Source organism: Shewanella sp. UCD-KL21 (assembly GCF_001957135.1).
Classification (GTDB): domain Bacteria; phylum Pseudomonadota; class Gammaproteobacteria; order Enterobacterales; family Shewanellaceae; genus Shewanella.
Map to the genome: position 1 here is coordinate 1 of NZ_MPHK01000014.1, position 115343 is coordinate 115343.

Genomic DNA, 115343 nt, shown 5'->3' on the forward strand with positions numbered 1-115343 from the left:
CCCTCGACTGGGCAGATCCCTAGGCATTACTCACCCGTCCGCCGCTCGTCAGCAAATTAGCAAGCTAATTCCTGTTACCGCTCGACTTGCATGTGTTAGGCCTGCCGCCAGCGTTCAATCTGAGCCATGATCAAACTCTTCAATTAAAGTTTTGTTGAAACATCCACTCTTATAAATAAAAGCTTCGTTTCGGCTCAATGAATTCTGATTTCGATTTAAAGACTCGGAAGAATCTCTAAAACGTTTGTTACATATTGCTATGAACACTCATCGTTACATTGATAATAATTTTGATTGCTACATTCTTTACGAGAAAGAATGAGCAATTTCGATTAACTCAACACCTGTGAGTGTCCACACAGATTACTTGATAAATTGTTAAAGAGCGTGGAATCAATTTTTCAGACTCCGCCGTTAGACGCTAGGTCGTTGGCTTGGGATGCGTATTCTACGCAATTCCTTTTTCGCGTCAAGTCATTTTTAAACTTATTTAAAAACAATTTTCAGCGTCACTTTACAGTGAACTGATTTGGCGTGTAACCCATGCTAGTGCGTGGTTTGCCGTGTCAGTGGATGCGCATTATAGGCAGATTCTGATTTGGTGCAAGGGCTTTTTATATAAAAAACGTTTAAGCGAATAGCTTTTGAACAGATCGTTTTATTTTTAACTATTATGGGTATTTAAAGAGCACTTTTGTCCTACAGTAACTATCTGTAATATGGTTTTTATCGTGTTTTGAGGTCATATTTTCATCAGAGTATGGTGAAAGCTTCAATAATTCATTACCATAGCTATGTTTTTAACAGTTATTTATCATTTTTCATTTTTATTAGAGACAATCTTATGCAAAAGTCATTTGTTATTACCTTAATTATTGCCCTTATAGGTGCAATCGTTATTTATGCTCTTTCTACCAATGTTCAATTAGTCGTGTCTTTCATCGCTGGTGTTATGTTAGCGAGTCTTGTATTCACTTTTGTTCCGTCTTCAACTGCAACTGATTCAAATAAGCCTTATGTTGGCCCAACAATGACACTTTATGTTGGTAACTTGCCTTACCGTGTTCATGAAGGTGAAGTGAAAGCTTTATTCGGCGAATATGGACCAGTTAATTCAGTACGTTTAGTTAGAGATAGAAAAACAGGTCGTCGTAAGGGATTTGGTTTTGTTGAAATGTCTGAAACCGGTGCCAAGAAAGCAATGAACAAGTTAAACGATTACAGTTTCCAAGAACGCACACTTAAGGTGCGTGAAGCTAAATCACAAGAGTCAGATCCATCTGAGTCAAACAAAGAAGACTAAACCTCTTCTATTAGCTGTCTACGGAAACGCACTCTAGTTGCTCAAAACCGTAGTCAGCTAATGTTAATGCCAAGCCTTTATCTATCTTCTTTGTAAATCCCGCTGTTAATCTGCCTACTTTGTTCATTTTGCCTTTAGCTGACATGTTTATTGTTTCTAATAATGACGCCACTCTTATTGCAATGGCTTCGCCGGAATCTAATAGCGTTACTGGATGGCTAATGCACTCAGCAATTTCTTGGCGTAATAACGGAAAGTGCGTACAACCTAAAACCAAGGTATCTATATCAGTGCCATTTATCGCTGCCAAGATAGGTTTTATCGCATTTAAGTTTATTGGGTTTCTTTTGGCTTTCTCTTCGGCAATAAGCACTAATTCAGATGAACCAATCAAAGTCACTTTACAGCCACCAGCAAACTCACGGATCAACTCTTTAGTATAAGCTCTTTCAACTGTCCCAGGCGTGGCAAGTAATGCTATGTGTTTGGATTGAGTCATTTGCGCAGCAGGTTTTATTGCTGGCACTACGCCCACCACGGGTATGGTTAGTCGTTTTCGTAAATGTGGTAACACTAAGGTGCTGGCTGTATTACAGGCAACGACCACTACTGAGGCATTTATCTGCGCCACTTGTTTGATAATCAGTGCCACACAACCATCAATTAATGTTTGCTCTGCTAAATCACCATAGGGTAGCCGCGCATTATCAAATAAATAGAAAATATCTTTAGCAGGCATTTTTGTTTGAATATGTTCTAAAACGGATAAACCGCCGATACCAGAATCAAAAATAAGTATTGGACCTGACAATCTCTTCTCCATAATGGGGTGATAAAAGCTGTATAGATAAAATTAACCACTTAATACATTAAGATTCAGTCAATCCGCTGGACATCAGCGTTGTGTAGTATAATATTTGCGCCCTTAATTTACAGCCTATGGTGGAACAAAATGAATTTAGCTGCAATGGATCCTAAAAACTATGATGCGCAACTAGCAGAGAAGCGTATCAAGCTTGAGCAGGACTTTGCCGATTTTACGCCGCCTAGTTTAGAAGTTTTTGCCTCAGAGCCTGCACATTACCGTATGCGCGCTGAGTTTCGAGTATGGCATGATGGCGATGACTTATTCTATTACATGTTTGATAAAGTCTTAGATCAAAAAGTGCGCTGTGAACAATATTTGCCAGCTGGGACTTTAATTAATCAAATGATGACGGCATTAATGGAAGAGTTACGTCCTAATCATGATTTACGCTTTAAGCTGTTTCAAGTGGACTTTTTAACCACGCTTAGCGGTGAGATTTTGGTGTCGTTACTTTATCACCGTCAACTGGGTGACACTTGGATTGAACAAGCGACCCAAATGAAGGCGCGTTTAGCTGAAAAGTTTAACGTCAATATCATTGGCCGAGCACGTAAACTTAAAATCGATTTAGATAAAGACTTTGTGGTTGAAACCCTTAATGTAGCAGGTCAAGAATTACATTATAAACAAATTGAAAATAGCTTTACCCAGCCAAATGCGAAAGTGTCCGTCAAAATGCTCGAATGGGCGATTTCAGCAACCAAAGACAGCACTGGCGATTTATTAGAGCTTTATTGCGGTAATGGTAATTTCACTATCGCTTTAGCGCAAAACTTTGACCGTGTACTAGCAACAGAATTAGCCAAACCATCTGTTGATGCTGCGCAATATAATATTGCCATCAACAAAGTAGATAATGTGCAAATCATTCGTATGTCTGCTGAAGACTTCAGTGATGCGATGGCGAAAAAGCGCACCTTTAGACGTTTAGAAGGTATCGACTTAGATAGCTACGATTGTAATACCATTTTCGTTGACCCACCACGAGCGGGTATTGACGATGACACCTTGGCACTAATGCAAAACTACGATCGCATTTTATATATTTCGTGTAACCCTGACACCCTGAAAGCGAATTTGGAGGTATTGGGCAGCACCCATAAGATCACCCGTTTCGCTTTATTTGATCAATTCCCATATACCCACCACATGGAATCAGGTGTGCTACTAGAACGTAAGTAGGTTCAACACATATTAAAAAGCCGTTATGGGATGAGTTATCCATAACGGCTTTTTAATTGCCTAAGTTTTACTATTAATTCACTGATGCTATTTAGTATCAACTTTATGTTGCAGCGCTTCAGCGCCTTTTGCCACCATGCGCAATTGCAGCACTAAATGATCGGCTAATACTTTTCTGTCAGCTCGTTTCATATCTAAAGCTGATGCACCAGCGTTAAACACTAAAGTCACTAAAGCTTCTGCTTGCACTCTGGCTAACATCGGCGTTCTACCGGCTGTCGCCTCTGTGTAATGAGACAACTCTGAAATAAAGTGCTCAATCTCCCTTGCTACTGCGGCGCGAAAAGCCGCTGAGGTTCCTGAGCGCTCATGTAATAGAATTCGAAAAACATTGGGATTGGATTCTAATACTTCCACAAAGGTATCTACTGAGATCCGAATGACACTGCCACCCGCTTCTGCGCGCTGGCGACCTTTACGCATCATTTGTCGAAGTGTGAGTCCACCTTCATCAACCATGGTTAAGCCAAGTTCATTCATGTCTTTGAAATGACGATAAAAAGAGGTTGGCGCTATGCCCGCTTCCCTTGCCACTTCTCGTAAACTTAAACTGGAAAAACTACGTTCTGCGCTTAATTGATTAAAAGCGGCATCTACCAATGCACGACGGGTTTTTTCTTTCTGTAATGCTCTTACACCCATGAAAAGATCCATTTAGTAAATGTTATTGCACAGATAATACCGCTTTTAAGCTAAAAACACAGCCCCGAGATACTTGACCGAATAAAGTTGGTGAGCTAAATTAGCTTACAACTGTACGCTCAATAAGAATCATGGATTATCTTAATGAAAAAACCACCGATTATTTGGTTAAATACTGCTTTATTTGCGCTAACACTCATTGGCGCGCTGACTTTAGTGCCGTGGCGTGGCTTTACACATGGCTTTGAAGCTATTGAGTGGATTGCTTTTGTGGTACTTGCCTTTGCTAGCGGCCTTTCAATTACCGCCGGTTACCATAGATTATGGTCTCACAAAGCTTATAAAGCGCATCCTGCAATGCGATTCTTATTTGCCCTTGGCGGAGCATTAGCACTACAAAATAGTGCATTGCATTGGTCATCAGATCATCGTATCCATCATAAGCACGTTGATAATAACGACAAAGACCCTTACTCAGCTAAAATGGGCTTTTGGTATAGCCATATTGGTTGGATGTTACGTGAATACCAAGCCAGTCGTTACCATGATTACAATAACGTCCGTGACTTACAAAAAGATGCCATCGTTATGTGGCAGCATAAGCATTATCTCGCCCTGGTGGTATTGATGAATATCGCACTGCCTGCATTTTTAGGTTGGCTCAATGGCGATATTATTTCGATGGTGCTGATGGCAGGGCTTTTACGTTTAGTGGTCGTACATCATTGTACCTTCTTCATTAATTCATTAGCCCATATCTGGGGTAGTCAGCCATATACCAATAAAAACACCGCTAAAGATAATGGCATTATTGCCTTACTGACCTATGGCGAGGGTTATCATAATTTCCATCACATTTTTGAAAATGACTACCGTAATGGTATTAAGTGGTGGCATTACGACCCAACAAAATGGTTAATTAAGTCTATGCAATGGTGTGGTTTAGCCACTGATTTACGAGTAGTACCACAAGAGCGTATTGAAAGTGCCAAACTTCAAATGCAATTATTAAGGGCGCAAAACAAAGTCGCACATTTACCCAATTGTGATGAAATAATCGCTAATTTCCAAGCCGAATATGATCTTATGAAGCAACACCTAGTGGATTATTATCAAGCGAAAAAGGCACTGTTAGATGCCAAACGTAAACAATTGAGTAACCAGCAATTAAAGTTACAAGTCGAAGAATTAAAAGCACGATTGTTAGCCCAAAAGAAAAATTGGAATAACCTCACTGCTGCTTATTAAAGTCTGTTTTAACCCATTAAAAGTAAACGGCTACCTTGCAAGGTAGCCGTTTGTGTTTATGATGGATAATCTTCCTTTTTAAGGGTTACCCATTAATGTCTGAATCGTCAGTTAAACTTACTGAATATAGCCATGGCGCCGGATGTGGCTGTAAGATTTCCCCGCAGGTCCTTAGCACCATACTTGCCTCATCTTTACCCTCTTTTACCGATCCTAAATTATTAGTCGGCAATCAAACCCGTGACGATGCTGCCGTTTACCAACTCAATGATGAAACCGGCATTATCAGTACTACTGACTTTTTCATGCCGATTGTGGATGATCCTTTTACCTTTGGCCGTATCGCGGCCACCAATGCTATCAGCGATATTTATGCCATGGGCGGCACTCCTATCATGGCCATAGCCATACTTGGCTGGCCAGTGAATATCTTAGCTGCAGAAGTGGCTCAAAAGGTTATTGAAGGTGGGCGCCAAGCCTGCGCTGATGCGGGAATAATGTTAGCAGGCGGTCACAGCATTGATGCACCTGAACCTATTTTTGGATTAGCAGTAACTGGGCAAATCCCCCTAGAGCAATTAAAGCGCAATAATACGGCAAAAGCTGGCGATAAACTGTATCTCACTAAACCGATAGGGATCGGTATTCTCACTACCGCGCAAAAACAAAAAAAGCTCACCGAGCAAGACAGTATGATTGCCATTGATGCCATGTGTCAGCTAAACAAGGTCGGCCAAGATATCGCCGCAATTGCTGGAGTCAACGCACTGACTGATGTCACAGGTTTTGGATTAGCAGGTCACCTGATTGAGGTCTGCCAAGGCGGCGATGTCACTGCGAATTTAGTATTTAATAGCATCCCATTATTAGACCGAGCGCTGCACTACTTAAACTTAGGTTGCACCCCAGGCGGTACCCAACGCAACTTCGACAGCTACCAGCAATACTTACCTGAAATGAGCGAGCAACAAACAGCGATTCTGTGCGATCCGCAAACCAGTGGCGGCTTGTTGATTGCAGTAAGCTCTGATGCTGAACAACAATTGGTTGCTTTACTCGAGGCGCAAAATATTGCCCCTATTTGTATTGGTGAACTGAGCGCCTCAAACGCTAATGCTGCATTAATTGCGCTAAATTAGAGAGTAACAAATGCCTGCTAACATCATTGCTAAAACCGACTATCAAGGTCTTTTTCTTCAGCAGCGTCCACTCATTGATGTGCGCGCCCCCATCGAATTTAGTAAAGGCGCCTTCGAGCACTCTGCCAATTTCCCGTTGATGAATGACAGTGAACGTACCAAGGTTGGTACTTGCTATAAAGAGCAAGGACAACAGGCGGCTATCGAGTTAGGGCATCAATTGGTTAATGGCAAAACTAAGCAGCAGCGCATTGAAAGCTGGCAGCAGTTTATCGCTAAGCACCCCAACAGCTACCTATATTGTTTTCGTGGTGGCTTACGTTCAAAGTTGTCACAGCAATGGCTGAAAGAGGCAGGCATCGATATCCCTTATATTGAAGGTGGCTATAAAGCCATGCGCCAATATTTAATTGATATCATCGATACCGCTGCGACTCAGCAGCCCTTAGTCATTTTAAGCGGCAGCACCGGCAGCGGTAAGACTGAGCTATTACAACTGCGACCAGAGTCCATTGACTTAGAAGCCATCGCCAATCATCGCGGCTCAAGCTTTGGTAAGAACCTTGAGCCCCAACCAACTCAAATCAATTTCGAAAATCAGCTAGCGACACAGCTACTACAACATCAGCAATTGCCACAACATAAAATCTTGTTAGAAGACGAAAGCTTCTTAATCGGGCGCTCTGCCATACCCAAAGCTTTTTACCAAGCGATGCAAGCCACTGAGATGATTGTATTAGAAGAAAGCTTAGCGAATCGTATAAATAGAATACATAAAGACTATGTTATTGATAAGTCAGCCGCCTTTATCACTAAATATGGCCAAGAACATGGAAAAGAACAGTTTAGCCAATACCTGCTTAGCAGCATTAATAGCATCAAAAAGCGCTTAGGCGGCAAGCAACACCAGCAGCTCAGTGCCATTATTGAAATTGCCATCAATCAACAGTTTTCAATCAACAATACCAGTGAACATTTTGAGTGGATTTCAATACTATTAGAGCGCTATTACGACCCTATGTATCAATACCAAATGAGCAAACGTCAGCAAAGGGTAAAATTTAGTGGTGATAAAATTGCGATCCAGCAATATTTAGATCAGCTAGCAGGATAATTCGCACACTCTGCACTCATAACAACAAACGGTTGCTGTTATGAGTGTCACATAGCAAAGAAAGGACCACCACTTAGCAACAGGTGCTTTACCCCATCACTTAACGACCATTAGCGCTTTTATTTAACCAGTAGTTGCGCTATCAAATAACTCTGTGACCTTAGCTTGTAGCCCATGGCGACCAAGTGAGACCCCATCAACCGCGGCATCAATATTCACAGTCACCTTAGACCAAAAACGCTTCGGTGGTGTTGTCAGTGCATGGCCGCCTTTATGGCTAAAATATGAGCCCCATAAGCCTTGTAATGACATCGGGATTACTGTGACGGGATCTCTCGCTAAAATCGCTTCGATACCGGGTCTAAACTCAGCAATGTCACCATCAACAGATAAATGTCCTTCAGGGAAAATACACACTAGCTCCTCGTTACCAAGGGCTTGATGGATCAGCTCAAATGCTTGCTTGTAGGTGGTTTCACAGTTTTTAGGTGAGCAAATAGGAATAACCCCAGCATGGCGAAAGAGATATTTTAATAACGGGATTTCACTGATGGATTTATCCATCACAAAACGAATAGGACGGGTGGATGCGCCCATAATAATTAAGGCATCAACATAGCTCACATGATTACAGACAATCACCCCTGCTCCCTGCGCCGGAATATTGTGACGCCCATTAACATTGACGCGGTAAATCAAGTGGCTCAACAGGTAACTGACAAAGCGCTGGGCAAACTCCGGTACCTGAGAATACACATATAACGCCACCGCGGTGTTCAATCCAGCAAGGAGTAAAAATAACTGCGGAATACTCCACTCTAAAAAGCCAAGTAACAACATAGATAACATTGCCGCCAGCACCATAAACAAGGCATTAATTATATTGTTTGCCGCAATAGCTTGAGCACACTCCCCTGGTGCTGCCCTAGATTGAATAAAGGCATACAAGGGCACAATGAATAATCCACCACTTATGCCAATAAACAGTAAATCAACCATCAGCCGATAATGCTGCGGATCAGTGATAAAGCGACTAAAGCTGAACACAAAACTGCTATCTAATGGCGCTGGCGGAATCGCAAAAATTAAATCAACCCCAAATAGCGTTAAACCTAAAACCCCAAAAGGCAACACGCCTAGCTCCACATGACCATAGGAAATCCGCTCACATATCCACGAGCCAATGGCGATACCAATGGAAAATAATGCCAACAATAACGACACCACGGTCGCATCGGCATACAGGTGTAATTTGGCAAAGTTTGGAAACTGGGTTAAATAAGTGGCGCCCAAAAACCAAAACCAGCTAATGGCGAGAATAGCCATCCAGATACTTGGGGTTTGCCTTACTTTGGCAATACTGCGCCACGTTCCCGTAAAAGGGGTAAATCGAATTTTACTGATTGCGCCTTGTGGCGGTAATGCAGGAATAGCCCGGCTCGATAAATAACCTGCAATGGACAAGGTCACCACAGTAACCGCTGCGCCAAGTAAACTATGCTCACTTGCCACTAACAAACCTGCAGACAAGGTGCCAACAAGGATCGAGATAAAGGTTCCCATTTCCACCCAAGCATTACCAGTAACTAACTCATCTTCTTTAAGCGTTTGTGGCAATAAGGAATACTTAACTGGGCCAAAATAAGCCGATTGACTGCCAGTAAGAAATAGCAGCACTAACATCAGCAAATAGCTTTGCGACAATATGGCAAAAGCCGCGCAAGACATGATCATAAGCTCCAGTAGTTTAAGTCGTCTTATCAGTCGCGCTTTGTCCATATTGTCAGCCACAACGCCTGCATGGGCTGAAAATAAGAAAAACGGTAAAATAAATACCCCGGCAGCTAAATTTACAAACATATTGACGCTAATCGACAGTGCATCTACCTGGCTGTAAGTCACTAGTAACAACAGCACATTTTTATAGATATTATCGTTTAATGCCCCAAGGCACTGAGTGATGAAGTAAGGGAGAAAACGTTTGGTTAATAGCATGAAACATCCTTATTTTGCCATTCCTGAGGTATAGCCTTGAATATATAGATAACAATTTTGGTAAGTCATTTTAGCCATGAATGTAGTGCTGAGTGAACATCCCCTCTCCTTGACGCATTGGGTTTACCCTTAAGTCGCTATTATCAATAATGCTTTGAACAACAAACTAACAGCAAACAAAATAAAAACAATGTACTTAACCCATTAATTTATAGACAGCTTGAGTATTTTATAAATGGCGGCCACAAAAAAGCCCTCTACTAGAGGGCTTAAATAAGTCATGTTGGCAATACTAGTTAGTCAGGATATCGTCCCAAGGTAAACTCGGGCTACCTACAACAATAAAGTTAGGATTTTCAAGAGTTTCACGTTCATTGTAAGTTAGCGGCTGCAGGTTAATATCCATTAATGCGCCGCCGGCTTCTTCTAGAATAATTTGCGCAGCGCCAGTATCCCACTCACCGGTTGGCCCTAAACGCACATAACAGTCAGCGCGGCCTTCGGCCACTAAACAACTCTTTAATGCTGCGCCGCCTAACACCACTAATTCGCAGCTGCTAGGATGACTGAGTAACTTTAATACTGATTGTGGATCTTGACGACGACTCACCGCAAGACGTAAACCTGATTCATTAATATCAGTAAGTGCTTTACTGGTAATACGCACTTCATTGTTAGCATCACGTTTGTAGGCACCTAAACCTGCAATCGCGTAATAACACACGTTTGTCATCGGCACATACACTATCCCCATCACTGGGCGATTATGCTCAACCAGTGCGATAATCACTGAAAAGTCACCACTACCAGCAATAAATTCACCAGTGCCATCTAATGGATCCACTAACCAATAACGTGGCCACTCACTACGCTCATTAAAAGGTATATCGGCAGCTTCTTCACTTAAGATTGGAATATCAGGAGTTAATTTAGCAAGTTCAGTACAAATAATTTCGTTTGCAGCCAGATCCGCTGAGGTGACAGGAGTATTATCAGATTTTATTTCGCGATCAAAATCACCTTTCAGATAAATATCGCGGATTTTTTGACCCGCCTCGGTGGCAATGCTGATGACTTGTTCAATTACTTCTTCTGGCTTCATAACGACTCCAATCGCCAAATAATACTCTGAATAGTGTCAAGTTAGACTAATTTACGATTTATTTGTAGTTAAATTAGATGAGTAAGCTGAAATATTTTAATCATCACTCAGTGATAACGCTTACAACATCTCAATTGGCTAAATTTAGCCACTAACACAGTAACAAGATTAACCCTGTAAATGTTGCTGGGCTAAAAATAATGCGCTCACACTTCTCGACTCTGAAAAATTTTAATCATTATTCATTCAGTGATAACGCTTACAACATCTCAATTGGCTAAATTTAGCCGCTAACACAGTAACAAGATTAACCCTGTAAATGTTACTGGACTAAAAATAATGCGCTCACACTTCTCGACTCTGAAAAATTTTAATCATTATTCATTCAGTGATAACGCTTACAACATCTCAATTGGCTAAATTTAGCCGCTATCACAGTAACAAGATTAACCCTGTAAATGTTGCTGGGCTAAAAATAATGCGCTCACACTTCTCGACTCTGAAAAATTTTAATCATTATTCATTCAGTGATAACGCTTACAACATCTCAATTGGCTAAATTTAGCCACTAACACAGTAACAAGATTAACCCTATAAATGTTGCTGGGCTAAAAATAATGTACTCACACTTCTCGACTCTGAAAAATTTTAATCATTATTCATTCAGTGATAACGCTTACAACATCTCAATTGGCTAAATTTAGCCGCTATCACAGTAACAAGATTAACCCTGTAAATGTTGCTGGGCTAAAAATAATGCGCTCACACTTCTCGACTCTGAAAAATTTTAATCATTATTCATTCAGTGATAACGCTTACAACATCTCAATTGGCGAAATTTAGCCCCTAACACAGTAACAAGATTAACCCTGTAAATGTTGCTGGGCTAAAAATAATGCACTCACACTTCTCGACTCTGAAAAATCAGTGTTATCCAGTAACGCTTGCCATTCATCAAGCGCCCACGGGATCACCTCAATGGGTTCAGGCTCATCACCTTCTAGGCTGCTTTCATATAACTCTTCAGCGATAAAAATTTGCATCTTACTGGCAAAATAACCCGGTGCTAAGCTTAGCTCTTTTAATAAGGTCAGCTTACGACTGGCAAAACCGATTTCTTCTTGTAGCTCACGATTCGCGGCTTCAACAGCCTCTTCGCCGGGATCAATCAAGCCTTTAGGAAAGCCCAACTCATAATTATCAGTGCCTGCGGCATATTCTTTAGCAAGCAAAAATTGACCTTGATGCACTGGCACGATCATAACCGCGCCGCGGCTGCCGCCACTCATTCGTTCATATTGACGTTCAATGCCATTAGAAAATTTTAGATGCAGCTGTTCAATCTGAAACAGTCGACTTTTGGCGACAATTTCGCGATGAAGAATTTCGGGCTTTTTATGCCGTGATGTCATTAAAACCTCGTATATGACGAATTTAGTAAGACCAGTTACAATCTTACTACCCTAGCTATATTCTACAACCGGAATTTACATGTTTCCTTGGCATAAGATAGACACTGTTTTACTCGATATGGACGGCACCTTACTGGATTTGCATTTTGACAACCATTTTTGGTTAACCTTGGTACCTCAACAGCTTAGTACACAAAAGCAAATATCGTTAGCCCAAGCGCAGGCACTAGTCGAGCAGTCCTACCATAAAGTTGTGGGCACCCTAGACTGGTATTGCATTGATTTTTGGCAGCAACAGTTAGACTTAGATATTCTCACCCTGCATTATTCACTGGTTGAGCGAATTCAAATGCGCCAAGACAGCATGCCGTTTTTAGAGGCGCTGGCTACGGCAGGTAAGCAACGAATTTTGTTAACCAATGCTCACCCTAAAAGCCTAGAACTTAAACTGGAGCATACTGAACTGGCAAGAGGCTTAGATAAGATGATGTCGAGCCATGAAACCGGTTATCCTAAAGAGCACCCTGAGTTTTGGAAGCACGCATTCCAGCAGTATGACTTAGATCCAAGCCGCTGTTTATTTGTTGATGACAATGAAAATATTCTTGAAGCGTCACGTTTGGCGGGTGTTGGCTTTCAATTAGGTATTAGCAACCCTGACAGTCAAAAGCCCAATAAAGATTTTATCGATTTTCCTGCCATTGATGATTACCAATTGTTGCATCAGGATTTATTAGCAGCAGTAACAGCTTAAGTGCCGCTAATCACTAATCGCCAATAAAAAAAGGCAGCTGATGTTATTCAGCTGCCTTTTACATGTTCAATGAAGGAGTCGTGACTATAAGCCGGGGATGGTACCTTGGTAATTAACCGGAAAGTAGCCTTCACTATCTTGTTTACCCAAAAAGCTTAATGCCTGAGTTAAATCTTTAGGTTGATCATGGGTCGGTTTAATCTTAGCACTGACCACGATACGATTATTTTCACCTAAAGTGGCGCTACCTTGAATCCCCATTTTGTTCATCGAGTCATCAGTCATCAATTGCACTTGGCCATCAATACAACTTAAGCCTAGAGCGATATCCCCTAAAGGATATTCACCAAACTGATTTTTAACATCAATACGATTTAAAAATAGCTTACCGGATAACTGTTCACACCAAGGCGTACCTTGCTTAAGGCTTTCTACAATTAAACTGACATCACCATCAACCATGGTTCTAAAGGGTAATCGGGCATTGCCTAATAAAAATTTATTCGGCGCTTCAAAGCGCAGGTTTTCAGCTGAGACACCTGCTAAAGACCAGCTAATATCACCCTGACCACTGACTGGCGTTGCGCGGCTGCCAATCTGTAGATCGACATTGAGCTGACCAATAAATAATGTCCAAGGATTTAAATCCCATGACACTTGCTCAATCAAACGGCGATCAATGGACACCAAATCCGCAGAGCCTTGCCACAAGGTACCACTGACACCGCTTACCTTGATATTATTGGGTAATGGCGCAATCCCCACTAACCAATTTGCAGGGATAAATACCACCAAAAAGATCAGGTAAACGAACACACCTAAAATAATTTTCTTAATCAAACTCACTACTATACCTGCTTACTTAGATAACTGAATACGGCGCACTTTGACAAAACCTGCCAAATCAGACTCTGATACATCAACACTTTCTAGGGTTAAGCCTTTTTCTTCAACCAGTTCATGTAAGTAATCAAGTAAACTGTCAAACGGCACATCATCCATCCACAACTGGATTTTATTGCCCTGTGGCTGCATACGGGTAATGTCTAAATCATACTGCCCAGCTAATTGGTTCACAATCGAACTTAAGCTGCCTGATGCATTTGGCCTTGAACCTTGCTGTTTTAAACCAGCAATTTTATTGGCTGATTGTTTGACATAATTTAAGGTTTGCTTGGCTGCTTGATGATCTTTTTCAGCATTGTCTGCCGCAGTTGCAATTGGGCTCCAAATGCCCCAATACAAAATCCCGATAACCACAAACACTGCACAACTGCCGACTAATTGCTGTTCACGTTGCGCAAGGCCACGCCACCAAATTTGCAAATTTTCCATCTTATTTGCCCTTCAAGGTAATTGTGGTATTCACTTCATTGTCACCGCTATTGATGGCGCCCATATCAAAATCATAACGCGCTTCAACCAGTTGCTTAAATTTATCCACGTGATCATAACTTTTTGCGGTCACCTGCATACGCAGTTCATTACGGCCAGCATCAAAACGAATCGAGTTCGGTTTTAAATCGGGCACTTTTTGGAATGACTCTTTTAGGCCATCAAGCATGTCAAAGAAAGCAGCGCCGCCGCCCTGACCTTTAAGGCTACGTAGTTGCGAGTCCAGCTGCGAGCGAATATTAACAATCCGCTTAACTCCTGGGTTAACACGCTTAAATATGGCTTCGCTTTGCTGTTTTAGTTCAGCGGTTTGCTGATTTAACTGATGAATGGTTAAGCCTTTATTCACTAGTCCAAGCACAATGGCAATGAGTGCCACAATAGCAACATTTTTCCATAGCATCAGGTGTTTACTGTATTCACGCTTTGGCTGATACACACCGGTTAATAAATTAATTGGCGCCTGTAAAATACCTTTTGCCAGTACCATCATCGGAATATCTAAGGGTTTTGCTTCCACTTCCGCATTGATAAACACTAAGTCTTCACTATAGGCGGCAATTTTTAGCGCAGGATCAGCATCACTTCGACGCGATAGCAGCTCAGGTAAGGCAAAATCTAACCATGTTTTTGGCAAGCTCACACCACTACCTTCACCGGTACGCAGTAACAGTTCATCACCCATATCCAGCGCTGCCCAACTGCATTGATCTAGCGGTAAGGCTAAACAATCAGGGACAATACTCTTTACTTTAATGCCAGCATCAAGCAGCCAAGATAACCAGTTTTGCATTTGCTCATGGGCCACTGCGGCGACATTTAACTGCTCACCATCACGGGGACCAACCACAAAATGCATGGTTTCAACATCGGAGGCGATGGTTTCTTCCAGCATAAAAGGGAGTGCCTTTAACGCTTGGCGCTGATTTTTTTCAGGCAATGTAATTTGAGTCAATGTCATACTGGCCGCTGGCACCAACACATCCACCGGACGATTGCCCGCGCGCTCAGTCAAACTGGTTAAGCTCGCTGCATCGCTTAACTCACCTGAAGCAATAATTTCTTGCTCTTGCTCTGACCATACCAGCCACGAACAAGGACTTGTTGATGTTTTCCCTAATCGGATAAAAAGCCGTTCAGACACTGTCATTCTCCACAAGCTTCAAACTGCCACAGGCTAAACGAGCCAAGGTTAATTGAAGCGGATTGTTACCCATATTCATTATTGCTGATCACCGTATTGACGACTGATCACATCAAACTTGTTATTACTGCGACGCAAAACGCTATCCATTCTAAACATCGCATTATCCACTTTAGCGCCCGCTTTTAATAAGAAGTAATTACTATCGACCACTATGCTCGATTTCATATTACTTTCAGTGGCTAAACTCGCTAAGGAATTATTTTCCCAAAACTCTGCCGCGGTCTCAAAACCATCTGCAGGTCGTTGGTTAATTAAACTTTCCGCATCGCTTTGGCTAATCTTGTTTTCTAGCATACCCACTAACAATGCTGCTTGTTCAACCTTGAGGGTATTCACATTAAGCAATTGTTGGTTATTACCTGGTATCGCGCAAATATAAGGCAACAAGGTTAAATACACTTGCTGGTTATATCCTAATACCGCCCGCAGCTCACTGCGATGATTCATTAAGGTGTTGGCTGCTCGATACGGCGTATTACGAGACTCATAATCAGCATCTTCAGCGCCATAGGGCATTGCTACCGTATCTTCGTCAATATAATCAATCAAAGTATGGGTCAGTCGCTCGGCGCCAAATTCATCCATACCTAGGGCAACCAGCAGTGACATATACTGAGTCGCGGCTAATGATAATTTAGGTTGGCCATTTTCAACTTCGGTTGACTTAACTGACAAGGCGTTAAGATTAAAACAAGAACGCATATCTTGGATCTCACCGCCAATTTCGCCGTACTCAGCCGGAAAAATCACATCAGCTAAAGCCCAATATTGTTGTAAATGCACCGTGCCGTCAGCATCTTCCATATCTTGCTTTAAAATCTTTTTACCTAACTCTTCTGCCGAAATGGCATACCAATAGGCTTGATCATACTGGGCTAAATTTAAGGTGCGGCGCATGGATAACTGATTACGACTGGTAATATTGGTGGCAATAATCACTACTAAAGCAACCACCAGTAACACCACTAATAACGCTACCCCGCGCTGTTTACGCAAACCGGGCGATTGATATCTCATCATCCGTCTTCACCCGTGCTAGAGCCATTGCTACCGCTGTTATTGCCGCTGTTATTACCGGTATTACTGCCGCTATTACCGGTATTGCTGCCGTTGTTACTGCCATTCTCATCGCTATTGTCACCGTTACTGGCTGCGGCATCACCGCCACCTTTAGGCAGTAAAAAACGACGTTCAATGATACCTAAGCCTTCAATTTCTAATTTCATCGCGATGCCAAGTGGCAGTTGTGAAGCATCAACTTTTCGCTCCCATTTATCACCGACAAAAAACGAATACTCGACGGAAATGACATCTTTAATGATCAAACTTTTTAATGGTTCTGCACCCACTTCTGGCTCAGGGTAAGGGTAATACCAACGCTCTAAGCGGCCTTCTTGCACCACATATGACACCGATTGCAAACTGCCCCTTGGCAACATGCCATCAGGGTTGAGCCAACCTAAACGGAAAAACACCAGCGCTTCGGTTTCCGAGTCCAGCATGTTATCGCCCGTTTGAAACACAGTGCTGGTGCGCTCGCCGTCTAAGCCACGTTGTGTTCGGGCCACCATCTGGCCTAAATCACGTTCGATAATGCCAAAACCTTGCTGCAAGGCTTTCAAACGGATTGAAAATTCTTTGGTGGCTTCATCGTTTTTCATCACGGTTGACAGTACCGAGTTCGATGCCAGCCCGATCATGGCAAAAATACCAATAGCAATCATCATTTCCAGCAAGGTAAAGCCTGCTTGGCGATGATTGTCGCTGTGTCTTGAGCGCTTAGCCTTCATTGTGAACATAGCTACTCACTTGTGCGACGGTGCGATTAAATCTGTCGTCATCACTGACTAATACTCTGATCATTCTGAAATTGTCGTCGGTGGTTTTAATCACTTCTTGACGCCAATACCAATCTTTATCGGCTAACTCTACCTGACCATTTTTAGTGCCCAGCTCAGGAAAAGGCTGCGTTAATCTAACCTCAACCATTTGGTTGCTAGCCACCCACTGGGCTAAGGTACGCTCTTCTAAAATCGGCAGGTTGGCCATTTGATCGCCAATGCTTTTGGTGACAGCAACCGCAGCAATAGAAAACACCGCCAACGCCACAATGACTTCAAGTAAGGTCATGCCTTTACTGTATTTCATCAAAGCTTCCTATGGCTAAACGCCCTAATGCATCACCCACCACGAGCACTTCAATCTCTTTACCTTGGTCGTCATCGGTCAAAAAGCTCAACTCAAACGTCGACATTTCGCCACTGGGAAACAGTAAGATTTGCGGCTCGAGATTTTTCTTTTTATCTTCTTTTGAGGCTTCAATTAATGGCTCATCAAACCAAGATTCATCATCTTCATCTTCTTGAACTAATGGCAAACCATCAAGCAGTAGACTCAAACTCACACCTGGGTCCATTTGCCTTGGGGCAAGTTGACGGTCTTGGGTTATTGGGTGCCATTTTTTTTCATCGTAATAGACAAATTGATATTCATCTTCTTCGACGACAATACCTAAAAATTGACCACTTAAAATGGTTTCTTCAATCACTAATTCAGTGGTCGCAATAAACTGACGGGCAGTTTTGTTTAACGCTTGCTCAGGCCCAGAAGTACTGGTTGTCATTGTGACGGCAGCCGCAGCTAACCCCATCAATAAGGCAACCAGTAATACTTCTAAGAGGGTGAACCCCGATTGGCGTGTAGATATCATCATCTATTATTAGACTTCGTGGTTACTGGAAGTTTTGCAGATTCCAGTTGCCGATATCATCTTCAGTTCCCACTTGGCCATCAGGACCAGCACTGAAAATATCAATACGGCCATTTTCGCCTGGGCTTAATAGGTAGTAATCGTTGCGCCAAGGATCCTGTGGTAAACGCTTGATGTAACCGTCTGGGCGGTAATTACGTGGCTCAGGCGATGAGGTTGGCTTTTGCACTAAGGCATCTAAGCCTTGATCCGTTGTTGGGTACACACTGTTATCTAGGCGGTACATATCAAGGGTGTTTTCTAACGCGACAATGTCAGAAACCGCTTTTTGGATATCCGCTTTGTCTTTGTTACCCATTAAGTTAGGCACAACCATAGAGGCCAAAATACCTAAAATAACAATAACAACCATGACTTCAAGTAAGGTAAAACCGGCTTGCTTACCACGGGTTTGATTTCGATTAGCTTGCATTAACAACTTCCTCCGACGCGCACACTCGGTGCGGTAACAATAAATAGTAAATAACTTGGATACTTAAGCGCTGATCAAGTTATTCAATTCTAAAATAGGCTGTAAAATTGCCATCACGATAAATAACACCACCGAGGCCATACTGACCACAAGCATGGGTTCAAATACCCCGAGGGCAATATTCACATTGGACTCAAATTCTCTGTCTTGGTTATCTGCAGCACGTTCTAGCATTTGCTCCAGCTGACCACTTTTTTCGCCTGATGCAATCATATAGAGCATCATAGCCGGAAAAAGTTTGGTATTAGTTAGCGCCGCGCCCAAACTGGTACCTTCGCGCACTCTTGCTGTAGCTTCATCCACTGCCGCGCGCACTTTGACGTTTTGCAGCACTTCACTGGCAATACGCATGCCCTCAAGCAAAGGGACAGAACTTGCTGACAAGATACTTAAGGTTCTTGCAAAACGGGCGGTATTCAGGCCTTTACTGACTTTGCCGATAACCGGCGCTTTGAGTAACCAGGTGTCATATTGCATTCTAAAGTTTGGCTTTTTTAGTAGCTGCTTTAGTAGTGCAAACAAACCAATCAGTGCCACAAGCACAAATACCCCATAATTTTGCACAAAATCAGAGGCGAGGATCAAAAACTGGGTTGAACCGGGTAGCTCTTGGCCCATGTGTTCAAACTGACCAACCACCTTAGGTACTACTGCTGCCAGTAATACCGCAATCACGCCTATGGCGACAATGGTTAATACCATAGGGTAAATCATTGCCTGAGTGAGCTTAGATTTAAGCTGCTGACGGCGTTCGGTGTAATCAGCTAAGCGGTTTAGTACCACCTCTAAATGACCAGACTTTTCACCTGATGCCACCATAGCGCGGTACAAATCATCAAATACATGGGGAAATTCGGCTAAAGAATCAGCCAAGCTGTAACCTTCAACAACTCGCGAGCGCACCGCCATCACCAAACTGGCAAGACGATCTTTTTCACATTGCTGACCAACCGCTTTGAGTGATTCCTCGATGGGTAAACCTGCAGCCACCAGTGTCGCAATTTGACGGGTAATAAGGGCTAGCTCCGCCACTGAAATGCCGCGTTTGAAAAACGTCAAACCACTGCTTTTGGCCTTGGCTTCTTTTTCAGCAACCGGTTCTAGCTCTAATGGCATTAAGCGTTGTTCACGTAGTTGACTACGTGCATGACGAGCCGTATCGGCCTCTATCACCCCTTTTTGCTGTTTACCATTGCTATCAAGGGCTTTATATTCAAACGCTGCCATTCATTATTCCTCGCGGGTCACGCGCAGTACTTCTTCAAGGGTGGTAACCCCTTTCAGTACTTTGCTCATGCCATCATGACGGATACTTGGAATAGTTTGACGGACATATTTTTCAATGGCTAACTCACCGCGGCCACCGTGAATTAATTCACGAACGTTGTCATCAACAGTGAGTAATTCATGGATACCGGTACGGCCTCGATAACCATTATGGCCACAAGCTTTACAGCCTTTAGCGCGATAAATCACTCGGGTATCATTGACCGTTATGCCTAATAATTCGCGCTCACGTTCATCTGGCTCATGCTCGACCTTACATTCGTTACACAAAGTACGAATAAGTCGCTGGGCTAATACACCCAGTAAGCTTGAAGACACCAAGAAAGGCTCAACACCCATGTCTTGCAAACGAGTAATCGCGCCCGATGCCGTGTTGGTATGCAAGGTCGAAATAACCATGTGACCGGTTAACGAAGCTTGCACTGCAATTTGTGCGGTTTCTAAATCTCGAATTTCACCAATCATGACCACATCAGGATCTTGACGTAATATTGCCCGCAATCCGCGAGCAAAGGTCATATCCGCCTTCATATTCACTTGGGTTTGGCCAATGCCTTCCAGTTCATATTCAATCGGATCTTCAACGGTTAAAATGTTGGTATCTTTTGAGTTAATCTCAGTTAAACCCGCATACAGGGTGGTACTTTTACCTGAACCTGTTGGGCCCGTTACCAAAATAATACCGTGCGGTTTACGAATTAACGCTTCAAACTCATCTTGGATAGACAGGGTCATACCCAATAATTTTAAATCGAGGTTGCCGGTGTTTTTATCCAGTAGTCGTAATACCACTCGCTCACCATGGCTTGACGGCATGGTAGAAACACGCACATCAACTGCGCGGCCGGCAATACGTAATGAAATACGGCCATCTTGCGGCACACGTTTTTCTGCGATATCCAAACGCGCCATTACCTTAATACGCGACACCAGCAATGAAGACAGTTTACGGTTAGGCTTTAAAACTTCTTTCAAAACCCCATCAATACGGAAACGTACGATTAATTGCTTTTCGTAGGTTTCGATATGGATATCAGAGGCTTCTTCTTTAATCGCTTCTGATAACAAGGCGTTGATCAATTTAATGATTGGCGCGTCATCATCACCTTCAAGCAAATCTTCGGTTTGCGGCAGTTCTTCGGCGAGGGTAAATAAGTCCATTTCATTGCCAATGTCTTCCATCAGCTGCTGAGCTTCTGATGAATTGGCTTGGAATGTATGGGTTAATTTCGCTTCAAAGTCTTCAACCGGCAGCTTAACTAACACCAGCTCTTCACCGGCATAACGGCGCACTTCAAGCATGGCATCAAGTGGGGTATTACTGGTGTAGTAAAGCTTTAGGGCATCCGCTTCTTTTGCCAATGCCAAATTAAAGCGATGAGAAAAAGCAAATGGCAGGCGTTCACGACTGTTGGAGTGAAACACCTCATCATTAAGCTCTTCGGCTTCTAAGCCTAAATCGGTAGACACCTGTGCCAATTGTTCAGTCATTGCTGCTTCACTCATTGGCATCATCTTCTTGTTCGGTTTCAGCAGCTTCAGTGACTGCATTGTCGAGATCTTTTCTTTCGCTAATATGCTTAAGCGCAGGGTCTGTTTCGCGCATCTTAGTTTCTAACTCTTTACCTTCTTTGTAACGATTAAGCACTTCGTTCACTTCATCAGGTAAGTAAGCTTCTTGATCCCACTCAGTTAACACTGGCACATTGGTCTTAGGCATTAAGTTTACGCCGCGCTCTTGTTGCTCAAGCTGCAGGGCGCGGAAGTAGTTATATTTACGACCAGCGATGCCTTCCATGGTGATACCGTCACGAATAATGGTTGGCTTGATAAATACCATCAAGTTCTTCTTTTTCTTACCGCTTGATGAAGACTTAAATAAATGACCGATAATCGGTAAGTCACCTAAAAATGGCACTTTTTGTACTGACTCTTGTACTTCTTCGTTAATCAAACCGCCCAGTACGACAATCTGCCCAGAATCAGCCATAACCGTGGTGGTTAAGCGACGAGTAGCGAATGTCACGTCGACCCCCGTTTTACCGTTAATACCTGACACTTCTTGCTCAATGGTCAGCTTAACCGCATTACCTTCGTTGACTTGTGGTACCACTTTTAATTTAACGCCCACTTCTTTACGTTCAACGGTTTGGAATGGGTTGCTGTTACCGTTACTTGAGTTTTGGCTACCGGTAAGAATCGGTACTTCGTCACCAACGATGAATGATGCTTCTTGGTTATCAAGAGTGGTAATAGAAGGTGTTGCAAGTACATTTGATTTGGTATCACTTGAAACCGCTTGGATTAAGGCGCCGAAGTCACCCATTGCCACGCCCCAAGCCATGCCGTTCACTTTACCTAATGCTTGCGCCAGTAAGGTAATATCGCCACGGGTATCTGGATTCTTTGTTTCGATTGGTAGTCCTGTATTAGGATCCGTGGTAATAACAGTATTCCCTTCTTCACCTTGTGCTTGCCATACACCTGCGCCAATCTCACCTATGGTTGGGCCTAAGTTATTAAACTGAGTACCGCCACCAGCAGCAGATGCCCATTGAATACCAAAGCCAACATCATCGCCTTCAGATACTTCAACAATAATCGCTTCAACCAATACTTGTGCACGGCGAATATCTAGCTGGTTAATCACGCTTTCGATGGTGCGCATTTGATCCGGTTCAGCGCTGATCACCAAAGCATTGGTATCAACGTGAGCCATAATATTAATTTCTTTACGCTTGCTACCCGAGGTTTTACCCGCATCTTGATCGCTCACCAGTTGGTCAGCAAAACCGGTTAACACTTCAACTAAATCTTCAGCTTTTGCGTAACGTAAGTAGCGAACTTTAGTGTTACCAGTGTTAGCTTGCTCGGCATCTAGACGACGAATTAGGTCAACTACCCGTTGACGGCTTTTTTCATCACCACTCACAATCACCGCATTCATACGCTCATCAGCTACCACTTTTGGCGCTTGGCCGGGCATTTGCGCTTGATTCGCCGTTGAGCGATATAAGGTATCAACAATACGGACAATCTCACCGGCTGATGCATATTCAAGGGATACCACTTCAACTGCGGTATCACCTTGCTTATCAACGCGGCGTACAATTTCTACTAATTTATTTACGACAGCAGCACGACCTGAAATCATCAATACGTTAGATGGGTCGTAGTTGACTACGTTACCGCCACCAGCATTATCATTAAGCTGGCGCAGTAATGGCGCTAGTTGTTTAGCTTCGGTGTTGTATAACGCCACAATGCGGGTGACCATTTCATCCCCCAAACCTGGGGTGTTGTCGTCAGCGACGCGAATGGCAGCTGTTTTAGCATCTTTATCTTTAATGACTTTAATAACGCGGTTTTCCATTTCAACCACGGCATAGCCATACACTTGCAAAACATTGAGGAAGAACTGGTAGTACTGTTCGTCATCTAATAAGTCGTAACTGCGGACGTTAATTTTGCCGCGAACAGTGGGATCAACGATGATGGTCTTATTGAGGTTTTTACCTACAATATTAATGAATTCCTGAATGTCTGTGCCTTTGAAATTGGCAGCATACTGTTCCGACCAAGCAGCTTGAGAAGCCAGCATGGCAATACCGGCAACCATTCCAGCAAATAACTTGCGTCGAATTCCGTAACTCTTCATTATTTTCAATCCTCTACTGCCCATACTATTCTGGCAAACTAAAAATTATTTCAACTAACTGCCCATCACGTTCGACCATGACGCCAATTTCGGTTAATTCTGCTAATTGCCCCATCACTTCTAACGACTGACTCATATCAGTTAAGTCGTAGCCGTTGATGGATTTGGCTAAATCATTTGCTTTAAAACCTGCTGAGGCAAATAAAGACTTGTTTTTGCCCGGGTTTAATCGATAACCACTGATGCCATCTGCACCGCGAACAGGTGAGATAGCCAGGTAGTCGGTTAATTTACCCGGGTCGGCTAGTAATTCATCACGTGAATCGGCTAACTCTTGAGAGAGCACACTGCGCTGAACTGTTTGCGCGGTGCGATTTTGTTTTGCTTTTTGAAGTGATTCATTGGCTTGGCTTTGAGTGGTGTAATTTAAGCCATCAAGCATTAAGGTTTCGTAGCGGCCGGCATTGGTAATAATAATGCGGTCAGCATAAACCTCTTTTAACGACGCTGAAGTGCCTTTGATTTTATCACCTAAGCTGTAGGTTTCTTGGCTGCCTTTTGATTCGATAACCGCAAGGCCATGTGAATCAGAAGTTGATGCCACCACGCCTGTCAGCAAAATAGACAAGTTAGTTTTAGGCGCATCGGTAATTTGTTCCACTGGGGCAGGCTTTTTCGCTTGGCTATCACTAACGCCTTTTTTTCCAAACAGTGATAACTGCTGCACACCACTGAGCTCAATACGTTTCGCGCTAGCAGAAGATGTTGGCGATGGCTGCCATGCTACAGCTTGAGAATTAACTGGCATTAACTTCCAAGTGATCTGAGCCGCAATGGAAAGCACGATCACTAATCCTAACCAAAAAAAGGCCACGCTCAGCTGCTTTTGAGGAAGAGCTGCAACCTTGGTAATAACTTTATCTAATACATCCATATTTGCTTTGACCCTCAGCACAGGTCGCTGTTCTTATTCTGTTAATTTAGGAAATACTGCATCATGCTAACCTACACGGCTTATCGCAACAAGCCCATAGCATCTTGATTGGCGAAATACAGCCGATTATGCTACATTTGCGCGCTTAAAAAGGCTGTGAGAAATGCCACTATTTAGGTTCTTGCCTCCATTTTACATGTGAAAAATGTCAACCTTGTGAACTCATACCACTTTTGAGAGGGCTTAAAGAGCATGGCTCAAGTTAATACTATGTCAGTAAGGTTAGATAAATGGTTATGGGCGGCACGTTTTTATAAAACTCGCTCGCTAGCAAAAGACATGATCAATGGTGGCAAAGTTCACTATAACGGCCAAAGAGCCAAATCGAGCAAACTTGCAGAAGTCGGTGCAACCGTGCGACTTCGCCAAGGGCACGATGATAGGGAAATAATTATTGCTCAATTGTCTGAACATCGACAAGGGGCTGCTATAGCGCAAACGCTATATCAAGAAACGGCTGAAAGCATCAAAAAACGCGAGTTTAATGCTGAAGCCAGAAGATTAAATATCTTAAATAATCCGGCGCCTGAAACTAAGCCGGATAAAAAGCAACGTCGACAACTTAAACGCTTTAAAGAGTTATAAGCTCTTTAACGGCACAACAAATTGAGAGACCACATGAGCAAAGATCTATTACATCGCTACTTATTCGATAATGCCGAAGTCCGTGGTGAAATGGTACAACTGGAAAACAGCTACCAAGAAATTTTAGCCGCCCATGATTACCCTGTTGCATTGCAGCACATCATTGGCCAATTAATGGCGGCAACATCATTGTTGACAGCCACCATTAAATTTACTGGCGACATCAGTGTGCAATTGCAAGGTGATGGCCCAGTATCTTTAGCGGTTATCAATGGCAGCAACTTACAAGCCCTACGTGGCATCGCCCGCTGGAAAGGTGAGTTAGCAGATGACGCTTCACTGGCGGAGCTGTTTGGCCAAGGTATTATGGTGATTACCCTAACCCCTGATGAAGGCGAACGTTACCAAGGTATTGTGTCTCTTGAGCATGCTGATTTAGCCGCCTGTTTAGAAGAGTACTTCAACCAATCAGAGCAGCTACCTACAGTGATCCGTTTATTTGCTGACGGTAAACAAGCTGCCGGTATGTTGTTACAGGTATTACCGACTGAAAACAAAGAAAACGAAGAGTTCGAACACTTATCTGCGCTGACTCATACTATCAAGTCAGAAGAGCTATTTGGCTTAACCGCAGAAGAAGTGTTACATCGTTTATACCATCAAGAAGAAGTGCGCTTATTTGATCCTATCGATGTCACCTTTAAGTGCAGCTGCTCAAAAGAGCGTAGCGCTAAAGCGCTGGCGACCTTAGAGCAAGCAGAAGTAGAAGCCATACTCGCTGAAGAAGGTAAAATTGAAATGGACTGTGAATATTGTCCTGCAGTTTACAACTTTGACAGTATCGATATTGCGGCAATCTTTGCTGGCAACATGAGTGCAGACAAGCAGCAATAACTGTTATTTACTCAAGTAAACTTTCAAAAAAAGCGCCTAGAGCGCTTTTTTTATCGCTAAAAATCCCCCTTCCAACTAAAAAAAAGCCGCTAATTACAAAAAAGTTACCAAACTGTTACTCACCACTGCCGTTATTGCGTTATTATTAAATTGCATTGGGATCGCTGATTTAGTGTTCAACCGAACCTTAATTCAGCCTCACCTAAGCCAAACTTAAGCAAGCTAACGTAAGTCATCCTAAACAAAAAAATCGGCGCCATAGACCGATAAACGACCTACTTATGACGGAGAACCACTCGATGACAGATGAAACCAACAGCGTACACCTCAACCTTACTAGCGCTGAGTTAATTGAACTTGCTTTACAACGTAATGAAGGGACATTAACCGCCAATGGCGCACTGGTAGCAAAAACCGGCGCAAGAACAGGTCGCTCCCCCAACGACCGCTTTATTGTTCAAGAAGCCAACACCCAAGATGAAATCGACTGGGGCTCAGTCAACAAAGGTATCGCAGCCGATACCTTTGATGCACTTTGGGGCCGTGTTGAAGCCTACCTTGCTGACAAGGAGCTTTTTGTTTCTGAACTTGAAGTGGGTGCCTCTGATGAGCACTACCTTCCGGTTCGTGTTACTACAGAATATGCTTGGCATCAGGTATTTGCCCGTAATCTATTTATCACCCCAGAAAGCTTTAACCGTGGCGATAAACCCGTATGGCAAATTATCAATGCACCTGATTTTGTCTGCGATCCTGCCCGTGACGGCACCCACTCTGATGCGGTAGTGATGATTAACTTTGCCGCCAAAAAGGTACTGCTTGCAGGGCTTAAATACGCAGGCGAAATGAAAAAGTCGATGTTCTCGGTGCAAAACTTCTTATTGCCAGCAAAAGGGGTATTGCCAATGCATTGCTCCGCTAACGTGGGCGCTAAAGGTGACACCACCTTATTCTTCGGTTTATCAGGCACAGGTAAAACCACCCTTTCAGCCGATCCTAAGCGCTTTTTAATTGGCGATGATGAACATGGCTGGGCACCGGGCGGGGTGTTTAATATTGAAGGCGGCTGCTACGCTAAATGTATCGACTTAAGTCAAAAAAATGAGCCGGTTATTTGGGATGCGATTCGCTTTGGCACCGTACTTGAAAACGTGGTGTTAGATGACTCCCGCACTCCTGATTACACTGATACCAGCTTGACTGAAAACAGCCGCGCCGCCTACCCACTTGAGCATATTGCCCAGCGAGTAGAAGAAAATCGTGGCGCTGAGCCTAACTCAGTAGTGTTTTTAACCTGTGACGTATCAGGGGTGTTACCGCCAGTATCGGTATTAACCAAAGAGCAAGCGGCTTATCACTTCTTGTCAGGTTATACCGCTAAAGTGGGCTCAACTGAAATGGGCTCAACTGCGGCAATTCAATCGACCTTCTCGACCTGTTTTGGAGCGCCGTTCTTCCCACGCCCTGCAGGGGTTTATGCTGAACTATTGATGAAGCGCATTGAATCATTTGGCAGCCAAGTTTACTTGGTAAATACTGGCTGGACTGGCGGACCTCACGGTGTCGGTAAGCGTTTTGATATCCCTACGACCCGCGCCATTGTCGATGCCATTGTCAGCGGCGAGCTTAAAGACGTTGAAACCATGCACATTGATAAACTTAACCTTAAGGTACCTGTCGCGGTATCAGGGGTTGAAACTGCATTATTAAACCCAGTAAACACTTGGACTGATAAAGCAGAATATGCCAAATTTGCGCAGCAACTTGCCGAAGAGTTCACCGCAAACTTTGCTAAGTATCAGGTGTCTGATGAGATTAAAAATGCTGGCCCTAATAGCTAGTGTTGAGCCGATGACCCATTAACTGGTCATCAATGCACGACCAAGCTAAAGAGCAAACAAAAAGCCGCAAATCCCCAGTTGCGGCTTTTTTAATGGCGTAATTTACTTTCCTTTAATCAGTATCAATCTACTATTGCCTCCATAGAGAATTAATTTAAGATGACACAATAAACTTTGGATATATCATAGGGATATCTATGCGCCGCGCCATCATTGCCACTCTGGTGATTAATTCATTCTTGCTGCTCAATAGCAATGCATTCGCCACTGAAAACCTTAGTAAGCATTCTGAAAAAATAATAACTGCCAGCCCTAGCGTTAATAACACCTTTGTAAACGATGCTATTTTGCCGCCAATTGCCAGCTGGCAAGGCGCCAGTGAAGCATTAGTTCAATCAAAAAATGCACCATGGGCCACTCCTTTTGAGCAACACGGTTTAATCAGCAGCCCTAATTACCATGATACCCAGCAATGGCTCACCAAACTTGTCAACAGCAGCGATTTGCTGCAACAAGTCTCCATCGGTAAAAGCCCCCAAGGCCGTGATATTTGGATGCTGATCGCATCAGAAGAAGGGGCGGCTAATGCTAAAGCGCTTAGCGGTAATAATAAACCCACAGTGCTGGTACAAGCGGGGATCCATTCTGGCGAGATTGATGGCAAAGATGCCGGCATGATGTTGCTACGTGACATTAGCCATGGCGATAAAAAAGCCCTGCTGGATAAAGTAAATCTGTTGTTTGTGCCCATTTTAAGTGTCGATGGTCATGAGCGCAGTGATGAGTTTAATCGGGTTAATCAACGCGGGCCGGTTGATATGGGCTGGCGCACTAACGCTAGAAACCTGAATTTAAACCGTGATTACGCCAAGTTAGACACCCTTGAATTGCAACATATGATCCGCGCCATCAACTTATGGCAGCCTGACTTGTACATTGATGTCCATGTGACTGACGGCATCGACTATCAATACGATGTCACCTTTGGTTATAACGTCAAACAAGGCTATAGCCCAGCAAGTTTTGATTGGCTGGAAAACTATTATCGTCCTGAAGTTGAAGCGGCGCTGACCAAGCAAGGTCATGTCCCAGGCGGATTAGTGTTTGCCATTGATAATGCCGATATGTCTAAAGGGCTGTCTTACTGGAATCCAAGCCCTCGCTTTTCAAATGGTTATGGTGATGCGCGCCATTTACCGACCATTTTAATTGAAAATCACAGCCTAAAACCCTTTAAACAACGGGTGCTCGGTACCTATGTGATGCTTGAGCAAACCCTCAAAACGGTTGCCAAGCATGGCACTAAATTAAAAGCGGCAATCTATGAAGACAAGTACCGCACTCCGCAGCAACTTGCGTTAACTTGGCAAAGCGTCAAACAACCCCAAGGTTGGGATTTTAAAGGCATTGACTACAGCGTTGAGCAAAGTGACATTAGTGGCGCAAATGTGGTCAGATGGAATGGCCAACCTAAGCTTTACCCTAACTTACCGCTGATTGGTAATACCGAAGCCGATATCATCACTCAACGGCCAAAATTCTATTATATTCCCGCCCAGTGGCAGCAAGTGATTGAGCGCTTAGCCATACATGGCGTAAGAATGACGAGCTTAGAAAAGCCTAAAACCATCAAGGCGGCGCAATACCAATTTAGTCAGCCTCAATTTAACGCGGTAGATTATGAAGGACGTCAACGGGTTAAAGCCAGCAGCACTAAAGTTAAAATAACAACCACTTTACCAGCTGGTACCATTGAAATTGCCACTAACCAACCTCTGGGGGATTTAGCCATTTTGCTGCTGGAACCTCAGTCTGCAGATTCGTTTTTTCAATGGGGATTTTTCAATAGCATCTTTACCCGCACAGAATACATTGAAGACTATGCCGTCGAGCCATTAGCGGCCAAAATGCTAGCTGAAGACGATAATTTGAAACTAGAATTTGAACAAGCCTTAGAGGATGAAGCCTTTGCTGCAGATCCGAAAGCCAGACTGCGCTGGTTTTATCAACGTAGCCCCTATTACGATGAGCAATACTTGAAGTATCCAGTACTGAGATCTCACTAGCTCAAATGCTAAAGCTGCCGCTATTGCCACTTAATACGCCATAAGCGCCTGTTAAGTGGCTTTAGCTTGCGCGTTTTCATCACTCGCTATCATGGCTAACTTTTGCCTGCGCGTTAACTTCTTTACCGCAATTTCCCGTTTCAATGCACGGCTTCTATCAGGCTGTGACTCTTGATACACCAACGTTAGTGGCCCTTTACCTTTTAAAAACTTAGCTGCTTTTACGCCACCAGCTTGATGCTCAGCAAAACGGCGACTAACATCTGTGGTAACCCCAGTGTACAAGTGACCGTTATGGCATTTGACCATATATAAAAACCAAGCAGATGCCACGATTGCTGGCTTTTTCGATGTGGTCATTAGGCTATTATTGCTGTCACTGGCAGTTTGTTGGTTTTGGGTCGGCATCGATATAAAAAACCTTCGGTCTGATCATAGTTATCTGCTGCCAGCATGGCATAATGCAGAATCAAATATAAATCTTATCATCTTAGCACTCGCTAAGTGCAATCAGTATATGGCAATAGCCATGTGAGGAAGCAACGATGTCAAAGCAACCAAATGCCTGCGCACAACCCGATTTAATGCCGCCACAAGAGGCAATCGAAGCGTTATTAGCGCAAGTTAATGCCACCCAAGACAGTGAAATGGTCAGCTTAAATGATGCAGTTGGGCGAGTATTATCTGAGGATTTAGCTTCTTGTATTGATTTGCCTCCCTTTGATAATTCATCAATGGATGGCTTTGCTTTTCGTTTTGAAGATTTAAACCTCAGCACATCGACTGAACTGACCCTTATCGGCACTTCTTTTGCGGGTCACCCTTTTAAAGGGACGCCTCAAGCCAATACTTGTATCAGGATCATGACCGGCGCGCCGGTACCCGCTGGTTATGACACAGTGCAGATGCAAGAAAAAACCACCACCAATGCAGACATCATTAGTATTGAAGCGCCCAAAGCGAAAGGCGCTAACGTGCGCTACCGCGGCGAAGAGTTGCTGGCTGGCACCAATGTGCTAAAAAGCGGTATTCAAATTCGCGCCGCAGAAATGGGCGTACTGGCCACTATCGGTATTAGCCAAGTCAGAGTAAAGCGTAAGCTTAAAGTCGCCTTTTTCTCAACGGGTGACGAATTAAGACCTGTTGGTAGCGATCTCGCCCCTGGGCAAATTTACGACTCTAATCGCTACTCAATCAAAGGTTTATTAACCCAAGCTAACGTGGAGTGGGTTGACCTCGGCGTCATCGAAGATGATAAAGAAGCTATTCGAGGCGCATTCAGAGAAGCAGCAGAGCAAGCTGATATCGTACTCACCTCTGGCGGGGTTTCTGTGGGTGATGCGGATTACACCAAGCAAATTTTGTCTGAAGAAGGTGAAATTACCTTTTGGCGCTTGGCCATAAAACCGGGTAAACCGTTTGCCTTTGGTAAATTAGGTAAAGCGGTATTCTGCGGTTTACCGGGTAACCCAGTGTCATCAATGGTGACTTTCTACAAGCTTGTTTGGCCTATTATCAACAAAATGCAGGGCTTAACCCCTAAAGCACCTGTGATCGTAAAAGCGACACTTTCAACGCCTATCCGCAAGCAACCGGGCCGCGCCGAATACCAGCGTGGGGTGCTTAGCCGTGATGAAAATGGCGAGTTAGTTGTTGCCACCACTGGCGGCCAAGGCTCTGGCATGTTGACCTCAATGAGCCTCGCGAATTGCTTTATTAACTTAGCGCAATTTCAAGGCGATGTTGAAGCGGGTAGCACAGTCGAAGTTGAACCCTTTAACAGCGTACTTTGCTAAGGATTAATAATGACCGACAGCAAGGGGCTAGCAGTTTAATGAGCAATGACATGTTAACTGACGATATTCTTACCGATAATGAAATGCTGCGTTATAGCCGCCAAATATCCATTAAAGCCATGGATATCGAAGGCCAAGAGAAACTGAAACAAGCCAAAGTCTTAGTCATTGGCGCGGGCGGTTTAGGCTGCACTGTCACCCAATATCTGGCAGTGGCAGGTGTGGGTGAAATGACCATAGTGGATTTTGATACCGTAGAGTTATCAAACCTGCAGCGCCAAGTGCTGCATCATGATGAAAATATCGGCCAAGCCAAAGTTGATTCTGCGAAGCAAACTTTGCAGCAACTCAATCCGCTAATCCGTATCAATACCATTAATCAGTTTCTGGATGAAACTGCCATTGAGCAGTTAGTATCAACACATAGGCTGGTGCTGGATTGCACTGATAATGTATTAGTTCGCGAGCAACTTAACCGCAGCTGTTTTAAGCATAAAGTCAGTTTTATTTCAGCGGCAGCTATTCGCATGGAAGGCACGGTGACGGTATTTGATTATCAGTCGCAGTCACCTTGCTATCAATGCTACAGCAGTCTGTTTGGTGAGCAGCAACTAACCTGTGTTGAATCAGGAATATTAGCCCCTGTCGTGGGCTTAGTGGGTTGTATTCAAGCCACTGAAGCCATTAAGGCCATTAGCGGTATGGGCCAAGGGCTTAATGGGCGCATTCTAATGATTGATGCCATGACCATGGAGTTTCGAGAAATGAAACTACCTAAGCAAACTCACTGCGCCGTTTGTGGGCAATAGAAGTAATTCACCTAGCAAGGCAAACTTGTCTATAGTTGAAGAAGAGATAAAACGGCTTTATAAACAGGAACTCTGTTATGTCAGCTCTTCTTCAACAACTGCGCCAGATAACTGGGTTTACGCCAAGCTCGTCTCAAGGGTTTTACTGCCGCTTTAGACCTTTGCAGCCACTATGCTTAGGCTGCAGTTTTATCCTAATTTCGGCCTGCTCAGGTGACGATATTACCCCGCTTCACCAAACCAACCCCGCTGCCGATTACTGCCTTAAGCTAGAGGGCAGTTTAGCGACCATAGTTCACATCAATGGCGATATCTTACTGTGCACCTTACCTGATGGTGAAGTAGTGGAGTCTTGGGAATTATTTAGACGCGACCATCAAAAGTCATAGTGGTATTGAACCCTAACCGCTATTGAAGTGACCAGCAGCTCAAATAAAGAGTATAAGCATGGCAAATGGATTAGCTAGCCCGTAGTCAATTCACTGACTAAAACATCGCTATCGGGTTTCACAGCTTCAACTTCAGTTACTGCAACTTCATCAAGTTTAATTCTATCGGCCTTAGCAACATAAGCGGGTTTATTACTGCCAACATTTTTAGCATTAGCTTTTTTGGCTTTCGCTTTAAGGGTTGAGTTAATTTTTTTACGACGATTCATTGCATACTCTTTTTACTTGGGCGCCGAAAAAATTGCGATATTTTGACTGCAGGTATTCAAATGGAGGGCGATTTTACAATTGAATAGCCTTAAATACCAATGTTGAACCATCAAAATTGGTATTTAAGCTGTGAGGTTTAATTAATCTTGAATAACCACCCAGATTGCATGTAACACACCTGGTAGGAAAAATAATAAGCACAGAATGATGTTTATCAGTAAATCTTTACCGACACCCTTTTTCAAGAACACCGCCACTGGCGGTAATAAAATAGCCAATATGATTAGTAGAATTTTATTTGCATCCATAATTTTTTCATTTCCTTTTTATCATCAATAGTAAAAAACTAACTAGTGTAAAAATAATAACCAATTGTTAAAGCCATCAAATATCATTATGATTATTTTAGCTACAATTTCATACTGAAATTTTTGTAAACACTTGAAGGCTTAATGATAGAAAATAGTAGTAGCTTAGTGTTAATTCAAGTTATTTGCGTGCTTTGCATTGCAGCAACTGTCGCCTGGATCATCATGGTCGTGCCAATGAAGGTCGCGCCCAGTGCCAGCTCACGCTTTGCATTCGCTAATTTTTCTATCCTTATCGGCATGCTGCTTTACATACAACGCACTGATGAACCCAGCTACTTACACTGGTTAGTGGCCGATATGTTCATCCTGATTGGCTTTGGTTTATTACGCTGGGGCGCACAACGGCTTTATCACCTGCCCTCTAGTCACCGCTATGATTTAATCTTGCTGTTAACCACCGGTGGGTTAATGTTATTAGCTAAGCCGCATGTTTCTAGCTCCGCGTACTTGATGATTATTTTATCCTTTAGTGCAGCGATATTATTTTTTATGCTCGCCAAAGATCACTATGTGGCCTTTAAAGCTAACTTAACTGCTTTTGCAACTTACTGGTTAGTCATCCCCATTGTTGCTATTGGGTTGATGTTTTTTATCAGAGCATTCATTTTGATGCTTTATCCAGAAAAAGTAGCCAATTACGCCGCGTTTAATGCCAAAGAATCGATTCCCATTCTATGGACCTATATTGTGCTTATTTTGATGGTCAATATTCTGATTATCGGGAATACCATTAATCGCTTAGTGGTCAAAATAAGAACCCTCGCCAATAAGGATTCCCTCACAGGGTTGTTTAACCGTAACGCCCTGCAACACAAACTCAATACTGAATATCAACGTTGGTTAAGAGATAAAGTCAGCTACAGTGTGATGGTGATTGATTTGGATCACTTTAAGAATATTAATGATCATTATGGTCATGTGGCAGGTGATGAGGTGCTTAAAGCGGTTGCACAACAGTTGAGCACTGCGATTCGTAAACTGGATTATTTATGCCGCTTTGGTGGCGAAGAGTTTGTATTGATTTTACCCTTAACCAATGAAGCTAACGTGCTCAAAGTCGCTAAAAAGCTCCAGCAAACTGTTGCTGGAATCCAACTAGACTGGCACGGAGATAACATAGCCGTAGAAGCCAGTATCGGCTGCATCACCATGAAAGAAGGCATCGACGCCGACGACTTATTACATCTGGCCGACAAAGCCATGTATCAAGCAAAAAACAGTGGCCGTAATTGTGTTAAATCGGCCAACTTAGTAAGCTTACAAACCTATTTAATTTAACGTCTGACAAACCATGTTACTGCTACCGCCATGACTCTAAGCAAGCTTATTTTACTGGCGCTGGCCATGGTAAATCATTGAGACTTTGCCATTCATTTGCTAGCTGCTGAGTGACTGCTGCCAGTTGGAATTGCTCACCTAAATGGGGCCATTGAATAAATTGGTACTGCGTAGCTTTATATTCAAACTGCAGCGCCATTGCATGAAGGTAGCACCTATCTGATGCCTCACCGCCATAAAGGCTATCCCCTAAAATAGGTACTGCTAGACTGGCTAACGCGACCCGTAATTGATGGGTTTTACCACTCAGTGGTTTTAGTAAATACAACCGAGTCCCTGCAGCAATTGAATGGGAAAAAAACTGCGTGATCGCCGGGTTATCAGTTGAGCGTAATAGCTTATACATACTGCGACGTGACTTAGCCATATCGCCAATAACCCAACCTTGTTTCTTTTTCGGTTTACCTTTAGCAATGGCCAAATAATATTTTTGGATCTTATGATCGCTAAACATCTCGGTGAATATCGCTGCGGCGGCTGAAGATTTAGCCAAAATCAATAACCCTGAGGTTGGCGTATCTAAACGGTGAACCGCATATAACTTAATCCCTAAATCAGCCTCAACTTGAGCGACGACGCCCGCATTACCATCTTGACTGTGAAAATGAACCCCTGCATATTTATTAATGATAATAAAGTCAGGATGCTGCTCAACTAGCTGATACATAAATGGGCTTCTATTAAGTAATGATGAGTGATGCGAGATAACATTGAATACTGGAAGTGAACATTAGAAATGAATATCGGCAATCAAACCAGGGTTATTATCTACCAATTCAATACTGGCACGATGGCGAGATAAAATCGCTTTTACCATAGATAACCCTAAACCTGTGCCTTGATGGTGACGACTAGGATCTAAACGCACTAAACGCTCAAACACTCGTTCTTTGTCTTGCGCATTTATCCCTGGGCCATTATCAATAATTTGGATCCGACGACCTTGTTGCACAATGCTAATTTCGGCATCTTCAGGCGCGTACTTAATGGCATTATCCACTAGGTTAAATAATGCTTGGAATAGCAGGTATTTATCCCCTGAAATAATGACATCATTTTCAATCACTAAATTAAGGGTTTGCTGTTTAGACTCGGCCACCACTTCTGCCATTTCATATAAATCTTGGCAAAGCTGCTGCAAGCTAACGGGTTGCATATTAAGGGTCTGCTGACCTTCTTCAATGCGCGTTAGTGACAACATGGCATCGAAGGTTGCTAAGCAATGATCTAGCTCTTCTAGCAGCATTGCGGTGAGTTCAGGTACCTGCTCGGCCGGTTTTTGCGGTAACTGCTCGATACCTATGCGCAAATGCGAAAGCGGCGTACGTAAGTCATGGGCGATATTATCGGTCACCCCACGTACTGACATTAAGTTGTGCTCTAAGGTATCTAATACCCGATTAAACTGTCCTGCGAGCATATCAAATTCATCTTGATTATGACTGACAGGAAAACGGGTATCGTATTGTCCTTGCTCAATTTTTTGACTCAATAGATTGTATTGAACTAAGCGCCGTAAGATGGCTTTAGAGAAGATAAAACCAACAGCTAAGGTCATTGCTAATGTCAGCGCCACCATCCAAAAGGCCGCATTAACAAATTTATCAATCAATGCAGCTAAGTTATCAGTACGGGTGGCGATAAGCACGGGACCGTAATTGGTTAACACCAATCCTCCGGTCAAAATATGCAGTTTATCTGGTCCGCCAGTGAGAATGGGGAAATCGCGGGTTTCAGGCAATAATGGCATGTTGTCAGGTACAAAACTTAAGGCACCAACCATGTCGACATTATTACGCCAAGCAATTAACGCTGTTTTGGGATCAGCCGCGCGAATTTGCGCCGCAAAACTACGACGGTCCACAGTGAGGGCTAATTGCTTGTAGCGCTGCATTTCAGTCGCGAGATGCTGCTCAACTTGGCTTTCTTGTTCCATGACTAGCTGCCGGTATAAACCCGATACCAGCAGTACAATTAACAAGGTCACCAAAGTAGAAAATATTAGCGTGATCCGCCAAGCACTACTTTGGTAGGGTTTAATTCCCTTTACAGAGGCGATAACCAGCCCCTCGAACGGTTTCGATAATTTCTGGGTGACCTAACTCTTCAAACTTGCGACGCAGCTTAGCGATATGAACATCAATCACATTGGTACGAGGGTCAAAATGATAATCCCACACAGCTTCAAATAATAGCGTACGGCTAATCACTTTATTAGGATGCTCCATCAGATATTTGAGTAATTGAAACTCTTTAGGTTGCAGCATAAGTTCATGATCATCTAAGGTCACTTTGCGCGTGAGCAGCTCCATTTTCAAATTACCGACTTCAAGATCGGTACTATTTGAAGCAGGCGCATTGCGTTGAATTAACTTTTCAGCTCGCACTTGCAACTCTGCAAACGCAAAAGGCTTAGTCATATAATCATCGCCACCAGCACGTAAGCCTTTTACACGCTCATCGACATGACTTAATGCTGACAAGATTAACACTGGGGTTTCATTACCATTTTTACGCAACGCTGTTAGCAATGTTAACCCATCAATTTGGGGCAGCATTCGGTCTAAAATAATAATATCGAAATCATTATTTTTGGCTTTATACAGGCCATCATGGCCATTGGTTGCCGTATCGACTTGGTATTGCTGAGCTGTAAAACCCTCTGCAACATACTGTAATGTTGTTGCGTCATCTTCAACGATTAATACTCGCATAGTGCTGTTCCTTAGTCCCACTGCAGTAGGGGTAATGGACGTAAATTCTCAATATCAAAAGCAATAGTATGCTTACTGGCCGCATTAAGTAGCTTCAATTCTAAATAACTGATGGTCAAATCGTGCTCGAGCTCTGCTTCAATTAAATAACCAGATTGATTTTTTGTCGCTAACTTAATCAAATCTGTAAAGGTCATTTTGTGCTCAATAAGTACTTTAGCAGCCTTAATTTGGTCTAAATCATCTGAGGCAAAATGACTTAATTTCTTACTCATCAAGCTGCCATCTTTGGCATCAAATTCAAACGCTATAAGTTCGTTTGTATCAAGGTTGATAAGTTCTATTTCATAAATTAACTGATCTTTTTCAATATCCATATCAAAAGCTGAAACCAAGCCATTGTGATCCATTTCAACTTGCTGAATCACCACAATAGGCTCAACGTACTCACCTTGAGATAACAAAGTATGCATACTAGGCGTTGCCATCACCATTGAAGGGAATACCACAAGCAATGATAGAACAATACGGAACATGAGAGCCTCAAAAGACATTGATAATTGAGCTACTTTACCTAAGCCGATTAAAAGACCCAAGCTTTGTAAGATTAATAATTGATCATGATTCTAGAATATGAACTTGTTCTGACTTCAATGCTATTGTGGTGGCTAAACCTTGTTGTAGCTCAAGTTTAGTCGCTAAGTGAGCTGGCACATCCATATTAAACGTCTCATCAATCCCTGCCATACGCGCTTTGATACGTACAGATTCCCCCATCACCAACATAGAATCAATCACGATATCGAGTTTATTGATACTGCGGCAAAGCCGGCCGCTGGTAATAGCGCTGAATCGAATGCCCTGATTAGGGATCACCCAGCGTACAGTTTGACCAACTTCGCAATCTGGGGCGCTATCGCTAGCAATAATCTGGTCGCCCATTTTAAGCCAAGTAATATTGGCTTTTTCATCACGACCAGACACTTGGGCATTAAAGATATTACGTAAGCCCATTTGCCTCGCCACGGTTTCATTACGAGGATGAGACAAGACATCAAACGGTTTACCTTGCTGGAGCATCTTGCCTTGGCTGATTAAAATCATTTTATCGGCCAGTAATAAAGCCTCATTCATATCATGGGTCACCATAATCACTGGAATTGATAATTGCGATTTTAACCGTGCTAACTCAATATATAACCTTTCTCGGGTTTCTCTATCCACCGCAGAAAAGGGTTCATCCAGCAATAAAACTGCCGGCTCTCTGGCAAGCGCCCTAGCTAAGGCGACGCGCTGGCGCTGACCACCCGAAAGCTGCGCCGGTAATCGTGCAGGCAAGCCATGTAAATTAACTCGCTCTAACCAATCTAACGCACGGGCTTTACGCTCATGCTTTGGAATATGATCCAGCCCAGAAATAACATTATCCAGTGCCGTTAAGTGCGGAAACAAACCAAAGTGCTGTGGCACGTAGCCTATATGACGTTGCTGCGGTGATAAGTTGATACGTTTCTCATGACAAAACCAAGTTTTATCTCCACTTTGAATCGCTCCTTGTTGAGCTGAACCTAAGCCCGCAATCATTCGCAGCAAGGTGGTTTTACCGCCCCCTGAAGGACCCACTACAGCCAAGACTTCTCCCGCTTTACAGCTAAAGCTAGCCTCTAATGGGATCGGTGCTTGTTGGGAAATTTGGCAATGTAAATCAACGCTGCGGATTGGCATGCTGGCCTCCTAAACGTCGAGAAAGACTGGTAGTAATCGCCAATACACTGACAGCAAAAACTAATAACACCAGTGACATGGTACCAGCAGATTCAAAATCAAAGGCCTGCACACTGTCGTAGATAGCAATAGAAATGGTTTTGGTTTCACCGGCAATATTACCGCCTAGCATCAGCACTACGCCAAATTCACCTAGCACATGGGAAAAACACAGTACCACTGCGGTTAATACTCCTGGCCAAATCATCGGCAGCTCAATTTTGACAAAAATTCGCCACCAACTCATGCCGCAACAGGCGGCGGCATCAGGAATATCGTGAGGGATAGTTTCAAATGCCCGCTGGATGGGCTGCACAGCAAAGGGAATATTGACTAAAATAGAGGCGATCACTAAACCGGAGAAGTTAAATACTAATTGCCCCCCAAAAAGTGATTCTACCCATTGGCCAATAACACTTTGACTACCAAGACCTACCAATAAATAGTAGCCAATAACCGTTGGTGGCAATACCAAGGGCACCATGATTAACGCCTCAACCCATGACTTACCTCTAAACTGACGGTAAGCCAGTAGTCGACCAACAATAATGGCCAATGGCACTAAAATTAGCACAGTAACGCTACTCAGCTTGGCTGATAACCATAACGATTGCCAATCCATAGATTAATTCTCGACTTGCATAGAAGCGCTTGAATTAGCACGCTGGGGAAAACCAAAACCATAATTGAGCAGTACATCTCTTGCGGCTTGGGTTTGCATATACTGATAAAACTGCTGGGTAGTATCGCCTGCACTGGGCATCATCACCATCCGCTGATTAATCGGCGCATATAGCGACTGGGGAATTTCAATATAATTGCCCATTTTGCGAAACTGCTCAGAGGACGCTAACGATAGCGCCACTATGCCACCTTGTGCAGAACCACTTAAGGCAAATTGCGCCGCTTGCGAGACATTTTCGCCCATGATGATTTTAGATTCTAACTGCGGCCATAAGCCTTTTGCTTGCAATAAACTTCTGGCTCTTTCGCCATAAGGCGCGTGAGCAGGGTTAGCAATAACAAAGCGGGAAATCTTGCCATCAGTTAACTGCTGTTGTAAGCCGTTAAGTTCAGCATCAAGCACTAGAGAAGAGTTTTTCGGGGCAACTAGGGCTAACTTACCAATAGCATAAATGGTGCCATCAGAGTCTGTTTTTCCCGCTTTATGCAGCTGCTGAACATAAAACTCATCAGCACTTAACAGCATTTCAAAGGGAGCCCCATGTTGGATCTGGGCGACAAAATTACCCGAAGACCCATAGGATACTCTTAATGGCAATCCAGTTGAGGCAGTGAAGTTGGTAACAATTTCATCAAGAGCAAATTTAACATTAGCAGCGGCGGCAATCGCTGGCGGTTTGGCAGCCAGCGATGAAAATGACACCAATAACACTAGGCTACATAACGCCCTGATAAAAGCGGTTCGTCGCCATTGACTCAATTGAAAACAACGGCGAATCGTGCTTAACGTCATCATGTCAGCATCCTATGCTATTTAGATTCATTCCACATAGTGGCTGCTTGTTCATCTGAATCACGGGCTTCAACCCAATTATTACCTTGCTCACCAGCTTCTAATTTCCAAAATGGTGCTTTGGTTTTTAAAAAGTCGATTAAGAACTCACAGGCTGCAAAAGCGGCTTTACGGTGAGCACTGGTAACACCGATAAACACAATTTGCTCACCAAGTTCCATACGGCCAACACGGTGAATAATCGTGACATAATTTAGCGGCCAGCGAGCATAGGCTTGCTCAGCCAGTTGTACTAATACCGCCTCAGTCATACCTGGATAATGTTCAAGGGTGAGATCAGTAACTGCGCTGCCGTCATTAAAGTCACGCACTTTACCGGCAAAGGTCACCACTGCGCCATCACTGTTATCTTGTGCAATAGCGGCGTACTCATCGGCGACATTAAAGTCTTTGGTTTGTACTCTCACCACTTGCTTAGTATTCACTTGGCTCATGGTTAGCCTCCAGTGACAGGTGGGAAAAAGGCCACTTCATCGCCATCTTTAACCGCGGCATCCCATGAACTCATCGTTTGATTAACGGCAACTAGCAACTTATCTGAGGTGAGTACTTTAGCCCACTTTTCATCTTTAGCGGCTAGGGCTGCACGTAATTGTTCAGTATTGCTAACGCCATCTGCAGCAACTTCTACTTTAGCGGTGCCGAGTAACTCTCTTACTTGTGCAAAAAAAAGGACCTGGATCATGTCAATCTCTCGTCTTTCAAAATTTAAAAATGGCTAATATTTTGTCTTTATAGCTGATGTTGCTAACTCGCATTGATAACTAGCCGGATAGTGCTAGTTCAGCGCTGCAGGCTAATCTTCAGCTTGGAAATGACCTGATTTGCCGCCACGTTTTTCAAGTAAACGTACTTGGGAAATGATCATGTCTTTTTGTACCGCTTTACACATATCGTAAATGGTTAAAGCGGCAACTGAAGCGGCTGTTAATGCTTCCATTTCAACGCCCGTCTTACCAGATAGTTTACATAAACTGGTAATTCTTACGCGATTAAGCTCTGGCTGCGCTTCAAGGTCTACTTCCACTTTGGTCAGCATTAATGGATGACATAGTGGGATTAAATCTGAGGTCTTTTTCGCGGCTTGAATACCTGCAATACGCGCTGTAGCAAACACATCACCTTTGTGGTGGCTACCGCTCATGATCATCTCTAACGTACTTGACGCCATATCAATAAAGGCTTCGGCACGTGCTTCACGCTCAGTGATATTTTTTTCAGTGACATCAACCATGTGGGCATTGCCATCGGCATTGATATGGGTAAAACAATTGCTCATGCTAACTTGCCTTATAGAATATTGAGAGTAAAAAATTATTCAAATATAAGTAAACCACTGCAACCTAACCGCCAATAGAGGCTAAGTGCTTGGTGACACCCGTGATCCCCTGATGGAGATAATGGGTTTCTTTTTTCTGGGCTAATTGCCCATGTAAGCGTTCAATCAACTCAGGGCGCTGCGATTCATGCTGTAGTAAGTCTCGTAAATCAACACCATTTTCAGTAAATAGACATAAGTGTAATTTACCTTTGGCAGAGACCCGTAAACGGTTACAGCTAGCACAGAAATTCTTCGCATAAGGCATGATAAGCCCAATACGGCCTTTATAATCTGGGTGACTGAAATTTTGCGCAGGACCATCATCTACATCAGGAAGATCATATAACCAACCTTCTGACTCAAGTTTTAACTTAATATCGAGTCCAGCTAGATGATGAGCGTTGAAATAATCATGGCCTAAGCCTGTTTCCATGAGTTCGATAAAACGCAAATCAATCGGCGTATTCTTTATCCACTGTAGAAAACGGGGCAAATCTTTATCATTAAGCCCTTTGAGTAAAACGGCATTGATTTTGATTCGCTCAAAACCTGCATCAAGTGCAGCATCAATGCCACGCATGACTTCATCAAATTTGTTCTCACCAGTGATTTGATAAAACATCTTAGGGTCTAAGCTATCAACCGACACATTGATGCGTCTAAGTCCGGCGTCATACCATTCTTTGGCATTTTTCTCGAGACGATAGCCATTAGTGGTGGTAGCAATGGTTTTGATATTGTCATTGTCTGCAACGATACGAATGATATCTGTGAAATCTTTACGTAAGGTTGGCTCACCACCGGTGATGCGGATTTTTTGGGTACCTACTTCGCCAAAAGCTGCCACTAAATTTTCAATTTCATTTAGCGCGAGAAACTTAGGCTTGCCATCAGGTCTGTAACCATCTGGGAGGCAATAGGTGCATTTGAAGTTACAAACATCAGTCACTGACATTCGCAAATAGTGAAACCTTCGACCGAAACTGTCTTGTAATTGGGACATGTTAACCTTTCCAAGTGTGGGAGGTAAGCGCATTTCTTTGCTGACCCCGGTGGCATAATTACCACGGCTAAATATCCATATCTGTGGACGTAGGATATAAAGCTCGGAGAACCGTCAGATTTGATTATAGGCCTAAATTCGCTCGAATCAGTATCTTTTTATGACATTTTGTCCCAGTTAGTCAAAAATCTGTAAATATTTGCGAGCCAGCTCACGAGCTTAAAATCTCACTTGCTACTGTGACCTTTAGCAATTTTAAGGTAAGGTGAGTAAAACAAAAAAATAACAAACCCGCCATAAAACGGGAAATTAAGAACTAAGGTGAAATGATGGAACGCGAATCAATGGAATTCGACGTAGTTATCGTCGGTGCAGGCCCTGCCGGACTCGCTACGGCATGTCGATTAATGCAAATATCACAAGATGCAGGCAAGGAAATGACTGTCTGCGTGGTTGAAAAAGGATCTGAAGTCGGCGCTCATATTCTGTCGGGCGCCGTATTTGAACCAACGGTATTGGATGAGCTATTCTCTGATTGGCGCGATTCTGACATTCCGCTTAATACCAAAGTCACTCACGATGAAATCTACCTATTAAGCTCTGATAGTAAATCTCAGCTTATGTCCAATAGCTTAGTACCAAAAACCATGCACAATGATGGTAACTACATTATTAGTGTCGGTAACCTCGCCCGCTGGTTAGCAGAAAAAGCAGAAGCATTAGGGGTAGAAATTTTCCCCGGTTTTGCTGCCAGTGAAGTACTTTATAATCCCGATAATAGCGTCAAAGGTATTTTAATTGGCGATATGGGTGTTGGCATTGATGGTCAGCCTAAAGACAGCTATATGCCGGGCATGGAGCTTCACGCTAAATACACCGTTTTTTCAGAAGGTTGTCGTGGTCATTTAGGTAAAGAGTTAATTGCAAAATATCATTTAGATAATGGTAAAACGCCACAGCATTACGGTTTAGGCTTTAAGGAAATGTGGAAGATCCCTGCTGAACAGCATCAGCAAGGTAAAGTGGTACACACAGGTGGCTGGCCCTTAAATGATGGCGCATCTGGTGGCGGCTTCTTATACCATATGGAAGACAATCAAGTTGCCGTTGGACTGATTATCGACCTTAACTATAAAAACCCTCACATCAGTCCGTTCGATGAATTTCAGCGTTATAAACAACATCCGGTTATCGCACAAACCTTATCGGGTGGTGAACGTATTACTTATGGCGCTAGAGCGATTGCAAAAGGTGGGCTTAACTCATTACCTAAAATGAGCTTTTCTGGCGGTTTATTAATTGGTTGTGATGCAGGTACACTAAACTTCGCCAAAATTAAAGGCACCCATACTGCAATGAAGAGCGGTATTGTCGCTGCAGAAACCTTAGCGGAAGCATTAATGGCTGGGGTTGAAGCAGGTAAAGATTTAGATTGTTTCCAAACGCGCATAGAAAAAAGCTGGCTCCATGAAGAGCTAGTTAAATCACGCAATTTTGGCCCTGCTTTACATAAGTTTGGTACTTACCTTGGCGGTGCATTTAACTATATCGACCAAAACTGGTTCGGCGGTAAATTTCCAATCACCTTACGTGATGAAGCTCCAGATCATGCAGAAATGGGCTTAGCTAAAGACTTCAAAGAAATTCAGTACCCTAAACCTGATGGCAAATTAAGTTTCGATAAATTATCGTCAGTTTACCTATCTAATACTTACCATGAAGAAGATCAGCAGTGTCATTTACATTTAAAAGACCCTACGATTCCTATCGCGGTAAACCTAGTTAAGTTCAACGAGCCAGCCCAGCGTTACTGCCCTGCTGGCGTATATGAAGTGGTCTCTGAAGGCGCTGAAAACAAGTTTGTGATTAATGCGCAAAATTGTATTCACTGCAAAACATGCGACATTAAAGATCCAAGTCAAAATATCACTTGGGTCACCCCTGAAGGTGGCGGTGGTCCAAACTACCCGAACATGTAATCCTTATTTAGATGTGTTTCAGCCACTAAAAAGCCGCATATAAACAATGCGGCTTTTTGTTGCAAGCAATACAGGCTCTAAGTGATTTTCAACGTCATTACTTTATGAAGTTAATCGTTAATGGATAGCGATAAGCGATACCTTCGCCAGCCCTGATGATAGCAATAATGGTACAAATGATATCCATCACCCCCAAAGCAATAAGCAAAATAAAGCCAATCCCTACAAAGGCTAGGATCATGCTAATGACAACGTAAATAAATAAACTCAACTTGAAGTTAAGGCAGTTTTTACCGCATTGGTTGGCAAATTCAAATTCATCTCGCTTCATTAACCACACAATGAGCGGCCCAATAATGCTACCTAAAGGAATAATGTAGCCGACAAAACTTGCGGCGTGCACCAATAATCCCATGTTGCGTGCTTCTTTGCTTACTTGCTCTATTGTTTCACTCATTCTGGTTCCTTTTGATGATTGTTATAAAGTGGCATCATTAGCCTTTATCTGATCCATATAAACGGTATTGCCAATTTTCTATGGTTTGCGTTTCAATCCGCTTTTGCAAGCTATCAACCCAGCTTTGCGCCAAGCCTTCACAGTGCAATAATGTTGAATATTGTTCGACATCTACGTCTGCTAAAAAGTAGATTTTCATCGCCTCGGCAATACTGACATTCGATTTTCGCTCCACTAAATAAATGCTATCACCAGCGTTAATTTCACCTTGTTGTAAGACTTTATAAAACCAGCCACACATCGCAGTTTGTTGCATTGCGAGGGCAAATTGAGGATGACCAAACTGTAAGTTAAGCTTAAAACAAGGTGAGCGAGGCTGGGTGACTTGCAGTAGCGTAGTGCCAATTTTAATAATATCGCCAATATTGACCTGTGATTCATTCAAGCCAACGCTACTGATATTTTCGCCCATGGCCGGGGCATCTTTAAAGCCTGCCATTAAATCCCATCGACGATATTGGCCATAGTGCTCTCGAGGAAAATGATGCAGTACCCGATCGCTGCCGCCATGATGCAATGGATCGGCTTGGCCATCGCCTGTTACGCATTGCTTGGAAACGATAAGGGTTTGGCTGAGCTGTTTGTGGTTAATGCCACTGGCAACGCTAGGGTGTTGCTCGAAGCCAAGATCACTAATCTGCTCTCCTTGATATAAAGCAGAAATTTGTTTAACTAGTAACTGAGCATCCATGAGCAGTAACTCTTAATTAACAAGGGATTGGATTGTTTAAGAATATAGCAGGCTTATAGCGGTGCTTTCTATAGTGAATTTTTCAGCTTGTCATTTAGCTGGATAAAAGTGATGACAAAAATATAAAAAAGACCCTGCAAATGGGGTAATGCAGGGTCATAAGTCTTTCAATGAAAATAGGGCTTAAACGCATCCTAGAAATGGAAGAAACTTTTTCAACAAAAAGCCATATAAAGCATCCTGTTCAATAAGTTACCTCGTCATAATAATCGCCTCACATGACAGAACAACGACACTTTTATGATAAAAATATGACCTGAGGCGACAGTAAAATGATAACTAACAGCAATTAGCCTAAAATTTTAGCCCACTATTTTAAGCAAGTTAATTTCAGTTACTCACTATGGGGTTTCGATTGAAGGTAATGCTGCAGCGCATCTCCTGGGACCGAGCTGGCAGTAGCCACGGCAATGGCGGCCCATCTTGCGCCTTCTTCCATGGCTTGGGTAATGGTTTTTTGCTGGCATAAATAATGGATTAAGCCTGCGGCAAAGGCATCTCCTGCCCCTGTGGTATCAACAACTTCTGATTGAACTGCTGCCACATGGAACTGTTCATTGGCACTATAGGCTATCGCCCCATTCTCGCCATCGGTGACCACAAAGTATTGCAATGACTCACCGGCAATTTTAGCGGCAAAATCCCACTTGTTGTCATCACAGCGCCCCTGCATATCGGTAATTGAAGCAATTAAAATATGGCAAGGCCGTACCCGTTCATCTTTAGCTAGCTGCGATACAACCAAGCAATGCTCAAGGGCTGATGCGGTCCATTGACTGATCCCTTTAGCAGATGAATTGGTGTATAGCGCATCCCATTGGCGCCAGTTTGGCGGTGCACTTAGTTCAAATATGGGTCTTTGTGGGCGGATAATAGTGCGCTCACCATCGGGCGTCATCACCAATAACATTTCACAGGTTGCGCCATCAAAGCGCTCCACTAAGCGGCAATCTAGCCCCTTGGTGCTGGCTTGTGCCAAAATCCAATTACCGATCTTGTCGGAGCCTACTTGGCTCACTAACGAGACATTATGCCCAGCCCACACCAAACCAATGCCGGTATTGGCGCCGCCGCCACCGAGGCGTAAGCCGCCATCTTGATAATGAAAGCGACCACCGGTTTGCAGTGGTTTATCTAACTCTAATAAGCGGTCACAGTTGATGTTGGCAAGCAGTAAAATATTAGCCATAGCAGTCTCTTTTAACAATCCAATGTCTTATGCACCATCCTCATTGCGATAAAAATGGTGGGACAGTGATGATGCATTCAAAATCAGTATACTGCAAATAACAAAAAAGGCAGTGACCATGGTCACTGCCTTTCATTAACGTATTTCTCACGCTTTAGATGCTTACATATCAGCCGCTTGCAATGGTTTACGTAATTGAGCGCGAACATTATCCATGCCTGAATAAAATTCTTTCATCATCAATAAGCCCATCATTTTACCGTTATCGGTCCAAATGAGGTTATCAGGATCGTTCGGGTCATTCTTAATCGCGCCAATGGCTCTCATTGAGGCCATTTCTTTAAACAAGGCAATATCTAAGTTAACGCCGAAGGTTTCACGGAAATATTTACGTGATAAACGCCCAGAGAACATGCCCAGTAAGAAGCGGTACTGCATGACTTCTTTTTTGCCATATTGCTTTTGTTGCTCAACACCCATTTTGCCATTAGCAATACGCTCTTGGTATTTCTTAAGCGAGAAGGTATTCACGTATAAAGTGTCATTTAAGAAGCTAAATGAACCCGAGCCAACACCTAGGTATTCATCATAGTCAATAACGTACTCATCAAAGCCTTCGTTCTGCGCTTTACCAAATGCCCAACCTGATAGCTGAGTATATTGACCATTTAAGGTATTAAGAATTTGACGATACTGACGCGCCATATCACCATGAGGAGCGGCTAATTTACCCTTAACACTCTTACGTGTTTGGTGAGTAATCATCAATGGATAAGTGGTGATTTGACGAGGGTCTAGCTTAGACGCCATATCCAAATCATGTTGGATCACTTCGTCTGTTTGGCCGCGGAAACCAAAAATCAAATCGACATTGATAATTGGGAACAGCTCTTTTGCCGCCATAATTTTATCGAAAGTTTGCTGGCCAGTACCAAATTTCTCAATGCGGTCTGTCATCGCCAAAATGTCATCATTAAAACTTTGCACACCAATAGACATACGGTCAACTAAGCCTTCTAATTGCTTAAAACCTGGGCTGTCTAAGTGTTGAGGGTCGGATTCACACGACACCTCTTTAATATTTGGAAATAGCGTTTTAGCATGCTCAATAGTGCGAGCAAGTTCGTCTTCTAATACTGTGGTGGTGCCACCGCCGATATACATAGACTCGAAGTCATAGCCGAGGTTTTTAACCATATCCATTTCTTTGCGTAAAGACACAAAGTAACGACGAGCTTTATCTTCGTTAAATAAAAAACGGTGGAATGTACAGTATGAACACAAGGTATGACAAAAAGGTACATGGGCATACAGCATGTACTTTTTACCTTCTACTGGCGCTGGCATCATTTCCGCTGAAACCGTGTCTAAACGCAAATTACGATCAACGTAAAATTGCATCACTTTTTCCATCGCATTGATCATCCAATCTGGCGTGGTGATATTGGCCTGATAAGGTGATTGGATAATGGTATCTGATGGACGAATAATTGATGACATAGCAATTCCTAATTAAAAAGGGGCTCGCAAGCAACACGAATGAGTTGCAACTCAAGTAGAAGATTTTGGTATACGCTACAAGGATGTTAACTATCTAGAAGTTATCGGTTAAAAACAACCAAATCTGTCGATTTTTACCGCCACGATCACAGATTAGCAGTCAATAAATAATCAAATACTAATATAAGGCATCACATTGTTAAGGTTAGGGAAAAACATTGTTGCTAGGCAGTTAAATTTACCGCAGAAATAAAAACACCTCCAAAACCGAAGTCATTGGAGGTGCTTTTTTAAGCTTTAGCTAAAAATACAGCAGACCTATTAGTCTTTATATTTTAGTTCGCCATTAGCTTTAATTTCATCATACCAAAGGTTGTGATGTTGTTTAGCCCACTGCTCATCACAGTAACCTGAAACCATACAATCCATACCACCTTCAGACATAGCGGTTGCCATGAAGATATGCACGATTGAGAAGGCACAAATCACGATAGCACTCACTGAGTGAATGACTAATGCAATTAAGCTTAAGGTACGGCTTGGTTCAAATAAGTTCGGGAACAGTAATAACATTCCTGATACTGAGATGAATAAACCAAACAATGCGAACGCCCAAAACCACAGTTTTTCACCCGCATTAGCAAAACCAGCGTCTGGATGCTTACCTTTAAATGGACCGAAGTTGATGTAACCACCAACAACCATCATCCATTTAAGGTCATACATTTTCGGCATTTGGTTTTTAGCCCAAAGCACTACCATTAACGCCCAACCCAACATGAATGGGATAGCCATATAATCGTGAACTTCTTTAGCAACGTAGACTAAATTAGACCACATGCCTTCACTAATATACGGTTGGAAGAAATAACGGCCAGCCAATAGTACTAAACCTGTCAGTATCAATAACAAGCAAGGGATCGCACCTAGCCAGTGAATTGATACATCAAATTTAGACCAGCGATACACCATCTTACCGGTGAAACCACCGTGAAGCTTAGAAATACCGTTTATTTTGATAAACAGTAAAAAGATGATGATCATGCCAAATAACGCTGCCATTAACGCAGGTGCTAGCAAGTCACTACGGAGTTGAAATACACGCATATCATAAGTATTGATAGGCTGTGCATGGAACTCGCTAGTTGAAGTAGTACGCCCTTCAACACCGTCTTTAAGCTGTGTCCAAATTTGAACATTGCTGTCTTGCGCTGTTGTCGGTTGCTCACCACTTGCATGGGCAAATGTGATCACACTGAATACCAGTGCAACTGCAATGCCAATTTGTTTGAACCACTTGTTCATAATACTTCCTCTATGCTGCTTGATGCCTAAGTCGCCTTAGGCATCATAGCTATGCTTACTAACTCAGCTGGAGATTAACCCCAAATAGCCTTGTTAGAACCGCGATAAGCCACACGCTCACGGAAGATTGCAGAAACGATTTCCGCATCACCAGCAAGTAGAGACTTAGTTGCACAAAGCTCAGCACACATTGGAAGCTTGCCTTCTGCAACACGGTTAGCACCATATTTCTGACGCTCTTCATTAGAGTGATCAGCTTCAGGGCCACCGGCACAGAAAGTACACTTGTCCATCTTACCGCGAGCACCAAAAGCGCCACCTTGAGGGAACTGAGGCGCTCCGAATGGACATGCATATAAGCAGTAACCACAACCGATACAAGTATCTTTATCGTGCAGTACGATACCGTCTTCAGTTTTGTAGAAACAGTTTGCAGGACAAACAGCCATACAAGGCGCATCACTACAGTGCATACATGCTACTGAGATAGACGCTTCGCCTGGTTGACCGTCATTGATAGTCACTACGCGACGACGTTGAATTCCCCACTCTAAAGCAGAGTCGTTTTCGTTTTTACAAGCTGTGACACAACCATTACATTCGATGCAGCGCTTGGTATCACATAAAAATTTCATTGTAGCCATTTGGCAATTCTCCTAGCTTAAACTGCTGTTATGCTTTCTCTACCTGACAAAGCGATGCCTTAGTTTCCTGCATCTGTGTCACAGGGTCATAACCGTAAGTCATTGCAGTGTTAGCTGATTCACCGATAACGTAAGGTACAGTACCTTCTGGATAGTTAGCTTCTAAGCTTTCGCCATGCATTACACCCGCAAAGTGGTAAGGCATCCAAGTAACACCAGGCTTAACGCGTGGAGTAACCATCACTTTAATCTTGATACGGCCACCTTCAGCACCTTCTAACCACACAGTGTCACCGTCACGTAGACTGCGATCTGCGGCATCAGCAGGGTTCATTTCAACAAACATTTCTTGTTGAAGCTCTGCAAGCCAAGGGTTAGAACGAGACTCTTCACCACCACCTTCATACTCAACCAAACGACCAGAAGTCAGTACTAGTGGGTACTTAGCTGTGGTGTCTTTCTCTTGGATTGACTTATAAAGTGTTGGTAAGCGATGTACTTGCATATCATCGTAAGTTGGGTACTTAGACACAAGATCACGACGAGATGTGTATAACGGCTCACGGTGAACAGGCACGATATCTGGGAAAGTCCAAACGATACAACGCGCTTTAGCGTTACCGAATGGAATACAACCGTGCTTAACAGCAACACGTACGATGCCGCCTAATAAATCGGTTTTCCAGTTCTTACCTTCAGCTGATGCTTTTTCTTCAGCTGTTAGTTCGTCCCACCAGCCTAATTGCTTAAGCATTTGTGCAGAGAACTCTGGGTAGCCATCTGTGATTTCAGCGCCTTTAGAGAAGCTGCCATCAGCAAGAATGTTTTCACCTTTGTATTCAACACCATAACGTGCACGGAAGTTACCACCACCGTCTTTAACGTGTTTGCTTGTGTTGTACAAGATTTGAGTACCAGGATGCTTCTGCTCTGGCGTACCCCAACAAGGCCAAGGTAAACCGTAAGTTTCGCCTTTAGCAGGTCCGCCAGCAGCTTCAAGAGTCTTGTTGCTGAACGTGCCCCAGTTTTGGGTGTGCTGCTTGATACGCTCAGGGCTTTGACCTGTCATACCAATAGTCCACATACCGCGGTTGATTTCGCGAGTGATGTCTTCAATAACTAGGATGTCATTGGCATCTTTAGCGATACGTTTAGTGTATTGCTCTGCAAAACCAAGCTTTTGAGATAGACGGTACATGATCTCAAGGTCAGTTTTTGATTCGAATAAAGGCTCAACAACCTTTTCACGCCACTGCTGACTACGGCCAGAGTTAGATACTGAACCTTCAGTTTCAAACTGAGTACATGCTGGTAGCAAGTAAACACCGTTTTGACGACGATGCATAACACCCGCCATAGTTGGGAATGGATCCACAACAACAACTGTGTCCATCTTGTCTAATGCATCACGCACTTCGCTTTGACGCGTTTCAGTGTTAACAGATTGACCCCAGAAGAATGCCATACGGATGTTGTCATTCTGCGCTAGTTTACCTTTCTCTTCTAACACACCATCGTGCCAGCGAGAACAAGGAATACCAGGAGTGGTCATTGGTTCACGACCTAAGTAAGTACCTTGATCGAAACGGTTGCTAACCCAAGATTTTTCAAGATCCCAAACGTTAGTCCAGTGATCCCAAGCGCCTGAAGTTAGACCGTAGTAACCTGGTAAGTTATCAAATAACAAACCTAAGTCAGTTGCACCCTGTACGTTATCGTGACCACGGAAAATGTTTGTTCCGCCACCAGATACACCCATGTTACCAAGGGCTAATTGAAGGATACAGTAAGCACGAGTGTTAGCGTTACCCACGTGATGCTGAGTACCACCCATACACCAAACAACAGTACCTGGACGGTTATCTGCCATCATTTTCGCAGCTTGGTAAACTTCTTCTTCGCTACAGCCAGTTACATCAGCAACTTCTTTAGGCGGGAATTTTTTCACTTCTTCGCGAATTGATTCCATTTCGAAAACACGTTCTTTGATGAACGTCTTGTCTTCCCAACCATTTTCAAAGATGTGCCAAAGCATACCGTAAATGAATGGAATATCAGTACCGGGACGTAGACCACAATGTAGGTCAGCATGCGCTGCAGTACGTGAGAAACGAGGATCAACAACGATGATTTTCGCGTTGTTTTTCTCTTTCGCTAATAAGATATGCTGCATTGCAACTGGATGCGCTTCAGCCGGGTTTGCACCGATGAAGAAGATTGCATTTGCATTCTGGATATCATTGAAAGAGTTAGTTTGCGCACCGTAGCCCCAAGTGTTTGCAACACCAGCTACAGTGGTAGAGTGACAAATACGTGCTGAGTGATCGATGTTGTTTGTGCCCCACATAGCCGCAAATTTACGGTACATGTAACAACCTTCGTTTGAGAACTTAGCACTACCCATGAAGTAAACTGAATCAGGACCTGACTCTTCACGGATATCTAGCATCTTGTCGCCAACTTCGTTGTAAGCTTGCTCCCAAGATAGTTTCTTCCACTTGCCATCAACCAATTTCATTGGGTATTTAAGACGCTTCTCACCGTGACCATGTTCACGTAATGCAGCACCTTTAGCACAGTGTCCACCAGCATTGAACGGGTGATCAAATGCAGGCTCTTGACCTGTCCAAACACCATTTTGTACTTCAGCGTATAAACCACAACCAACAGCACATGCAGAACATACAGTACGTTTGATTTCAGTTGGTGCATCATGAGCAATTTCTTTTGCTTCAGCTCGACGCATCATGCCAGTGCCCATTAATGAAGCTGCGGCGATACCACCAGTTGCAATACCTGCATTCTTCATAAATTGACGACGGTTGATACCGAGCGACTTGCTAGCAGCCTTAGGTGCTGCAGTAGACTTGCGAGTTAATTTCATCGCTTATTTCTCCTGAATTATCCGCGTAAGCTATCGTAGTAGCTACGAATATGCGCAGTTTCTTTGTAACCATTAGAACCTTTGATACTAATGTTACTCTCGGTTGCTTTTGCCACACTCGCACCTGAAACAGCAATTGCTGCAGTAGCGGCGCTACCTACGGTGATGGCTTTCAGCAAAGATCTGCGATTCAGATCAGGCTGTTGCTTCTTCATCTTTACTCCTGGGTTTAATACACACCTGCTTATCATGCAGATGCCCTTTTAGGCCTTTTTAGTTACTAAACACCACTGTTAATAAGCAGTTAAGTAAATGAACTAAAAAGGTAAAAACACATATAAATGAATCTAGTCCACAAATTTACGCCGCTAATATATAGAGAGAGGGGCTGAAATAATATGATCTGACACCAGTTCATTGGCCAAAAATAGCCATTAAATGAAGAAAGCGTTAACTGAGTCATGTTTTCAAAACATGCCGTGTGAGAGCAAGACTTTTGGGTGGGGTTTTAGCTGCATTTACAATGTTAAATAATTTAACAAGGCGATTGAGTTAAAAGGATTTTTATACAGTTTTTGTCTAAATAAACACCATAGCAACCATATAACTTTTAGGACTTACAACCTGTACCTATAGTGCTTTTGGTTATTAAAATAACCAAAAGTTAGCTGCCCACAAATCACTCAGTAAATATTAACAAGCAAGTTACTTGTGAGCATGAGTTGCACGCAGAAAGCGTCCGAGAAAGTTCAGTAATAACTGCAATCAATAAGCCACTAAAATTGGTCCAAATAGCTCTTGGAATAGCTCTTGGAATAGCTGTTGGAATAGCTGTTGGAATAGCGGCCTAAATTAAGCGGTTTATTCGCCCAGCAGTGAGCAATAAAATCAGTATTGGCAAACGACCCATTCCGCCAGCAGGCAGATATAAAAACACCTCAACGAGATAGACTCTGTTGAGGTGTTTTAAGCACAAACTAAAAATATGCTAAGTCATTATTACTTCTGATATTTTAACGTGCCATTTGCCTTGATTTCATCGTACCAAACGTTGTGATGCTGCATTGCCCAGTTTTCATCACAATACCCTGAAACCATGGCTTCCATACCACCTTCACACAATGCTGTTGCCATCCAAATATGCACAATGGTAAATGCAATGAGAATCGCAGCACTAATGCCGTGAATAAGTAGCGCGGCCATTGAAGCTTCACGGGGTAAATCTAAACCCGGTAACACTAGCATGATGCCAGAAACACTGATGAATAGGCCAAAGAACACTAAAGTCCAAAACCACATTTTTTCACCGGCGTTGGCAAAACCACTATTTGGATGCTTACCTTTAAACGGACCAAAATTGATGTAACCACCGACCACTAAAAACCATTTTAAATCATACATCTTAAAGGTTTGCAGAGGCATCCACTTAACGATACACACTAACCAAGATACGATAAAGACAGGACCTGTCCAATCATGTACTAGTTTACTAAAACCAATAACACCAGCCCAAATACCAGCGCTGACATAGGGTTGGATAGCAAACTTGCCTAGCATGACCATTAAGCCTGTAAATACTAATATCAGACAGGAAACTGCCATGATCCAATGCAGCGTAATATCTGCCTTAGTCCATCGCTCCAACATCTTGCCTGAAAAGCCTTTACTTAACTTCGCTGGGCCATTAATGAGGTAAAACAGTAAAAATGCACCAAACACACCCACAACAGCCAAAACCATTATTGGATTAAGGTACTCATTTTTAATATGTCGACCTTCATTACCGGCAACATTGATCAGTACGCCAGGCTCAATACCTTGAGCAGTGGTAAAGCCTGAGTCGCCAGCTTTAACTGCTCGCCATAATTCAGCCGGGTTTTCCTTCCCTGCCTGCTGCTTACTTGATTGTTCATCTGCTGCTAAGGTTGCGGTTGTAAAACCTAACCCCATCACCAGAACCAACAGAGCAAACAAGCTACGCAGTGATTTGTTTAACTGTTTGTTTAACATTGTCACTCCTTGCTTGGTTACGGGCACAGCCCGTAACCTTTGCACTGTCTAAACCATATCACCCGTTTTAGGATCATAGCCCCAAATAGTATTCGGATTACCGCGCTTAGACATACGTTCGCGATAGATACTCGATACGATTTCGGCATCACCAGCAAGCAGGGCTTTAGTTGAACAAAGCTCAGCACACATAGGTAACTTACCTTCAGCAATACGGTTTGCACCGTACTTCTGACGCTCGGCATCGGAATGGTTTTCTTCTGGGCCACCGGCACAGAAAGTACATTTATCCATTTTACCGCGGCTACCAAATGCGGTCTTTTTCGGGAACTGTGGCGCCCCAAAAGGACATGCATAAAAACAGTAACCACAACCGATACAAGTATCTTTATCGTGTAGCACAATGCCATCGTCGGTTTGATAGAAACAATCCGCCGGACACACGGCCATACAAGGTGCATCGGTACAATGCATACATGCAACAGAGATTGATGCTTCACCGGGTGCACCATCGTTGATAGTGACCACGCGGCGACGCTGAATACCCCACTCTAAAGCGGAATCGTTTTCGTTCTTACAAGCTGTGACGCAACCGTTACACTCGATGCAGCGTTTGGTGTCACACAAAAATTTCATGACTGCCATAATGGCTTATCTCCTCATCAAGTTAATTAGGCTTTGCTGATCTGACACAAGCTAGACTTCGTCTCTTGCATCTGAGTCACAACATCATAACCATAGGTCATTACCGTATTGGCAGCTTCACCAATAATGTAAGGCACGGTTCCTTCAGGGTAGTTTTTCGCCAGACTTTCGCCTTCGAATACACCCGCAAAGTGATATGGCATGAAACATTCACCAGCAATGACTCGTGGAGTCACCATCGCTTTAACTGTAATTTTAGCGCCTTCTGGACTGTGAACGAATACATCATCACCATCACGTAAGCCGCGGTCGGCTGCATCTGCAGGGTTAATCTCAATAAACATTTCTTGCTGAAGTTCAGCAAGCCATGGATTTGAGCGCGTTTCTTCACCACCACCTTCATACTCAACTAAGCGACCCGTGGTTACAGCTAATGGGAAGTCTTTTGCAAAGTCTTTGTCTTGAATAGACTTATACAGAGTAGGAAGACGTGCAACCATACGATCTTCGTAGGTTGGATACTTAGACACTAAGTCACGACGTGGGGTATAAAGCGGTTCACGATGTAGCGGAATATCGTCTGGGAAATTCCACACAATACAACGTGCTTTGGCATTACCGTAAGGCATACAACCATGGTTGATTGCCACACGTTGAATACCACCAGAAATATCAGTTTTCCAGTTTTTACCTTCAGCGTGAACTTTCTCTTCTGCAGTTAAGTCATCCCACCAGCCAAGTTGTTTCAGCATGTCTGCAGTAAACTCTGGATAACCATCTTTGATTTCAGATCCTTTTGAATAAGAACCTTCAGCAAGGATGTTATTACCATCATGCTCAACACCGTAACGTGCACGGAAGTTACCACCACCGTGTTTCACTTCACGACCTGTGCGGTAAAGGATTTGGGTACCTGGATGTTTATTTTCTGGGGTTCCCCAACACGGCCAAGGTAAACCATAAGTTTCACCTTTAGCTGGGCCACCGGGTGCTTCTAAGCTTTCAATATTGAACGTGCCCCAGTTTTCTTGGTGCATTTTCAAACGCTCAGGGCTTTGGCCTGTGTAACCAATGGTCCACATACCTTTGTTGAATTCACGGGTCATATCTTCAATCAATGGCTCTTCACCATTCACTTTAATATGCTTACAGAATTCAGCTTCAATGCCCCATTTTTTCGCTAATAGGTACATGATCGTATGATCGGGTTTACACTCGAACAGCGGCTCAATAACTTTAGTACGCCACTGCAGTGAACGGTTTGAAGCAGACACTGAACCATAAGTTTCAAACTGGGTTGCTGCAGGTAACAAATATACACCGTCTTGGCGCTGATGCATGACACCGGCCATTGTTGGGTATGGATCCACTACCACAACCGTATCTAGCTTGTTCAATGCTTCACGTATTTCACGACCACGGGTTTCAGTGTTAACTGATTGCCCCCAGAAAAATGACATACGGATATTGTCTTGCTGAGCAATTTTGCCCTTATCTTCAAGAACACCATCATGCCAACGCGAACAAGGAATACCCGGTGAGGTTTGCGGAGATTGACCTAAGTATTCACCTTGGTCAAAACGCGCTTTAATCCAGCTTGGCTCAAGATCCCACACATTTGCCCAATGAGCCCATGCGCCAGTTGATAAACCGTAGTAGCCAGGTAAGTTATCGTAAAGTAGACCAAAATCAGTCGCGCCTTGAACATTGTCATGGCCACGGAAAATATTAGTACCACCACCAGAGACACCCATGTTGCCTAGGGCTAACTGTAAGATACAGTAAGCGCGAGTGTTGGCATTACCGATATGATGCTGAGTACCACCCATACACCAAACCACGGTGCCCGGCTTAGTTTCTGCTAATAACTTAGCAACACGATGCATTTGCGCTTCAGGTACACCAGCAACATTTTCAACTTCTGCAGGGTTCCATTTCTTAGCTTCTTCGCGGATACGTTCCATGCCGTAAACACGTTGGTCAATAAAGCCTTGATCTTCCCAGCCATTTTCAAAAATATGCCACAACAAACCATAAATGTAAGGAATATCCGTACCTGGACGAATATGCACATACTCATCAGCTTTGGCTGCTGTTCTGGTAAAACGAGGGTCGACAACAATAATTTTCGCGCCGCGCTCTTTACCTTCAAGGATGTGTTGCATAGCAACTGGGTGAGCTTCACTAGGGTTCGAACCGATAAACATCATCGCTTTCGAGTTACGCATGTCGTTAAAAGAATTTGATTGCGCACCATAGCCCCAAGTGTTTGCAACACCAGCTACAGTGGTAGAGTGACAAATTCGTGCAGAGTGGTCGATGTTATTCGTGCCCCACATTGCCGCTAATTTGCGATACATATAAGATTGTTCGTTTGAAAACTTCGCACTACCCATGAAAAATACTGAATCAGGGCCAGACTCTTCACGAATATCGAGGGCTTTTTGGCCAATTTCTTCAATGGCTTGATCCCAAGAAAGTTTTTTCCATTTTCCGCCTTCCAGCTTCATTGGGTACTTAAGACGTTTCTCACCATGGCCAACTTCGCGCAGTGCAGCACCTTTAGCACAGTGACCGCCTGAGTTAAATGGATGATCAAATGCAGGCTCTTGACCTGTCCAAACACCATTTTGTACTTCAGCATAAATACCACAGCCCACCGAACAGTGAGAACAAATAGTACGTTTAACTTCAGTTGGCGCATCGTAAGCAACATCTTTTGCTTCAGCTTTACGCATCATGCCAGCGCCAAGCATTGAAGCGGCAGCAATACCACCTGTAGCAAGGGTTGCAGACTTCAAAAATTGGCGGCGATTGAGTCCAAGTGCAGGTTTATCTGCCCCTTGAACGTTCTCTGTTTTGCGGGTTAATCGCATCACATATTCTCCTTAAATTACTTGCTACTACGTAATGTGTCGTAATAACTACGTACATGGTCTGTTTCTCTGTAGCCATCACTTTTGCCTGCAACTGGTGCAGCTTTTGGTGAGGCGGCAAGAGCTTGTCCGCTAACAGTGGCAACTGCGCCAGCGGCACTGCCGACAGCCAATGCTTTTAGCATTTGACGACGACCCATGTCGGAAGCTTGCTTCTTCATAGTCTCTCCTTAATTTAACGCGTGTTATAAGAGTAAATTTACTCTCTGTTTTTATGGAAGTTACCTTCCTTTTCAGTCTATGCCACTGGGCCAAAGCCCAGCGGCATAAATCTTTGCACCAACAGCCTAAAACTTACCTAAGAGGCAAGTTCATTGGTTGAAGGTTCAATCTTGTCTGTCTCGTCAGCAGCCGCCTTTTCAGCTTCAGAACCTGGGCAGTTCACTGGAATATCCAAGCTAAGTTGCTCAAATTCATTGGCTTCAATGACGAAAAATGCTTTTGCTAACTGCGCCACAGGTACATAAAATGCTGCACTTGGCGTTTGCGCTAAGGTGTCGCAAAAACGCTCAACCCAGCTACCAATATGGCGCTGATAAAATGCCAGTTGACGATAACCTGGCGCCTCTAAAATCAAGGTGCCCATCACTTCACATAATGCGGCAACGTGATCTTCTGGCTCTTTAACGTCTTCTTCACGAGCAAAACCTAATTGCATTAAATCTTGGCGTAACAATGCTAATGGTTTATCCATTAACGAGCCTGTCATAAACCAGCTGCCGTATGGCAATACTTCACCACGGCCAACACCGAAGAAAATATTGAAGTATTCGTCTTCAAGTTGCTCTTGTGTGTACTGGGTCGCCGCCGCCTTTAGCGCCAGCCAAGCCGAGCTCATGTCATTATCATCTTCAGCTTCTGTTTCTATTTCGATGTCAGCTAAAAATGACAACAATTCTTCACTTGGTTGACGACGTAGTAATGCAGCTAATAATTGGTAAATATCTGCCCGTAGCTGATCGTTTTCTGAAATTTCTCTAACTAATTCGGTCATATTGGATCTCTTATCGAAGTTGCTTCTCTGGGTCTTCAAGAATGTCTTCAAACATATCTTTTACGCGGCAATCACCACACATTTTTAGGCGCTCAATATTGGCGTTAAATGCAGAATGTCCACCAATCATATCGATCATTCTATGAACCATCGATTGTGTAGCAAAAGCGGTTCCGCAACGAATACACTCGAACGGAGGCTCTTCTTTTAACGTTTGACGCTGTTGACGTGATGCTTGGTCCAAATTGATTTGCGGCGTTAAGCTAATCACGCTTTCAGGACAAGAGGTTTCACATAAACCACATTGCACACAGTCTTGCTCTACAAAATGCAGTGACGGTGATTCACCACCATCGGTTAATGCTTGTGTTGGGCAAGTTGCTACACAAGACATACACAAGGTACATTTATCAACTTCGACGTTAACCACACCGTAAGGCACATTGCTCATTGCAATGGCGCTATCAGTCGCCGATGCCTGCTGGTTTAAGTGATCAACGGCGGCATATAAGGTGTCACGCTTAGTGCTAGGGGCGAATGCCGCTGGCACTGTTAATGGCCAATCAAGGCTTATGGCTAACTTGTCATCTAAGTCTGCTAATGCTTGGGTGTCTATCAAGCTAATGCGCTGTGGCTGACCCATTTCATCTAGAATGCTATTAGCTAATATTAGCTCACCATTTAACATTTGCGTTAAAGTGGGTGCGGTGGCATCAGTATTAAGGATCAGTACCTGACGCGCGCCCCATGCAAGTGACGACATCCAGTGGTCAATACTGGCAACAGTAATCTCTTCTAACTCAACCGGAATAATATCGCCCGCAAGTTCAGCAGTAATTAATTCAGCCCCAACGCCGCTGTCATGGAACAAAATCACTGGCGCAGCTTGAGCTTGCTCTAGGTAACGACTAATGAGCTTTTGCAGGTAACTATGCAGTGCTTGTGGCGTTGGTAAATCAAATGCGATAGCCCCTGTAGGGCAAGCATTGGTACAACTACCCGCGCCATGACAAAGGTAAGGGTCGATTTCGATTTTTTGTTCGATGCTGCTAATTGCATCTGCTGGGCAGAAGTTTAAACAGCGATTACAGCCATTGACGCCATTACGGTTATGGGCACAGATATCACTGTTCACTTTCACATAACGTGGCTTATCAAATTCACCAACTAAATCTGGAATTTGCTCTAGGGCATCAGCTAATTTAGCTGCATCTTGGCCGACGTAGAAATAACCTGGAGGTAGCATTTCAAGGTTAAGACATGGCGACATGCTCAGGTCTAAAACCATATCAAAATGCGGTTTACGAATAGCAACAAGACTTAACTCAGTCGCCGCTTGGTTTTCACCAGCGCCTTCATTCTCAACGGTTACCTGAAACTGACCTAAAAAGCCTTTTACAGAAATGAGTTTGTTGTAATAGCTTTCGCTATTTACAGCAGCGTTCATTACCGCTTCAAGATGATCTTCATCTTGGCTGGTAATGGCTTCGTTTGCCAAAATAACCGTATTGGCCATGGTTGACAGTTTATCCGCAGCTAATCGGGCCAAATCTTCTGGGCCGATGACTAACACATTGCCTTCAGTGGTATAACTGACTGTTGGCGGGATCAAGTTTTGGATCACTTGAGTCTGTGCTAATACCTGCTGGCGAACTTGTTTTAGTTCTAGCGGGGTTTGACTATTGCTCACATTGCGTTCCTGAACAGTTTTTTAACGCTTAGGTGATTTATCAAGGCTGCAAATCCATTTTGCACTTAAAAATTAATTTAAATACATCAGCTTAAAATGATAAACAAAACACCTTATACGCTAAATAGTGGACTAAAATTTTTAACTACACACTAAACCTTAGCGCTACTTGAAGCCGTTATAGCTTCTTCATCGACCATTCCCAGAACATCACTCTGGTCTTGGTTGCTATCTAAGTCAGTGGCAGACACGATTTCGCTCTTATCATCTAATACTGGCGAGGCATCAGTTTCATCAACAACTGTGTCATCATCCTCACGAGCAAGTAACGCTTGCTCTTCCGTTTCTTCTTTGTCTTTTACAACATTACGGAAGACTTTTTTAACTAATTCAGCCGAAACTTCGGCAGACAATTTAGGTTGATTACTGTAATCAAGGGCGTACTCGAGTAAGCCGTCGATTTCATTGTATTGGGGTTGTTTCCACAGTGCTTTTAACGCTGCTGATTTCGCTTGAGGTGATACATTCGCCCCCATAAACGAAGCAAAACTGCCTCCAACTTCAATTTTTTCTGGATCCGGTAAATCTTTAGCTTCAAGGACCTTCTCAGCCTGAGGCGCGTCTTGTATGGCATCCTCAGTGGCAGAGTCGGCAAGGCTTTCTGCCTCTGCCGCCACAGCTTGTTGCTGTAGCTCAGCCTCACGGGCGGCCTCTGTCTCACGAGCCGCTTCTGCTTCAACTTGCTCGCGACGCTCAGTCCAACGAGAGAAAAAACCTTTCGAATTATTGCTCATTAATGTCTCCGAAGGTGATCTGTGCTAGGGCCAGTATCCTTTCGGCGGTTCACATGCTTACGGCGTTTAGCTGATATTTCAACTTCGCCATGACGGGTAATGAAAGCTTCAACCCAACACGCCAGCGCTTCTGGCATTGGGATATTCAGCACTGGGGTTTCAGACTCCAAACAGGCTGCGGCAATATTTTGGTCTGCTGAGATAGCTGCAGGAACCCAAGTACCATCTGATAACTCATCACAAACGATATATAACATGGTGTTATCCATGTCTAAATTTATCCGGTAACTGCCACGTTCATCTTTATAAAGTTGAAACAATATTAATTTGGCCCCTTCAGGTGCCTCATGAGTCGCAGGAACCATTTGTTCCACTTCCCAAGTGATTGACGGCCAACGTCCCATCATTTTTTCGACTTTTCTAAGCGAAACATACATAGGCCAAACATTTTCTGTGTGTTGCATACAAGCCTTGCCCTTAAAACATAAATTCACAAGAAATAAATAAAAACACATATTAACAACAACTTAAAAGTTGCTCTTAGTTATTTTTAGAGGCTAAAAACCACTTTATTTCTCTTAGCTATTCAGTATCCTGCAAAAATAGTGCCAGATGAATAGGATCAAAAAACTAGACCCAGATCTCCTAATTACCATTAAGAGTAGGACAATTTGTCTATATTGCTAATTATACTAGGACATAAGGCTACGTTAATTAGTCGCTGCTGATTAACATCAGAGTTAGATCACGCATTTACAAACTACATTGCCGCCTCGGGAATAAAAGTTGCTATGCTGATAGTTAATTAGTTTTCATTACGATCCTCACTACCGAGCTAGTTAACTATTGCAGAGGCCACACTTTCAATGACCCAATCAAATGCTAATAAATCGCTTAAACTGGTCAAAACCAATGCTGAAGTTCCCCTTACAATTGCGGTTAAAGCAATTAATGAGCAAGGAGAAAGTGTTGATAAATTCGTGGCCTGTGAAAGACCATTGACGGTATATTTGAACTGGCAACCCATAGTGACCTTAATGACCTTGGGCGCAAAACCTGAGTCATTAGCTTTAGGTTACTTGAAAAATCAAGGCTTTATTAACGATGCCAGCTTACTTGAATCAATTATCGTTGATTGGGATGTTAACTCTGCAGCCATTTTGACTAAAGAGCAAACCGCTGATTTAGATAAACAATTATCTGAAAAAACCGTCACTTCAGGTTGCGGTCAAGGCACTGTTTACGGTGGTTTCATGCAAGGGCTTGATGATATCAAGCTGCCAACGCCCCAATTACAACAATCAACCTTATATAGCCTGCTAAAAAACATTAGCGCTTATAACGAGACCTATAAAAATGCCGGCGCCGTGCATGGTTGCGGCATTTGTAAAGACGACCAGATTTTAGCTTTCATTGAAGATGTTGGCCGCCATAACGCGGTTGATACCCTCGCGGGTGATATGTGGCTTGAAGGTGAAAATGGCCACGATGAGATTTTCTATACCACTGGCCGTTTAACCTCTGAAATGGTGATAAAAATTGCCAAAATGGGTATACCAGTATTGTTATCGCGCAGTGGTGTCACTCAGATGGGGTTAGAATTAGCTCAAAAGCTGGGGATCACTATTATTGCCAGAGCCAAGGGGCGTCACTTCTTGGTTTACCATGGCGCAGACAATATTGAATTTGATGCGATGAAAGTTTAGCGTTATCTATTAGCGTAAATCATTAATAACAAGGTGATGTTCACCTTGTTATCACTCACCATATACCCCAGTGCTAAATCGCATTATGCCTAAGTTTAGCCCACTGCTTTCTTGCCGCTTCAGGCAAATAACTCCAAGCTAAAACCCGGGTAATTTTATTGCCTTGCTTCATTTCAATGGTCTGCACATTATCGGTATTTAACTGTTTTAATAGTTGATAACAGGGCTTTAGGTTTTCAGACTTGGACACTAATGAGCTAAACCACAGACAGTGTTGCCCAAATTGCTGACTTTCTTTGATCATATTAGCCAAAAACTGCTGCTCACCGCCTTCACACCATAACTCGGCTTTTTGCCCACCAAAATTAAGTGCGGCGCTACTTGAGCTAACGGCTGGCTTTTGGCTGTGCTTTTTCGCTCTGTTGGCGGCTAAATTGGCATTTTTCTTGGCGCTGCCTTGGCTCGCTTCGGCTAATGAGCGATGAAATGGCGGGTTGCACAGCGTAATATCAAAGCGCTCATTATCCCCGATAATTCCGCTAAAAATAGCTTGAGGATTAGCCTGCTCGCGCAGATCTATTTTCGATGCTAAATCAGGGTTATGGTTAATAATTTCAGCGACATTGGCAATTGAAACTGGGTCGATATCGCTGGCGACAAACTGCCAACCATAGCTTTTAACCCCTAATAATGGATAAATACCATTAGCACCGGTACCAATATCTAATGCGCGGATCTTAGTTCCCTTAGGCGCTTTGCCATTAACAGCCAGTAAATCAGCAATATAATGCAAATAATCTACTCGACCAGGTACTGGTGGGCACAAGAATCCTGCCGGAATGTCCCACTGCTCAATGTGATAATCAGTCAATAAAATTGCTGCGTTGAGGCTTTTGACCGCCTCAGGATCTGAAAAGTCGATTGAAAGATTACCGTAGGGGTTTGGTCTGACAAAGTGGGACAATTTGGGACACTTTTTTATTAACCCTTCGAAATCATAACCTTGATTATGCTTATTTCGCGGGTGTAGTGTTTTAACTTGAGTATGAGCAGCGCCTTTGGTTGTCACCTTAGCCGGCGCAGATGTTTGCTTGTTCGTTTTGTTGCCAGTTTTACTGTTTTTCATGCAAATGTTCATTAATCATATAGGTATTTAGTAAACAGTAAATTAACCACGGACTGTTCACCCGTTTCAGCTTCTAGCAGTCGATTAACCGTTTCAAAGCACTCACGACGAATATCCTCTCGTCCGGTCAAGGACTTAACCTTGTCTTCAGGCTGATTTCCTAGCACTTCAACGATGGCGGCTCGCAGTAACGGATCATGGTGCTCTATCTGCTGTAAGTGTTTAGGATCTTTAACCATTAACTCAACACTGATTTTTACAAAACCAAGTTTTTTACGGTTAGAGATATAATTAGTGACTATGTCAGGCTCGAAACCATAGTAAGCAAAGTTTCCAGTGCTTTTGCCATCTGCGCTATGTGCATTGAGGGAAAAAAACAGTGCAACTAAAACTGCGAATAGGTACTTTGCCATCGTTAATCAAACTCCATTATTTAAATCTGCCTAATAGCAGCGGCTATCCAGCCATTGCTCTGTCATGATAAACTGCACTCGTTTGAGTATATTGTAACGAGTATTGAATGAACGTGACCAGTCTTAGCTTCCCGTATGGTGAATCAATCCAGTGGTTTTCACCTGATGCAATTAATTCTATGCCGCAATCGGCACTAAAAGAATGGTTACTCGCTACCGGTAGTTTAACTCAAAAGCTTAAAGGCTGTTGCCACGAATTTGAAGTTAAAGTACTTGGCGAACAACTTACTACACCATTAGCAGGGGAATGCCCGCAGCAAAAGCAGGTTTGGGTAAGAGAAGTACTGCTGTGCCTTGATGGCCAGCCTTGGGTATTTGCACGCACCTTGATCCCTGAAAACCTAGCCAATGATCAACACAACTTTAAAGCCTTAGGTAAGCGGCCATTGGGTGAGCTACTGTTTACCAGTGCTGATATTGTTCCGGGAAAAATCGAGGTCGCTGAATTTGAAAGCTGCACTAAGCTAGCCCAACTGGCAACCCGCCTATCCCAACCGGTCAGCTCTTCACTTTGGGGGCGTCGCCGTTACTTTAATTTAGCCAACCAAGATATTATTGTGAGCGAAATTTTCCTTCCTTATGCGGTTAAGCAAATTAACGCCTTAACACTAAAGCAATCTGGTTAAAACTAACCCAATGAAAGCTAGGCTGTTTATAAGGTCAACATAAAGCTTGTGGCCTTATGTGTTATTCAAGCGCCTTACAAGCAGTAAGCTCAGTAGCAACAAATACATCCCAGCTAAACTACCGCCACTACTGCTTTGAGACTCATCTTCGCCAGCAAGCGTCTGGCTGTCGCCCATAAGCTGCGATGTTACGACACCATTGAGTTTAAACTCAACCGTTGCCCTTGAGCTGTCTGACGATTGTGCCTCAACCTCCATCGTTAAGCCCAGTTGAGGTAACACCATGCCTGATTGCGGTTGCAGGGGTGCTGAGTAATCTGCATTATCATCAAATAAACTAAAGTTACTTAAGGCGCTATCGTTAGCGAAGTTTGACTGAGGAAATAAGCTAAAGCTGGCATCACGTACCTGCACACTTGAAGACCCACCAGTAATTAAACTCTGATCAGCATCAATAACCCCGATAAAGCCATAACCTTCATGCTCGGCAACATTGTTATCTTCATAGTTGTTATTTTCTAGCCATAATAAAATACCGGGCTCATAGCCGACACTTTGCAAGCCCGCATCAATACCTTGATGGTTTCTCAGTTGCACAATATAGCGTTGCGGCAAACCGGGTAAGGTATCATCGATCCTTGAAAAACCCGCTAAATCAACTTTACCTTGCTCTTCTGCCCCGTCTTGGTAAATGTTGACGCCTTGCTGGTTAATTTCAATTTGATCAATAACAATGCCGTAGTCGCCCACTGCTTGGTCCGTTACATAGCTCATTTCAACTTGCACACTTTGCCCTGAAAAATCGCTCAGGTCATAAACCAGTTCAACCCAAGCATCGGCTCCTGAAGCGCCCGCTATATCGCTCGATACCCCAGAAATATAATGCTCTACATTGTTGAACAGAGGGTTACTGGCACTGGTATGGTTACCAGCAATGGCTACGCCATCAATCAGCAATTGCATATAGTCATACTCAACTTCTATGCTCCAATGTGCCTGCATAACAAGCTCGATCGGTGCGCCTGCGGCTAAATCCACCTCGAAACTCAGACTATTGCTAAGCTGATGGCCTTTGCCGGAATGGTATTGATAGTCACCAACTAAAGGTGACTTAAAGGCAACGGGAGGATTGGGTAATGGAATGGACAATTGATTCACAGCATCAGCATTAACCGCTGCAAAAATGTCAGCAGTCACACCTTCAGCAGTAATATCGGCCAAGTCGATGGTTTGCTCATTGACCCACTTACCTCGGTAGCGTTGTTGCAGATATGAACGGGCATAAGGACTTAAGCCTGCAGGCTTGCTGCCAGCAATATAAGGATTACCCGCTTGTGCTTGACCCACCCAAGTACCACTTGCCATTAACGACCAGTAACCCACTGGCGCGCCATCGCCCAGATTAGTGTCGTACTCATCAGGCAGGCCTAAATCATGACCAAACTCATGGGTAACAACCCCTGTACCTGAGTCGATAGGCTGAATGGTATAACCATAAACTTTCATTGAGGTGCCAGGAAGATTTTCTCCTTGGCTATTGGCACCAACAAAAAAGCGATGCGACCAAATAGCATCTGTGCCTAACACGCCGCCGCCCGCTTCTTCACCAATACTGGAATGAAAGATGACAATGTGGTCTATGATGCCATCAGGCTCATTTTCATTGCCGTTGTTATTAAAATCAAATGGATCTTCAATATCCAATTCAGCTAATTCTGTCGCGCTCATCCCTTTAACGGCCTGAGTAACGGCTTCCATAACCAATTCAGGTACTGCAATATCATTATCACTGAAAACCGAATTATTGGCGCCATAGTAAGCGGCGTTGTTACTGGCAGTTACCCAGCCTTTAACCTGACCACCAAACAAAAAACTCTCACCCGAGGCTTGAGCAAAATATTGATATACAGTTTGAAATACCTCACCGTTAGGTCCAGAAAATCCAGATCGAGAAAAAAGTAAATCTTGATAATGTTGTACGGAATAATCGTCGTAAAACATTGACGTATCTGACTTGGTTAAACGGTTGGCGTTATAGGGTAAATCAGGAAAGTCGACCAATACCGCCAGCACATTCACGGTTTTGGTGACATCCGCGTCAGCCAAAGCCGGAGCCGGAGCTGATACTGGTGAGACTTTTACTCGCTGGGACCGATTCTTGGCCGCTATTTGCTGTAGTATTTTGACCTCTGCAGGCAGATAATTATGACTTGCTTTGCGAGTGAACTTCTCTACCGCAGCTTGCTTTGCTGCCTCACTGGCATCAATAGCCAGCTCACCACGCTTAATCAACCAGTATTGGATCTGTTGTTGATTTATTACCCCAACATCTGCTGGAGAAGCGTATTGACTCAGCGCCGCCATGGCGTTTAACGAAAACAGAGTCATTGCCAATATGGTCATAGCACCAGTAAAAACTTACTCAATTGAATAGCCATTCTTTACTTCCTTTGATTGCACTTTTTAAATGCACTATTGCGCTTGGCGATATAACGACGAACAATCTCTTGTTGCTGCTGTTCACTCATATCAGCAGTTATCTCACCACTTTTGATTAAATTCTGTTTAACGCCGGACATATCTAAAGGAGGGGGTATTGCGCCACATTGAATGGTCTTATTTTGATGCGTTAATGGGGTCTGATTAGTGACGTTTTCGGCGCTATTACTATGGCTACAACCCCAAATAACACAGCTCAAAAAGATAGCGAATACAATGCGCATAATTGACGCCCAAACAACGAAGATGAATCAAAGAGTAATATTAAGTAAAGTTGCTAAATCGGCTTTATACAACTTTTTAGCGCGATTTTTATACAACTAAAGAAGTAAAAAATAATCGAAGGCAAACTGAAAGGCTGAGAATATTGCGCAGACAACAAAAAGGCCGCTTAATGCGGCCTTCTTAACTATAGTGATGCATAACATGAGCTGTTTAGGCAGTAGTTTTTAAATAGCTCGACACCCCGTCTAAGAACATTTGCACCGAAATCATTACCAGCACCATACCCATTAAACGCTCCACTGCGGTTAAGCCTTTTTCGCCTAACATGCGAGTAAAGACTTTATAGAATAGTAAGATAACCGCGCTCACGCCCCAAGCCGCCACTAAGGCAATGGTCCAATCCATCATTCGGGTACTGTCACTGTGCGCTAATAATATTAATGCGGCTAACACTGATGGCCCTGCCATTAACGGGATGGCCATAGGAACAATAAATGGCTCTTCACCGGCAGCTAAACCTACCACGCCACCCGGTTGTGGGAAAATCATCCTAATGGCAATTAAGAACAAAATAATCCCGCCTGCAATACTCACAGACTCTTGACGCAGGCTAAGGAAATTAAGGATCACCTCGCCGGCAAATAAAAACAGCAACATGATTGCCAGCGCAAACAATAATTCACGAATAAGCACTCGGCGGCGTTTTTTAGGTTCGATATGGCGCAAAATTGAAGCAAAAATAGGCAAATTGCCCAAAGGGTCCATAATCAGGAAAAGCATGACTGCAGCAGAAAAGATGTCCATTACATTAGATCTATTAATTATTAACAATGAACTACTATTGTATACTTAATACAGTCATTTGGCAGAAATAACCGTGACTTTCGCGCTATATTGCAACGCTGAAGGCTATATTTACCGTGTAAATTGTCATCATGGCTGATAAACAAGCAAAGCAAGTATTAAGTTAATCGAAAGACTGCGATATACTGCGTTGTTTTTTCCGTTTCATTGATTCTTTGGATCCCATGCTCTATCTAGCTGCTAGTTGTATTGCACTTTTATTCGGACCGCTTTTTTATCGCTACTTCTCATCAGGAAGTGGGCTGCAAAAAGGCTTAGATGGATTTATTTTCGTCTCATTAGGCGGATTGGTGCTTATCCATATTTTGCCCGAACTCCTTGAGCATGGTGGTTTTATCACTTTGCTGTTTGTGGTGCTTGGCTTATGGGGTCCTACAGCCAGTGAACGGCTATTTCATCGTTACTCAGACATTACCCATAACGTTACCTTAACTTTAGGTATTGGCGGGCTATTGCTGCACACTATTACCGATGGTGGCGCCATGGTTTTAGCCCAACAAGAGGGTAACTCCAGCTTATTAGCACTAGGGGTGATTATGCATCGCCTACCGGTTGGTGTGGCTATTTGGTGGCTGTTAAAGCCTCAAGTTGGCACCCGCTGGGCCAGTGCGGTATTAGCAGCTATGATGGTACTCACAGGCTTAGGTTACTTCGCTGGCGAGCAATTACTCGATAGCCTCAGCCTAGATAATACTGTTTATTTACAAGCCTTTGTTACCGGCTCAATTTTACATGTGGTGCTACATCAGCCCCATGGTCAGCACGAAGAAGACCATCAAGGTCGCTATCAATATCAAGCTGGTATTGGCAGTTTACTGGGGGTGGCGCTACTGGCAGTGTTATTACTGATGGACACTGGCGGGCACGACCATGCCCACCATAGCCATGGCTCTGAGCAGTTTATGACTTGGCTACTGACGATATCGCCTATCTTAATTGCCAGTTATTTCATTGCCTCGGCGCGTTTTAAAGCAGGTTTAACCCCTCAAAATCACAGCTTATCTAGCCGCTGGTTACAACGGTTAGTCGGCCCCGAAGCCTTATTGATCACTCTGCTTTTATTGGGCCCTTGGTTTGCCATCTATCAAGCCATGTCATTGTTGGCGATTGGCGCATTACTGAGCCTTAGCAAAGTGGAGCTTACCGATCCCCACGAGAATTTACCGCAATCGGCTTGGCGATTTGGCTTTGCTCATTTAGTGGATCGCAGCGCCCCGTGGATTGCCCTTAGCTTAATTTTAGCCAATCTCATTGGCCACCCTTCGGTGCATTTAGAGCACCCAGCACTGCAAGTGCTGATCTTACTAGTGGTGTTTTTACCGATGCGTTTTTGTAATTTAGGCGCGGCAGTACTGGCATTATCATTAGCCTATAGCGGCTGGAGCAATGTGGCAGTGGCATTTGCACTTATTGCAGCGCCTGTGCTTAGCCTTAGCCAGTTAAAGCTAATGAGCTGGAGCATGCGCTTGTCATTGTCAGCGGTATTAGCCGTGGCGCTGTTATTCGCGCACCAGTATCTGGTTGATTGGCATCAGTTACTCACCTTGCCAAACAGCGTTAATATTGCAGGATTAGTTGTGGTGGGATTAATCTTTAGTGCCAGCTTACTGCGCCTAGGGCCACGTAAGTTCTTAAGTCGCTTAATGATTAAGTTTAGCGGTCATAACCATGATCATAACCACGATCACGCCCATGGTGCTGATACCTCAGATAAATCTGCGGCTGCGCCAACAGAGCATAAACATCACCACTAATTAAGCCGCCGCATTAAGCGAGGGTACTGTCAGGTTCATGTTATTCAGGCTATGATGTTTTATCATCGACCGAATAACTGAGCCGACTTAACCAAGCCTATGTGTATTTTATTTATCGCGGTAGACATGCATCCCCAATGGCCACTGATTGTGTGCGCTAATCGTGATGAGTTTCATCATCGCGCCACCGATCCGGCCCATTTTTGGCAAACAGTTGCTAACAGCAATTTACCTCAATCTCAGTCGATATTAGCAGGCAAAGACCTACAAGCTGGCGGCACTTGGCTTGGAGTGAATCAACAAGGTCACTTTGCAGGCCTTACCAATATTCGCCATCAACAAGCCGATGGCCTAAGAAGTCGCGGCGAACTGGTGGTTAACGCTCTCGATCTCCGCCAAGGTGTCAGCCTTGATTGGCTTCGCCAACACAGCGCGAATTACAGTCCGTTTAATCTTGTTTATCAGCAGCAACAGCAGCAGCTTTACTGTTTTAATAGCGTCACTGCTGAGAACACCCCATTAACTAAAGGTTTTCATGCTGTGAGTAATGGCGCTATAGATGATGTTTGGCCGAAAATGGCCAAGGGATTACAGGCGTTAGAGCAGCATCTATTAGCTGAAAAGCAGCCCAATATTGAACAAATGTTGGCATTTATGCGCGATGAATCTCAAGCTGAAGATAGCAGCCTACCCAGTACCGGCATTGAAATTGAGTGGGAAAGGCTGTTGTCGTCGATTTTTATTCGCCATCCAGAATATGGCACCCGCTCAACCAGTGTGGTGATGCGAGATATAAACGGCAAAATCGACTTTTATGAAGTGCGTTATGACGGCAAAACTCGCAACTTAGGGCAACAGCATTTTGTTATAAATCCTAATGCGTCAAAGCCCTAAGTCCGAATTAATCTATTTGCAGCCAAGCAATTAATCAGATGAATGATCATGGGTTATCACCCACTTATCATCAATACGCTCTATCAGTAGGGTGAACACACCATTAGGTTTGTCTTTAGTACGCTCTAATTGCCAACGACCCACAACCAATGCGGCGTAGTTGCTGAGCATTTTAATCTCTTTCACATTAAACGACAGCTTGCCCATGCGCGCTGAATCAGGATAACTTTTTTTATAGCTAGCAAGAATTACATCCCAACCGTAGCTAAACTTACCATTAGACATAAAACGTAAATTGTCACTTTGCCAATAGCCTTGCATGTAGGCATCAATATCGCCGCTATTCCAGGCTTTTTCTTGCTGTGAAATCACTGCTCTAATTCTGTCAGTAGGAATAGCGCTATTGATATTAACTTCGTCTAGTGACACAGGTTGTTGTTCAAGTGAGAAAACTGCGCTGACGGCATCAGTTTCAGTCTCAACCACACTTTCAGCCACAGCCACAGCCTCAGCCGGCGCTGCTGCAATATCAGCAGAAACTGTGGTTTTAGGTGAGCTATCTGAAGGGCTTGGCTCTACCTTTAAATCGGCTACGGGTTCAATCGCCCCAACTTCGACCTTGGCAGCTGTAGCAGGTTTTAATGGCACGATTTTTAATTCAGCCTGTTTAAGCTCAACATCTGAGGCGGTTTGAGTCGCTGTTGGTTTATCTTCTGCCGCTAACATAGTGCTAAAACCACCAAAAATAACGGCTAATAAAATAATTATCGGGTGCTTCACACACTCTCCTTGTTTAAACCAAGATTGAAATTACCTGACACTAGTGCCACAGTAACGACAATAATTTAGTACTTTTGCATTAGATTAATAACCCAGTAAGCCCAGCGCACGGTATTAATCCCAACTGCGGTTTGGCTTAGAAAACATGTTGAGATAAGCGATATCTGCAACATGAGATTCGGTGAAATTAATATATAAATTCATTCTGTTATGGTTAGATTCTAGCGTATCAGAGTGAAATAAACTGGAAAATAGCGCATGTTTAGTAAATTTTGTTTATGGCTATTGGCCATTAATGGCTGGAAATTAGATGGCCAGCTCGCAGCTGATGGCCAATTCATTATGGTGGTTGGCCCACACACCAGTAATTGGGACTTTATTGTCGGCATTATTGCCCGCTTTGCTATAGGGGTAAAAATTCACTTTTTAGGCAAACATCAATTATTTATTCCCCCTTGGGGCTGGCTGTTTAAAGCCTTAGGCGGCACCCCTGTGGATCGACGTAAAAACAATAATATGGTCGATGCTGTGGTGCAGCTATTTAATGACGATAACCAATACAAGTTGGCGCTGGCCCCCGAAGGAACCAGAAGCGCGGTTACTCGCTGGAAAACCGGCTTTTATCATATTGCCACTAAAGCCAAGGTGCCAATAATCACAGTGGGATTAGATTTTAAAACCAAATCCATTGTGATTAATCAACCGCTGCACCCCAGTGGCGATGTCGCCACTGACATGAATCGTATTTTAGATTTTTTCCGCCATATTAACGGCCGCCACCCTAAGGTTATCCCGCACTACATTCCTTCGGATGAGCAGCCAAAAAACTAGTGCGACTTAATACTGCGAATATCATCGCCTGTAGGGCTTTGAAAAGCACGTAAACCAAATTCAGGTAAGATGGCAAAGACATGATCAAAGATATCTGCCTGAATGCCTTCATAAAAGGCCCAACGGACGTCATTGGTAAACACATATAACTCGATAGGCAGGCCTTCTGGTGTTGGCGCAAGTTGGCGCACCATCAGAGTCATGTCTTTGTGCAGCTTATTATTTTGACGTAAATAGGCATCTAAATAAGCTCTAAACGTCCCCACATTGGTTAAGCGTCTGCCATTAACCGGCATATCAATATCACTAACCAGCTCATTGGCATGGGAAATTTCTGAGCACACTTTAGGGAAGTAATCTTTAAGGTAATTCACTTTCGACAACCGAGTAATATCGTCTTCGCTAAGAAAGTGGATACTATTTACATCAAGATTAATTGAACGCTTAATTCGGCGACCGCCCTTTTCAGACATACCGCGCCAGTTTTTAAAAGCGTCTGATACCAGCGCGTAAGCTGGGATCATGGTAATGGTGTTATCCCAATTACGCACTTTTACGGTATTGAGTGACACCTCATCTACAGCACCATCAGCGCCATATTTGTCCATTTGGATCCAATCGCCTTTACTCACCATACGGTTAGCAGCTAATTGAATCCCAGCAACAAAGCCTAAAATAGTGTCCCTAAACACCAACATCACTAAACCGGTGGCAACACCTAAACCACTTAAAAAGTAAATTGGCGACTCATCTGCAATCACTGATATGCCAATAATAAAACCAACAAAGAACAAAAATAACTTAAATAATTGTACGAAGCTTTTAACCGGTAAGCGGCGACTAATCAGCCTGACATCAGCAATTTCATTAACCGCATCTAAACAGGCGTAAATCGCCCGAATAACAAAAATGACCACCAGCACGCTTAGGCCACGGTCAATGACTGAGCCCAGCAGTTGTTGATGGGTTAAAATAATCGGGATCAGTAAGTCCAAGGTCATGATTGGCACTAACAAGGCCAATTTTTCCAATACGCCATAGCGCATGAAAATATCATCCCAAGTCACGGTCGATTTACGGATCATCGCATTAACCGCTTTTACAAATACCTTTTTGGTAATGTAATAAGCAATAGTTGCCACAATAAAGCTCACCATCAGTAATATTGATGTTGCTAGACTGTCAGAGGGCTGACTATTCACCCCAATATCAAGCAACCAACTGGCAATATCATCACGTAACTCGTTATCCACGCTTTTATTCCTTACACATTTATACTGATTGAAAGACTAGGTTTACAAAATCCAAAGCCATTATAGAGAACAAAGACTTATTGAGAACGATCCAAAATAGCATATTTATCGATTAATTAACCCGCTTTCAATTTGATGACAAGTTCGCCATCAAATCACCACCGCATTCAAACAAGGCGACAACATATCAAAGTAAACTAATGATATTGATTGCAAAGTTGAGCACATTAATTGACCCAGAGCTCGCTTCACTTACCATTGGTAACATTAAAACGAATTGAGGTTCCTATGAAGCACACTTGGCTAGCAATCATCCTAACACTGAGCATTGTCTCGGTTAGCAGTAACGCCCGCGCAGAAACTGATGAACAACAGTTTAAGCCTTCGACTGCCTTGTTAGTGGATTTTATCGATAGCCGCGGCGATATGTTTGGTATCACCCTTGCCATGAAACATTTTGACCCTGATTACGCCGACTGGGGCTATTATATTGGTTACGCCTGGGGCGATAAATACGACCTTGATGTACCAGAGCCGGCTGAAGCTTATGCCGAAGAATACATGTGGCGCTTTGGGTTAAGTTATAGCCTAACTGAAAATTTTAATCTCTATGGCGGCGCCACGGTGTTTATAAACGAACAAAACTACACCAACAATATTTCTACCCGCGAAGTTAACGGCAAGCCAAGATGGGAATCTAGCCGCGATAAAGACTGGGGCGCTGAAGTTGGCGTGCGTTACACAGTGTTTGATAGTGTTGTTATCGGTGCAGGTTATGACACCAGCGCCGAGGCGGCAATTATCTCCATTGGTTTTACCATGTAAGCCTTATCCAAATAGTCACAATTGAAAAAGGACCCGCAGGTCCTTTTTTGTTTTTAGCCTTTTGTTTCAAGCTGCTAACTCGCTAGCCCCTAAAAGCTCACTAAGATGCCAGCAGGTAAGTAAGCATTGAAGCTGGCGCTATAGAGCAAATCTGTCGCCGCTTCGATATCCGGCGCAAAAAAGCGGTCTTTATCGTAATACGCAACCACTTCACGTAGCTCTGCTTTGGCTTTTACTACCGCATCACTGGGTTGTAATGGCGTGCGAAAATCTAACCCTTGCGCCGCAGCTAATAGCTCAATCGCTAACACCCCACGGGTATTTTCAGACATATCACGTAACCGACGCGCGGCAAATGTCGCCATCGACACATGATCTTCCTGATTCGCTGAGGTGGGTAAACTATCCACAGAAGCGGGATGCGCAAAGGTTTTGTTTTCAGAGGCCAATGCCGCAGCCGTCACCTGTGCAATCATAAAGCCTGAGTTCACCCCACCATTTTTCACTAAAAATGGCGGTAATTTCGATAAGCTAGAGTCAATGAGCAGTGCAATGCGGCGCTCGGCAATTGAGCCTAACTCAGCAATAGCAATAGCAAGGTTATCTGCCGCCATCGACACAGGCTCAGCATGGAAGTTACCGCCAGAGATAATATCGCCGGTGTCTTGGAATACCAGTGGGTTATCGGTCACGCCATTGGCTTCAACCCCTAACACTTCACCAGCATGGCGAATTTGCGTTAAACACGCCCCCAATACCTGTGGCTGACAGCGCAAAGAATATGGATCTTGCACTTTTTCACAATCAACATGGCTTTGACTGATCTCAGACTCATCAGCTAACAAGTGACGGAAAATAGCCGCTGAATCCATTTGTCCTTGTTGGCCACGAGCCGCGTGAATACGGGCATCAAACGGGCTACGACTGCCCATAGCTGCTTCAACACTCATGGCGCCAATAACTGAACTGGCAGCAAATAAGTCTTCAGCATGGAACAAACCTTCAAGGGCTAATGCGGTTGAGGCTTGGGTGCCATTAAGCAGTGCTAACCCCTCTTTTGCAGCAAGTTCAATCGGTTTAAGGCCTGCAATTTCAAGCCCTTCTGCTGCCGTAATGATTTGACCTTGGTAGCTCATTTCACCTTCTGCCAGCATAGGTAAACACATGTGCGATAGCGGCGCTAAATCCCCCGATGCGCCCACTGAGCCTTTTTCAGGAATACACGGATAAACACCGGCATTAACCAACTGAATAAGAAAGTTAATCACTTCTAAGCGAATACCTGAAAAGCCGCGGCTTAATGAGTTAATCTTTAACACCATCATTAACCGCACAGTGGCATCTTGCATATATTGGCCAGTGCCCGCAGCGTGAGATAACACGATTGAGCGCTGTAATAACTGCAAATCTTCAGGGGCAATTTTAGTGTTAGCCAGTAAGCCAAAGCCAGTATTAATGCCATATACAGTGCGGCCTTCATCTAATACTTGCTGCACTAAACCGGCACTGGTATTGATATCAGGAATGGCTTCATCGGCTAAAGATAAGTTAACCGAGCCTCGGCTAATTCGGCGTAATTGCGCTAACGTCAGCGTGCCGGGTTTAAGCTGCAATTGATAAGCTTGAGCAGTCATTATTTCGCTCCTTGCATTGGCAAATCTAGGCCTTGTTCTTTAGCGCATTGTTGCGCAAGTTCATATCCCGCATCCGCATGGCGCATCACGCCTGTGGCTGGGTCATTCCATAATACTCGGCCTAATCTAACTGCTGCATCATCAGTGCCATCGGCAACAATCACCACTCCAGAGTGCTGACTAAAGCCCATTCCCACACCGCCGCCATGGTGCAATGACACCCAAGTTGCGCCGCTAGCCGTATTCAGTAAGGCATTCATTAGTGGCCAATCAGATACCGCATCAGAGCCATCGAGCATGGATTCGGTCTCACGATTTGGACTGGCAACCGAGCCAGAGTCTAAATGATCTCGGCCAATGACAATCGGCGCAGATAACTCACCATTTTTAACCATTTCATTAAACGCTAGCGCTAAACGGGCACGGTCTTTGAGTCCCACCCAGCAAATGCGTGACGGTAAACCTTGGAATGCAATCCGCTCACGGGCCATATCTAACCAGTTATGCAAGTGCGGATTATCAGGAATAAGCTCTTTGACCTTGGCATCGGTTTTATAGATATCTTCAGGATCGCCCGATAATGCTACCCAGCGAAACGGACCAATACCTTCACAAAATAGTGGCCGCACATAAGCTGGCACAAAACCGGGGAAATCAAAGGCGTTTTCAACCCCTTCTTCAAAGGCCATTTGACGAATGTTATTGCCATAATCTGTTGTGGCCGCCCCTGCCGCTTGCAGCGCCAGCATGGCTTTAACTTGCACCGCCATTGATTGCTTAGCCGCTTTAACCACTGCCGCTTCGTCAGTTTTACGCATTTCGGCAGCTTGCTCTAGTGTCCAGCCTTGGGGTAAATAACCATTGAGTGGATCATGGGCAGAAGTTTGATCGGTCACCACATCTGGGGTAATACCCCGTTCAACTAACTCAGCAAAAATATCAGCAGCATTACCCAGCAAACCAACGGATACTGGCTTACCAGAGGCATTAGCCTCATCAATCATGGCTAATGCTTGATCAAGATTAGTGGCTTTCTTATCGACATATTTAGTGCGCAGACGAAAATCGATACGGGTTTCATCCACTTCACAGGTTAATACCGAGTAACCCGCCATGGTGCCTGCTAATGGCTGCGCGCCGCCCATGCCGCCAAGGCCACCAGTTAAAATCCACTTACCCGCAGATGAGCCGCCAAAGTGTTGTTTAGCCATGGCGACAAAGGTTTCATAAGTGCCTTGAACAATGCCTTGGGAGCCAATATAAATCCACGAACCGGCGGTCATTTGGCCGTACATCGCCAAACCTTTTTTATCCAGCTCGTTAAAGTGTTCCCAGTTAGCCCAATGTGGCACTAGGTTGGAGTTAGCAATAATCACCCGCGGCGCATTACTGTGGGTTTTGAAAACCCCCACAGGTTTACCTGACTGCACCATCAAGGTTTCATCATCTTCTAGACGTTGCAGTACTTCAATAATTTTGTCGTAACACTGCCAATCACGGGCTGCGCGGCCAATACCGCCATAAACCACTAAATCTTCAGGGCGCTCGGCTACATCAGGATGCAGGTTATTCATCAGCATGCGCATTGGCGCTTCTGTCATCCAGCTTTTACAACTCAATTTACTGCCATGAGGGGCAATAATTCGGCGGCTAGGGTCGTGTCTTTTACTAATGGTGTTATCCATATTTTCCTCTTCAACTAACTAGGTCAGTTTGGTTGTTATGATATTTATGCTGCTGTTGTCGCAGCTATTTTTACTTTTAAATAGTGTTTAGTTACGATTCGCCCACAAGTAGCTAACCGTTAAAGGTTAAATGACCACCTAAGCTAAACTTGCTGCCGGGATGAACTAGACGGGCAAAACTGACTACGCCTTTACTAGACCAAGTGCGGCGTAAAATTTGTAAGCAAGGCTCTGATGGCTCAATAGCCAATAATTGCTGCATTTGCTCGCTGGCAATAATGGCTTCGATGCGATGACGGGCTTCGGTTAAAGGCGCCACCTTGGATAAATATTCATGGGGGGTTAATTGGGTAAAGTCTTGCTGTAAGTACTCAGGGACTAATTCTGGGTTCACAAAGCGCTCTTCGACCTGTAATGGCGCATCTTGCTCGCAGTGCACCAATACCGAGTAATAGACAAAGTCACCAATTTCTAATCCTAAGGCCACCGCAACCGGTCTGGTGGCAGCAATTTGGGTTAACTTAAGCTGCTTAACACTGTAGCCATGGCCACGGTCTTTGATTTCATCGGCAATGTTTCGAATGGCCAATAATGATGACTGCGATTTAATCCCCGCGACAAAGGTGCCGATACCTTGAGTGCGCTCTAACACCCCAGCTTCCACCAGCTCAGTCAATGCTCTTCTTGCTGTCATGCGACTGCAAGAGAACAACTCCGCCAGTTGATTTTCTGATGGCACTTGATCATTTTCTTGCCACTCACCCGCTTCGATACGAGCCAGAATGGATTGCTTTATTTGTGCAAACTTAGCCAACACGGATTTAGCCCAACCCTTGATGTGATGAAAAATCTACCAGCAACCTTACCTTGTATATACAAGTTAAAACAAGTACTGTTTTGTGATAAAGTCTAAAAAATGAGTATTTTCAGGAGCGGTTATGTCGTGGGATCATGTGTGGATTGATGTCAATATTGCAACAATGGATCCAAGCAGTTCAGTCGCTTATGGCGCAATAACCGATGCAGCTATTGCCGTTAAAGACGGTAAAATTGCTTGGATGGGCCCGCGTAAAGAAATGCCTGAATTTGATGTATTTGAAATGCCCATCTATCGCGGCAAAGGCGGCTGGGTCACCCCGGGGCTGATTGATGCCCACACCCATTTAATTTTTGCGGGTAATCGCGCTAACGAATTTGAAATGCGCCTCAAAGGCGCCAGCTATGAAGATATCGCCCGCGCTGGCGGCGGGATTATTTCGACCGTAAAAGCCTGCCGTGAAGCTGACGAAGCCGAGCTATTTGAACTTGGCAGACAAAGGTTAAACGCCTTAGCCAAAGAAGGCGTCACCACGGTGGAGATAAAATCTGGCTATGGTTTAGATACCCAAACTGAAGTCAAAATCCTTAAAGTGGCCCGCGAACTTGGCCGCAATCATCATGTTGATGTTAAAACCACTTTCTTAGGCGCTCATGCGATACCTGAGGAATATAAAGACACTGCAAACAGCACAGTCAGAAGTGATGCCTATATCGATATGGTGATTAACGACATGCTGCCTGCGGTTATCGAGCAAAACCTTGCCGATGCCGTGGATGTTTTTTGTGAAAACATTGCCTTTAACCTTAAGCAAACCGAGCGAGTATTAACCGCCGCCAAACAAGCCGGTTTAGATATCAAAATCCACGCAGAGCAATTATCTAACTTAGGCGGCTCTGCTATGGCAGCCAAATTGGGGGCTAAATCAGTCGATCATATTGAATACCTCGATGAAGCAGGGGTTATCGCGCTCAGTGAACACGGTACCTGCGCTACTTTGTTACCCGGCGCGTATTACTTTTTACGTGAAACCCAAATGCCGCCAATAGATCTGTTACGCAAACATAATGTACCTATGGTGGTCGCCAGTGATTTTAATCCGGGCTCATCGCCTATTTGCTCAACCTTATTAATGCTCAACATGGCCTGCACCTTATTTAAGCTGACTCCAGAGGAAGCCTTAAAAGGCGTGACCATTAATGCCGCCAAAGCTTTAGGTATTGAAGCCAATGTCGGCAGTTTAGCCGCCGGCATGACAGCTGATTTCTGCTTATGGGATATCAGCACGCCAGCGCAACTGGCCTACTCTTATGGGGTGAATCCTTGTAAGGAAGTGGTTAAAAACGGCGTGTTAGTGCATCAATAGCAAATAATAATCTACATCGACTGCAAAGCTTTAAACCAGACGATAAAAAAGTGCTAGCCCTATACAGGTTTAGCACTTTTTATTTATCTATACACCTTTCCTTAGATAGTAACCTTAATCCGTTTGGTGACGTTTACCCTGTTTATTCTTCATTGGGTCGCCGTCATAACCTAATGCTTTCCAGTCCATGCGCTGGCCTTTGTTATGACAATCGCTGCATTGTAGGGCTTGCTCTTTAGGTGAAACCATGTGATTGATACGCCACCACATTTCAGTTTCAACAAAGCCATGCTTGCCGCTATAACTGAGGCCTTTGTCTATCATGGTGCTATTAGCTTCCATGCCAAGTTTTGATGCTAAGTCCCAATCAAACTTGTCCCAGTAACCACCTTTACCAAACACTTTAGGGGTAATTAAAATATTCAATTTGCTGTCGAATATCTGTTTACCAGTATGGACCTTGAACGGATAGATTTTGGCTTTGCTGTCATTGATATCACCCAAAGGATAAGTGAGTTTTATCACCTCAGCCGGGTCAATTTTATCACCCGCCATATAGGCATCAGCTTTACCGTTAAACCAAGCATATTGCGGTGGCACCATTTTTTGCCATTCAAAACTCCCTTTCTTATTCATAAAGGTTTTTTTGCCGTTTTTGTCTTTGGTTTCAGTTAACTCTTGCCCTGCTGTTGACCAGTCCCAGCGCATTTTTGTTGGCTCATTACGAGCAAAAAATGGGATGTGACAGGTTTGACAGGCCACTGCAGCGGTATGAGTATTAAGCTTTTTATTGTCATGGGGCGCACTGTCATGGCAGTTTTCACAACCAATGGGGTTTTCGCCCCCCGGTGACACGCCCATGGCATTACCAGAGATTTGATGACTTGCTGTGGTATGACAGGTTTGGCATTGGAAGTCATTGCCGTCAGTGTCCATATGCACATCGGTGTCTTTTTCAGGGTATGACATGGAAGAGTCTAAATCCCCATGTTTCACCGCATCACCGCCGCCACCGTAAAAATGGCAAGTACCGCAGTTATCTCGCACCGGTTGGCCAACATTTTGTGCCACTCGCTCAAGATTCACTTTCGCCATCGCTTCACCCGCACCTGCTGGCTCTTTGATATAAGTTCCTGTGGTGTCATGGCACACTAAACAATCCACTTTAGTCATATCGGTAAAATCAAAGCTGTTGTCTTTCCAGCCATAACCCGCATGACAACTGGTGCAGCGCGGCTCGTTACCACTGATAGAGACGCAAAAATTATTGATACTATTTTTTTTACCGCGCTTTACTGTGCGGCCAGGTAATTCTTGCTCTAACTCCCAAGTCCAATGGGAAGACTTCATAAACTCTTTGGCATGATCTTCATGGCACTCGATGCATTGCTTGGTGACGTCCGAGCCTTGGGTAAACGGCCCCTCAATCACCTCTTTATGATCAAATTCTGCATAGGCCATTTGACTGCAAAAGGCTAATGCGACAACTAATTTCATGGTTTTCATATAGCACTCCTAGCCCCTGCCACGCAGGGGCACCATGTTTAGAAATTAACCGTTAATGATGCATTTACATCATAAGCAGTATCAACAACAGGCAACATTGAATAGGCAGTGCCTGCAATCACATCATCAATTTTTTGCGGTGCGCCCACTGGAGTGCCGCTACCTGTGTATTCATAGTCGTAATACAGGCCTGCGACTTTGATGAACATTTTAGGATTGATATCAAAGATGTAATAGGCTTCAGCAACATGGCCGCGAGTGGCTAACTTACTGCCAACGGGGTCATCTTGGGCTTGGGTGAACGGCGTCCAGTATTCAGAGCCATAGTTATATTCAAGGCCAAATTTACCCATTGGAGCAGGCATTTGGAAACCAACATAAATACCATAACCGTCTTTTGTTGAGGCATCGTCAGCAACCGTTGGCATCATGATAATTTCAGTGCCAGTGCTATTTAGCTGCGCTTCAAAAACCGCATCAGATAACATGCCACCAAACATACCGCTGTTGCCATTTGGCTCTGCGCGCGTCCAGCCTAATGAGGCAAAGGCTTTAAAGTCTTCATCACTTTCATAGGCATAACCCAAACCACCTAAGTACATATCACCAATCACGCCACTGGGTTGTACACGGGTGACAAAGTTAAAGTTGTCGAACTTTTGCAGATCTTGATACATGGTTGGCGCAAATATACCGGCCAACTGGGTTGGAAATGCCATGGTGCCTTTAAAGCCGTCATTAACATCTTTGGCGCCAAATAAGGTTACCTGTAAGAAATGGTTACCATCGTTAATAGCATCAATATTAAAGCCACCTAAATGGGTATCTTTGGTAACGATATCGCCAAACATTTCGCCATTGCCCCACTGAGACTCAAACCCTTGGCCGTAGCAAAAACGCACCACTTGGCCATCAATGCCAGTGATTTCACCCAGTTTGTAACCTAAGGTGGCGCCGTCAAAGTTAAAATTAACTAAATGACCAGATGGGGTGCCGCCACGCATTTCGTTTTCACGGTAATGACTTGGTGGGCCGTAAGTTGATGGACGACGACCAATTGACAGGTAAGTTTGGCTGCCGCCGATATTACGCCAGTCAAAATAAGCTCGTTCCACTCTGAGCCAATCACCACTGGTGTTGCCGCTACTGGTGCCATCCATAGTGAATGAACGCCATGAATCAAACACTTGCGTGCCCGTTGAATCGCCCCAGTTTTTATACATAGATAAACGACCTGCAAAGCTGACGTTATCCCACACTTTAGCTTTCATATTTAAGCGTAAGCGGGTGGTATAAAATAAGTCATTGTCGATGTCTTGGGTGGTTTTTGGCGCTAACACATAAGGCATCACCCCTTGTAGCTGACCACTTTGAAACGCTTGAGCTAAAGCAGGGTTAGCCGCCATCATTTGCCCAAGTGGTGAGTCAGCGCTAGTGGGATCGCCAAATGCACCAGACATGGCTTTGGCAGCAAAGTCTGAAAAATTAACATTAATGGCAGGATTCCAAGTGACATCTTGGTAATGCAATGAATGCACTTTAGTTCTAAAGTCACCGGTGATGGTTAATCTATCTAAGGCGCTGTGGCGCTCAGTTTTATCCACTCGAGAGTTAAGATCATCAAGCTCTTCGGTGATTTCGATTAATTGCTGTTTTAGCTCTGCCATTTTTTGAGCATCATCATTGGCTGATGACGGTGCTGCGGCCATGGCCGCGCCACTAAACGCTAATGCATTGGCAACGAGTATTGATATTAAGGTACGCATAATTTGGCTTCCTTTTATTTTGCCTAAATCATGCAAATACATAGATTTAGGCTAAATTTTGGCTGCAGAAATCCCTGAGCGCTAAACTCATTTTTTCTGCTTTTTATCTGGATTAACTGATGGTGTCGCTGACTTATTCTGACTTTTGCATTAAGTCTAAGCCGCCATCAGGACGCACGTTTTTCGCTAGCCGCAGGTTTGTGGTTGATCAGAGTCCGCTGCGTGGTCATATAAAAACTGCTGAATATCTTTAAGATCTTTTTCTGATATGGCTTTGAATACTTCAGGCTTAGCCTTATGTTGGTCACGCTTGAAAAATCTGTCCCACTGGCTCATGGTTTTTGCCATTGGGGTTAACTCTGGGCCTTCAGTGCCGACACTATGGCAAGCTTTACATTGTTTTTTATACAAATGCTTACCCTTTTTAGGGTTGCCGCCATCAGCTGCAAAACTGCCGCCAATCATGCACATTGCCACTAAGGCTACTGTCATCGCTATTTTTTTGTTCATCATCACTACCTCATCAATTTTTCTTTATTTTTATCAATCAAGACAAACTAAATCTTTAATGCCTTGTTAAAGATGTTACTCAAAATAGGTAGACATTAATTTGACCTTGATCATATTCATGAGATAAATCTAATTGATAAAAAAATAATTGAAAGAAATCTAATTGAATAGGTACTAATAACCTTGCTGTTTATGCTTTTTAAGTATTAGTCAGCGCTGAAAAACTTAGCTAGGGAGTAAAATGAATCACACTGTGAAATAAAAGGACGTAAGCTATAGCATTAAAATCAGCCACAAAAAAGTCGCCCTAAGGCGACTTCTTTAGCATATTAGTTACAGCAAGGTTAATCGTCGCTAAGTTCGCTCACGGGTAACCAATTCACTTTAACGCCCGCTTGTAAAAACATATCTTGGCTAATTTTAATTTTATCGCCCCAACGAGACAAAAAATCTGTGCTTTGCTCAGGGCAAAACACCCCGGTGATCCCGGTTTGGATAATCTTGGCAGCACAGTTAGGGCAAGGAAAATGGGTCACCCAAATATCACAACCATCTAAATCTCGCTTAGCAAACAAAATGGCGTTTTCTTCCGCATGCAGGGTTTTAAGTAGCTTCATATCACGGTCATCGGTTTCGGCACTGTCAGAAATACCATGGGGATAACCATTAAAGCCAACAGACACTATACGGTTATGCTTGGTGATCACCGCGCCCACTTGGGTAGAGGGATCTTTACTCCAAGAGCCTACCAGTTCTGCCATTTGGAAAAATCGTTTTGCCCATTTTGAGATCATAGTAATAGCCTTTTAAGGTGATGATGTTTTTAGCTAAGTAACTGAATTCATCATACCTAATGTTGTTAACATTCTCACCTTTTCTACAGTAAGATTGTTGAATATTGGCTGTTTTCATCTGCGTAGCTGGCATAAATATAAATACTGCCGACTGATTTGTGAGTTACTGCGCCACAAGTTGTTATTTGGACTAGCCAATAGCCCCAATAAAGCTTAGGATCTTCAGCAGGCAAACTTAAGGATTGGAGTACATATTCATTATGGGTATTAGAGCGATTATCGTAGATACAGCGGGCACCACCACTGATCTAGACTTTATTCAAGATGTACTATTTCCTTATTCAAAAAAGGCTATGGGTGATTTTCTTGCGCAAAATCAACATAACCCGCTAGTTGAATACTGTATCAGTGATGTACGCGACTTAGCGTTAGAAGCGGATGCGTCAATTGAACGCGTTACTGAAATCCTATCTCAATGGATTGATGAAGACCGCAAAGCCACGCCATTAAAAACCTTACAAGGGTTAATTTGGAAGCAAGGTTATGCCGCTAACGAGTTTACTGGTCATATCTATCCAGATTTTATTGATGCCATGCCAGGCTTAGAAGCGAGCAATATTCGCCTTTATAGCTTTTCGTCAGGCTCTGCTGAAGCGCAAAAACTATTATTCAGCCACAGTGATGCGGGTGATTTAACCCCTAAATTTAGTGGCCATTTTGATACCCGTACCGGTAACAAATTAGATAAGCAGGCTTACTGCAATATCTTAAATACCATCAGCTTGAGCCCTAAGCAGGTATTATTTATCTCTGACGTGGTAGAAGAACTAAAAGCCGCTGAAGCTGCAGGTTTACATACCCGCCATATGGTGCGTTTTGAAAACCAAAAAACCGCTAAGTTTGCGCAAATCAAAAGCTTTGCTGAGTTAACCATTGATTAATCATGATTAACTGCCATAAAAAACGACCTTGATGGTCGTTTTTTTGTGGCTTTTTTACAAAACAAGCTATTTAAAACCAGCCTTCAAGTTTGCAAAAACTACTTATTGCGCCGAATAATAAGCCGCAGGGAATGCAGGAGAGATACACTGCTTAACTGTAAATGTGTAGCCGTATTTGCCTTTGTCTTTATCAGCGCTAATCTCTAAAATTTCATAATCATTAAGCTCAACCACTTTACTGTCTTTAATGTGCTCACAACGAGAAAATTGGTCTGCTTCAAAATAATATACAAAGCCTGCAACCATGCTTCTGACCAATACTCGATACGCTTCACGCACTAAGTCATAACGGCGCTCAGTACTGTCATCGCTAAGGTTAATATTAAATGCATCAGCGTCCTCAAAGTCATCGGTTGCTTCTCCGCTAATATCTTCAATCAGCTGCTTAGTCTTTTCTGCTTCAGTTTCTTCAAAGCCAGCTTGTTCAGGTGCTGATTGTTCAGAGGTAGGCTTTGCTATATCCGCAGTAACATCCGCTGACGCTAAATTGCCTTGGTAAATTTCAGCGATAGAATTACCGGTCATATCTTTAACCAGTTGTTCAAACTCTTGGGGGATTTTCTCTTCAGCGATCGGCTTTGCAGGAGTAGGCTCTGGCGTTATAGGCTCTGGCGCTTTAACAACATTTTTTCCCTGAATACTGGCTTCTTCTTTTAATAAGCTCGCCATTCTGGCCTTAGGGTCAATGCTATCAAAACTGTGTTCAAAATCTCCCAGCAGTAAGATATTGGTTAGCACGATATAAGCGAGGATCACCCGTAACAAAATAGTCCGTTTACGGTAATGCTTGCTGTTGGTAAAGCTAATCGCTTTCACGCCAATCAATTTAAAAAATGGTCGAAATACAAAATACAGTGGGATCGCAAACTGAAGCAGCATTAACGCTATGCCACTGATCACCACAAACCACACTGGCATATACAGCAGCACCACTAAATTGTGGGTATAAGCTAAGTGCTGCGCCGAAATACCGGTGACTTCATTTACTACGGTCCCAGCCCACACCAGAGAAAAGTTCGCTATCACCGCATAAAACAATAATAAAAAGGCTTTGCCGGCCAAACTATGCCAGGTTTTAGTAAACAGTGGCCAAAACTCGACCATCATTGCGATCATGGCAATGATAGCCACTAAGGTGAAACCATCAAAAACCAGCATAAGCAAGAAGGCAATAAAGTATAACTTTTGCGCCACGGTGAGCTTGCCGATAACGGTTTTAAAGTAGGTGACAATCGCGCTTGGCAAGGCGCGCCAACTATTTATGGGTTCGCTGATCAGCTGCTGCAAGCGAGCATAGTTTAAGGATTTCAATTTCTGCGCATTCCCTAGCAATGACATCATTAATAATCATCAAAGCATATTGGCAAATCGATAGCAAAGAATTAGCCGAGGTTGTTGAATTAAGGGGTGACTGATATGCTGCACAAAATTCAAACGAACGTTTACATTAAGTGGTGTTATGGAACAGTTTATCGCGCAAAACTCAATTATTACTGAAATCCCGGTGGCATGGGGAGAAATGGATGCATTAAATCACGTCAATAATGCAGTGTATTTTCGCTATTTTGAGACGGCAAGAATTGATTTTTTCAGTCAAATAAACATGATGGAAGAATTGAAAAAAACCTCAGTGGGCCCAGTACTTAGTGAAACTCAGGCGAAATTTAAACGCCCTGTGACCTTTCCTGACACTTTGCTCGTTGGCATCACGATCAGCGATATTAAACAAGACCGCTTTATAATGCATTACCGTATTTTTAGTAAAGCCCAACAAGCCATTACCACCACGGGCACGGCTAAAGTGGTGATGTTTAACTTTAAAACAGGCCAAAAAGCCACTCTAACCGCTGAATTATTAGCAGCATTAGAGCTGCATGGCGAGTAGCTTAATGTGGTATTTGGGCTAGATTATTTAACTGGGCCAGTTAGCTGCGCTAATTGGCTTTTTACCGCATCAGTTATCGGCTTACTCTTTTCTGCTTGATAATCGTAATGCACCATAGTGGTTTTAGCTTCTGCTGTTTGGCGGCCATTTTGCCAACAGCTTTGGGCTATTTCAAAACTGCTATTACCCACTCGGCTCACGTAGGTTTTTAGCGTTACTTCAGCGCCATAAAAAGTCGGAGCGTTAAAAGCAATGGTGAAGCCTGCGATAATCATGTTCCACTTCGATAAATCTTGGCCGGGATTCACAATCTCAAAAATCGGCTCACGCGCCGCTTCAAACCACACAGGGATCACTGTGTTATTGATATGGCCTAAGGCATCGGTTTCGCAAAAACGCGGGCTAAGATTCAGGCTAAATTGAGTTTCTGACATAGGTAAGTCCTTTTATTATTATAGTTTTTAAGCTGTTACAACCAGCGGATTTAAATTCGGCAGCCGATAGCTTAAGCGACCTTTGTGTTTGAGTCACCTATAAATAATGGCCACAAAAAAGGGAGCTATCAGCTCCCTTTTGAAATAAATGTAAACCAGTAACTTAATTCGTACTGCCGTACTGAGTTAATCTGTACTAGCGAGCGTACATCGCATTAATTTCACGGTCATATTTAGTATAAATATTCTTACGACGCAGTTTCATGGTTGGGGTGATTAACCCTGACTCAGTCGAGAATGCTTCCGGTAGTAAGGTGAATTTTTTGATTTTTTCAAACCCTGCTAACTCATGTTGTAGCTCTTTTAAGCGTTGCTCAAAGTGCTCAATCACATGTGAGTGGCGCAGTAATTCCAGCGGCGACTCGTAACTAATGCCTTTCTCTTTTGCCCACGCATCTAACGACTCAAATGCAGGTACGATCAAAGCAGAAACATAGTTGCGCGCATCGGCGACAATAGCCACTTGCTCGATGAACGGACAACAGCTGACCTTACCTTCAACCCGTTGCGGCGCAATATACTTACCGTTTGAGGTTTTCATTAACTCTTTAATGCGATCGGTAATATATAAGTTACCTTCAGCATCTAACATGCCAGCGTCACCGGTTTTTAACCAACCATCTTCAAAAGCTTCTGCGGTATCTTGTGGGCGATTATAATAACCACGCATAACGGTTTCACCGCGAATCAAAATTTCGTTGTTGTCGCCGATTTTCACTTCCATGGCGTGTAATGGCTTGCCGTTTGAACCCGAAACGCGGTTATCTAAGGTGTTACAGGTTACTGTAGCGCAGGTTTCTGTCATGCCGTAGCCACATAAAATCGGCACGCCAATACTATGGAAAAAGCCGCCAACATTAACATCTAACGCTGCGCCGCCCACTGGCATAAACTTAAGACGACCGCCTAATACATTTTGCAACTTGCTAAAGACTAACTTGTTAGCCAATTTCCACTGCGTAGATAAAGCAAAACTTGCACGTTTACGACCTTGGCCCACTTCAAACTGACGTGCACCCACACCGATTGCCCAGTTAAACAATTTTTGACGAATGACTGGCGCGCTATTCACCTTGTCATGGACTGCGCTATACACTTTTTCTAAAAAGCGTGGCACCACACATAAAGTATGCGGCCTAACCGCGGCAATGGCTTCTTTAACGCGATTGGTGTCATTTAGATATACATTATGACCACCGCGGCAAAGTACGTAGAAAGTCCAACCGCGCTCAAATACATGGCTTAATGGTAAAAAGGCTAACGACACGTCACCTGATTTAAAGGCGATTTCGGCATCGTGTTGCTCAACCATAGAAGCGATATTACGGTAATCCAGCATCACGCCTTTAGGGTCACCCGTGGTACCTGAGGTATAAATCAGCGTCAGTAAATCATCAAGGCTAGTCTGCGATAAACGCAGGCTTAATTCCGCTTCACTTGCTGGGGTTGCCTCAGACATTAATAAGTCATCAAAATGAAAATGCTCATCTGATGCTAATTTGACTTTGCTATCGAACACAATCACGTGCTCAACACTTGGGCATTGGGCTTGAATTTTACGGGCGCTGGCATATTGGCTTTCATCACCGGCGAAAATGACTTTGGCGCGAGCATCGTTAACGATAAACACCGCTTGTTCCATGGTACTTGTTGGGTATACAGGCACCACAACAGTACGGGCTTTTAATGCGCCGATATCAGCACAGCTCCACTGGGGGCTGTTTTGCGCCACAATGACAACTTTGTCCTGGGCTTTTAGTCCAAAGTCGATCAACACTTGTGCGACTTTGTTGGTAATAGTATCAAACTGGCTCCAAGAAACTTTGTTCCATGGAGCGGCCATCTCAAATCCTTCGAGGGCGATTTTATCTTTTAATGCTTGGCTTTGCTGCTGTAGCAGTCTTACTAAGTGAAATTTTTCAAGAGACATTACTAACCACCTTTAAGCTTACAAGTGTTCCGCTTTTGCGGGCATTCTACTGCAAGCCATCAGGAATAATAAGCGTTTTTAGCCTAAATTAAGCGCAACTCACATTTTTAGGCTGATTATTACATTCGTGTAACAAGGTTTTTCCATAACTTGGCTTTACTGATAACCGGTAAAATAGCCATTAACACCAGTAATACTATGTCACTGTAAAGCTATGTCGCAGTAAACTATGTCACTGCAATACTATGTCGCTGCAATACTGTGTCTCTGCAGAGCCTGCTGTGGTAACTGCACCAAAGAGATTGCTAACCGCAGCGCTTGAAAGAAAATGATGACCACACACAAGCTGAATTGCCGCACCGAGCGACTCATAGTGCCCACTGCTAGCGCTATTACCGATTAAAAGCAGCTGCCAACAAACAAAGTCGCCTCATTATTCGCATTATAGTCATTAACAAGCACTGCCGAGGCTTACAAAATGGAGCTATTAAATTCTGTTTAGCGCTTAAATTTACCAATACAAATACACTTTCGCTAACTAGACAACACTGAACACGTGTCCAATAAATTAATAAGCACACCAGCAAAGACGCAGTGCTGATTAACCCATAATGCTCAAATAATCTTGATTGACAGCTTCATAGTGAGCTTATAAATAAGTACACTCTAAGTTATTGACTGCAATGTTATTTAGAATCAATTTAAGAATTTACAACATGGCTGCTATTTATAATAGTGCCAGTCAAAGCGACCCGTTAGAGGTTTTCTGCATTTACTAGCTGAAAATTATCATTTGCTTACCGGCGGTCGCACTTAAGTAAGCAGACATGAGTGACCATAATCATCATGAAATACAAAAAGGAAAGGTGTCATGAACATCAACCAACTAATGTCACAAGGAGAGTCAGACATGGTTAACCAACCCATAAAGACGAGTAGCAAAAAGCGCTCGTCCTTATTACTTTCGGCGCTAAGCCTCACGATTGGCCTAACTTTAAGTCACTCAGCGATAGCCGACGACAGTCAAAACCAAGTTGCTGCAACCAATAGCCCTATTTTATCAAGCTGCTACCTCGATGGTTTATCAGAGCAAATGCAATGTGGCTCACTTGAGCTTGCTGAAAACCCAGCCAAACCTGATGGCAAAACCATCTCGGTTCATTACGCAGTATTGCCAGCCATTAAGCCCAGCTTTAAAAAACAAGCCATGCTCGCCATTGCAGGCGGCCCTGGTCAGTCAGCCATTGAAAATGCCGCAGGCTTTGATCGCATGTTAGCTAAAGTGCGCCAAGATAGAGATATATTACTGATAGATCAGCGCGGCACGGGCCAATCAAACCTGCTGGCTTGTGATGATGACAATATGTCGGCGCTAACGTTTAATGATGACGATATTGATATCGCCAAAGACACCCAAGAATGCCTTGATAACCTTGATGCCGATGTCAGCCAATATGGCAGCTTAACTGCACTAACCGATTTTGAAGCCGTGCGTCAGCATTTAGGTTATGAAAAACTGCACCTTTATGGCGTATCTTACGGCACCCGTATGGCGCAGCTTTATATGCGTGAATACCCGCAAGCCATAGCCACAGTAACCTTAGATGGCGTAGTGCCAATGCAGCAAAGTGTTATCGCCATTGGCAGCGCCATTGACCGTGGCTATGATTTATTATTTCAAGATTGCCAGCAAAACAGCCAATGTCAGCAGCAGTTCCCTGAGTTAAAGCAAGAGTTTGAAACAGTAGACTCAGCCCTAGCTAAAGCGCCTATCATTACCCAAACCCGCGATCCGCAAACCGATGAGCTTGCCAGCTTTACCCTCACACGTGGTAAATATAATGGCGCCATCAGAATGGCATTATATATGCCCAATATTCGCGCCTTAATCCCCCATGCTATTCATCAAGCAGCGTTAGGTAACTACCAACCAATCCTTGGTATTTACACCCTGACAACTGATAGCACTGGTATTGCATTAGGTATGCACGCTTCAGTCGTGTGTGGTGAAGATATCCACCGCATTACCGATGATATGCGCCAGCAAGCTAAAGGCTCATATATGGCTCAAACCATGCTCGAAGGCTTAGAAGCGACCTGTAGTGTGTGGAATATGCCACAAGTGAATGACAGCTTTAGTGACGCCATTGAAAGTGATATTCCAACGCTTTTACTATCAGGTGAGTTAGACCCCGCAACGCCGCCAAGCTGGGGCGATATGGCCACTGAAAAACTTACTAATGCCAAGCATTTTACTTCTTTGTATGCGACCCACGGCGTGGCCTATCAAAGCTGTGGTAATGAGTTAATCGCCGATTTAGTCAAGTCAGGTTCAATTGACGATATCGATGCAGAGTGCCTTGAACAAGACACCCGCCGCAGCTTTTACCTCAATGCCAATACTGTTGAAACCATTCCAGCAGGGGAAGAATAATCATGATTACCGTATCTAATCTCTCGAAAAAAATTGGTGACGTACAAGCGCTAGACAACTTAAGTTTCAGTGCCCATGACGGCCATATTACTGGCCTACTTGGCCCCAATGGCGCAGGCAAAACCACCTGTTTACGCACAGTGTTTGGCTTATTGGCCGCTGATGAAGGCCATGCTGAAATCGATGGTATTGATGTGGCCAAAGAACCCACTAAAGCCAAAGCACAGCTAGGTTTATTCCCTGATCCATTTGGCCTTTATGAGCGTTTATCGCCAAGAGAATACATCAGCTATTTTGCTCAGCTAAGTGGCATGTCAAAAGCCGATGCTAAACAAGCGACAGCCAACGTCATTGCCCAGCTTAAATTAGATGATATTGCCGATCGACGCTGTAAGGGGTTTTCCCAAGGCCAGCGGATGAAAACGGCCTTAGCTCAAGCGATTGTCCACCAGCCAACCAATATTATTTTGGATGAGCCAACCCGTGGTTTAGATGTTATGAGTACCCGCTTACTACGTGACATTCTGATCGAGCTCAAAAAAGCCGGCCACTGTGTTTTGTTCTCAAGCCATGTGATGCAAGAAGTCGCTGCGCTGTGCGATCAAGTAATTGTAATGGCCAATGGTAAGGTTGTTGCCACTGGTAGCCCCGCCGAGTTATGCCAGCAAACCGGTGAAGACTCATTAGAAGAAGCCTTTATAAAACTGATTGGAACTGACGAAGGGATCGCAGCCTAATGAAAACGATTTTAACTCTAATTCAAACAGCAAATAACCCCGCATTGATCAATCTTGATTACAATACTGACAAAGGAATGCCAGCCTAATGAAAACCATATTAGCCATGGTTCAAAAAGAACTCATTGATGCAATGCGCGACAAACGCTCGGTGATGGCGGGATTATATTACGCCATTGGTACACCTATTTTAATGTGCGGCATGTTTATGGTGCTTATTGGTCAGCTTTCAAGCCCTGAAGATCTCAATATTAAAATCAGCAATGCTGACAATGCCCCTGACTTAGTACGCTTTTTAAATAATCGCGGTATTACCCATACTGATGATAACGACACCAAAGACATTGAGTTAATCATCAGTGCTGACTACGCCGTACAAATGGCGGCAGCGAAACCTGCTGAAGTCACTCTGATTGCTGATAACTCCAATGAAAAACTGCAAAAATCTATTCGCCGAGTAGAAATGCAATTACAAGCCTACAGCGGTGAAATGGGCAGCTTACGCTTAATTGCTCGCGGCATTAATCCTGCTGTAGTGCAGCCGATTAAAGTAATTGTGGAAGATCAAGCAACAGCTGACTCAAAAGGTGGCTTTATTCTCGGTATCGCGATTTTCACCATGATTTATTCGGTGTTTATCTCAGGAATGAACCTTGCTATTGATACTAGCGCGGGGGAGCGTGAACGTAACTCGCTGGCATTACTGTTAAGCCACCCGATTAGTACCCGTCAGCTAGTGTTAGGCAAAATTATCGCAGTGACTTGCTTTGCCTTGCTGGGGTTAATCTTGATTTTACTGGTCTCTAAATTCGCTTATACCTTTGTGCCTTGGCAGCAACTGGGCTTTAGCGTCACGATTTCGCCTGACTTTATGGCACTGATGTTATTTATTGGCATTCCGTTAGCGATTATGGCGGCGACCCTGCAGCTGTTCGTGTCATTTATGGCGAAGAGTTTTAAAGAGGCGCAGTCCTATCTGACTATGGTGTTATTTGTACCGCTGGCCTTATCCATGGCCGCCAGTTACAACATAGCCCCAGACATGCTGGAGTGGTTGCCAGTATCAGGTCAGCAACAAGCATTAATGGCGTTTATTAAAGGCCGTGAAGTGCCCATGTTGCAGCTGTTAGTTTCATCTGCGGCCACCATAGTGATTTCAATCGCTTTGGCGCTGGGGTTAGAGAAGCTACTTAAAAGTGAAAAAGTGGTCTTTGGCTTGTAATGCCAGTTAATTAATCATTTGAACATGACTGGCTCAAGTAACATCGAGCCAGTCAATAAAGTTTAACGATCAAGGGGGATGACTCAAAAACAAGCGATGAGCTGAAGCCGTAAATTAATCAGCTGTAATTGTCATAAACGCCATCATGAATAACCTCATTTGCGTTACCAGCGGATATTGATATTAAATTTTTGCCTATATGCCCTAGGGCTTAAGCTGGTGAGTTGAATAAACAGTTTTCTAAATGAGCTAACATCCTCATAGCCGACCCGCTGAACAATGTGCTCAATAGCAAGATCGGTGGTTTCCAGTAAACGTTTCGCCTCATCCACCCGCAATCGCTGCATATAACTGGCAGGGGTTTCATTGACCGCTTTTTTAAAGCGTCTAATTAAAGTGCGTTTACCCACGGCAAATTTATCGGCAATGTCATCCAATGACCAATGCTGACTCAAATCCAACTGCATCCATAACTGCACCTTGTGGATCAACTCATCATTATGTTGCTCAGGATTAATCGACATGGTCATAAAAGGCTGTTGAGAGCGATTGGGATCAATCAATAAAATCTTCGACATCTGTTGCGCCAGCTCCTCGCCAGCCAGCATTGAGACCAAATGCAGCGCCAAACTTAAATTTGAGGTGGTCGCCCCTGCAGTGTGAAACTGACCGTCAGACACAATGAATGTATCCATACTCAAATCAACTTCTTTAAAGTTGCGCTCAAACATTTCCCTTAGCCACCACACCGTCGTGGCACGCCTTTGGTTAAGTAGTCCCGATGCCGCTAGCAATAGTGTCCCAGAACAATACGCCGCTAAGGGTTTTTCACTTTCCACAAAGGTGGCTAGCGGCGCAAACAATGGCTCAAAATCGGTTAACAGCGCTTGAAACTCCTGCCGATTGGTCACAAAAGAGGCTGCCAAAATAACCGCATCAGCTTGCAAAATATCTTCAGGGTGCTCAAAACCTTTGGCTGGAATTTCGAACCCTTGGGTGGTTTTAACGTTTTCGCCATCACTGGAAATGACCTGACAATGGAATAAATCTTCAGTCACCTCGGCATGCATCCGCCGCCAATAACTATTACAGAAACTGAACACATCGAGAAAACTGACTAAACCACCTGCCACAACATTACCCGCAGCAAGAATGTAAATCCTTTTCATGATAAACCCCAAACAATGTCACTATCGACCCTGATTTTGTCAATAATGACACTTACTAATAGATTGTCTAGTTTTTATACTTATAGAGTTAAGTTTAAAGCTGGTCATTGAGGAGCTAAGCCAGTAACAACTTAGTGAATGAAATACCCAGTAAGGAAACTACAATGAAAAAATACATACCACATATCGCACTCAGCATTGGCTATTTATTAATAAGCTGGGGATTACTATTTTGGCTAAACTTTAGTACTCAACCCGATATATTTGCCCACTTTGTTGCCATACCAAGTTTGGTGCTATTTACCGGTTACAGCGCCAATTTAATCCTCAGAAAAGGGGCTTAAATGCTAGATTACAAACATAAAAACCAGCCGAGGCTGGTTTTTATTCATCGCTAAAACAAACTTTTCAACGCATTATTTTGCTTTTGGTCTAAATGGCTTGATGACTGACTCATCACACTCTAAAAAAGGGCCATCCATCAAATCAATACAGTAAGGGATCGCTGGGAATACCGCATCTAAACACTCACGAATAGACTTAGGCTTGCCAGGTAAGTTAACGATTAACGAATCACCACGTAAACCCGCTGTTTGGCGTGATAAAATCGCGGTTGGCACAAACTTTAATGATTCTGCGCGCATCAGTTCACCAAAACCGGGCATCATTCTATCGCACACAGCTTCAGTTGCTTCAGGGGTAACATCACGTTTAGCAGGGCCAGTACCGCCCGTTGTGACAATGAGGCTACAGTTTTGCACATCAGCCATCTCAATCAATGTGGCTTCAATCACATCAGTCTCATCAGGGATAACTTTATAAACAGGTTCCCATTCAGAGGTTAAGTACTCATTTAGTACATCAATGATGGCCTTACCTGATAAATCTTCGTACACACCTGCGCTGGCACGATCACTTACTGTAACAATACCGATTTTAGCTTTAGTCATGACTGGGTCCTTAAACTTGATCACATAAACAATAACGACTTAGATGAGGCTAAAATAACATAATTTATTAGCCATAGCGGAGAGATTGATCAACAGATAACGCAACTATATTTAAATGCGACTGGCAAACCAATAGCGCGGCTTCCAATAAACGTTATCCATACTGGAAATTATCACCCCTTTTTTACTCGATACGTGTAAAAAGCGATTACCAGACAAATACACACCGACATGGCGACCTGAACCCGTGGTTTTAAAAAACACTAAATCCCCGCTTTGTAGTTCACTACGATTAATGCGCTGACCCAGCGTGGTTTGCCCTTTTACAGTACGAGGTAAACTGGGCCCTACCAAATCTTGCTAAGCAACATAAACAAGTCCAGAACAATCCAGCCCCGACTTTGACAGCCCACCCAAACGATAAGGCGTACCCTGCCACTGACGATGAAATTGTAATAGCCGCACTTCATTCCACAGCTTAGAATCAGTCATGGTGCTATAGCCACCAACAGCATTACCATTGCTAGCAACTTGCTCAATACGAGCAGAACAACCACTCATAATCAGCCCAACTAATGCTATGGCGCATATTTTGTACAAAAGCCTCCCCTTATGATTTATACAACGCCTATCTGCCACTATCTAGATCTGCCATCGATGCATTGAAGGGTTATTTGGCTATCGAAAAAAGTGTCATTCATTAAAACACCGATGCCCAACAAAGCTGACTACAAAACTAACATACAGAACCATAACACCACTAAATAACAACAGCTTAGTGACAATAATAATAACTTTAGACTCTTCTAACCGAAGAGAATGAAAAATCAGTCTTACCAATATCACATAGTACCTCTTTATGAGTGTTTGTGTGATTTAAGCACCTTTTAGCCCTTACTTAGTATGCTAACGTAAATATCCTGACTGGCTCACTTGGTAAAACCTATGCAAAAGCAACTATCAAGACTAGATTATTTTACGTTAGAAGTACTGATCGGCTTATTCGAATTTAAAAATGGCTCCGTTGTGGCAAAAAAGCTTAATAGCACTCAGCCTAAAATTAGTCGAGCACTAAGCAATATGCGTGAAATTATCAATAATGAGTTATTTGTCAGACAACAATACGGCCTGCAACCTAACGCCATGGCAAAGCGCCTGTACCCTTTAGCGAAAGCCATTATTGCCACTTATGATGACATGGCGCTGATTGCTAACGCTAAACCCGATCACCACAAGGTGCTGCATGTTTCGGCGCCAGAGCATATGTCGGGCTTTATGCTTAACGCCATTGAGCAGGTCAGTAAAGATTTAGGGATATCCAGAACCGTTGATATCCATGCTGGAGCCGAGAATGTAGAACAACTGATTGCCCAAGGTAAAATTGATTATTGTTTCAGTAGCCGCTCTCATCACCAAGAAAATGTCCAAACCTGCACATTAGGTGAAGTAAAATATTGGTTCTTAGCCGTTAAAAAGAACCATCCTATTTTACAAGATGAAATCACTATGGAAGCCATTTTTAATCATAAACTGGTATTGATTAATAACGGTCCAATTGCCGAACTCAATGAGCTTATTGACCTTTATGGGCAAAGAATCGATAAAAATATTGAGATCAGTTTAATTACTTCAAGCTTGTTTATGGCATTTGAAAAAATAGTTAACTCTAATGATATTTGCTGGGTTTCATCCGTGTTCCCTTACTTTATTGGTGAACAACGAGACGATATTGAGCTGGTTGATTTAACTGACTTTTACAAAAAGCATACTGCTGAGATAAATGGCTGGAAAGCACCTCTACACTTATTACAATATCATGATGCCCATGAACAAGAATTCACTGACGCATTAACTAAAGTCATGAAAAGTAACTTAACTGATTACCAGACTTGCTATGAAAATACCCAGCTGCAGTAGTATTTGTGCGTATTAAACATATGGCTAGCTGAAGACTCATCTTATTTTCAAGCTGCTATTGTAATTAACACACACCCGCATCATGTTTGCTGGTAGTGAATCACGATAGCGGTACGAGTATCTCGGCAAGAGCCTATGACTACGGCAGCGATATTGATACTCATCCTTTAATTTTATATGGTGCTTTAAACGTATATTTTTCCTAATAAATACAGCACCCCATAGCCCGAGACTAAAACACGATCATCCTCTAGCTGACAATATAATATCCCGCCACGGCTCGATGCTTGTCGTGCTACTAGCTCATTTTTAACTAAAATTTCTGACCAATATGGGGCTAACCCTGCATGAATAGAGCCTGTTACCGGATCTTCATCACCGCCATTGGCGGGCCAGAAATAACGAGAGACAAAATCAGACTTATCATCGTTAGCCGTGACAACAACATCATGAGGGGCAAGGCTTTTAAGGATGACAGATTGAGCCTCGACAGCAACAACCTCATCTGCAGACGCCATAACGGCAAAGTAGGCTTGATCGTTTTTGAGTACTGTTTGCGGCGTTATAGATAAACCTGCTAATAATGCTTCTGGCACTTTATTTACAGGTTGCGGAGCTTGATTAGGGAAGCTCATTTGAATGCGTTTATCAGCTAACTGCTTTACCGTTAAACAGCCGACCTTATTAGTGCTAAAACTAAGTTCACCATCACAATCTAAATGATTAAACAGCACAAACGAGGCTGCCAGAGTCGCATGACCACAAAAGTCGATTTCAGTCAGTGGCGAAAACCAGCGAATTTCATAGTGGTTAGTTGCAAGTCATTTAATAAACGCTGTTTCAGATAAGTTATTTTCAGCAGAAATGCGCTGCATCAATCCATCATCAAGCCATTGATTTATTGGAATAACGGCAGCAGAATTGCCTTTAAATTGCTGTTTGGTGAACGCATCCACCACGTATACATCTAATTCTATAGCGTCTGAGTTCATTGCGTCTAATTCCAAATTTAGCTCCAAATCCTTGAGTCATATTTGCCTAACAGTTGTAAATAGATCAGGCAATTTATCAGCATGTCATTAAAGCTAATTTAGCCGGTTAAGGCTATAAAAATTATGTAATGATGAAATTAAAACGAAGACAAAGTCGCTCTACAAACCTAGTAAAATGGGCGCCTTTTCAGCAAATAAAATTGAATTATAACGAAGACAAACCTAAGCATCTGATCTGACTCGTTAACTTACATTAGTCGTTCAAAAATAAGGATTTGTAGCCGTAGTTAATTTGAAAGGAGCTACAACTCTATCATCCAACTTCGTCACACTCAATGCCACCGGCAAACGACTCTAATTCACTACTTAACTCTAGCAAATGGCGAGCAACCTCATTGATCTAAAACTAGATTAGCCTGTAATAACTCTTCATATTTTTCAGTAACAGTATACCCCATCGCAGCATAGCCCTTAGCTCTCTTTTGATACATTCTTTGCAGCATTGGCAAGGCAGAATCGAGATAGTCAAACACTATCACTTTATCTTTTCCTTCAAATTGTCTTTGTATTCGACCAACATATTGCACTAGCGAGCCTTTCCAAGAGATGGGTAAAACAAGAAATAAAGTATCTAACTTTGGCAAATCGAACCCCTCACCAATATATTTCCCTGTCGCCACTATGACTTGAGTATCATCCAAGGCCGCCATTGAAAGCGCTCGCTCTTTAGCGCTCATTGCACCTCGCAGAAGCACAAAGCTAATCCCATTTTTTAACAGTAATTCGCCTAACAATTCAGCATGATCTCTGCGCTCAGTTAGAATTATAGGATGCCTTTGTTGTGCAACAACCGATAAAATATCAGAAATAATAATGGCATTCATCAATAATAACTTGTCCATAATCATACAAAAGTGAGTCAACGCTATTATCTTTGCGATTAATCAAGCTCTGGTAGGTGGCAATATCAACTTGTCCCGTAGGCTTACGTTTCCCACCACCAATTAACCCCACCTCACAACCATCAAGAAAAGCTGTTAAGCGCTCCTTCCATTGCTCCAATAACTGACGACTATGAACCAAAATTAGCGTATTCACTTTACGCCGGTGGATCAGACCAATTGCCGCGACGGTTTTGCCAAATGCCGTCGGTGCATGTAGCACACCAGTATCATGCTTTGCCAATACCGCTACAGCTTTCTTTTGATCTTTCCTCAACTCACCTATAAACACTAGCCCCTTTAAACAAGTACCTTGTCTGCGCTTATCCTCCAACTCAATCTCAATCGCATTGCTTTCCAGCTGACTAGCTACCTCATCATAGCAACCGCGAGGTAAAGCTAGGTAGCCATTATCAACATCCGCCAAGCAAATAAAGCGTGGGATCCCATTGGTTGAAAATCGTAAAGCCTGAGTTTTAAAAAAGACTGGGTTAGAAAAACTCGCAATTCTCTTTAGCTTTGCCAATAGCGCCTGCGGTAAGGCATTCATACTAAGGTATAAACGATTAGCCAAAATTAGAGTTAACTTTTCCGGACAGCCTGTAATGACATCATTGTCTCTGGTGTAGTTTAGCTCCCAAGGCTTTCTCTCTGTATCTTGCTTCACTTCTTGTGATTGATAACTAAGTATAATTTCCAGTTGTTGCTTTGTAAGTTTTTGAACAGATGATAAGTAACCCCACTGATCAGAGTGAGGGTATAAATTTTCGTCAACAAATATGCTGTTACCTTGCTGTCGAGGAGCATGCTGCAAAGGAAGTGCAATCAAATTACCAAATCCACCAATAGGTAAAACATCCTGATTAGGAAACAGTCGATCATAAGACTCGAATGATAAGCCAGCATGAAATTCCATGGCTTTATCGAGCAAGATAAAACCTAACAGCCTGGCATCTTGAGCTCATACAGGAGACTCAAAAAATACCCAAATATGGGCTCCATTGCCCGAACGTGAACGCTCTACACTACAAGGGACTTTGAACTCGTTACACGCTTTTCGAAAAGCCGACACAGCCTCTTGCCAATCCGACTTATCAAAGTCAGCCGCGAGTAACCAACAACTGTAATCTTCCAGTAGTGGGTACAAACCTAAAATGTGACGGCCTGCGAGGTGATTGTATATCGCTTTTTGATCCAAAATCTTAAATGCTTGGTGAACACATTCCATGCATTTAATCTTAGGTTTATTGCATTTACCTTGTTGCCACTCATTGTGACACCCAACTGAATAACCACTACGTCCCCGCTTGTTCTGCCAGTGATTTGCATAAATATCTTGCCGACCACGAAATAGCTTCATGTAGATATCTATTTTCTGAGAACTACTTAAGCGCAATACCGCAAGGTTAGAATCGAGTAAAGCAGAGCGCCTAGCTAACAAGGTTTGTCGCTCGCCTTCCAACTCAACCAGTCTTTGCTCTATTGTTTTTAGTTCAACATCAGACGACATAATTCTTGGCATCCTAATTGCGATGTGACTTGATTAAACCTGACATAAATATAGCTACAAACCTTATCATAACTAGGCTACAATGAAACCACACTCATTATATCTTGTCAGGATATTTTAACCTTGTCAGTTTCAGCGTTAGTTGCCAATAGATTATCTCGAATGAAACGAGGTGTCCCATTTTCCATAGAGAATTTTTATTCTCTAGGTACTACGACATCTGTTCAAAAGGCAATGAGTCGCTTAACCAAGGAAGGGCAAGTTGCTCGTGTTGCAAAAGGGATATATTCCCGCCCAAAACCCTTAGCCAGTATTCCCTCGATCAAAATCACAGCAAAAGCTGAAGAAGTGGCGAAGACATGGGCTAGGACTCACAAATATAAAATAGCCCCTCAGGGATTAGAAGCCGCCTATCGACTCGGCATGCAAACCCAGGCACCGGTTAAAACCGTATATTGGACGACTGGACCAACGCGTGAGTTTCACGTCGGTAATGAAATTGTCCAAGTAAAACATACGACTGAAACCAAGTTGCAGTGGATAAATAAACCTGAGGGAGTCTTATTTAGAGGCTTACTGTCCCTTTCGCCTGAACACACTCCGCTATCTACACTGCATATGGCGTTTAAACGCTTAAATTTGCAAGAAGAAGAAGCCATTCAAGTGCTTCAAAAATTAAGTAATAGTCCAGTTTTAAAAATATGGAAATACAAGTTAAATCAACTAGAGAGTAGTCTTCGTTCATGAGCATTTTTGACCTATATGCCGATAAATCTAAACATGAAGATCTTGCAAACATGTTTTCATATGCCGCCCAACAACATGAGCATGGTTTAGTTGCTAACTTTCTAGAAAAAGATGTCTGGGTTGCTGAAATTCTCCGCCTACTATACGACGAAAAGTTACTCGGTGACTGCTCGGTAGCATTTAAAGGTGGAACAGCACTCAGTAAATGCTGGAGCGCTATTGAGCGCTTCTCCGAAGATATTGATTTATCGATTCATTGGGCCGATTTGTCAGGATTGTCAGAAGATGATGAGCTTGCAGCATGGCAAAAGAGCATTCAAAGCAATAGCCAAAATAAGAAGTTTAGAGATGAGCAGCAGAAACGTCTTGTGCAGTGGAGCAACGACTTAGTTGAAAAGCTAAATCATCGTCTTGCGCAGTACAATATAGAAGGACTGTCTGCCGAGCTTGAACCAGACTCACATGGTGAAAAAATTGAGATCCATTTCCCACGTGTAACCTACAGCGCTAATGACTACCAGCTTGATTATATACTATTGGAATTTGGCGGTAGAAACAGAGGCAAGCCAACTGAAATCATTGATATTAATTGCTATATGGATAGTATTCCTGATTTCGCATCACTAGCACTACCGAAAGCCAGCGTAATGGCATATCAGAAGGACTTTATTCTTTGGGAGAAATTAACGGCATTGCACCAATTTTCAACCCAAGAGAAAGATCCCAATCCAAATAGACTTGCTCGACATTGGTACGATGTCGATTGTCTTCTAAATATGGAGTTTGCCGATCCCCTCAATACATCAGAGGCCATGCTTGCCGTCATCGAAATGAAAAAACACCGCTGGGCCAGCCCTGGAGTTGATTACGAAGAGATACTTCAAGGCGAACTAAAACTGATCCCAGAAACTAAAAGGTTAGAGGATATTTCACAAGATCATGCAGAGGCCGTAGCTGGCGGTATGTTTTTTACCACTCCAGATCTATTTGACGCCATAGTCACGCGGCTTACAGCGACTCAAAATGACATCAATGCACATATAAAAGCTTCGCTGAAATAGCAAGATCACATGCAATAGCACCCCGCCTATCCCCCTATAGGATGAATTTCACTGTTAAGCCAATATTGCTTCAGCATCCCCGTCCACCAGCAGCAAAATCTGTCATCTATGTGACTTTAAACGTTAAATCACCCTCAAATGTAAATCAGCAATATCACAACAATAAACAGACCAAAAACCGTGACAAACTTTCAGGCAGAAAAGATTAATTCTCGCCAAGTTAGCCACTAAAAGTAATGACTTAAGGCCTCAAGTTACGCCAAAGCGCCATTTCCACAGCCAAACTCCGCGATTTAACATAACCACCCATTGTGTGCAGTCAGCCAAATCGTCACTTCAATCCCAATTTAACCAGTAGCGCCAGCGTTAATGGCAACTTATCAAGCCGCTTAATTAAATGTCCCTTATCGCGCACTTTCGATGCTAGCACCGTCAGTGACATTGACTCAGCCCCCTCAAGCTCACTAATCGCCAGCACCAATCTCGCATCCTCAGCTTCCCAATCCTTGAGCTGTCGTAATGGCTTCAACGCTGGGGGCAAGATCGCTTCGAGACAATCTCGGTCATGGTGATATAAATGAAAAAATGCTCGACTGTGGTGGGATTTAAGCTCTTTTCTGCGCCACTCTGGGTGCGATTGACGCGCATCAAGTAGCTCAATCACTGACGACTGATGTTTCCTCATCGCATTCAATTGCTGACGCCACTGTACCAGGCCAGGCGTATTTGAAATCAACTGCTCGACATAACCCAAACCCACCCCAACACATTTCGAAATATCATGTCGGTCGCGCCCAAGTTGGGCCAGCAGCAACACCCAATGGCGCTTTGCTTGCGAAAAGGCATTGGCATTACTGGCATGTTTTATTCCAGCTAACTCAGCAATACGGCGGATATAACATCGACTCCGACCAATCTTAGTTTCAATCTGAGACATACTTACCCCATCAGACAACAAAGACAAAATACGCTCACGATCATCATTTACTTCAGTAGGCGCATTAAAACTGGGCATTAGCTGAAACGGACTCTCTTGACCTAAAAAACCTCGAGGATCTTTATCAAACAACCAAAAGCCTAAAATCAGATGCTTAAACGGATGATTTAGGGTTCGGGTTTTATTGCGAACTAACGGCCCTAGAAAACGTTCACCAAAATCAAATTCGCTATCAAGATCAAACACCATATCTTGATAACACTCTGAAATAGCATGCACCAACCTCGCCATACGGATCTGCCCAGAGCGCGTCATAAACCCCCTTTGCATTAATTGGTGTCGATAGTGAGCATGCAGCAAGGCTAAATCGCATGGCTTATCTTTTATTAGCGCCAACGAATCCCAACAAAACTGAGCAAAATCAATAGTCAATTGATGCTCAACCCGATATATATGAGGTGTAAAACTTGGGTGAGAAAAACTTAATTGCCTATCGAGGCCCACATCACCACTCGGTACCACCACCAGTAAACAATGATGGATTGGGCAAGCTACAAGCCCAGGGATCTGTTGACGAATATCAAACATCGGAACACCAGTCTTATCTCTGAATTCAGAGAAACACAGTGGACACACCCGATGGCCGGCAGAAAAATTGAGCCTCGCATGGGGGATATTAGCGGTAATGACCGCATTACTGGTGCCATGGAGCATAGCTGATGATAGTTTCTGCTTCGCATCATGACCGAAAAAATGAAACAGCGGGAATAGCGTGTGGTTGACCAACCATTGGTGCGGGGTGAGCTCACCGTGTTCGGCGAGACCCACTAGCGATTGAGGTAGATAAGGATGGATACGGGTTTTGGGTTGTTGAAATAGGGTTTGATAGGTGTTTTTTTCATGTCCCACACTGCACATTAAATGGTATCTCACCACCCAGCTGAATATTGATTCGTTAGCATGGGGGGCGAGATGATTCATGTCAGATGCTGGCACTCTGATAATTCATTGCGAAGCCAAAAAATTATTGCTAACCAGTAAAGCGGATGCCGACTTTTAGCACTCCCTAGTTGGCCTGATAACGTTGCCCACAGGATATTGGTTTGCCTGCTTCGCTCAGGCCTTTGCGATGAAAACAATCCAAACATGCACTCTTGACCCAAGTCTTCCTTCATTTGCTTCGCTAGTTGATCGAACCGTTTACGCTCTTTTTGTTGCAAGGGTAACTCGGACTCACAATTCAAATATCGACGAATTTGCGCTTTAACTCGATTAGGCCAAAGAGGATCTTCTTTTATCGTTTTATCGACGCTGTAGATAAATGGTTGCCATTCAATCTCCCAAGGCTGAAGCGACATAGCCTCAGCGGTATCTAACCAATGATGCGGTAGTGTAAATGGCAACACTTTTAATTCATCATGAGAATACAAGACATGATCATGAATAGGGCATATTTTAGCGCCACACAACTGGTGAAGCACCTTTTCATCATTACACCATGCGCCAGGCGATCGAAGAGAAGTTTATACTCGATGTATTAGCAAATTACACTACCTATAAAACTTACTACCAAATTACCCAAACCGCAGAAGAAGATACTCATGTCGAACGCAAGAAAGCTGCTCGTGCACTTGCTCGGTTTTTAACACTGCATGAATATAATATTGCCCAAAAAACAGAAGTAATGATTGAACACTTCAGAACGCATGTTCGTCACAAAATAGGTCAACGAGCTAAAGCTATGGTGGTAACAGACTCACGCTTACATGCGGTGCGTTATAAGAATGCCTTTGATGATTATATAGCTAAAAAGGGCTATACCGATGTGCGAAGCTTGGTCGCTTTTTCTGGCACAGTGGAAGACCCTAAAGTACTTGGCGTAAATTATACAGAAGTAGGCATGAACAATGGTATTTCTGAAAGAGCGTTACCAGAAGAGTTTGAAACAGACGACTATAAGGTATTGTTAGTTGCAGAGAAGTACCAAACAGGCTTTGACCAACCGTTATTACATACGATGTATGTTGATAAAAAATTGTCTGGTATACAAGCCGTACAGACGCTTTCACGATTAAACCGTATGGCTGTTGGCAAGGAAGATACTTTTGTATTGGACTTTAGAAACGAGCCTGAAGAAATTTTTGAAGCATTTAAGCCATTTTATAAAGTTACTCGCGCAGAAGAGTTAACGGATCCTCATCATCTCTATCGTTTACAGAGTCAAATTGATGAGCACCAAGTTATTCACAATAACGAAGTTAATGATTTTTGCGCGATTTACTTTGCACCTAAACGCAAAGAGAGTGTACATGATCACGCAAAAATGAACGGCGTTATCGATTTAGCAGTAGAAAGATATGTAGCATTAGATAATGAATCGCAAGGTGACTTTAAAAGCTTATTAGTTAACTTCAGAAATATGTATAGCTTCTTGTCACAAGTAATGCCTTACCAAGATACTGATTTAGAAAAGCTCTATACCTATTTACGTTATTTATTAACGAAATTACCAAGGGATGCTTCAGGCCCTGGTTATCAGATAGATGGTGATGTTGAACTTGAATATTATCGTTTGCAAAAAATCAGTGAAGGTTCGATAAATTTAGAACCAGGTAATGCCGATGATTTAGGTGGACCTTCTGATGTAGGTACAGGTACTTCCGCCGAAGAAGTACCTCTATCTGAGTTAGTAAGGGCTCTTAATGAAAGATTTGGCACTGACTTCACCGAAGCTGACCGTTTGTTCTTTGAACAAATAGAAGAAGAGGCATTTGAAAGCGAAGAGCTTAAAGAAGCCGCTTCAGCAAATAGCTTTAATGACTTTTCATCAATATTATCAAAAATGTTTGAAGACATATTAATTGATCGCATGGATGATAACGAAGAAATTTTCCAACGCCTAATGGGTGATGCTGATGTACGGGGTATTGCTGTTAATGATATAGCTAAGAGCTTGTACAAGCGATTTAGACAAAATAATTTTTAGTTTAATTTAGATAACCACACAAAAACGAAGACAATATTTTAATTTATAACAATCAATTAGATAAGTTAATTTTAAGCAATTTTCACAAAAAGATTGTCTTCGTTTAATTCCAATTGTCTTCGTTATAATTCCATGCTTACAATTAAACCGCCATTCCCGCAGCGACGCCAGATGACCAAGCCCATTGAAAATTAAACCCACCTAACCAACCACTTACGTCAATAACTTCACCTATAAAGTAAAGGCCTGCGACGTTTTTTGCTTCCATGGTTTTAGATGATAGTTCATTGGTATCTACGCCACCTAAGGTTACCTCAGCAGTGCGATAGCCTTCGGTACCATTCATCACGATTGACCATTGATTGAGGTCTTGCGCTATTTGCTCACGCTCACCATGGCCTAACTGGTTTAAGGCTTTATCAAGCAAGACGGCTTCAAATAATGCTTCAACTAAGCGCTTTGGCAGCCATTGGCTTATGGTGTTACGTAGGCTTTGCTTAGGGTTATTCGCTAGCGCTAGCTCGATTTTATCTTTTGCTGACTCATTGGGTAACAGGTTAATGCTAATACTTTGGCCTGCTTGCCAGTAATTTGAAATTTGTAAAATTGCAGGGCCTGATAAGCCGCGATGGGTAAATAATAATGCTTCACTAAATTGAGTGCCATCTTGTGCGGTGATTGTTGTTGGCACCGCTATGCCCGATAACGGTTCAAAGCGCGTTTTTTGCTCAGTATGCCAAGTGAATGGCACTAAACCCGCTTGGGTTGGTAACACGCTTAACCCAAATTGCTCTGCCAGCTTATAGCCATAAGGTGATGCGCCCAGTTTGGGCATTGATAGCCCGCCAGTGGCAATCACCAGTGACTCACAGCTAAAGTCACCGTTTGAGGTGATTACTTCAAATTGCCCTGCATCGTTTTTGGTCACTAACACTATCTCGGTGCGCAGCTGTATTTGCGCACTAGCCCATTCACACTCTGTCATCAACATACTGACGATTTCTTTGGCCGAATCATTACAGAATAGCTGCCCATGGTCACGCTCATGATATTCAATACCATGACGTTCAACCAACTCAATAAAGTCGCTTGAACGGTAGCGTGCTAAGGCTGACTTAACAAAATGACTGTTACCACATAAGAAATTGTGGGGTTCCACTTTTTGATTAGTGAAGTTACAACGACCACCACCACTAATGAGAATTTTCTTGCCTGCTTGCTTAGCATTATCCAGCACCAAAACATCACGACCTCGATAGCCAGCTGTAGCTGCACACATTAATCCTGCTGCGCCAGCGCCAATAATAATTACGTCATGATGTGTCACAAGCTTACTCTCTTTTTGCAATGGTTTGGGTCAACATTTATGGCATTAAACCAATTATCAATATACGCCTTAAAGGCATAATTGGGTTTATTTCGGCCACAAAAAAGGGCGCTATATTAGCACCCTTTTAGTCGCATTCACACTTACACTAATCTGAGATAGTTTCAGACTTTTGCTCACGGCCGAGAAGCTCTTTAGCTGCATCGACTGGCGCTTTACCTTTGTAAAGCACTTGGTATATTTGCTCAGTGATTGGCATTTCAACATTAAGACGTTTAGCTAAAGTGTAAACTTCTTTGGTGTTGCGATAACCTTCAACCACTTGACCGATTTCATCTTGAGCTGTATCGACATCACTGCCTTTACCTAATGCCAAGCCAAAGCGACGGTTACGTGATTGGTTATCAGTACAGGTTAGTACTAAGTCACCAAGGCCCGCCATACCCATAAAGGTATTAGCATCTGCACCTAACGCGACACCTAAACGAGTAAGTTCAACTAACCCGCGAGTGATTAATGCTGTGCGTGCATTGGCACCAAAACCGATGCCATCAGACATACCTGCACCAATTGCGATAACGTTTTTAACTGCGCCACCTAATTGTAAACCGGTAAAGTCATCATTAGCGTAAACACGTAAACGCTTAGGACTATGCAGTAACTCTACTAAATCGTTAGTAAAGTCAGCGCAAGTACCCGCTACCGAAATAGCTGTAGGCATGCCTGCAGCAAGCTCTTTTGCAAAAGTCGGCCCCGATAATACTGCTAATGGGAATTTATCTCCCAGATGCTCAAGAGCAACATCTTGCAGTAATCGACCTGTTTCAGGCTCTAAACCTTTTGTAGCCCAGACAATGCGAGCATCGTCACGTAACAAAGGCTTGGCCTGTTGCAGTACTAAACCAAATACATGGCTAGGCACGACAACCAATACATTTTTACTTGCAGCAAGTGCTGTGGCTAAGTCGGCTTCAATTTCAAGACTATCTGGGAATGCAATCCCAGGTAAAAATGCATTGTTAGCACGATCATTAGCTAAAGCTGCCATATGCTCAGCCTCATGACCCCATAGTAAAGTCTTGTGACCACTACGAGCTAGAGAAATGGCAAGGGCGGTGCCATAAGACCCCGCCCCCAATACTGTAATTTCGGCAGTATTATTATTCATATATTATGCGTTTGCTTCTTCAGCAGCTGGAGCTGCAGCAGCTTCTTGCTGACGCTTTTGAACATATTGTGCAAATAATGCATCAAAGTTCACTGGAGCAAGATTAAGCTGTGGGAAAGTACCACGAGAAACTAAGTTACCAACAGTTTCACGTGCGTATGGGAATAGTACGTTAGGGCAGTAAGCACCTAAAGAGTGAGCAAGTTGTTGCTCAGTTAAGCCAGTGATAGAGAAGATACCAGCTTGTTGAACTTCACATAAGAAAGCAGTTTGCTCGCCATTTTGTGCAGTAACAGTAAGAGAAAGGATCACTTCATAAACATCATCAGATAACTTATTGCTACGAGTATCAAGATCCAGCTTAACTTCTGGATTCCATTCTTTTTGGAAAACTTCTGGGCTGTTTGGCGTTTCAAAAGACACATCTTTTGTGTAAACGCGTTGGATGTTGAATTGTGGTGCTTGCTCTTCGTTGTTTGCTACTTCAGCCATGATTTCCTACCTTCAAATGTTTTTTAGCTCTTCTGCGAAGCTAATCGTAAATTTGGGCTTGTCGCTAAAATGTGGCCGTTAGACAACATTTTAGACCATCCCGGTAAATTGGGTCTCACCAGTTTGTTATCTTACTTCTTACCTTTAACAACAGGTAAGTTTGCCGCTTGCCAATCACCCATACCGCCTTTTAGGTTATGAACGTTCTCAAACCCTTGAGCGACAAGAAGTTGAGCAGCTTGCGAAGATGTCATTCCAGCAGCACATACAGTAATAATGGGACTGGTTTTAAACTTTTCAAGGGCAGTCGCTTTATTATTTTTGATTTCTGCTAATGGCACATGAATAGCGTCAACGATGTGACCTTTGCGGTAATCGTCTTGAGAACGCACATCAACAACTTTAGCGCCTTGCTTGTTCATTAGCATGGTTAGCTCTTGAGTATTGACGTTGCTCACTTTTGAGGTTGCTGATTTAATGGTCATCACCACAACTGCAGCAAATAAACCAACCCACGCAATACTTAATACAGGGTTAGCTTGAAAAAATTCGATATATTCTTGCATCTTCTCTGCCTACTTTAAAAATGGCTAAAATTAATAAGCCACAGAGTATACCGATTGCATCTTTATAATGCAGCAAATTCAAGCCTAATCATCTTCTCTACTGTGCCATGGGCAGCACTTTAACGACGAAACATTGCATTTGCTTACTCTCCCAAGGGCAATAGCTCAGAGGTTTTTGACTAAATGTGGTGTTATTGAGCCTTATTCACCTTGCACGGGGATTGTGACTGGTCAAGCAATTCATCGCAAATTGCCACTCCTGAGCCGCTCTTCAAAGGTTAATTTCTTTTTCAGGAGCTGAAAAAGAAGTAATATCCATACCATTAAAATTTTAGCTTCCTCTTAAAACTTTTTCTTTTAAAACTTAAAGGTACTCCCATGACGACACAAAAACGTCCACTGGCATTACTTATCTTAGATGGCTGGGGCCATCGTGAAAATACGCATCAAAATGCGGTTTTTCATGCGAAAACTCCAGTTTTAGATAAGTTAACCGCCCAATATGCAAATAGTTTAATTTCCGGATCAGGTATGGATGTTGGCCTACCTGACGGTCAAATGGGTAACTCAGAAGTGGGTCATATCAATATTGGTTCTGGCCGTATTGTTTACCAAGAGCTTACCCGCATTAGCAAAGCCATTGCTGACAATGAGTTTAATCAAAATGAAGCACTGTGCGCTTCAATCGATAAAGCTATCGCCAATGATGGCGCTGTACATATTATGGGTTTAATGTCGCCAGGTGGTGTTCACAGCCATGAAGAGCACATTGAAGCCATGTGCCGCATGGCCGTTGAGCGCGGTGCCACTAAGGTGTATTTACATGCCTTTTTAGATGGCCGTGATACCCCACCTCGTAGCGCAAAAAACTCTCTGACCCATTTTGATGAGTTATTTGCAGGCTTAGGTCACGGTAAGGTTGCCTCATTGATTGGTCGTTACTACGCCATGGATCGCGACAACCGCTGGGATCGGGTTGAAAAAGCGTTTAACTTAATTGCTCAAGGCAAGGGTGACTTTAACTACCCAAGCGCTGTTGAGGCATTAGATGCCGCTTACGAGCGTGATGAAAACGATGAGTTTGTCGCTGCATCTACCATAGGTGAAGCCGCAAGCTTAGCTGATGGCGATGCGTTAATCTTCATGAACTTCCGCGCCGACCGCGCCCGTGAAATCACTCGCTGCTTTGTCGAAACCGATTTTGCAGGCTTTACACGTGAAGTTACCCCAGCAATCAACTTCGTGATGCTAACCAACTATGCTAATGACATTGACGCTGCGGTGGCATTTCCATCAACAGATCTGGTCAATACCTTAGGTGAAACCTTACAAAAACAAGGTAAAAAGCAGCTGCGTATTTCTGAAACAGAAAAATATGCCCATGTGACCTTCTTTTTTAATGGCGGTAAAGAAGAGCCATTTGAAGGCGAAGATCGCACCTTAATTAAGTCGCCTGATGTGGCAACCTATGATTTACAGCCTGAAATGAACTCAACAGAGCTCACTGATAAATTAGTTGCAGCTATTGAGTCTACTGACTATGACGTGATTATTTGTAATTATCCAAATGGTGACATGGTCGGTCATACCGGTAAATTTGATGCCGCCGTTAAAGCCTGTGAAGCAGTCGATGCTTGTATTGGCCGTGTGGTTGAGGCGCTAGCGAAAGTCGGCGGCGAATGCATCATAACTGCCGATCATGGTAATGCGGAGCAAATGACCAATGAACAAACTGGTCAAGCCCATACTGCCCACACCAGTGAATTAGTGCCTTTCATTTATGTTGGCCGAGAAGCCACCATTGA

110 protein-coding genes, 1 rRNA gene, 1 pseudogene and 1 riboswitch (1 of these 113 running past the window's edge) are annotated in these 115343 nt (G+C 43.4%); of the genes and pseudogenes, 33 read left to right on the top strand and 79 right to left on the bottom strand.

All coding sequences use genetic code 11. From position 1 onward, the window contains the following. Positions 1 to 146, bottom strand: a 16S ribosomal RNA gene (locus BM739_RS13030); the annotation flags it as partial. Positions 147 to 844: 698 nt separating this feature from the next. On the opposite strand from BM739_RS13030, the gene BM739_RS13035 reads away from it, so the two are divergent. After that, entirely contained in the window at positions 845 to 1303 is a 459-nt protein-coding gene (locus tag BM739_RS13035; protein WP_076541302.1) for an RNA-binding protein, read from the top strand. A gap of 10 nt (positions 1304 to 1313) precedes the next feature. On the opposite strand, the gene murI is transcribed toward BM739_RS13035, so the two are convergent. Beyond that, positions 1314 to 2114 (bottom strand): glutamate racemase, encoded by an 801-nt coding sequence (gene murI, locus BM739_RS13040; protein WP_076541304.1) that lies wholly within the window; start codon positions 2112 to 2114, stop codon positions 1314 to 1316. 141 nt (positions 2115 to 2255) lie between these two features. Between murI and trmA the strand changes: the two genes are divergently transcribed. After that, complete coding sequence (gene trmA, locus BM739_RS13045) at positions 2256 to 3353, top strand: tRNA (uridine(54)-C5)-methyltransferase TrmA (protein WP_076541306.1); 1098 nt, start codon at positions 2256 to 2258, stop codon at positions 3351 to 3353. 87 nt (positions 3354 to 3440) lie between these two features. Here the strand turns inward: trmA and fabR are convergent, their stop codons facing one another. Then, positions 3441 to 4055: an HTH-type transcriptional repressor FabR gene (fabR, locus tag BM739_RS13050; protein WP_076541308.1), complete on the bottom strand. Its 615-nt coding sequence runs from the start codon at positions 4053 to 4055 to the stop codon at positions 3441 to 3443. 144 nt (positions 4056 to 4199) lie between these two features. On the opposite strand from fabR, the gene BM739_RS13055 reads away from it, so the two are divergent. From BM739_RS13055 to mnmH, 3 genes are all read left to right on the top strand, one after another. Next, complete coding sequence (locus BM739_RS13055; protein WP_076541310.1) at positions 4200 to 5303, top strand: fatty acid desaturase; 1104 nt, start codon at positions 4200 to 4202, stop codon at positions 5301 to 5303. 95 nt (positions 5304 to 5398) lie between these two features. Then, the gene (gene selD, locus BM739_RS13060; RefSeq protein ID WP_076541312.1) at positions 5399 to 6442 is read left to right on the top strand and encodes a selenide, water dikinase SelD; all 1044 of its coding nucleotides are present in this window, start codon (positions 5399 to 5401) and stop codon (positions 6440 to 6442) included. 10 nt (positions 6443 to 6452) lie between these two features. Next, positions 6453 to 7556, top strand: a complete 1104-nt coding sequence (gene mnmH / locus BM739_RS13065; RefSeq protein WP_076541314.1) for a tRNA 2-selenouridine(34) synthase MnmH — start codon at positions 6453 to 6455, stop codon at positions 7554 to 7556. Between the two features lie 123 nt (positions 7557 to 7679). On the opposite strand, the gene BM739_RS13070 is transcribed toward mnmH, so the two are convergent. The 3 genes from BM739_RS13070 to nudE form a co-directional block, all read right to left on the bottom strand. Continuing rightward, positions 7680 to 9551 (bottom strand): MFS transporter, encoded by a 1872-nt coding sequence (locus tag BM739_RS13070; protein ID WP_076541316.1) that lies wholly within the window; start codon positions 9549 to 9551, stop codon positions 7680 to 7682. A 292-nt stretch (positions 9552 to 9843) separates the two neighbouring features. Further along, a complete protein-coding gene (gene cysQ, locus BM739_RS13075) occupies positions 9844 to 10653 on the bottom strand; it encodes a 3'(2'),5'-bisphosphate nucleotidase CysQ (protein WP_076541318.1) in 810 nt (269 codons plus the stop codon). Between the two features lie 863 nt (positions 10654 to 11516). Next, positions 11517 to 12065, bottom strand: coding sequence for an ADP compounds hydrolase NudE (gene nudE / locus BM739_RS13080; protein ID WP_076541320.1), 549 nt, complete (start codon positions 12063 to 12065; stop codon positions 11517 to 11519). Positions 12066 to 12144: 79 nt separating this feature from the next. Here nudE and yrfG point away from each other — a divergent pair, with 79 nt between their 5' ends. Then, complete coding sequence (gene yrfG, locus BM739_RS13085) at positions 12145 to 12819, top strand: GMP/IMP nucleotidase (RefSeq protein WP_076541322.1); 675 nt, start codon at positions 12145 to 12147, stop codon at positions 12817 to 12819. Positions 12820 to 12903: 84 nt separating this feature from the next. On the opposite strand, the gene gspN is transcribed toward yrfG, so the two are convergent. The 12 genes from gspN to gspC all read right to left on the bottom strand — a co-directional run bounded on the left by gspN (position 12904) and on the right by gspC (position 24542). Further along, on the bottom strand, positions 12904 to 13665 hold the full coding sequence (gene gspN / locus BM739_RS13090; RefSeq protein ID WP_076541324.1) for a type II secretion system protein N: 762 nt from the start codon (positions 13663 to 13665) through the stop codon (positions 12904 to 12906). Positions 13666 to 13677: 12 nt separating this feature from the next. Continuing rightward, positions 13678 to 14154: a type II secretion system protein M gene (locus BM739_RS13095; protein WP_076541326.1), complete on the bottom strand. Its 477-nt coding sequence runs from the start codon at positions 14152 to 14154 to the stop codon at positions 13678 to 13680. A gap of 1 nt (position 14155) precedes the next feature. After that, positions 14156 to 15358 (bottom strand): type II secretion system protein GspL, encoded by a 1203-nt coding sequence (gene gspL / locus BM739_RS13100; protein ID WP_076541503.1) that lies wholly within the window; start codon positions 15356 to 15358, stop codon positions 14156 to 14158. 78 nt (positions 15359 to 15436) lie between these two features. Beyond that, positions 15437 to 16438: a type II secretion system minor pseudopilin GspK gene (gene gspK, locus BM739_RS13105; RefSeq protein WP_076541505.1), complete on the bottom strand. Its 1002-nt coding sequence runs from the start codon at positions 16436 to 16438 to the stop codon at positions 15437 to 15439. Then, entirely contained in the window at positions 16438 to 17211 is a 774-nt protein-coding gene (gspJ, locus tag BM739_RS13110; protein ID WP_076541328.1) for a type II secretion system minor pseudopilin GspJ, read from the bottom strand. The genes gspK and gspJ overlap by 1 nt, the downstream gene beginning before the upstream one ends. Continuing rightward, positions 17201 to 17569, bottom strand: a complete 369-nt coding sequence (gene gspI, locus BM739_RS13115) for a type II secretion system minor pseudopilin GspI (RefSeq protein WP_076541330.1) — start codon at positions 17567 to 17569, stop codon at positions 17201 to 17203. Before gspI ends, gspJ begins: the two co-directional genes overlap by 11 nt. Further along, positions 17556 to 18131 carry a type II secretion system minor pseudopilin GspH gene (gspH, locus tag BM739_RS13120; RefSeq protein WP_076541332.1) on the bottom strand — a complete coding sequence of 192 codons (576 nt, stop codon included), beginning with the start codon at positions 18129 to 18131 and terminating at the stop codon, positions 17556 to 17558. The genes gspI and gspH overlap by 14 nt, the downstream gene beginning before the upstream one ends. Before the next feature lie 22 nt (positions 18132 to 18153). Beyond that, positions 18154 to 18603: a type II secretion system major pseudopilin GspG gene (gene gspG / locus BM739_RS13125; RefSeq protein WP_076541334.1), complete on the bottom strand. Its 450-nt coding sequence runs from the start codon at positions 18601 to 18603 to the stop codon at positions 18154 to 18156. 63 nt (positions 18604 to 18666) lie between these two features. After that, the gene (gspF, locus tag BM739_RS13130) at positions 18667 to 19890 is read right to left on the bottom strand and encodes a type II secretion system inner membrane protein GspF (RefSeq protein WP_076541335.1); all 1224 of its coding nucleotides are present in this window, start codon (positions 19888 to 19890) and stop codon (positions 18667 to 18669) included. A gap of 3 nt (positions 19891 to 19893) precedes the next feature. After that, entirely contained in the window at positions 19894 to 21456 is a 1563-nt protein-coding gene (gspE, locus tag BM739_RS13135; RefSeq protein ID WP_083698162.1) for a type II secretion system ATPase GspE, read from the bottom strand. Beyond that, entirely contained in the window at positions 21449 to 23608 is a 2160-nt protein-coding gene (gene gspD, locus BM739_RS13140; RefSeq protein ID WP_076541338.1) for a type II secretion system secretin GspD, read from the bottom strand. Before gspD ends, gspE begins: the two co-directional genes overlap by 8 nt. 25 nt (positions 23609 to 23633) lie before the next feature. Then, positions 23634 to 24542, bottom strand: coding sequence for a type II secretion system protein GspC (gene gspC, locus BM739_RS13145; protein WP_076541339.1), 909 nt, complete (start codon positions 24540 to 24542; stop codon positions 23634 to 23636). 252 nt (positions 24543 to 24794) lie between these two features. Between gspC and hslR the strand changes: the two genes are divergently transcribed. The 4 genes from hslR (at position 24795) to BM739_RS13165 (ending at position 29988) form a co-directional block, all read left to right on the top strand. After that, positions 24795 to 25187: a ribosome-associated heat shock protein Hsp15 gene (gene hslR / locus BM739_RS13150; protein ID WP_076541341.1), complete on the top strand. Its 393-nt coding sequence runs from the start codon at positions 24795 to 24797 to the stop codon at positions 25185 to 25187. Positions 25188 to 25220: 33 nt separating this feature from the next. Further along, complete coding sequence (gene hslO, locus BM739_RS13155; RefSeq protein WP_076541343.1) at positions 25221 to 26081, top strand: Hsp33 family molecular chaperone HslO; 861 nt, start codon at positions 25221 to 25223, stop codon at positions 26079 to 26081. Positions 26082 to 26380: 299 nt separating this feature from the next. After that, complete coding sequence (locus BM739_RS13160) at positions 26381 to 27922, top strand: phosphoenolpyruvate carboxykinase (protein ID WP_076541345.1); 1542 nt, start codon at positions 26381 to 26383, stop codon at positions 27920 to 27922. A gap of 197 nt (positions 27923 to 28119) precedes the next feature. After that, positions 28120 to 29988 carry a M14 family metallopeptidase gene (locus BM739_RS13165; protein ID WP_076541347.1) on the top strand — a complete coding sequence of 623 codons (1869 nt, stop codon included), beginning with the start codon at positions 28120 to 28122 and terminating at the stop codon, positions 29986 to 29988. A 51-nt stretch (positions 29989 to 30039) separates the two neighbouring features. On the opposite strand, the gene BM739_RS13170 is transcribed toward BM739_RS13165, so the two are convergent. After that, on the bottom strand, positions 30040 to 30348 hold the full coding sequence (locus tag BM739_RS13170; protein WP_076541508.1) for a GIY-YIG nuclease family protein: 309 nt from the start codon (positions 30346 to 30348) through the stop codon (positions 30040 to 30042). Positions 30349 to 30533: 185 nt separating this feature from the next. On the opposite strand from BM739_RS13170, the gene moeA reads away from it, so the two are divergent. From moeA to BM739_RS13185, 3 genes are all read left to right on the top strand, one after another. Continuing rightward, complete coding sequence (gene moeA / locus BM739_RS13175; RefSeq protein ID WP_076541348.1) at positions 30534 to 31784, top strand: molybdopterin molybdotransferase MoeA; 1251 nt, start codon at positions 30534 to 30536, stop codon at positions 31782 to 31784. A 38-nt stretch (positions 31785 to 31822) separates the two neighbouring features. Next, a complete protein-coding gene (gene moeB, locus BM739_RS13180) occupies positions 31823 to 32593 on the top strand; it encodes a molybdopterin-synthase adenylyltransferase MoeB (protein WP_076541350.1) in 771 nt (256 codons plus the stop codon). A gap of 77 nt (positions 32594 to 32670) precedes the next feature. Continuing rightward, positions 32671 to 32982: a DUF333 domain-containing protein gene (locus BM739_RS13185; RefSeq protein WP_083698163.1), complete on the top strand. Its 312-nt coding sequence runs from the start codon at positions 32671 to 32673 to the stop codon at positions 32980 to 32982. A gap of 74 nt (positions 32983 to 33056) precedes the next feature. Here BM739_RS13185 and BM739_RS13190 read toward each other — a convergent pair whose 3' ends face one another. Together BM739_RS13190 and BM739_RS13195 are read right to left on the bottom strand one after the other, a co-directional pair. Beyond that, positions 33057 to 33251, bottom strand: coding sequence for a DUF2986 domain-containing protein (locus BM739_RS13190; protein ID WP_076541352.1), 195 nt, complete (start codon positions 33249 to 33251; stop codon positions 33057 to 33059). A 141-nt stretch (positions 33252 to 33392) separates the two neighbouring features. Further along, positions 33393 to 33560 carry a YqaE/Pmp3 family membrane protein gene (locus BM739_RS13195; RefSeq protein ID WP_076541354.1) on the bottom strand — a complete coding sequence of 56 codons (168 nt, stop codon included), beginning with the start codon at positions 33558 to 33560 and terminating at the stop codon, positions 33393 to 33395. Between the two features lie 144 nt (positions 33561 to 33704). Between BM739_RS13195 and BM739_RS13200 the strand changes: the two genes are divergently transcribed. After that, positions 33705 to 34901, top strand: a complete 1197-nt coding sequence (locus tag BM739_RS13200) for a GGDEF domain-containing protein (RefSeq protein WP_076541356.1) — start codon at positions 33705 to 33707, stop codon at positions 34899 to 34901. A 46-nt stretch (positions 34902 to 34947) separates the two neighbouring features. Here the strand turns inward: BM739_RS13200 and BM739_RS13205 are convergent, their stop codons facing one another. From BM739_RS13205 to moaA, 11 genes are all read right to left on the bottom strand, one after another. Beyond that, positions 34948 to 35628, bottom strand: a complete 681-nt coding sequence (locus tag BM739_RS13205; protein WP_076541358.1) for a TIGR01621 family pseudouridine synthase — start codon at positions 35626 to 35628, stop codon at positions 34948 to 34950. A 63-nt stretch (positions 35629 to 35691) separates the two neighbouring features. Further along, on the bottom strand, positions 35692 to 36948 hold the full coding sequence (locus BM739_RS13210; protein WP_076541360.1) for a HAMP domain-containing sensor histidine kinase: 1257 nt from the start codon (positions 36946 to 36948) through the stop codon (positions 35692 to 35694). Positions 36949 to 36997: 49 nt separating this feature from the next. Further along, positions 36998 to 37675 carry a response regulator transcription factor gene (locus BM739_RS13215; protein WP_076541362.1) on the bottom strand — a complete coding sequence of 226 codons (678 nt, stop codon included), beginning with the start codon at positions 37673 to 37675 and terminating at the stop codon, positions 36998 to 37000. An 11-nt stretch (positions 37676 to 37686) separates the two neighbouring features. Further along, a complete protein-coding gene (locus BM739_RS13220; protein ID WP_076541364.1) occupies positions 37687 to 38211 on the bottom strand; it encodes a PepSY domain-containing protein in 525 nt (174 codons plus the stop codon). Between the two features lie 82 nt (positions 38212 to 38293). Continuing rightward, positions 38294 to 39400 (bottom strand): ABC transporter ATP-binding protein, encoded by a 1107-nt coding sequence (locus tag BM739_RS13225; protein WP_076541366.1) that lies wholly within the window; start codon positions 39398 to 39400, stop codon positions 38294 to 38296. Continuing rightward, on the bottom strand, positions 39381 to 40061 hold the full coding sequence (gene modB, locus BM739_RS13230) for a molybdate ABC transporter permease subunit (RefSeq protein ID WP_076541368.1): 681 nt from the start codon (positions 40059 to 40061) through the stop codon (positions 39381 to 39383). The genes BM739_RS13225 and modB overlap by 20 nt, the downstream gene beginning before the upstream one ends. Before the next feature lie 3 nt (positions 40062 to 40064). Further along, positions 40065 to 40919 carry a molybdate ABC transporter substrate-binding protein gene (modA, locus tag BM739_RS13235; protein ID WP_076541370.1) on the bottom strand — a complete coding sequence of 285 codons (855 nt, stop codon included), beginning with the start codon at positions 40917 to 40919 and terminating at the stop codon, positions 40065 to 40067. Positions 40920 to 40933: 14 nt separating this feature from the next. Continuing rightward, positions 40934 to 41410 carry a molybdopterin synthase catalytic subunit MoaE gene (gene moaE, locus BM739_RS13240; RefSeq protein WP_076541372.1) on the bottom strand — a complete coding sequence of 159 codons (477 nt, stop codon included), beginning with the start codon at positions 41408 to 41410 and terminating at the stop codon, positions 40934 to 40936. 2 nt (positions 41411 to 41412) lie between these two features. Next, positions 41413 to 41661 carry a molybdopterin synthase sulfur carrier subunit gene (gene moaD / locus BM739_RS13245; protein ID WP_076541374.1) on the bottom strand — a complete coding sequence of 83 codons (249 nt, stop codon included), beginning with the start codon at positions 41659 to 41661 and terminating at the stop codon, positions 41413 to 41415. A gap of 111 nt (positions 41662 to 41772) precedes the next feature. After that, positions 41773 to 42255 (bottom strand): cyclic pyranopterin monophosphate synthase MoaC, encoded by a 483-nt coding sequence (moaC, locus tag BM739_RS13250; RefSeq protein WP_076541376.1) that lies wholly within the window; start codon positions 42253 to 42255, stop codon positions 41773 to 41775. Between the two features lie 64 nt (positions 42256 to 42319). After that, positions 42320 to 43300 carry a GTP 3',8-cyclase MoaA gene (gene moaA, locus BM739_RS13255; RefSeq protein ID WP_076541378.1) on the bottom strand — a complete coding sequence of 327 codons (981 nt, stop codon included), beginning with the start codon at positions 43298 to 43300 and terminating at the stop codon, positions 42320 to 42322. Next, positions 43288 to 43421, bottom strand: a riboswitch (molybdenum cofactor riboswitch). It overlaps the preceding gene by 13 nt. Before the next feature lie 208 nt (positions 43422 to 43629). On the opposite strand from moaA, the gene BM739_RS13260 reads away from it, so the two are divergent. Then, positions 43630 to 45279 carry an electron transfer flavoprotein-ubiquinone oxidoreductase gene (locus BM739_RS13260; RefSeq protein WP_076541379.1) on the top strand — a complete coding sequence of 550 codons (1650 nt, stop codon included), beginning with the start codon at positions 43630 to 43632 and terminating at the stop codon, positions 45277 to 45279. 97 nt (positions 45280 to 45376) lie between these two features. Here BM739_RS13260 and BM739_RS13265 read toward each other — a convergent pair whose 3' ends face one another. The 16 genes from BM739_RS13265 to BM739_RS13340 form a co-directional block, all read right to left on the bottom strand. Beyond that, positions 45377 to 45736 (bottom strand): DUF4870 domain-containing protein, encoded by a 360-nt coding sequence (locus BM739_RS13265; protein WP_076541381.1) that lies wholly within the window; start codon positions 45734 to 45736, stop codon positions 45377 to 45379. A 37-nt stretch (positions 45737 to 45773) separates the two neighbouring features. Further along, positions 45774 to 46487 carry an MOSC domain-containing protein gene (locus BM739_RS13270; protein WP_076541382.1) on the bottom strand — a complete coding sequence of 238 codons (714 nt, stop codon included), beginning with the start codon at positions 46485 to 46487 and terminating at the stop codon, positions 45774 to 45776. Between the two features lie 394 nt (positions 46488 to 46881). Further along, a complete protein-coding gene (locus BM739_RS13275; RefSeq protein WP_076541384.1) occupies positions 46882 to 47736 on the bottom strand; it encodes a PfkB family carbohydrate kinase in 855 nt (284 codons plus the stop codon). A gap of 162 nt (positions 47737 to 47898) precedes the next feature. Continuing rightward, on the bottom strand, positions 47899 to 49236 hold the full coding sequence (locus BM739_RS13280) for a coproporphyrinogen III oxidase family protein (RefSeq protein ID WP_076541385.1): 1338 nt from the start codon (positions 49234 to 49236) through the stop codon (positions 47899 to 47901). Between the two features lie 321 nt (positions 49237 to 49557). Beyond that, positions 49558 to 50541 (bottom strand): formate dehydrogenase subunit gamma, encoded by a 984-nt coding sequence (locus tag BM739_RS13285; RefSeq protein WP_076541387.1) that lies wholly within the window; start codon positions 50539 to 50541, stop codon positions 49558 to 49560. A 74-nt stretch (positions 50542 to 50615) separates the two neighbouring features. Continuing rightward, entirely contained in the window at positions 50616 to 51185 is a 570-nt protein-coding gene (fdh3B, locus tag BM739_RS13290) for a formate dehydrogenase FDH3 subunit beta (RefSeq protein WP_076541389.1), read from the bottom strand. A 28-nt stretch (positions 51186 to 51213) separates the two neighbouring features. Beyond that, positions 51214 to 54069, bottom strand: a complete 2856-nt coding sequence (locus BM739_RS13295) for a formate dehydrogenase subunit alpha (RefSeq protein ID WP_076541391.1) — start codon at positions 54067 to 54069, stop codon at positions 51214 to 51216. Positions 54070 to 54086: 17 nt separating this feature from the next. Continuing rightward, a complete protein-coding gene (locus BM739_RS13300) occupies positions 54087 to 54284 on the bottom strand; it encodes a formate dehydrogenase (RefSeq protein ID WP_076541393.1) in 198 nt (65 codons plus the stop codon). A 784-nt stretch (positions 54285 to 55068) separates the two neighbouring features. Then, complete coding sequence (locus BM739_RS13305; RefSeq protein WP_076541395.1) at positions 55069 to 56079, bottom strand: formate dehydrogenase subunit gamma; 1011 nt, start codon at positions 56077 to 56079, stop codon at positions 55069 to 55071. Positions 56080 to 56127: 48 nt separating this feature from the next. Then, positions 56128 to 56724: a formate dehydrogenase FDH3 subunit beta gene (gene fdh3B / locus BM739_RS13310; protein WP_076541397.1), complete on the bottom strand. Its 597-nt coding sequence runs from the start codon at positions 56722 to 56724 to the stop codon at positions 56128 to 56130. A 26-nt stretch (positions 56725 to 56750) separates the two neighbouring features. After that, positions 56751 to 59600: a formate dehydrogenase subunit alpha gene (locus tag BM739_RS13315; RefSeq protein WP_076541399.1), complete on the bottom strand. Its 2850-nt coding sequence runs from the start codon at positions 59598 to 59600 to the stop codon at positions 56751 to 56753. A gap of 17 nt (positions 59601 to 59617) precedes the next feature. Further along, entirely contained in the window at positions 59618 to 59821 is a 204-nt protein-coding gene (locus BM739_RS13320; RefSeq protein ID WP_076541401.1) for a twin-arginine translocation signal domain-containing protein, read from the bottom strand. A gap of 137 nt (positions 59822 to 59958) precedes the next feature. Next, on the bottom strand, positions 59959 to 60654 hold the full coding sequence (locus BM739_RS13325) for a molecular chaperone (RefSeq protein WP_076541403.1): 696 nt from the start codon (positions 60652 to 60654) through the stop codon (positions 59959 to 59961). A gap of 10 nt (positions 60655 to 60664) precedes the next feature. Beyond that, complete coding sequence (locus tag BM739_RS13330; protein ID WP_076541405.1) at positions 60665 to 62344, bottom strand: 4Fe-4S binding protein; 1680 nt, start codon at positions 62342 to 62344, stop codon at positions 60665 to 60667. A gap of 152 nt (positions 62345 to 62496) precedes the next feature. After that, the gene (locus BM739_RS13335; RefSeq protein ID WP_076541407.1) at positions 62497 to 63138 is read right to left on the bottom strand and encodes a DUF3306 domain-containing protein; all 642 of its coding nucleotides are present in this window, start codon (positions 63136 to 63138) and stop codon (positions 62497 to 62499) included. Beyond that, on the bottom strand, positions 63138 to 63602 hold the full coding sequence (locus tag BM739_RS13340; RefSeq protein WP_076541409.1) for a DUF3305 domain-containing protein: 465 nt from the start codon (positions 63600 to 63602) through the stop codon (positions 63138 to 63140). The genes BM739_RS13335 and BM739_RS13340 overlap by 1 nt, the downstream gene beginning before the upstream one ends. 402 nt (positions 63603 to 64004) lie before the next feature. Between BM739_RS13340 and BM739_RS13345 the strand changes: the two genes are divergently transcribed. Further along, positions 64005 to 64844, top strand: a complete 840-nt coding sequence (locus tag BM739_RS13345) for a formate dehydrogenase accessory sulfurtransferase FdhD (protein WP_076541411.1) — start codon at positions 64005 to 64007, stop codon at positions 64842 to 64844. A 73-nt stretch (positions 64845 to 64917) separates the two neighbouring features. On the opposite strand, the gene rlmF is transcribed toward BM739_RS13345, so the two are convergent. Then, positions 64918 to 65970: a 23S rRNA (adenine(1618)-N(6))-methyltransferase RlmF gene (rlmF, locus tag BM739_RS13350; RefSeq protein WP_076541413.1), complete on the bottom strand. Its 1053-nt coding sequence runs from the start codon at positions 65968 to 65970 to the stop codon at positions 64918 to 64920. 11 nt (positions 65971 to 65981) lie between these two features. Then, complete coding sequence (locus tag BM739_RS13355; RefSeq protein WP_076541415.1) at positions 65982 to 66383, bottom strand: flagellar basal body-associated protein FliL; 402 nt, start codon at positions 66381 to 66383, stop codon at positions 65982 to 65984. 107 nt (positions 66384 to 66490) lie between these two features. Here BM739_RS13355 and BM739_RS13360 point away from each other — a divergent pair, with 107 nt between their 5' ends. Beyond that, positions 66491 to 67069 (top strand): chorismate lyase, encoded by a 579-nt coding sequence (locus tag BM739_RS13360; RefSeq protein WP_076541417.1) that lies wholly within the window; start codon positions 66491 to 66493, stop codon positions 67067 to 67069. A gap of 54 nt (positions 67070 to 67123) precedes the next feature. On the opposite strand, the gene BM739_RS13365 is transcribed toward BM739_RS13360, so the two are convergent. From BM739_RS13365 to BM739_RS13375, 3 genes are all read right to left on the bottom strand, one after another. Beyond that, positions 67124 to 69472 (bottom strand): immune inhibitor A domain-containing protein, encoded by a 2349-nt coding sequence (locus BM739_RS13365; protein ID WP_076541419.1) that lies wholly within the window; start codon positions 69470 to 69472, stop codon positions 67124 to 67126. Positions 69473 to 69510: 38 nt separating this feature from the next. Beyond that, a complete protein-coding gene (locus tag BM739_RS13370) occupies positions 69511 to 69792 on the bottom strand; it encodes a hypothetical protein (RefSeq protein ID WP_076541421.1) in 282 nt (93 codons plus the stop codon). A gap of 211 nt (positions 69793 to 70003) precedes the next feature. After that, the gene (locus BM739_RS13375) at positions 70004 to 70597 is read right to left on the bottom strand and encodes a YhgN family NAAT transporter (protein WP_076541423.1); all 594 of its coding nucleotides are present in this window, start codon (positions 70595 to 70597) and stop codon (positions 70004 to 70006) included. 224 nt (positions 70598 to 70821) lie between these two features. On the opposite strand from BM739_RS13375, the gene BM739_RS13380 reads away from it, so the two are divergent. Together BM739_RS13380 and BM739_RS13385 are read left to right on the top strand one after the other, a co-directional pair. Continuing rightward, complete coding sequence (locus BM739_RS13380) at positions 70822 to 72411, top strand: metal transporter (RefSeq protein ID WP_076541425.1); 1590 nt, start codon at positions 70822 to 70824, stop codon at positions 72409 to 72411. A gap of 99 nt (positions 72412 to 72510) precedes the next feature. Beyond that, the gene (locus BM739_RS13385) at positions 72511 to 73305 is read left to right on the top strand and encodes an NRDE family protein (RefSeq protein WP_076541427.1); all 795 of its coding nucleotides are present in this window, start codon (positions 72511 to 72513) and stop codon (positions 73303 to 73305) included. Between the two features lie 30 nt (positions 73306 to 73335). On the opposite strand, the gene BM739_RS20530 is transcribed toward BM739_RS13385, so the two are convergent. After that, positions 73336 to 73734, bottom strand: a complete 399-nt coding sequence (locus tag BM739_RS20530; protein ID WP_076541513.1) for an SgcJ/EcaC family oxidoreductase — start codon at positions 73732 to 73734, stop codon at positions 73336 to 73338. 609 nt (positions 73735 to 74343) lie between these two features. Here BM739_RS20530 and BM739_RS13395 point away from each other — a divergent pair. After that, positions 74344 to 74916, top strand: a complete 573-nt coding sequence (locus BM739_RS13395; protein ID WP_076541429.1) for a lysophospholipid acyltransferase family protein — start codon at positions 74344 to 74346, stop codon at positions 74914 to 74916. On the opposite strand, the gene BM739_RS13400 is transcribed toward BM739_RS13395, so the two are convergent. Continuing rightward, positions 74913 to 76169, bottom strand: a complete 1257-nt coding sequence (locus BM739_RS13400) for a mechanosensitive ion channel family protein (RefSeq protein ID WP_076541431.1) — start codon at positions 76167 to 76169, stop codon at positions 74913 to 74915. The two genes, BM739_RS13395 and BM739_RS13400, sit on opposite strands and share 4 nt — an antisense overlap. 288 nt (positions 76170 to 76457) lie before the next feature. Here BM739_RS13400 and BM739_RS13405 point away from each other — a divergent pair, with 288 nt between their 5' ends. Beyond that, the gene (locus BM739_RS13405) at positions 76458 to 76994 is read left to right on the top strand and encodes a hypothetical protein (protein ID WP_076541433.1); all 537 of its coding nucleotides are present in this window, start codon (positions 76458 to 76460) and stop codon (positions 76992 to 76994) included. 89 nt (positions 76995 to 77083) lie between these two features. Here BM739_RS13405 and hutH read toward each other — a convergent pair whose 3' ends face one another. The 3 genes from hutH to hutC form a co-directional block, all read right to left on the bottom strand. Beyond that, entirely contained in the window at positions 77084 to 78628 is a 1545-nt protein-coding gene (gene hutH, locus BM739_RS13410; protein ID WP_076541435.1) for a histidine ammonia-lyase, read from the bottom strand. Continuing rightward, positions 78628 to 80301: a urocanate hydratase gene (hutU, locus tag BM739_RS13415; RefSeq protein WP_076541516.1), complete on the bottom strand. Its 1674-nt coding sequence runs from the start codon at positions 80299 to 80301 to the stop codon at positions 78628 to 78630. Before hutU ends, hutH begins: the two co-directional genes overlap by 1 nt. Before the next feature lie 124 nt (positions 80302 to 80425). After that, positions 80426 to 81130, bottom strand: coding sequence for a histidine utilization repressor (hutC, locus tag BM739_RS13420; RefSeq protein WP_076541437.1), 705 nt, complete (start codon positions 81128 to 81130; stop codon positions 80426 to 80428). A gap of 121 nt (positions 81131 to 81251) precedes the next feature. On the opposite strand from hutC, the gene hutI reads away from it, so the two are divergent. Then, positions 81252 to 82496, top strand: a complete 1245-nt coding sequence (gene hutI, locus BM739_RS13425) for an imidazolonepropionase (protein ID WP_076541440.1) — start codon at positions 81252 to 81254, stop codon at positions 82494 to 82496. 114 nt (positions 82497 to 82610) lie between these two features. On the opposite strand, the gene BM739_RS13430 is transcribed toward hutI, so the two are convergent. From BM739_RS13430 to BM739_RS13445, 4 genes are all read right to left on the bottom strand, one after another. Next, positions 82611 to 84002: a tetrathionate reductase family octaheme c-type cytochrome gene (locus BM739_RS13430; RefSeq protein WP_076541442.1), complete on the bottom strand. Its 1392-nt coding sequence runs from the start codon at positions 84000 to 84002 to the stop codon at positions 82611 to 82613. Between the two features lie 38 nt (positions 84003 to 84040). Next, the gene (locus BM739_RS13435; protein ID WP_076541444.1) at positions 84041 to 85768 is read right to left on the bottom strand and encodes a DUF3373 domain-containing protein; all 1728 of its coding nucleotides are present in this window, start codon (positions 85766 to 85768) and stop codon (positions 84041 to 84043) included. Positions 85769 to 85954: 186 nt separating this feature from the next. Then, positions 85955 to 86281, bottom strand: coding sequence for a c-type cytochrome (locus BM739_RS13440; RefSeq protein ID WP_076541447.1), 327 nt, complete (start codon positions 86279 to 86281; stop codon positions 85955 to 85957). Positions 86282 to 86622: 341 nt separating this feature from the next. After that, a complete protein-coding gene (locus tag BM739_RS13445) occupies positions 86623 to 87072 on the bottom strand; it encodes a dCMP deaminase family protein (RefSeq protein ID WP_076541449.1) in 450 nt (149 codons plus the stop codon). A 260-nt stretch (positions 87073 to 87332) separates the two neighbouring features. Between BM739_RS13445 and mtnC the strand changes: the two genes are divergently transcribed. Then, complete coding sequence (gene mtnC, locus BM739_RS13450; RefSeq protein WP_076541452.1) at positions 87333 to 88013, top strand: acireductone synthase; 681 nt, start codon at positions 87333 to 87335, stop codon at positions 88011 to 88013. Between the two features lie 102 nt (positions 88014 to 88115). Here mtnC and BM739_RS13455 read toward each other — a convergent pair whose 3' ends face one another. Then, entirely contained in the window at positions 88116 to 89384 is a 1269-nt protein-coding gene (locus BM739_RS13455) for a hypothetical protein (RefSeq protein ID WP_139326889.1), read from the bottom strand. A 148-nt stretch (positions 89385 to 89532) separates the two neighbouring features. On the opposite strand from BM739_RS13455, the gene BM739_RS13460 reads away from it, so the two are divergent. Next, positions 89533 to 89958 carry a thioesterase family protein gene (locus BM739_RS13460; protein WP_076541457.1) on the top strand — a complete coding sequence of 142 codons (426 nt, stop codon included), beginning with the start codon at positions 89533 to 89535 and terminating at the stop codon, positions 89956 to 89958. Between the two features lie 23 nt (positions 89959 to 89981). Here the strand turns inward: BM739_RS13460 and BM739_RS13465 are convergent, their stop codons facing one another. Together BM739_RS13465 and BM739_RS13470 are read right to left on the bottom strand one after the other, a co-directional pair. After that, a complete protein-coding gene (locus BM739_RS13465; RefSeq protein WP_076541460.1) occupies positions 89982 to 90392 on the bottom strand; it encodes a thioesterase family protein in 411 nt (136 codons plus the stop codon). Positions 90393 to 90588: 196 nt separating this feature from the next. Further along, positions 90589 to 92382, bottom strand: coding sequence for a long-chain fatty acid--CoA ligase (locus BM739_RS13470; protein ID WP_076541462.1), 1794 nt, complete (start codon positions 92380 to 92382; stop codon positions 90589 to 90591). Between the two features lie 910 nt (positions 92383 to 93292). Here BM739_RS13470 and BM739_RS13475 point away from each other — a divergent pair. From BM739_RS13475 to BM739_RS13485, 3 genes are all read left to right on the top strand, one after another. Continuing rightward, on the top strand, positions 93293 to 94816 hold the full coding sequence (locus BM739_RS13475) for an alpha/beta hydrolase (protein ID WP_076541518.1): 1524 nt from the start codon (positions 93293 to 93295) through the stop codon (positions 94814 to 94816). 2 nt (positions 94817 to 94818) lie between these two features. After that, positions 94819 to 95553, top strand: a complete 735-nt coding sequence (locus BM739_RS13480) for an ATP-binding cassette domain-containing protein (protein WP_076541465.1) — start codon at positions 94819 to 94821, stop codon at positions 95551 to 95553. An 88-nt stretch (positions 95554 to 95641) separates the two neighbouring features. Further along, entirely contained in the window at positions 95642 to 96775 is a 1134-nt protein-coding gene (locus BM739_RS13485) for an ABC transporter permease (RefSeq protein WP_076541467.1), read from the top strand. Positions 96776 to 96939: 164 nt separating this feature from the next. Here the strand turns inward: BM739_RS13485 and BM739_RS13490 are convergent, their stop codons facing one another. After that, on the bottom strand, positions 96940 to 97944 hold the full coding sequence (locus BM739_RS13490) for a GlxA family transcriptional regulator (protein ID WP_076541469.1): 1005 nt from the start codon (positions 97942 to 97944) through the stop codon (positions 96940 to 96942). Between the two features lie 164 nt (positions 97945 to 98108). Here BM739_RS13490 and BM739_RS13495 point away from each other — a divergent pair, with 164 nt between their 5' ends. After that, on the top strand, positions 98109 to 98288 hold the full coding sequence (locus BM739_RS13495; RefSeq protein ID WP_076541471.1) for a hypothetical protein: 180 nt from the start codon (positions 98109 to 98111) through the stop codon (positions 98286 to 98288). 72 nt (positions 98289 to 98360) lie between these two features. Here BM739_RS13495 and mog read toward each other — a convergent pair whose 3' ends face one another. From mog to BM739_RS20730, 3 genes are all read right to left on the bottom strand, one after another. Then, positions 98361 to 98894: a molybdopterin adenylyltransferase gene (mog, locus tag BM739_RS13500; protein WP_076541473.1), complete on the bottom strand. Its 534-nt coding sequence runs from the start codon at positions 98892 to 98894 to the stop codon at positions 98361 to 98363. A 111-nt stretch (positions 98895 to 99005) separates the two neighbouring features. Beyond that, positions 99006 to 99248 carry a C40 family peptidase gene (locus tag BM739_RS20725; protein WP_368483158.1) on the bottom strand — a complete coding sequence of 81 codons (243 nt, stop codon included), beginning with the start codon at positions 99246 to 99248 and terminating at the stop codon, positions 99006 to 99008. A 6-nt stretch (positions 99249 to 99254) separates the two neighbouring features. Next, on the bottom strand, positions 99255 to 99494 hold the full coding sequence (locus BM739_RS20730; RefSeq protein WP_368483159.1) for an NlpC/P60 family protein: 240 nt from the start codon (positions 99492 to 99494) through the stop codon (positions 99255 to 99257). 345 nt (positions 99495 to 99839) lie between these two features. On the opposite strand from BM739_RS20730, the gene BM739_RS13510 reads away from it, so the two are divergent. Continuing rightward, complete coding sequence (locus BM739_RS13510; RefSeq protein WP_076541475.1) at positions 99840 to 100811, top strand: LysR family transcriptional regulator; 972 nt, start codon at positions 99840 to 99842, stop codon at positions 100809 to 100811. A 185-nt stretch (positions 100812 to 100996) separates the two neighbouring features. On the opposite strand, the pseudogene BM739_RS13515 reads toward BM739_RS13510, so the two are convergent. The 4 genes and pseudogenes from BM739_RS13515 to BM739_RS20545 all read right to left on the bottom strand — a co-directional run bounded on the left by BM739_RS13515 (position 100997) and on the right by BM739_RS20545 (position 104254). Beyond that, a pseudogene (locus tag BM739_RS13515) lies at positions 100997 to 101788 on the bottom strand (PhzF family phenazine biosynthesis protein). A gap of 407 nt (positions 101789 to 102195) precedes the next feature. Next, positions 102196 to 102687 (bottom strand): DEAD/DEAH box helicase, encoded by a 492-nt coding sequence (locus BM739_RS20535; RefSeq protein ID WP_254843544.1) that lies wholly within the window; start codon positions 102685 to 102687, stop codon positions 102196 to 102198. After that, the gene (locus BM739_RS20540; RefSeq protein ID WP_254843545.1) at positions 102665 to 103675 is read right to left on the bottom strand and encodes a DEAD/DEAH box helicase family protein; all 1011 of its coding nucleotides are present in this window, start codon (positions 103673 to 103675) and stop codon (positions 102665 to 102667) included. The genes BM739_RS20535 and BM739_RS20540 overlap by 23 nt, the downstream gene beginning before the upstream one ends. Before the next feature lie 30 nt (positions 103676 to 103705). Further along, complete coding sequence (locus BM739_RS20545; RefSeq protein WP_254843546.1) at positions 103706 to 104254, bottom strand: hypothetical protein; 549 nt, start codon at positions 104252 to 104254, stop codon at positions 103706 to 103708. A 123-nt stretch (positions 104255 to 104377) separates the two neighbouring features. On the opposite strand from BM739_RS20545, the gene BM739_RS13525 reads away from it, so the two are divergent. Together BM739_RS13525 and BM739_RS13530 are read left to right on the top strand one after the other, a co-directional pair. Further along, positions 104378 to 105001, top strand: a complete 624-nt coding sequence (locus BM739_RS13525; RefSeq protein ID WP_076541477.1) for a DUF6088 family protein — start codon at positions 104378 to 104380, stop codon at positions 104999 to 105001. Then, positions 104998 to 106062 (top strand): nucleotidyl transferase AbiEii/AbiGii toxin family protein, encoded by a 1065-nt coding sequence (locus tag BM739_RS13530; protein WP_076541479.1) that lies wholly within the window; start codon positions 104998 to 105000, stop codon positions 106060 to 106062. The genes BM739_RS13525 and BM739_RS13530 overlap by 4 nt, the downstream gene beginning before the upstream one ends. Positions 106063 to 106393: 331 nt before the next feature. On the opposite strand, the gene BM739_RS13535 is transcribed toward BM739_RS13530, so the two are convergent. Continuing rightward, positions 106394 to 107980, bottom strand: coding sequence for a TnsD family Tn7-like transposition protein (locus tag BM739_RS13535; RefSeq protein WP_076541481.1), 1587 nt, complete (start codon positions 107978 to 107980; stop codon positions 106394 to 106396). Then, on the bottom strand, positions 107977 to 108480 hold the full coding sequence (locus BM739_RS13540) for a hypothetical protein (protein WP_139326890.1): 504 nt from the start codon (positions 108478 to 108480) through the stop codon (positions 107977 to 107979). Before BM739_RS13540 ends, BM739_RS13535 begins: the two co-directional genes overlap by 4 nt. Before the next feature lie 17 nt (positions 108481 to 108497). Between BM739_RS13540 and BM739_RS13545 the strand changes: the two genes are divergently transcribed. Continuing rightward, on the top strand, positions 108498 to 109985 hold the full coding sequence (locus tag BM739_RS13545; protein WP_175609528.1) for a type I restriction endonuclease subunit R: 1488 nt from the start codon (positions 108498 to 108500) through the stop codon (positions 109983 to 109985). Positions 109986 to 110127: 142 nt separating this feature from the next. On the opposite strand, the gene BM739_RS13550 is transcribed toward BM739_RS13545, so the two are convergent. From BM739_RS13550 to BM739_RS13565, 4 genes are all read right to left on the bottom strand, one after another. Further along, a complete protein-coding gene (locus BM739_RS13550) occupies positions 110128 to 111312 on the bottom strand; it encodes an NAD(P)/FAD-dependent oxidoreductase (protein ID WP_076541485.1) in 1185 nt (394 codons plus the stop codon). A 148-nt stretch (positions 111313 to 111460) separates the two neighbouring features. Further along, a complete protein-coding gene (gene gpsA / locus BM739_RS13555; protein ID WP_076541487.1) occupies positions 111461 to 112480 on the bottom strand; it encodes an NAD(P)H-dependent glycerol-3-phosphate dehydrogenase in 1020 nt (339 codons plus the stop codon). A gap of 3 nt (positions 112481 to 112483) precedes the next feature. Next, a complete protein-coding gene (gene secB / locus BM739_RS13560) occupies positions 112484 to 112972 on the bottom strand; it encodes a protein-export chaperone SecB (protein ID WP_076541489.1) in 489 nt (162 codons plus the stop codon). Positions 112973 to 113103: 131 nt separating this feature from the next. Further along, positions 113104 to 113538 (bottom strand): rhodanese-like domain-containing protein, encoded by a 435-nt coding sequence (locus BM739_RS13565; RefSeq protein WP_076541491.1) that lies wholly within the window; start codon positions 113536 to 113538, stop codon positions 113104 to 113106. A 378-nt stretch (positions 113539 to 113916) separates the two neighbouring features. Here BM739_RS13565 and gpmM point away from each other — a divergent pair, with 378 nt between their 5' ends. Next, positions 113917 to 115343, top strand: the 5' portion of a protein-coding gene (gene gpmM, locus BM739_RS13570; RefSeq protein WP_076541493.1) for a 2,3-bisphosphoglycerate-independent phosphoglycerate mutase. It continues 106 nt past the right edge of the window; only the first 1427 of its 1533 coding nucleotides appear in the window; it begins with the start codon at positions 113917 to 113919; its stop codon lies beyond the right edge, outside the window.

What these genes read in the sequence shown, in the direction of transcription:
- gpsA (WP_076541487.1), bottom strand. Translation starts at nt 112,480, where the DNA reads ATGAATAATAATACTGCCGAAATTACAGTATTGGGGGCGGGGTCTTAT.
- BM739_RS13355 (WP_076541415.1), bottom strand. Translation starts at nt 66,383, where the DNA reads ATGGCAAAGTACCTATTCGCAGTTTTAGTTGCACTGTTTTTTTCCCTC.
- moaA (WP_076541378.1), bottom strand. Translation starts at nt 43,300, where the DNA reads ATGTCCCAATTACAAGACAGTTTCGGTCGAAGGTTTCACTATTTGCGA.
- gspF (WP_076541335.1), bottom strand. Translation starts at nt 19,890, where the DNA reads ATGGCAGCGTTTGAATATAAAGCCCTTGATAGCAATGGTAAACAGCAA.
- yrfG (WP_076541322.1), top strand. Translation starts at nt 12,145, where the DNA reads ATGTTTCCTTGGCATAAGATAGACACTGTTTTACTCGATATGGACGGC.
- moeA (WP_076541348.1), top strand. Translation starts at nt 30,534, where the DNA reads ATGTCAAAGCAACCAAATGCCTGCGCACAACCCGATTTAATGCCGCCA.
- gspK (WP_076541505.1), bottom strand. Translation starts at nt 16,438, where the DNA reads ATGAGATATCAATCGCCCGGTTTGCGTAAACAGCGCGGGGTAGCGTTA.
- gspD (WP_076541338.1), bottom strand. Translation starts at nt 23,608, where the DNA reads ATGAAGAGTTACGGAATTCGACGCAAGTTATTTGCTGGAATGGTTGCC.
- BM739_RS13405 (WP_076541433.1), top strand. Translation starts at nt 76,458, where the DNA reads ATGAAGCACACTTGGCTAGCAATCATCCTAACACTGAGCATTGTCTCG.
- BM739_RS13280 (WP_076541385.1), bottom strand. Translation starts at nt 49,236, where the DNA reads ATGTCATCAATTATTCGTCCATCAGATACCATTATCCAATCACCTTAT.
- BM739_RS13275 (WP_076541384.1), bottom strand. Translation starts at nt 47,736, where the DNA reads ATGGCTAATATTTTACTGCTTGCCAACATCAACTGTGACCGCTTATTA.
- fdh3B (WP_076541397.1), bottom strand. Translation starts at nt 56,724, where the DNA reads ATGGCAGTCATGAAATTTTTGTGTGACACCAAACGCTGCATCGAGTGT.
- BM739_RS13225 (WP_076541366.1), bottom strand. Translation starts at nt 39,400, where the DNA reads ATGCCAATCCGCAGCGTTGATTTACATTGCCAAATTTCCCAACAAGCA.
- BM739_RS13535 (WP_076541481.1), bottom strand. Translation starts at nt 107,980, where the DNA reads ATGAATCATCTCGCCCCCCATGCTAACGAATCAATATTCAGCTGGGTG.
- BM739_RS20545 (WP_254843546.1), bottom strand. Translation starts at nt 104,254, where the DNA reads ATGTCGTCTGATGTTGAACTAAAAACAATAGAGCAAAGACTGGTTGAG.
- nudE (WP_076541320.1), bottom strand. Translation starts at nt 12,065, where the DNA reads ATGACATCACGGCATAAAAAGCCCGAAATTCTTCATCGCGAAATTGTC.
- BM739_RS13340 (WP_076541409.1), bottom strand. Translation starts at nt 63,602, where the DNA reads ATGCAACACACAGAAAATGTTTGGCCTATGTATGTTTCGCTTAGAAAA.
- mog (WP_076541473.1), bottom strand. Translation starts at nt 98,894, where the DNA reads ATGACTAAAGCTAAAATCGGTATTGTTACAGTAAGTGATCGTGCCAGC.
- BM739_RS13530 (WP_076541479.1), top strand. Translation starts at nt 104,998, where the DNA reads ATGAGCATTTTTGACCTATATGCCGATAAATCTAAACATGAAGATCTT.
- BM739_RS13345 (WP_076541411.1), top strand. Translation starts at nt 64,005, where the DNA reads ATGACCCAATCAAATGCTAATAAATCGCTTAAACTGGTCAAAACCAAT.
- BM739_RS13190 (WP_076541352.1), bottom strand. Translation starts at nt 33,251, where the DNA reads ATGAATCGTCGTAAAAAAATTAACTCAACCCTTAAAGCGAAAGCCAAA.
- BM739_RS13160 (WP_076541345.1), top strand. Translation starts at nt 26,381, where the DNA reads ATGACAGATGAAACCAACAGCGTACACCTCAACCTTACTAGCGCTGAG.
- BM739_RS13205 (WP_076541358.1), bottom strand. Translation starts at nt 35,628, where the DNA reads ATGTATCAGCTAGTTGAGCAGCATCCTGACTTTATTATCATTAATAAA.
- hslR (WP_076541341.1), top strand. Translation starts at nt 24,795, where the DNA reads ATGGCTCAAGTTAATACTATGTCAGTAAGGTTAGATAAATGGTTATGG.
- BM739_RS13360 (WP_076541417.1), top strand. Translation starts at nt 66,491, where the DNA reads ATGAACGTGACCAGTCTTAGCTTCCCGTATGGTGAATCAATCCAGTGG.
- modB (WP_076541368.1), bottom strand. Translation starts at nt 40,061, where the DNA reads ATGGATTGGCAATCGTTATGGTTATCAGCCAAGCTGAGTAGCGTTACT.
- BM739_RS13565 (WP_076541491.1), bottom strand. Translation starts at nt 113,538, where the DNA reads ATGCAAGAATATATCGAATTTTTTCAAGCTAACCCTGTATTAAGTATT.
- BM739_RS13200 (WP_076541356.1), top strand. Translation starts at nt 33,705, where the DNA reads ATGATAGAAAATAGTAGTAGCTTAGTGTTAATTCAAGTTATTTGCGTG.
- BM739_RS13510 (WP_076541475.1), top strand. Translation starts at nt 99,840, where the DNA reads ATGCAAAAGCAACTATCAAGACTAGATTATTTTACGTTAGAAGTACTG.
- BM739_RS13260 (WP_076541379.1), top strand. Translation starts at nt 43,630, where the DNA reads ATGGAACGCGAATCAATGGAATTCGACGTAGTTATCGTCGGTGCAGGC.
- BM739_RS13335 (WP_076541407.1), bottom strand. Translation starts at nt 63,138, where the DNA reads ATGAGCAATAATTCGAAAGGTTTTTTCTCTCGTTGGACTGAGCGTCGC.
- mtnC (WP_076541452.1), top strand. Translation starts at nt 87,333, where the DNA reads ATGGGTATTAGAGCGATTATCGTAGATACAGCGGGCACCACCACTGAT.
- BM739_RS13195 (WP_076541354.1), bottom strand. Translation starts at nt 33,560, where the DNA reads ATGGATGCAAATAAAATTCTACTAATCATATTGGCTATTTTATTACCG.
- BM739_RS13370 (WP_076541421.1), bottom strand. Translation starts at nt 69,792, where the DNA reads ATGCGCATTGTATTCGCTATCTTTTTGAGCTGTGTTATTTGGGGTTGT.
- hutH (WP_076541435.1), bottom strand. Translation starts at nt 78,628, where the DNA reads ATGACTGCTCAAGCTTATCAATTGCAGCTTAAACCCGGCACGCTGACG.
- gspG (WP_076541334.1), bottom strand. Translation starts at nt 18,603, where the DNA reads ATGCAAGCTAATCGAAATCAAACCCGTGGTAAGCAAGCCGGTTTTACC.
- moaC (WP_076541376.1), bottom strand. Translation starts at nt 42,255, where the DNA reads ATGAGCAATTGTTTTACCCATATCAATGCCGATGGCAATGCCCACATG.
- mnmH (WP_076541314.1), top strand. Translation starts at nt 6,453, where the DNA reads ATGCCTGCTAACATCATTGCTAAAACCGACTATCAAGGTCTTTTTCTT.
- BM739_RS13295 (WP_076541391.1), bottom strand. Translation starts at nt 54,069, where the DNA reads ATGAAATTAACTCGCAAGTCTACTGCAGCACCTAAGGCTGCTAGCAAG.
- BM739_RS13285 (WP_076541387.1), bottom strand. Translation starts at nt 50,541, where the DNA reads ATGAACAAGTGGTTCAAACAAATTGGCATTGCAGTTGCACTGGTATTC.
- BM739_RS13185 (WP_083698163.1), top strand. Translation starts at nt 32,671, where the DNA reads ATGTCAGCTCTTCTTCAACAACTGCGCCAGATAACTGGGTTTACGCCA.
- fdh3B (WP_076541389.1), bottom strand. Translation starts at nt 51,185, where the DNA reads ATGGCTACAATGAAATTTTTATGTGATACCAAGCGCTGCATCGAATGT.
- trmA (WP_076541306.1), top strand. Translation starts at nt 2,256, where the DNA reads ATGAATTTAGCTGCAATGGATCCTAAAAACTATGATGCGCAACTAGCA.
- BM739_RS13470 (WP_076541462.1), bottom strand. Translation starts at nt 92,382, where the DNA reads ATGTCTCTTGAAAAATTTCACTTAGTAAGACTGCTACAGCAGCAAAGC.
- gspE (WP_083698162.1), bottom strand. Translation starts at nt 21,456, where the DNA reads ATGAGTGAAGCAGCAATGACTGAACAATTGGCACAGGTGTCTACCGAT.
- BM739_RS13265 (WP_076541381.1), bottom strand. Translation starts at nt 45,736, where the DNA reads ATGAGTGAAACAATAGAGCAAGTAAGCAAAGAAGCACGCAACATGGGA.
- BM739_RS13395 (WP_076541429.1), top strand. Translation starts at nt 74,344, where the DNA reads ATGTTTAGTAAATTTTGTTTATGGCTATTGGCCATTAATGGCTGGAAA.
- BM739_RS13300 (WP_076541393.1), bottom strand. Translation starts at nt 54,284, where the DNA reads ATGAAGAAGCAACAGCCTGATCTGAATCGCAGATCTTTGCTGAAAGCC.
- BM739_RS13270 (WP_076541382.1), bottom strand. Translation starts at nt 46,487, where the DNA reads ATGGATGCTCAGTTACTAGTTAAACAAATTTCTGCTTTATATCAAGGA.
- BM739_RS13220 (WP_076541364.1), bottom strand. Translation starts at nt 38,211, where the DNA reads ATGTTCCGTATTGTTCTATCATTGCTTGTGGTATTCCCTTCAATGGTG.
- selD (WP_076541312.1), top strand. Translation starts at nt 5,399, where the DNA reads ATGTCTGAATCGTCAGTTAAACTTACTGAATATAGCCATGGCGCCGGA.
- BM739_RS13480 (WP_076541465.1), top strand. Translation starts at nt 94,819, where the DNA reads ATGATTACCGTATCTAATCTCTCGAAAAAAATTGGTGACGTACAAGCG.
- fabR (WP_076541308.1), bottom strand. Translation starts at nt 4,055, where the DNA reads ATGGGTGTAAGAGCATTACAGAAAGAAAAAACCCGTCGTGCATTGGTA.
- BM739_RS13035 (WP_076541302.1), top strand. Translation starts at nt 845, where the DNA reads ATGCAAAAGTCATTTGTTATTACCTTAATTATTGCCCTTATAGGTGCA.
- BM739_RS13430 (WP_076541442.1), bottom strand. Translation starts at nt 84,002, where the DNA reads ATGAAAACCATGAAATTAGTTGTCGCATTAGCCTTTTGCAGTCAAATG.
- BM739_RS13095 (WP_076541326.1), bottom strand. Translation starts at nt 14,154, where the DNA reads ATGGAAAATTTGCAAATTTGGTGGCGTGGCCTTGCGCAACGTGAACAG.
- cysQ (WP_076541318.1), bottom strand. Translation starts at nt 10,653, where the DNA reads ATGAAGCCAGAAGAAGTAATTGAACAAGTCATCAGCATTGCCACCGAG.
- BM739_RS13375 (WP_076541423.1), bottom strand. Translation starts at nt 70,597, where the DNA reads ATGGACATCTTTTCTGCTGCAGTCATGCTTTTCCTGATTATGGACCCT.
- gspC (WP_076541339.1), bottom strand. Translation starts at nt 24,542, where the DNA reads ATGGATGTATTAGATAAAGTTATTACCAAGGTTGCAGCTCTTCCTCAA.
- BM739_RS13305 (WP_076541395.1), bottom strand. Translation starts at nt 56,079, where the DNA reads ATGTTAAACAAACAGTTAAACAAATCACTGCGTAGCTTGTTTGCTCTG.
- BM739_RS13365 (WP_076541419.1), bottom strand. Translation starts at nt 69,472, where the DNA reads ATGACCATATTGGCAATGACTCTGTTTTCGTTAAACGCCATGGCGGCG.
- moaE (WP_076541372.1), bottom strand. Translation starts at nt 41,410, where the DNA reads ATGAGCCAAGTGAATACTAAGCAAGTGGTGAGAGTACAAACCAAAGAC.
- BM739_RS13170 (WP_076541508.1), bottom strand. Translation starts at nt 30,348, where the DNA reads ATGACCACATCGAAAAAGCCAGCAATCGTGGCATCTGCTTGGTTTTTA.
- gspJ (WP_076541328.1), bottom strand. Translation starts at nt 17,211, where the DNA reads ATGAAGGCTAAGCGCTCAAGACACAGCGACAATCATCGCCAAGCAGGC.
- gspI (WP_076541330.1), bottom strand. Translation starts at nt 17,569, where the DNA reads ATGAAATACAGTAAAGGCATGACCTTACTTGAAGTCATTGTGGCGTTG.
- hutI (WP_076541440.1), top strand. Translation starts at nt 81,252, where the DNA reads ATGTCGTGGGATCATGTGTGGATTGATGTCAATATTGCAACAATGGAT.
- BM739_RS13545 (WP_175609528.1), top strand. Translation starts at nt 108,498, where the DNA reads ATGCGCCAGGCGATCGAAGAGAAGTTTATACTCGATGTATTAGCAAAT.
- BM739_RS13475 (WP_076541518.1), top strand. Translation starts at nt 93,293, where the DNA reads ATGGTTAACCAACCCATAAAGACGAGTAGCAAAAAGCGCTCGTCCTTA.
- BM739_RS13385 (WP_076541427.1), top strand. Translation starts at nt 72,511, where the DNA reads ATGTGTATTTTATTTATCGCGGTAGACATGCATCCCCAATGGCCACTG.
- BM739_RS13440 (WP_076541447.1), bottom strand. Translation starts at nt 86,281, where the DNA reads ATGATGAACAAAAAAATAGCGATGACAGTAGCCTTAGTGGCAATGTGC.
- moaD (WP_076541374.1), bottom strand. Translation starts at nt 41,661, where the DNA reads ATGATCCAGGTCCTTTTTTTTGCACAAGTAAGAGAGTTACTCGGCACC.
- BM739_RS13435 (WP_076541444.1), bottom strand. Translation starts at nt 85,768, where the DNA reads ATGCGTACCTTAATATCAATACTCGTTGCCAATGCATTAGCGTTTAGT.
- secB (WP_076541489.1), bottom strand. Translation starts at nt 112,972, where the DNA reads ATGGCTGAAGTAGCAAACAACGAAGAGCAAGCACCACAATTCAACATC.
- BM739_RS13460 (WP_076541457.1), top strand. Translation starts at nt 89,533, where the DNA reads ATGGAACAGTTTATCGCGCAAAACTCAATTATTACTGAAATCCCGGTG.
- BM739_RS13215 (WP_076541362.1), bottom strand. Translation starts at nt 37,675, where the DNA reads ATGCGAGTATTAATCGTTGAAGATGACGCAACAACATTACAGTATGTT.
- gspH (WP_076541332.1), bottom strand. Translation starts at nt 18,131, where the DNA reads ATGATATCTACACGCCAATCGGGGTTCACCCTCTTAGAAGTATTACTG.
- BM739_RS20535 (WP_254843544.1), bottom strand. Translation starts at nt 102,687, where the DNA reads ATGAATGCCATTATTATTTCTGATATTTTATCGGTTGTTGCACAACAA.
- BM739_RS13490 (WP_076541469.1), bottom strand. Translation starts at nt 97,944, where the DNA reads ATGAAAAGGATTTACATTCTTGCTGCGGGTAATGTTGTGGCAGGTGGT.
- BM739_RS13465 (WP_076541460.1), bottom strand. Translation starts at nt 90,392, where the DNA reads ATGTCAGAAACTCAATTTAGCCTGAATCTTAGCCCGCGTTTTTGCGAA.
- BM739_RS13380 (WP_076541425.1), top strand. Translation starts at nt 70,822, where the DNA reads ATGCTCTATCTAGCTGCTAGTTGTATTGCACTTTTATTCGGACCGCTT.
- BM739_RS13165 (WP_076541347.1), top strand. Translation starts at nt 28,120, where the DNA reads ATGCGCCGCGCCATCATTGCCACTCTGGTGATTAATTCATTCTTGCTG.
- BM739_RS13445 (WP_076541449.1), bottom strand. Translation starts at nt 87,072, where the DNA reads ATGATCTCAAAATGGGCAAAACGATTTTTCCAAATGGCAGAACTGGTA.
- BM739_RS13070 (WP_076541316.1), bottom strand. Translation starts at nt 9,551, where the DNA reads ATGCTATTAACCAAACGTTTTCTCCCTTACTTCATCACTCAGTGCCTT.
- rlmF (WP_076541413.1), bottom strand. Translation starts at nt 65,970, where the DNA reads ATGAAAAACAGTAAAACTGGCAACAAAACGAACAAGCAAACATCTGCG.
- BM739_RS13485 (WP_076541467.1), top strand. Translation starts at nt 95,642, where the DNA reads ATGAAAACCATATTAGCCATGGTTCAAAAAGAACTCATTGATGCAATG.
- BM739_RS13320 (WP_076541401.1), bottom strand. Translation starts at nt 59,821, where the DNA reads ATGAAGAAGCAAGCTTCCGACATGGGTCGTCGTCAAATGCTAAAAGCA.
- hslO (WP_076541343.1), top strand. Translation starts at nt 25,221, where the DNA reads ATGAGCAAAGATCTATTACATCGCTACTTATTCGATAATGCCGAAGTC.
- modA (WP_076541370.1), bottom strand. Translation starts at nt 40,919, where the DNA reads ATGATGACGTTAAGCACGATTCGCCGTTGTTTTCAATTGAGTCAATGG.
- BM739_RS13315 (WP_076541399.1), bottom strand. Translation starts at nt 59,600, where the DNA reads ATGCGATTAACCCGCAAAACAGAGAACGTTCAAGGGGCAGATAAACCT.
- moeB (WP_076541350.1), top strand. Translation starts at nt 31,823, where the DNA reads ATGAGCAATGACATGTTAACTGACGATATTCTTACCGATAATGAAATG.
- BM739_RS13495 (WP_076541471.1), top strand. Translation starts at nt 98,109, where the DNA reads ATGAAAAAATACATACCACATATCGCACTCAGCATTGGCTATTTATTA.
- BM739_RS13055 (WP_076541310.1), top strand. Translation starts at nt 4,200, where the DNA reads ATGAAAAAACCACCGATTATTTGGTTAAATACTGCTTTATTTGCGCTA.
- BM739_RS13325 (WP_076541403.1), bottom strand. Translation starts at nt 60,654, where the DNA reads ATGACCGAATTAGTTAGAGAAATTTCAGAAAACGATCAGCTACGGGCA.